At 43.9% G+C, this 115,343-nt stretch carries 106 protein-coding genes and 3 pseudogenes (2 of these 109 cut by a window edge); 68 read left to right on the forward strand and 41 right to left on the reverse strand.

Annotation, left to right across the window (positions count from 1 at the left end):
• The 4 genes from KKZ03_RS11810 to KKZ03_RS11825 all read left to right on the forward strand — a co-directional run.
• Nucleotides 1-1,425, forward strand: the 3' portion of a protein-coding gene (locus KKZ03_RS11810; protein WP_243217047.1) for a L,D-transpeptidase. It extends 273 nt beyond the left edge of the window; 1,425 of the gene's 1,698 nt are visible here — the last part of the coding sequence; the start codon falls outside the window, past its left edge; the stop codon is at nt 1,423-1,425.
• A gap of 232 nt (nt 1,426-1,657) precedes the next feature.
• Nucleotides 1,658-2,956: a transposase gene (locus KKZ03_RS11815; RefSeq protein WP_243217048.1), complete on the forward strand. Its 1,299-nt coding sequence runs from the start codon at nt 1,658-1,660 to the stop codon at nt 2,954-2,956.
• Nucleotides 2,957-3,248: 292 nt separating this feature from the next.
• Nucleotides 3,249-4,319 carry a transposase gene (locus KKZ03_RS11820; RefSeq protein ID WP_243217049.1) on the forward strand — a complete coding sequence of 357 codons (1,071 nt, stop codon included), beginning with the start codon at nt 3,249-3,251 and terminating at the stop codon, nt 4,317-4,319.
• 33 nt (nt 4,320-4,352) lie between these two features.
• Nucleotides 4,353-4,883: an SRPBCC family protein gene (locus KKZ03_RS11825; protein WP_243217050.1), complete on the forward strand. Its 531-nt coding sequence runs from the start codon at nt 4,353-4,355 to the stop codon at nt 4,881-4,883.
• Between the two features lie 221 nt (nt 4,884-5,104).
• On the opposite strand, the gene KKZ03_RS11830 is transcribed toward KKZ03_RS11825, so the two are convergent.
• A complete protein-coding gene (locus tag KKZ03_RS11830) occupies nt 5,105-5,761 on the reverse strand; it encodes a response regulator transcription factor (RefSeq protein WP_243217051.1) in 657 nt (218 codons plus the stop codon).
• Nucleotides 5,762-6,081: 320 nt separating this feature from the next.
• On the opposite strand from KKZ03_RS11830, the gene KKZ03_RS11835 reads away from it, so the two are divergent.
• From KKZ03_RS11835 to KKZ03_RS11905, 15 genes are all read left to right on the forward strand, one after another.
• Nucleotides 6,082-7,896 carry a methanol/ethanol family PQQ-dependent dehydrogenase gene (locus tag KKZ03_RS11835; protein WP_243217052.1) on the forward strand — a complete coding sequence of 605 codons (1,815 nt, stop codon included), beginning with the start codon at nt 6,082-6,084 and terminating at the stop codon, nt 7,894-7,896.
• Nucleotides 7,897-7,973: 77 nt separating this feature from the next.
• Nucleotides 7,974-8,822: a methanol oxidation system protein MoxJ gene (gene moxJ / locus KKZ03_RS11840; RefSeq protein WP_243217053.1), complete on the forward strand. Its 849-nt coding sequence runs from the start codon at nt 7,974-7,976 to the stop codon at nt 8,820-8,822.
• A 17-nt stretch (nt 8,823-8,839) separates the two neighbouring features.
• A complete protein-coding gene (moxG, locus tag KKZ03_RS11845; RefSeq protein WP_243217054.1) occupies nt 8,840-9,313 on the forward strand; it encodes a cytochrome c(L), periplasmic in 474 nt (157 codons plus the stop codon).
• A 15-nt stretch (nt 9,314-9,328) separates the two neighbouring features.
• The gene (locus KKZ03_RS11850) at nt 9,329-9,613 is read left to right on the forward strand and encodes a methanol dehydrogenase [cytochrome c] subunit (RefSeq protein WP_243217055.1); all 285 of its coding nucleotides are present in this window, start codon (nt 9,329-9,331) and stop codon (nt 9,611-9,613) included.
• A 309-nt stretch (nt 9,614-9,922) separates the two neighbouring features.
• Nucleotides 9,923-10,939 (forward strand): MoxR family ATPase, encoded by a 1,017-nt coding sequence (locus tag KKZ03_RS11855; RefSeq protein WP_243217056.1) that lies wholly within the window; start codon nt 9,923-9,925, stop codon nt 10,937-10,939.
• 68 nt (nt 10,940-11,007) lie between these two features.
• Entirely contained in the window at nt 11,008-11,844 is an 837-nt protein-coding gene (locus KKZ03_RS11860; RefSeq protein WP_243217057.1) for a DUF58 domain-containing protein, read from the forward strand.
• Nucleotides 11,841-12,731 carry a nonribosomal peptide synthetase MxaA gene (locus KKZ03_RS11865; protein ID WP_243217058.1) on the forward strand — a complete coding sequence of 297 codons (891 nt, stop codon included), beginning with the start codon at nt 11,841-11,843 and terminating at the stop codon, nt 12,729-12,731. The genes KKZ03_RS11860 and KKZ03_RS11865 overlap by 4 nt, the downstream gene beginning before the upstream one ends.
• Nucleotides 12,728-13,726: a vWA domain-containing protein gene (locus tag KKZ03_RS11870; protein ID WP_243217059.1), complete on the forward strand. Its 999-nt coding sequence runs from the start codon at nt 12,728-12,730 to the stop codon at nt 13,724-13,726. Before KKZ03_RS11865 ends, KKZ03_RS11870 begins: the two co-directional genes overlap by 4 nt.
• A complete protein-coding gene (locus KKZ03_RS11875; protein WP_243217060.1) occupies nt 13,723-14,286 on the forward strand; it encodes an MxaK protein in 564 nt (187 codons plus the stop codon). Before KKZ03_RS11870 ends, KKZ03_RS11875 begins: the two co-directional genes overlap by 4 nt.
• 27 nt (nt 14,287-14,313) lie before the next feature.
• Nucleotides 14,314-15,270, forward strand: a complete 957-nt coding sequence (locus KKZ03_RS11880; RefSeq protein ID WP_243217061.1) for a vWA domain-containing protein — start codon at nt 14,314-14,316, stop codon at nt 15,268-15,270.
• 39 nt (nt 15,271-15,309) lie between these two features.
• On the forward strand, nt 15,310-15,807 hold the full coding sequence (locus KKZ03_RS11885) for a hypothetical protein (protein ID WP_243217062.1): 498 nt from the start codon (nt 15,310-15,312) through the stop codon (nt 15,805-15,807).
• Between the two features lie 87 nt (nt 15,808-15,894).
• On the forward strand, nt 15,895-16,848 hold the full coding sequence (locus tag KKZ03_RS11890) for an ABC transporter substrate-binding protein (protein WP_243217063.1): 954 nt from the start codon (nt 15,895-15,897) through the stop codon (nt 16,846-16,848).
• 335 nt (nt 16,849-17,183) lie between these two features.
• The gene (locus KKZ03_RS11895; protein ID WP_243217064.1) at nt 17,184-17,705 is read left to right on the forward strand and encodes a PepSY domain-containing protein; all 522 of its coding nucleotides are present in this window, start codon (nt 17,184-17,186) and stop codon (nt 17,703-17,705) included.
• Nucleotides 17,706-17,902: 197 nt separating this feature from the next.
• Complete coding sequence (locus tag KKZ03_RS11900; protein WP_243217065.1) at nt 17,903-19,249, forward strand: histidine kinase; 1,347 nt, start codon at nt 17,903-17,905, stop codon at nt 19,247-19,249.
• The gene (locus tag KKZ03_RS11905; RefSeq protein WP_243217066.1) at nt 19,246-19,908 is read left to right on the forward strand and encodes a response regulator transcription factor; all 663 of its coding nucleotides are present in this window, start codon (nt 19,246-19,248) and stop codon (nt 19,906-19,908) included. The genes KKZ03_RS11900 and KKZ03_RS11905 overlap by 4 nt, the downstream gene beginning before the upstream one ends.
• Nucleotides 19,909-20,821: 913 nt before the next feature.
• On the opposite strand, the gene KKZ03_RS11910 is transcribed toward KKZ03_RS11905, so the two are convergent.
• The gene (locus tag KKZ03_RS11910) at nt 20,822-21,565 is read right to left on the reverse strand and encodes a transposase (protein WP_256452025.1); all 744 of its coding nucleotides are present in this window, start codon (nt 21,563-21,565) and stop codon (nt 20,822-20,824) included.
• Nucleotides 21,566-21,721: 156 nt separating this feature from the next.
• Between KKZ03_RS11910 and KKZ03_RS11915 the strand changes: the two genes are divergently transcribed.
• A protein-coding gene (locus KKZ03_RS11915) for an IS630 family transposase (RefSeq protein WP_243217008.1) occupies nt 21,722-22,857 on the forward strand; the annotation gives its coding sequence in 2 pieces (ribosomal slippage) (nt 21,722-22,151 and nt 22,151-22,857; 1,137 coding nt in all).
• Nucleotides 22,858-22,928: 71 nt separating this feature from the next.
• On the opposite strand, the gene KKZ03_RS11920 is transcribed toward KKZ03_RS11915, so the two are convergent.
• On the reverse strand, nt 22,929-23,312 hold the full coding sequence (locus tag KKZ03_RS11920) for a hypothetical protein (RefSeq protein WP_243217068.1): 384 nt from the start codon (nt 23,310-23,312) through the stop codon (nt 22,929-22,931).
• A 170-nt stretch (nt 23,313-23,482) separates the two neighbouring features.
• Here KKZ03_RS11920 and KKZ03_RS11925 point away from each other — a divergent pair.
• A pseudogene (locus KKZ03_RS11925) lies at nt 23,483-24,467 on the forward strand (IS256 family transposase); the annotation flags it as partial.
• Nucleotides 24,468-24,549: 82 nt separating this feature from the next.
• On the opposite strand, the gene KKZ03_RS11930 reads toward KKZ03_RS11925, so the two are convergent.
• From KKZ03_RS11930 to KKZ03_RS11945, 4 genes are all read right to left on the reverse strand, one after another.
• On the reverse strand, nt 24,550-24,765 hold the full coding sequence (locus KKZ03_RS11930; RefSeq protein ID WP_243217069.1) for a hypothetical protein: 216 nt from the start codon (nt 24,763-24,765) through the stop codon (nt 24,550-24,552).
• A gap of 83 nt (nt 24,766-24,848) precedes the next feature.
• Nucleotides 24,849-27,032 carry a hemerythrin domain-containing protein gene (locus KKZ03_RS11935; protein WP_243217070.1) on the reverse strand — a complete coding sequence of 728 codons (2,184 nt, stop codon included), beginning with the start codon at nt 27,030-27,032 and terminating at the stop codon, nt 24,849-24,851.
• A gap of 76 nt (nt 27,033-27,108) precedes the next feature.
• Entirely contained in the window at nt 27,109-28,164 is a 1,056-nt protein-coding gene (locus KKZ03_RS11940; RefSeq protein ID WP_243217071.1) for a GlxA family transcriptional regulator, read from the reverse strand.
• 245 nt (nt 28,165-28,409) lie between these two features.
• On the reverse strand, nt 28,410-29,927 hold the full coding sequence (locus KKZ03_RS11945) for a CHAD domain-containing protein (protein WP_243217072.1): 1,518 nt from the start codon (nt 29,925-29,927) through the stop codon (nt 28,410-28,412).
• A 151-nt stretch (nt 29,928-30,078) separates the two neighbouring features.
• Here KKZ03_RS11945 and KKZ03_RS11950 point away from each other — a divergent pair, with 151 nt between their 5' ends.
• The 8 genes from KKZ03_RS11950 (at nt 30,079) to KKZ03_RS11985 (ending at nt 39,400) form a co-directional block, all read left to right on the forward strand.
• A complete protein-coding gene (locus tag KKZ03_RS11950) occupies nt 30,079-30,603 on the forward strand; it encodes a histidine phosphatase family protein (RefSeq protein WP_243217073.1) in 525 nt (174 codons plus the stop codon).
• A gap of 136 nt (nt 30,604-30,739) precedes the next feature.
• Nucleotides 30,740-31,723: a PstS family phosphate ABC transporter substrate-binding protein gene (locus KKZ03_RS11955; protein ID WP_243221617.1), complete on the forward strand. Its 984-nt coding sequence runs from the start codon at nt 30,740-30,742 to the stop codon at nt 31,721-31,723.
• Nucleotides 31,724-31,891: 168 nt separating this feature from the next.
• A complete protein-coding gene (locus KKZ03_RS11960; protein WP_243217074.1) occupies nt 31,892-34,189 on the forward strand; it encodes an ABC transporter permease subunit in 2,298 nt (765 codons plus the stop codon).
• 141 nt (nt 34,190-34,330) lie between these two features.
• Nucleotides 34,331-35,986 carry a phosphate ABC transporter permease PstA gene (gene pstA / locus KKZ03_RS11965; protein ID WP_243217075.1) on the forward strand — a complete coding sequence of 552 codons (1,656 nt, stop codon included), beginning with the start codon at nt 34,331-34,333 and terminating at the stop codon, nt 35,984-35,986.
• A gap of 40 nt (nt 35,987-36,026) precedes the next feature.
• Complete coding sequence (pstB, locus tag KKZ03_RS11970; RefSeq protein ID WP_371744898.1) at nt 36,027-36,824, forward strand: phosphate ABC transporter ATP-binding protein PstB; 798 nt, start codon at nt 36,027-36,029, stop codon at nt 36,822-36,824.
• Between the two features lie 14 nt (nt 36,825-36,838).
• Nucleotides 36,839-37,555 (forward strand): phosphate signaling complex protein PhoU, encoded by a 717-nt coding sequence (gene phoU / locus KKZ03_RS11975; protein WP_243217077.1) that lies wholly within the window; start codon nt 36,839-36,841, stop codon nt 37,553-37,555.
• A gap of 118 nt (nt 37,556-37,673) precedes the next feature.
• Nucleotides 37,674-38,435: a zinc ribbon domain-containing protein gene (locus tag KKZ03_RS11980; RefSeq protein WP_243217078.1), complete on the forward strand. Its 762-nt coding sequence runs from the start codon at nt 37,674-37,676 to the stop codon at nt 38,433-38,435.
• Between the two features lie 173 nt (nt 38,436-38,608).
• Entirely contained in the window at nt 38,609-39,400 is a 792-nt protein-coding gene (locus KKZ03_RS11985; RefSeq protein WP_243217079.1) for an energy transducer TonB, read from the forward strand.
• Nucleotides 39,401-39,411: 11 nt separating this feature from the next.
• On the opposite strand, the gene KKZ03_RS11990 is transcribed toward KKZ03_RS11985, so the two are convergent.
• Together KKZ03_RS11990 and KKZ03_RS11995 are read right to left on the reverse strand one after the other, a co-directional pair.
• The gene (locus tag KKZ03_RS11990; RefSeq protein WP_243217080.1) at nt 39,412-39,876 is read right to left on the reverse strand and encodes a nucleoside deaminase; all 465 of its coding nucleotides are present in this window, start codon (nt 39,874-39,876) and stop codon (nt 39,412-39,414) included.
• 295 nt (nt 39,877-40,171) lie between these two features.
• On the reverse strand, nt 40,172-40,531 hold the full coding sequence (locus KKZ03_RS11995; RefSeq protein WP_243217081.1) for a hypothetical protein: 360 nt from the start codon (nt 40,529-40,531) through the stop codon (nt 40,172-40,174).
• 463 nt (nt 40,532-40,994) lie between these two features.
• On the opposite strand from KKZ03_RS11995, the gene KKZ03_RS12000 reads away from it, so the two are divergent.
• Nucleotides 40,995-41,915, forward strand: coding sequence for an SGNH/GDSL hydrolase family protein (locus KKZ03_RS12000; RefSeq protein ID WP_243217082.1), 921 nt, complete (start codon nt 40,995-40,997; stop codon nt 41,913-41,915).
• Nucleotides 41,916-42,328: 413 nt separating this feature from the next.
• On the opposite strand, the gene KKZ03_RS12005 is transcribed toward KKZ03_RS12000, so the two are convergent.
• Both KKZ03_RS12005 and KKZ03_RS12010 read right to left on the reverse strand, forming a co-directional pair.
• Nucleotides 42,329-42,763, reverse strand: coding sequence for a DUF1566 domain-containing protein (locus KKZ03_RS12005; protein WP_243217083.1), 435 nt, complete (start codon nt 42,761-42,763; stop codon nt 42,329-42,331).
• Between the two features lie 110 nt (nt 42,764-42,873).
• The gene (locus KKZ03_RS12010; protein ID WP_243217084.1) at nt 42,874-43,095 is read right to left on the reverse strand and encodes a hypothetical protein; all 222 of its coding nucleotides are present in this window, start codon (nt 43,093-43,095) and stop codon (nt 42,874-42,876) included.
• 74 nt (nt 43,096-43,169) lie between these two features.
• On the opposite strand from KKZ03_RS12010, the gene KKZ03_RS12015 reads away from it, so the two are divergent.
• From KKZ03_RS12015 to KKZ03_RS22045, 3 genes are all read left to right on the forward strand, one after another.
• The gene (locus KKZ03_RS12015; RefSeq protein WP_243217085.1) at nt 43,170-43,619 is read left to right on the forward strand and encodes a hypothetical protein; all 450 of its coding nucleotides are present in this window, start codon (nt 43,170-43,172) and stop codon (nt 43,617-43,619) included.
• 61 nt (nt 43,620-43,680) lie between these two features.
• Nucleotides 43,681-43,896 carry a hypothetical protein gene (locus tag KKZ03_RS12020; RefSeq protein ID WP_243217086.1) on the forward strand — a complete coding sequence of 72 codons (216 nt, stop codon included), beginning with the start codon at nt 43,681-43,683 and terminating at the stop codon, nt 43,894-43,896.
• 184 nt (nt 43,897-44,080) lie between these two features.
• Nucleotides 44,081-44,368 (forward strand): hypothetical protein, encoded by a 288-nt coding sequence (locus tag KKZ03_RS22045; RefSeq protein WP_371744721.1) that lies wholly within the window; start codon nt 44,081-44,083, stop codon nt 44,366-44,368.
• Between the two features lie 35 nt (nt 44,369-44,403).
• Here KKZ03_RS22045 and edd read toward each other — a convergent pair whose 3' ends face one another.
• The 3 genes and pseudogenes from edd to KKZ03_RS12040 all read right to left on the reverse strand — a co-directional run bounded on the left by edd (nt 44,404) and on the right by KKZ03_RS12040 (nt 47,228).
• Nucleotides 44,404-46,224, reverse strand: a complete 1,821-nt coding sequence (edd, locus tag KKZ03_RS12030) for a phosphogluconate dehydratase (protein ID WP_243217087.1) — start codon at nt 46,222-46,224, stop codon at nt 44,404-44,406.
• Nucleotides 46,225-46,259: 35 nt separating this feature from the next.
• Nucleotides 46,260-46,466, reverse strand: a pseudogene (locus tag KKZ03_RS12035) (glucose-6-phosphate dehydrogenase); the annotation flags it as partial.
• A gap of 108 nt (nt 46,467-46,574) precedes the next feature.
• Entirely contained in the window at nt 46,575-47,228 is a 654-nt protein-coding gene (locus KKZ03_RS12040) for a TetR/AcrR family transcriptional regulator (protein WP_243217088.1), read from the reverse strand.
• A 242-nt stretch (nt 47,229-47,470) separates the two neighbouring features.
• Between KKZ03_RS12040 and KKZ03_RS12045 the strand changes: the two genes are divergently transcribed.
• Nucleotides 47,471-48,940, forward strand: a complete 1,470-nt coding sequence (locus KKZ03_RS12045) for a SulP family inorganic anion transporter (protein ID WP_243217089.1) — start codon at nt 47,471-47,473, stop codon at nt 48,938-48,940.
• Here the strand turns inward: KKZ03_RS12045 and KKZ03_RS12050 are convergent.
• Nucleotides 48,937-49,317 (reverse strand): transposase family protein, encoded by a 381-nt coding sequence (locus KKZ03_RS12050; RefSeq protein ID WP_243217090.1) that lies wholly within the window; start codon nt 49,315-49,317, stop codon nt 48,937-48,939. The two genes, KKZ03_RS12045 and KKZ03_RS12050, sit on opposite strands and share 4 nt — an antisense overlap.
• Nucleotides 49,271-49,774: a transposase family protein gene (locus KKZ03_RS12055; RefSeq protein ID WP_243217091.1), complete on the reverse strand. Its 504-nt coding sequence runs from the start codon at nt 49,772-49,774 to the stop codon at nt 49,271-49,273. Before KKZ03_RS12055 ends, KKZ03_RS12050 begins: the two co-directional genes overlap by 47 nt.
• A gap of 429 nt (nt 49,775-50,203) precedes the next feature.
• On the opposite strand from KKZ03_RS12055, the gene KKZ03_RS12060 reads away from it, so the two are divergent.
• Genes KKZ03_RS12060 through KKZ03_RS12075 form a run of 4 tightly spaced genes read left to right on the forward strand, consistent with a single transcriptional unit; the run spans nt 50,204 to nt 52,041 of the window.
• A complete protein-coding gene (locus KKZ03_RS12060) occupies nt 50,204-50,527 on the forward strand; it encodes a carbonic anhydrase (protein ID WP_243217092.1) in 324 nt (107 codons plus the stop codon).
• Nucleotides 50,528-50,532: 5 nt separating this feature from the next.
• Nucleotides 50,533-50,724 carry a hypothetical protein gene (locus tag KKZ03_RS12065; RefSeq protein WP_243217093.1) on the forward strand — a complete coding sequence of 64 codons (192 nt, stop codon included), beginning with the start codon at nt 50,533-50,535 and terminating at the stop codon, nt 50,722-50,724.
• Between the two features lie 54 nt (nt 50,725-50,778).
• A complete protein-coding gene (locus tag KKZ03_RS12070) occupies nt 50,779-51,447 on the forward strand; it encodes a DUF2490 domain-containing protein (protein ID WP_243217094.1) in 669 nt (222 codons plus the stop codon).
• An 18-nt stretch (nt 51,448-51,465) separates the two neighbouring features.
• On the forward strand, nt 51,466-52,041 hold the full coding sequence (locus KKZ03_RS12075) for a phosphoenolpyruvate carboxylase (protein ID WP_243217095.1): 576 nt from the start codon (nt 51,466-51,468) through the stop codon (nt 52,039-52,041).
• Here the strand turns inward: KKZ03_RS12075 and KKZ03_RS12080 are convergent.
• Nucleotides 52,020-53,155, reverse strand: a protein-coding gene (locus KKZ03_RS12080; protein WP_243217008.1) for an IS630 family transposase whose coding sequence is annotated in 2 segments (ribosomal slippage) — nt 52,020-52,726 and nt 52,726-53,155 — 1,137 coding nt in all. Because the reading frame shifts where the segments join, the coding sequence is not laid out codon by codon here. The two genes, KKZ03_RS12075 and KKZ03_RS12080, sit on opposite strands and share 22 nt — an antisense overlap.
• A 99-nt stretch (nt 53,156-53,254) precedes the next feature.
• On the opposite strand from KKZ03_RS12080, the gene KKZ03_RS12085 reads away from it, so the two are divergent.
• The 7 genes from KKZ03_RS12085 (at nt 53,255) to KKZ03_RS12115 (ending at nt 61,219) form a co-directional block, all read left to right on the forward strand.
• The gene (locus KKZ03_RS12085; RefSeq protein ID WP_243217096.1) at nt 53,255-55,483 is read left to right on the forward strand and encodes a phosphoenolpyruvate carboxylase; all 2,229 of its coding nucleotides are present in this window, start codon (nt 53,255-53,257) and stop codon (nt 55,481-55,483) included.
• A 44-nt stretch (nt 55,484-55,527) separates the two neighbouring features.
• On the forward strand, nt 55,528-56,406 hold the full coding sequence (locus KKZ03_RS12090; protein WP_243217097.1) for a DUF6671 family protein: 879 nt from the start codon (nt 55,528-55,530) through the stop codon (nt 56,404-56,406).
• Between the two features lie 86 nt (nt 56,407-56,492).
• Nucleotides 56,493-57,401, forward strand: a complete 909-nt coding sequence (gene cysD, locus KKZ03_RS12095) for a sulfate adenylyltransferase subunit CysD (RefSeq protein WP_243217098.1) — start codon at nt 56,493-56,495, stop codon at nt 57,399-57,401.
• A 45-nt stretch (nt 57,402-57,446) separates the two neighbouring features.
• Nucleotides 57,447-59,120, forward strand: coding sequence for a sulfate adenylyltransferase subunit CysN (gene cysN, locus KKZ03_RS12100; protein WP_243217099.1), 1,674 nt, complete (start codon nt 57,447-57,449; stop codon nt 59,118-59,120).
• Between the two features lie 28 nt (nt 59,121-59,148).
• Nucleotides 59,149-59,862: a dethiobiotin synthase gene (gene bioD / locus KKZ03_RS12105; RefSeq protein WP_243217100.1), complete on the forward strand. Its 714-nt coding sequence runs from the start codon at nt 59,149-59,151 to the stop codon at nt 59,860-59,862.
• Nucleotides 59,859-60,134: a hypothetical protein gene (locus KKZ03_RS12110; RefSeq protein ID WP_243217101.1), complete on the forward strand. Its 276-nt coding sequence runs from the start codon at nt 59,859-59,861 to the stop codon at nt 60,132-60,134. The genes bioD and KKZ03_RS12110 overlap by 4 nt, the downstream gene beginning before the upstream one ends.
• A 2-nt stretch (nt 60,135-60,136) precedes the next feature.
• Nucleotides 60,137-61,219 (forward strand): bifunctional 2-polyprenyl-6-hydroxyphenol methylase/3-demethylubiquinol 3-O-methyltransferase UbiG, encoded by a 1,083-nt coding sequence (locus tag KKZ03_RS12115; RefSeq protein WP_243217102.1) that lies wholly within the window; start codon nt 60,137-60,139, stop codon nt 61,217-61,219.
• Here KKZ03_RS12115 and KKZ03_RS12120 read toward each other — a convergent pair.
• Complete coding sequence (locus KKZ03_RS12120) at nt 61,191-62,687, reverse strand: ISNCY family transposase (protein WP_243217103.1); 1,497 nt, start codon at nt 62,685-62,687, stop codon at nt 61,191-61,193. The genes KKZ03_RS12115 and KKZ03_RS12120 overlap by 29 nt on opposite strands.
• Nucleotides 62,688-63,027: 340 nt before the next feature.
• Here KKZ03_RS12120 and KKZ03_RS12125 point away from each other — a divergent pair, with 340 nt between their 5' ends.
• From KKZ03_RS12125 to KKZ03_RS12155, 7 genes are all read left to right on the forward strand, one after another.
• Nucleotides 63,028-63,228 (forward strand): hypothetical protein, encoded by a 201-nt coding sequence (locus KKZ03_RS12125; RefSeq protein WP_243217104.1) that lies wholly within the window; start codon nt 63,028-63,030, stop codon nt 63,226-63,228.
• A 69-nt stretch (nt 63,229-63,297) separates the two neighbouring features.
• On the forward strand, nt 63,298-64,518 hold the full coding sequence (gene ispG / locus KKZ03_RS12130; RefSeq protein ID WP_243217105.1) for a flavodoxin-dependent (E)-4-hydroxy-3-methylbut-2-enyl-diphosphate synthase: 1,221 nt from the start codon (nt 63,298-63,300) through the stop codon (nt 64,516-64,518).
• A 183-nt stretch (nt 64,519-64,701) separates the two neighbouring features.
• Nucleotides 64,702-66,555 carry a dihydroxy-acid dehydratase gene (gene ilvD / locus KKZ03_RS12135; RefSeq protein WP_243217106.1) on the forward strand — a complete coding sequence of 618 codons (1,854 nt, stop codon included), beginning with the start codon at nt 64,702-64,704 and terminating at the stop codon, nt 66,553-66,555.
• A 66-nt stretch (nt 66,556-66,621) separates the two neighbouring features.
• Nucleotides 66,622-67,971: an adenosylmethionine--8-amino-7-oxononanoate transaminase gene (locus tag KKZ03_RS12140; protein ID WP_243217107.1), complete on the forward strand. Its 1,350-nt coding sequence runs from the start codon at nt 66,622-66,624 to the stop codon at nt 67,969-67,971.
• Nucleotides 67,972-68,113: 142 nt separating this feature from the next.
• Entirely contained in the window at nt 68,114-69,763 is a 1,650-nt protein-coding gene (locus tag KKZ03_RS12145; protein WP_243217108.1) for a formylmethanofuran dehydrogenase subunit A, read from the forward strand.
• Nucleotides 69,764-69,818: 55 nt separating this feature from the next.
• Nucleotides 69,819-70,277 (forward strand): hypothetical protein, encoded by a 459-nt coding sequence (locus KKZ03_RS12150; RefSeq protein WP_243217109.1) that lies wholly within the window; start codon nt 69,819-69,821, stop codon nt 70,275-70,277.
• A 120-nt stretch (nt 70,278-70,397) separates the two neighbouring features.
• Nucleotides 70,398-71,045 (forward strand): MarC family protein, encoded by a 648-nt coding sequence (locus KKZ03_RS12155; RefSeq protein ID WP_243217110.1) that lies wholly within the window; start codon nt 70,398-70,400, stop codon nt 71,043-71,045.
• A gap of 174 nt (nt 71,046-71,219) precedes the next feature.
• Here the strand turns inward: KKZ03_RS12155 and KKZ03_RS12160 are convergent.
• The 6 genes and pseudogenes from KKZ03_RS12160 to KKZ03_RS12185 form a co-directional block, all read right to left on the reverse strand.
• A pseudogene (locus KKZ03_RS12160) lies at nt 71,220-71,881 on the reverse strand (IS1 family transposase); the annotation flags it as partial.
• A gap of 212 nt (nt 71,882-72,093) precedes the next feature.
• Nucleotides 72,094-72,792: an NrdJb gene (locus KKZ03_RS12165; protein ID WP_243217112.1), complete on the reverse strand. Its 699-nt coding sequence runs from the start codon at nt 72,790-72,792 to the stop codon at nt 72,094-72,096.
• Between the two features lie 63 nt (nt 72,793-72,855).
• Entirely contained in the window at nt 72,856-75,006 is a 2,151-nt protein-coding gene (locus KKZ03_RS12170; protein WP_243217113.1) for an adenosylcobalamin-dependent ribonucleoside-diphosphate reductase, read from the reverse strand.
• 530 nt (nt 75,007-75,536) lie between these two features.
• A complete protein-coding gene (locus KKZ03_RS12175) occupies nt 75,537-77,198 on the reverse strand; it encodes a SulP family inorganic anion transporter (protein WP_243217114.1) in 1,662 nt (553 codons plus the stop codon).
• Between the two features lie 64 nt (nt 77,199-77,262).
• Complete coding sequence (locus KKZ03_RS12180; protein WP_243217115.1) at nt 77,263-78,138, reverse strand: polyphosphate kinase 2 family protein; 876 nt, start codon at nt 78,136-78,138, stop codon at nt 77,263-77,265.
• Between the two features lie 212 nt (nt 78,139-78,350).
• Entirely contained in the window at nt 78,351-80,105 is a 1,755-nt protein-coding gene (locus KKZ03_RS12185) for an ABC transporter ATP-binding protein (RefSeq protein ID WP_243217116.1), read from the reverse strand.
• A gap of 174 nt (nt 80,106-80,279) precedes the next feature.
• Between KKZ03_RS12185 and atpD the strand changes: the two genes are divergently transcribed.
• From atpD to radA, 9 genes are all read left to right on the forward strand, one after another.
• Nucleotides 80,280-81,671 carry a F0F1 ATP synthase subunit beta gene (gene atpD, locus KKZ03_RS12190; protein ID WP_243217117.1) on the forward strand — a complete coding sequence of 464 codons (1,392 nt, stop codon included), beginning with the start codon at nt 80,280-80,282 and terminating at the stop codon, nt 81,669-81,671.
• A complete protein-coding gene (locus tag KKZ03_RS12195) occupies nt 81,671-82,081 on the forward strand; it encodes a F0F1 ATP synthase subunit epsilon (RefSeq protein WP_243217118.1) in 411 nt (136 codons plus the stop codon). Before atpD ends, KKZ03_RS12195 begins: the two co-directional genes overlap by 1 nt.
• Before the next feature lie 118 nt (nt 82,082-82,199).
• Nucleotides 82,200-82,472, forward strand: coding sequence for an AtpZ/AtpI family protein (locus KKZ03_RS12200; RefSeq protein ID WP_243217119.1), 273 nt, complete (start codon nt 82,200-82,202; stop codon nt 82,470-82,472).
• 53 nt (nt 82,473-82,525) lie between these two features.
• Entirely contained in the window at nt 82,526-83,191 is a 666-nt protein-coding gene (locus KKZ03_RS12205) for a F0F1 ATP synthase subunit A (RefSeq protein WP_243217120.1), read from the forward strand.
• Nucleotides 83,192-83,194: 3 nt separating this feature from the next.
• A complete protein-coding gene (locus KKZ03_RS12210; protein WP_243217121.1) occupies nt 83,195-83,461 on the forward strand; it encodes an ATP F0F1 synthase subunit C in 267 nt (88 codons plus the stop codon).
• Between the two features lie 112 nt (nt 83,462-83,573).
• Nucleotides 83,574-84,323: a F0F1 ATP synthase subunit delta gene (locus KKZ03_RS12215; RefSeq protein ID WP_243217122.1), complete on the forward strand. Its 750-nt coding sequence runs from the start codon at nt 83,574-83,576 to the stop codon at nt 84,321-84,323.
• Nucleotides 84,310-85,803 (forward strand): F0F1 ATP synthase subunit alpha, encoded by a 1,494-nt coding sequence (locus KKZ03_RS12220; protein ID WP_243217123.1) that lies wholly within the window; start codon nt 84,310-84,312, stop codon nt 85,801-85,803. The genes KKZ03_RS12215 and KKZ03_RS12220 overlap by 14 nt, the downstream gene beginning before the upstream one ends.
• A complete protein-coding gene (locus KKZ03_RS12225) occupies nt 85,800-86,648 on the forward strand; it encodes a F0F1 ATP synthase subunit gamma (protein WP_243217124.1) in 849 nt (282 codons plus the stop codon). The genes KKZ03_RS12220 and KKZ03_RS12225 overlap by 4 nt, the downstream gene beginning before the upstream one ends.
• A gap of 27 nt (nt 86,649-86,675) precedes the next feature.
• Nucleotides 86,676-88,049 carry a DNA repair protein RadA gene (radA, locus tag KKZ03_RS12230; RefSeq protein WP_243217125.1) on the forward strand — a complete coding sequence of 458 codons (1,374 nt, stop codon included), beginning with the start codon at nt 86,676-86,678 and terminating at the stop codon, nt 88,047-88,049.
• A gap of 178 nt (nt 88,050-88,227) precedes the next feature.
• Here the strand turns inward: radA and KKZ03_RS12235 are convergent, their stop codons facing one another.
• The 8 genes from KKZ03_RS12235 to KKZ03_RS12270 all read right to left on the reverse strand — a co-directional run bounded on the left by KKZ03_RS12235 (nt 88,228) and on the right by KKZ03_RS12270 (nt 95,885).
• On the reverse strand, nt 88,228-89,124 hold the full coding sequence (locus tag KKZ03_RS12235; protein ID WP_243217126.1) for a cytidylate kinase family protein: 897 nt from the start codon (nt 89,122-89,124) through the stop codon (nt 88,228-88,230).
• Nucleotides 89,125-89,295: 171 nt separating this feature from the next.
• Nucleotides 89,296-90,873, reverse strand: a complete 1,578-nt coding sequence (locus KKZ03_RS12240) for a glycosyltransferase family 39 protein (protein ID WP_243217127.1) — start codon at nt 90,871-90,873, stop codon at nt 89,296-89,298.
• 105 nt (nt 90,874-90,978) lie between these two features.
• Complete coding sequence (locus KKZ03_RS12245; RefSeq protein WP_243217128.1) at nt 90,979-91,941, reverse strand: glycosyltransferase family 2 protein; 963 nt, start codon at nt 91,939-91,941, stop codon at nt 90,979-90,981.
• Between the two features lie 13 nt (nt 91,942-91,954).
• On the reverse strand, nt 91,955-92,785 hold the full coding sequence (locus KKZ03_RS12250; protein WP_243217129.1) for a carbohydrate deacetylase: 831 nt from the start codon (nt 92,783-92,785) through the stop codon (nt 91,955-91,957).
• Between the two features lie 269 nt (nt 92,786-93,054).
• Entirely contained in the window at nt 93,055-93,624 is a 570-nt protein-coding gene (locus KKZ03_RS12255) for a GtrA family protein (RefSeq protein WP_243217130.1), read from the reverse strand.
• Between the two features lie 43 nt (nt 93,625-93,667).
• On the reverse strand, nt 93,668-94,510 hold the full coding sequence (locus tag KKZ03_RS12260; protein ID WP_243217131.1) for a 23S rRNA (adenine(2030)-N(6))-methyltransferase RlmJ: 843 nt from the start codon (nt 94,508-94,510) through the stop codon (nt 93,668-93,670).
• A gap of 40 nt (nt 94,511-94,550) precedes the next feature.
• Entirely contained in the window at nt 94,551-95,342 is a 792-nt protein-coding gene (locus KKZ03_RS12265; protein ID WP_243217132.1) for an RMD1 family protein, read from the reverse strand.
• A 117-nt stretch (nt 95,343-95,459) separates the two neighbouring features.
• Nucleotides 95,460-95,885: a hypothetical protein gene (locus tag KKZ03_RS12270; RefSeq protein ID WP_243217133.1), complete on the reverse strand. Its 426-nt coding sequence runs from the start codon at nt 95,883-95,885 to the stop codon at nt 95,460-95,462.
• A gap of 442 nt (nt 95,886-96,327) precedes the next feature.
• Between KKZ03_RS12270 and KKZ03_RS12275 the strand changes: the two genes are divergently transcribed.
• The 7 genes from KKZ03_RS12275 (at nt 96,328) to KKZ03_RS12305 (ending at nt 104,439) form a co-directional block, all read left to right on the forward strand.
• Nucleotides 96,328-97,935, forward strand: a complete 1,608-nt coding sequence (locus KKZ03_RS12275) for an NAD(P)/FAD-dependent oxidoreductase (protein ID WP_243217134.1) — start codon at nt 96,328-96,330, stop codon at nt 97,933-97,935.
• A 481-nt stretch (nt 97,936-98,416) separates the two neighbouring features.
• A complete protein-coding gene (locus tag KKZ03_RS12280; protein ID WP_243217135.1) occupies nt 98,417-98,860 on the forward strand; it encodes a hypothetical protein in 444 nt (147 codons plus the stop codon).
• A 122-nt stretch (nt 98,861-98,982) separates the two neighbouring features.
• Nucleotides 98,983-100,629: a DUF4407 domain-containing protein gene (locus KKZ03_RS12285; RefSeq protein WP_243217136.1), complete on the forward strand. Its 1,647-nt coding sequence runs from the start codon at nt 98,983-98,985 to the stop codon at nt 100,627-100,629.
• A 351-nt stretch (nt 100,630-100,980) separates the two neighbouring features.
• Nucleotides 100,981-101,484 (forward strand): transposase family protein, encoded by a 504-nt coding sequence (locus tag KKZ03_RS12290; protein ID WP_243217091.1) that lies wholly within the window; start codon nt 100,981-100,983, stop codon nt 101,482-101,484.
• Complete coding sequence (locus KKZ03_RS12295; RefSeq protein WP_243217090.1) at nt 101,438-101,818, forward strand: transposase family protein; 381 nt, start codon at nt 101,438-101,440, stop codon at nt 101,816-101,818. Before KKZ03_RS12290 ends, KKZ03_RS12295 begins: the two co-directional genes overlap by 47 nt.
• Nucleotides 101,819-102,191: 373 nt before the next feature.
• On the forward strand, nt 102,192-103,694 hold the full coding sequence (locus tag KKZ03_RS12300) for a DUF3466 family protein (protein ID WP_243217137.1): 1,503 nt from the start codon (nt 102,192-102,194) through the stop codon (nt 103,692-103,694).
• A 349-nt stretch (nt 103,695-104,043) separates the two neighbouring features.
• Nucleotides 104,044-104,439 (forward strand): hypothetical protein, encoded by a 396-nt coding sequence (locus KKZ03_RS12305; RefSeq protein ID WP_243217138.1) that lies wholly within the window; start codon nt 104,044-104,046, stop codon nt 104,437-104,439.
• A gap of 113 nt (nt 104,440-104,552) precedes the next feature.
• Here KKZ03_RS12305 and KKZ03_RS12310 read toward each other — a convergent pair whose 3' ends face one another.
• From KKZ03_RS12310 to cobJ, 9 genes are all read right to left on the reverse strand, one after another.
• Nucleotides 104,553-105,518 (reverse strand): exo-beta-1,3-glucanase, encoded by a 966-nt coding sequence (locus tag KKZ03_RS12310; RefSeq protein ID WP_243217139.1) that lies wholly within the window; start codon nt 105,516-105,518, stop codon nt 104,553-104,555.
• Nucleotides 105,519-105,663: 145 nt separating this feature from the next.
• A protein-coding gene (locus KKZ03_RS12315) for an IS630 family transposase (RefSeq protein WP_243217008.1) occupies nt 105,664-106,799 on the reverse strand; the annotation gives its coding sequence in 2 pieces (ribosomal slippage) (nt 105,664-106,370 and nt 106,370-106,799; 1,137 coding nt in all).
• Between the two features lie 568 nt (nt 106,800-107,367).
• Nucleotides 107,368-108,054, reverse strand: coding sequence for an aquaporin Z (gene aqpZ / locus KKZ03_RS12320; RefSeq protein WP_243217140.1), 687 nt, complete (start codon nt 108,052-108,054; stop codon nt 107,368-107,370).
• Nucleotides 108,055-108,685: 631 nt separating this feature from the next.
• The gene (locus tag KKZ03_RS12325) at nt 108,686-109,702 is read right to left on the reverse strand and encodes an adenosine deaminase (RefSeq protein WP_243217141.1); all 1,017 of its coding nucleotides are present in this window, start codon (nt 109,700-109,702) and stop codon (nt 108,686-108,688) included.
• 387 nt (nt 109,703-110,089) lie between these two features.
• Entirely contained in the window at nt 110,090-111,523 is a 1,434-nt protein-coding gene (locus KKZ03_RS12330; protein ID WP_243217142.1) for a cobyric acid synthase, read from the reverse strand.
• On the reverse strand, nt 111,520-112,539 hold the full coding sequence (locus KKZ03_RS12335) for an aminotransferase class I/II-fold pyridoxal phosphate-dependent enzyme (RefSeq protein WP_243217143.1): 1,020 nt from the start codon (nt 112,537-112,539) through the stop codon (nt 111,520-111,522). The genes KKZ03_RS12330 and KKZ03_RS12335 overlap by 4 nt, the downstream gene beginning before the upstream one ends.
• 23 nt (nt 112,540-112,562) lie before the next feature.
• Nucleotides 112,563-113,870 carry a cobyrinate a,c-diamide synthase gene (locus KKZ03_RS12340; protein WP_243217144.1) on the reverse strand — a complete coding sequence of 436 codons (1,308 nt, stop codon included), beginning with the start codon at nt 113,868-113,870 and terminating at the stop codon, nt 112,563-112,565.
• Between the two features lie 11 nt (nt 113,871-113,881).
• Nucleotides 113,882-115,012, reverse strand: coding sequence for a GTP-binding protein (locus KKZ03_RS12345; protein WP_243217145.1), 1,131 nt, complete (start codon nt 115,010-115,012; stop codon nt 113,882-113,884).
• Nucleotides 114,994-115,343, reverse strand: the 3' portion of a protein-coding gene (cobJ, locus tag KKZ03_RS12350; protein WP_243217146.1) for a precorrin-3B C(17)-methyltransferase. Its footprint extends 1,198 nt past the window's final position; only the last 350 of its 1,548 coding nucleotides appear in the window; its start codon lies off the right edge, out of view; it ends in the stop codon at nt 114,994-114,996. The genes KKZ03_RS12345 and cobJ overlap by 19 nt, the downstream gene beginning before the upstream one ends.

Genomic DNA, 115,343 nt, shown 5'->3' on the forward strand with positions numbered 1-115,343 from the left:
GTGCAAGCCGAAAATTTTGTCAGCCAGGACATACTGTCCTATGGATTTTCCATGACAGCCTTCCACGGCGATAACGACGTCGATCCGCACAAGACCATCACTTTGGAAGCTGTGGGTTTAGGTGCCCGCTTGTCCAAGGTCGAATTGTTCGATAGCACCGGAAAAAGCCTGTTTGAGACGAAAAATCAAACCAGCCTTAGCTTGCCCGCGCCACTGGCTTTCGAGACTCACTATATACTCAAGGTAACTGCGGAGCGGTCTTGGTCAGGACAATCCCAGACCCGCGAAGTTAACTTCACAACGGTCGCCGTGCCGAAGTTGGAAGGGTCCGCACTTAGAATACTCGATCCGGACGCATCGGTGACGCTGCATTTTGACCGCCCAGTAAGTGAAGTACAGGCTACAGGGGACTTGACGTTACGTGCAGAACCCGATGCCACAGGCCAAAACATCCGGTTGCTGGCCAGCGCTTATGCGCAAGACCATCACTATACGATCCAGTTGAACTATAAAACCACGACGGGCGTAGCCTTGCCTGCGCTAAATCTGGAGTTGACGACCCCGCCTGCACTTGCCGCCGAGACCAATGTCAAGGGCTTGACTAATTTAGGCTTGGTGTTGCCCTTGCAAGTGACTTTCAGCGAACCGTTGATTGATCGGGCTAATGCGTCGAGCAATCTTCAGGTGCAGACCCGCGATGGCAAAACCATCGCTGGAAAATGGCGCTGGATTGGACCGCGCCTTCTTAAATTCACCCCTAATCCTGCATGGCCGGCCTCAAGCACTATTGAAGTCAGCGCTCTCGATAAAAACTTAAAAAGCATAAGGGGCGGCACGCTACAACAAGCCCTAATCGAGCAATTCAGCACAGGCACAGACCGAAAGCTTTTTGTTTACCTGGACAGCCAACGTGTGGAAGCTGTAGAAAATGGCGAGGTGATTCGCACCTTCAAGGTCAGTACGGGCAAAAGCAAAACACCCACGGTAACGGGTTCTTTTTATATCTATGACCGCTATCGCCACAAGAGGATGCGTAGCGACGTCGGTCGGGGGCAGCGCGATTTTTATGAAGTGGAAGATGTTCCGTATACGCAATTCTTCCATAAAGACTTTGCCTTTCATGGTGCGTTTTGGCACAATAATTTTGGCCGTCCCGCCAGCCATGGTTGCATCAACATGGCCACCAAAGACCAAAACAAGCGCTGGAGCAATGTCTCCGAAGATGCCGGATGGCTTTATGGCTGGGCGGCGCTAGGCCTGCCGGTGATAGTAACAAATAAGGCGCTCGAACCCATGCAGCCAGGTCATATGCCAACCAAAGAAAGTAAAAGCGCGAATCAAGAGGCTCGTGCCGAATCACCCGAGACGGTTACCAAGCAAGAACTTTCCGGTAAAATAGCTGTTAAAACAGGCAGTCATATTTAATTACAGGGCACTGATCTTCCAGTATGGTTATTATCTAATTGCCTACAAAAAATAGTGATAGAAAAATTTTAAAACTATTACCGGTGACAAATAACATTCAGAAATTAAATTTCCGAATTTATCCGTTAACAATACTTCGGACAGTTTTGCTTTGATTAAAAATAGTCTGGAAGCCTTCAGCATGTAAAGATGTCGTCAACGACGATAACAACTCAACACGCCAAAAGCCTCCATGAACTTAATAGAACCCATTTTTCAGCAAATGTCCAGTGTAGCAAAACCGCAGCGTAAGTTTATGTTCATCTTGCTAACAACCCTGACTTATCTGCCGGGACGGGTAAATTTGCGAAACCTTGGCCGTTATAGTGCTCTGAATGAAAAAACCTTTTCGAGATGGTTTCGTCGCTCGTTCGATTTTGTTACCTTCAATTTGTTGAGCTTGAAGGATTTAACGGATAAGGGTGAATGGGTAGCAGCAATTGATGCCAGCTTTTTACCTAAAAGTGGTCGTAGCAGTTACGGCCTGGACTGGTTTTGGAACGGTTCACAGGGACAAGCGGAACGCGGACTGGAAATTTCACTGCTGGCCTTGGTGGATGTAACACACAACACAGCCTATACACTGTCGGCTTATCAAACGCCCGCTTTGCCCAAAGCACCGAAGGTACCTAAAGTCGTCAAAGAGTCGACCGTAAATAGCGAAACCAAGGTGGCTCAAGATGTCGAGAAGACACCGAATAGCAAAGCCGAGAAAACGCCCAAAGAAACCCGGATCACCCGGGTAGATAGCTACCTTGATCATGTCAAACGCGATACCAAGGGACTGTTGGGGAAAATCCGTTATCTGGTCGCCGACAGCTTTTACGCCAAGACCAAGTTTATTAATGGCGTGGTAGAACATGGCTTGCACGTGACCAGTAAGTTACGGCATGATGCCGATCTGCGCTGGTTATATACCGGTGAACAAAAAGCCAAAGGTCGACCTCGCAAGTTTGCAGGCAAAGTGTGTTTTGATGATTTATCACGCTTTGAACTGGCCGGAGAAATCGATGGCCAGCACGTCTATACCGCTATCGTCAATTCGCCAACGTTCAAACGTAATCTGCGGATTGTCTATATCGTGCGAGAAGAAAAAGGTAAAACCTATACGGCATTATTATTTTGCACTGACACTGACTGTGCGGCGCTGGACATCCTGCGCTATTACAAAGCAAGATTTCAGATTGAGTTCGTGTTTCGCGATGCCAAGCAATACACTGGACTATGCGATTGCCAAGCGACTTCCGAAGCAAAGTTGGGCTTTCATTTCAATGCTTCACTGACAGCACTGAATTTGCTGCGTCTGGAAGACCGGCAACAGGCCGTGGAAGGTGCAGACCGCAACGTCATTTCCATCGCCAGTTGGAAGACTCGTAAATTCAATGCCCATTTATTGGAAAGGTTTTCTTGCCACTTAGGGATCGACTTTACTGCCATAAAATCTAGCCAAGGCTTTGCAGCCCTCTGTAACTATGGGGCTATCGCCGCGTAAACTGTCTGAAGTATTGCGTTAAAAAGCCTTTAAAATCGCCACTATTTTATACATTTCTCAATCTTATATAGCAAATGAAAACCTATAACTCGATGTTCAGGTTTTTAAGCTTAGAAAAACAGCAGGAAAACGGGTAAGCCAAGCAGTGTTAGAGTTGAAAGTATTTCAACAGCATGTTGATGAACGAGTCGGCGCACTTTATAAAAACTTTTGTTACTGGTTTAGATGCGGCTTTGGGAAAGCTAAAGCCCACGGCTAAACTGACGCCACTACAAAAGATTTGGTTGGGATTTTGTTTGACGGGAATATTGCTGACCAATTCGATATGCTGGGCGAAATTCGAGCGTGCGAGCTTGGGAGAACGCAAGATCGCCGCGCTTTCGTGGATGTTTCGCGAAGCAAAAGTAGCCTGGGATTATTTGCTTTTGGCGAGTGTGCATTGGTTTTAAAGCGGCACGGGATTACAGAAGGCGTACTGGTTCTTGATGAATCGGATCGGGCACGCTCAAAGCGAACTAAGCGAATTTATGGCGTTCATAAGCAAAAACACAAGGTTTCAGGGGGCTATGTCAACGGACAGACGGTGGTTTTATTATTGCTGGTGACGCAGATGGTCACGCTTCCGGTAGGCTTTGCTTTTTACCGACCCGATCCGGCGCTAACGGCATGGAGTAAGGAAGATAAACGCTTGAAAAAAGCGGGCATGGCGAAAAAAGATCGCCCTGTTCAGCCTGTGCGCGATAGCCGGTGTCCAACAAAAACACAACTTGCTTTACGACTACTGCAAGCTTTTAAGGATGCCCATGGCGATATCAAAATCAAAGCCGTGTTGGCTGATGCCTTGTACGGCGAAGCGGGTTTTATGGATACCGCTTCACGGATATTTGATATTAACCAGGTTATCAGCCAGTTACGCGAGAACCAGATCATTGAATATAAAAGCAAGAAAAGCAATTTGAAGGCCTATTTCAATACCATCAACAAAGGCATAGAGGTGACTTTGCAGGTGCGTGGCGGTGAACAGGTTAAAGCGACCGTGAGTAGTGCGCGATTAAAAGTACTTGCGCAGGGTAAAAAACGCTTGGTTGTTGCCGTGAAATATGAAGGCGAAAGCGATTACCGCTATTTAGTGGCCACCGATATGACGTGGCGTACCATGGATATTATTCAAGCCTACACGTTGAGGTGGCTTGTAGGAAGCGGTGGTCGGGAAGGGTATTACTTAAACTATTGTCCTCATTTAAAAAAAAGCTTTGTTGTTTCACGCGAATCACTTCCTAAAAATTCAGGGCCTTTAAAAAAAACGAAAATTTCCTTGTTATTATCAGGAAATTTACCCAATACCTTTTACCCTTATTTGTGAATAATAGACTATTTTATTAATGGCATTAATTACATGAAGCGTTTACCGTTATTTTTATTGAGTTTTTTATTATTTCCCGTTACTTCTACTGCGCATGGACCCACCCCACAAAAAGCGAAAGAAAGTGTCACTATTAATGCCTCTGTTGAAGCCGTCTGGGACATGATTAAGCAATTCGATGCGATCGCCAGTTGGCATCCTGACGTAAAAGCCAGTTCAGGCGATGGAAAAAATGTTTCTGATGGTACCAGAACGATTATCTTGCAAAATGACGGACAGTTGGTAGAAAGTCTGGATTATTACAGTGACAAAGATCATGAATATAATTACCGCCTTAAAACCGAAAACGTAACGGCATTTCCGGTTAGTTCTTACACGACCAACCTTCAAGTTATTGCGGGAAGTGACGCTAAGACCAGTGTGGTGACACTAAAAAGTAGATTTTACCGTGGCGATACCGGCAATACGCCGATTGAAAAAATGAACGATGCAGCAGCCGTTGAAACGATGAATACCTTTTTTAAGAATGGCTTGGTCGGGCTAAAAAACAAGCTGGAAAAATAATAGCAAGCCTCACACTGTTGATGTTAGAGCCAAGATAAAGTATAGATTTTCAGAAATTAAATTTCCATTTGCATCTCTGTAAACTCCTATGGATACCATCCCTTCAGGGGATGTTATCTGTTAGCATCGAAATTATTTATCTGAAAATCTATAGATACCTATGATCGAAGAGAGGGAGTCGTAGGCGATTTTCTGTTTTCCGATAGTCTCTCAGGTTCCGATTAAATTTCGATCGCTTCAATAAGGCCTTGTCGGTTTGCCAGCAAGGTTAGCTCTGCGAGCGTTTGGGCACCTATCTTTTCTTTGATAACAGTACCATGATTACAAACCGTTTTGTAACTCAAGCATAGTTTCTCTGCGGCTTTTCGGGTGGTATAGCCATTTGCCAATAGACAGAAGACATCGAACTCTCTGGGGGACAGCAGTTTTATTTTTTCTGATTCATCCTGATCACTTGCCATGGAAATGGCCAGTTGCTGGGCAATATCGGGATCAATATAAGTTCCGCCTTGAGCTATCTTATATACTGCCGTGACCAGCATTTCAGGATCACTATTTTTGGTAATATAGCCTTTGGCACCCGCTTTAAGTATACGTGATACATAAACCAGTTCATTGTGAATACTAAATACCAGGATTTTACAGTGCGGATCACGATTAATCAGTCTTCTGATGCTCTCAAAGCCACCAATGCCGGGCATTGATAAATCCAATACGACAATATCCGGTTTATATTGGATGTACATTTGGCAAGCGGTTTCACCTCTGTCCGCTTCAAAAATCTGTCCGATTTTATCGGACAATGCGAGATAGGTTTTGTAACCCGCCCGCACTACCGCATGGTCATCGACCAATAAAACACTAATCTTACCTGTCACGACTTCACTCCCGTCATTATCAAAACTGTAATCATGCCTTTTTATAAAAGGGAAATCGATAGGAGCTTTTCCTGTTTTTCGCTTTTAAAAGATGCGGGAAATTTTCATGGTTTATTTAAGGCTTTGTTCCCGCTTATTTCCGGTTTTATTCTGTAACGCGAATAGTAAAGACCCTATTACTATAAACACATGCTTAGCCCTGTATCTCAATGAGCCATTGCAAGCGTTTTGATCAAGAAAGCAGGTTGTCATACTTTATCCTTATTGGTATGCAAGGGCTTGGCTTTTATACATATAACTAAAATAACTCAGGAGAAAACATGCGGATTTCCAAATTCACCCGCACTGCTGTCGCATCTGCTATTTGTAGCAGTGTCTTATTGACAGCTTCCATGCCGTCATTGGCCAATAAAGACCTCGACAGACTGTCAAAAGAAGATACTAACTGGGCCATGCAAACTAAAGACTACAGTGCGAGTCACTTTAGTAAAATGACGCAGATTAACACCCACAACGTTCAGCATCTGAAGCCGGTCTGGTCATTTTCTACCGGTGTATTGAACGGACATGAGGGTGGACCGTTGGTCATTGATGGCATTATGTATGTTCATACGCCATACCCTAATAATATTTTTGCGATTGATCTGGATGAGCCAGACAAAATTTTATGGGAACACAAACCTAAACAAAGTCCGGCAGCCCGTGCCGTAGCTTGTTGTGATGTTGTTAACAGGGGCCTGGCTTACGCACCTGCAGGGGAGGGTTATCCGGCGACTATTTTCCAGAACCAACTGGACGGACATATTGTTGCGTTGAACGCCAAGACAGGTGAGTTGTTGTGGAAAATGGAGAACTCCGATATTGCCATGGGTTCTACGCTGACTATTGCGCCGTTTGTTGCCAAGGACATGGTAATAGTCGGCAGCTCAGGTGCTGAATTAGGGGTAAGAGGTTACGCTACTGCCTATAACATTAAAGACGGCAAGCAAGCCTGGCGGGTTTATGCTACCGGTCCTGATGAAGATATCAAGTTGGCAAAAGATTTTAACAGCCACAACCCCCATTATGGACAGTTCGGATTGGGCCTTAAAACCTGGGAAGGTGATGCCTGGAAAATTGGCGGCGGTACTAACTGGGGTTGGTATGCTTTTGATCCTGATTTGGATATGCTCTATTACGGATCTGGTAATCCTGCCCCGTGGAACGAAACCATGCGTCCTGGTGATAATAAATGGACCATGACAATTTGGGGTCGCGATGTTAATACCGGTGAAGCAAAGTTTGGCTACCAAAAAACGCCGCATGATGAATGGGATTATGCCGGTGTTAACTACATGGGTTTATCAGAACAGTTAGTTGATGGCAAGATGACCAAGCTTCTTACCCATCCAGATCGTAATGGCCTGGTTTATACCCTTAATCGTGAAAACGGAGATTTGGTTAACGCTTTTAAAATTGATGATACCGTCAATTGGGTAAAAAAAGTCGATTTAAAAACCGGTTTGCCGATTCGTGATCCCGAGTTTTCTACTCATATGGATCATGAAGCCAAAGGAATATGCCCGTCGGCAATGGGGTATCACAATCAGGGCATAGAATCTTATGATCCCGATAAAAAGTTGTTCTTTATGGGCACCAACCATATTTGTATGGACTGGGAACCGTTCATGTTGCCGTATCGTGCCGGACAATTTTTTGTAGGAGCAACGCTAAATATGTATCCGGGACCTAAAGGTACCTTGGGCCAAGTTAAAGCGATGAATTCAGTGAGCGGTAAATTTGAATGGGAAATTAAGGAAAAATTTGCTGTCTGGGGTGGTACCACCGCGACTGCGGGTGATTTGGTTTTCTACGGTACTCTGGATGGTAATATCAAGGCACTGGATTCCAAAAATGGTAAAGAACTCTGGAAGTTCAAACTTCCTTCCGGCGTTATTGGCCACCCCATTACTTTTGGACATAAAGGCAAGCAGTATGTGGCAATTTATTACGGCGTTGGTGGCTGGCCTGGTGTAGGTTTAGTCTTTGACTTGCAGGATCCTACTGCCGGTTTAGGTGCCGTTGGTGCGTTTAAAGAGCTGGCTCACTACACGCAGCAAGGTGGTGGTGTCATGGTATTCGCATTGGGCTATTAAAAATTGAGTAGCCGGTACGATGTTATTCGTACCGGCAGCGGTATTACGATTTTAACCAGTTAATGATGAGAATAACCATGCACAGAAACAAGTTCTTAATAACAGCGTTGTGTTTGGGGGTCGGTTTGGCTGTAACCCAAGCTCATGCTGAAACAAGCAAGCCGCTAAAAGTTTGCGCGGCAGAAAATGAAATGCCTTACTCCAATAAGGCAGGTGAAGGCTTTGAGAATAAATTGGCGGAGCTGGTTGGTTCTGCTTTGGGCAGAAAAATCGTTTATGTTACCTGGAGCGACCCGCGTTATTACATACGTGATACGCTGGATAAGGGCTTGTGTGATCTGGCCATAGGTGTCGATAAAGGTGATCCCAGGGTATTGACTACCCAGGCTTATTACCGTTCTGGTTATGTCTTTATCTCGCGTGAAACCGATAAGCTGGATTTAAAAAATTGGGATAGCGATGTGTTACGTAAGGCAAAACGCATTGCCTTTGTGCCCGAAACACCCGCAGAAGTAATGATGCGAGCTATCGGACGATATAACGATATGTTTAATTATTCTCATGAACTGGTTGGCTTTAAATCCAGGCGCAATGAGTACATTAAATACGAACCATCAAAATTGGTTTCCGAGATTTCTTTAGGTCATGCCGAGGTAGCCGCTCTTTGGGGGCCATCTGCAGCACGTTATGTTAAAGAGTCGACAACACCGTTGGTGATGACGATCATTCCTGATGACAATGTGCGTGCGGACGGACAAAAAGTCGGTTCTCATTACAGTTCATCAATGGGCGTTCGTAAAAACGATCCTACCCTGCTGGCTCAGTTAAACAAAGTGATTGCAGACAACCAAAGTGAAATAACAGAATTATTGGAAAAAGAAGGAATTCCATTGGTTTCTGAGCCAGATGCTGCTGATAAATCATGAAAGAGATAGGTTATAAAATGAAGAGAAAAAAATTATTGGCCATATCGGCTATCAGTCTTGCATTACTAAGTTCGGCGGCTGTTGCGGAAATCACTTTTCGTAATGTCATTACCGGTGATCCTCTGGATATGAGTGTTGCCAAGCAGGGTGGTAATCCTGAAGCGTTTAAGCAGTTTAAGGAAACCGGTAAAAATCCTTACAATGGCGATAAAGTGGCCATACAAAAAGGCCATGATCTTTTTATGCCGGCTTGTTCCGGCTGTCATGGTCATGAAGCGGAAGGTAAATTGGGGCCAGGTCTTGCCGATGATTACTGGACGTATCCGGCTAATGCCAAAGATCAGGGCTTGTTTGAAGTCCTGTTTGGCGGTGCCAACGGCATGATGGGGCCGCAATATCTTAGTTTATCAACTGATGAGATGCTTTTGATTATGTCCTGGATTCGGGATATTTATAAAGGTGATCCTAAAAAAGCCAAGTGGTTAAAATAATAGCGAGGATAACACATGAAAAAAATGACTTTAATTAATGCAGGTGCAATGTTGGCAGTGATGTCCTTGTCGGCCAATGCTTATGATGGCCAAAATTGCAGTGAGCCGGGTGTTTGCTGGGAACCCAAACCGGGTTATCCTGAAAAAGTGGCTGGCAGCAAGTATGATCCGAAACACGATGTTAATGAACTTAATAAACAGGCGCAATCGGTTGTGGAAATGGAAGCACGCAATAAAAAACGTCAAGAAAATTTAGCCAAGACCGGTACGTTTGTTTTTGACGTTGACGATATCGAATAGCGATTATTTTTGGGCATAAATACGTTATTCCTTATCTCCCCTTACATCCCCCTGTAAGCAGGTTGGTATCTTATGCCCTTTTTTTTAGCATTTTCACAGACTCCGTTTGAATGCAGTCGGAAAAATCGTTAATAGTTATCGAGATAAGTTTTGTTCTGCTTGGACAGTCTTCTGGTGCTTGCTGCGCGTGTCTCAGTGCGTAAAGCAAGCCATGACACAGAGATGTAATTACTGCGAAAGAACAAAATTTCTCTGGATACCTCCTTACTCCTTCACACCTGAAGAATACCCACGTTTTTTATAAAGCCAATGAGCAAAGAGACACAACTTACCGACTGGCGTGACAAAGCGTTACAGTTTGAACAACAAATCAATCAAGTCGTTATTGGCTTGCAACCGGCTGTCAGAAATATCATTCTGGCTGTTTTTGCCAGGGGTCATGTGTTGCTGGAAGGCAATGTCGGGGTAGGTAAAACCACGCTTCTAAGAGCCGTTGCGCAAGGCTTGGGTGGTGATTATCAACGGATAGAAGGTACTATTGATTTAATGCCTGCCGATTTGATCTATTACACTTATTTAAATAGTGAAGGTCGTCCTTGTGTAGATCCCGGGCCATTGCTGAAACACGGCGACACTCTCGCCACCTTTTTTTTTAACGAAATCAATCGCGCCCGTCCACAAGTCCATGCCCTGTTATTAAGAGCAATGGCAGAGCGCAGTATTAACGCTTTCAATCAGGACTATGCACTGCCACACATGCAGGTTTTTGCCGATCGCAACCGCGTTGAAAGGGAAGAAACCTTTGAGTTGCCGGCCGCCGCTAAAGATCGATTTATGATGGAAATTAATATCGATATGCCGAACTCGGATGCGGTGCTTGACGAGCTGATGTTTAACCCACGCTTTCATGATACCGACCAACTTATCGGTAATATGTCTAATAACAGGTTTTACTATCAGCTTAATGACTTGGCGCAAACGTTACAGCAACATATACAGACAAGTCCCAAACTCCGAGCCTACGCGTTGACTTTATGGAAAGCGACACATCAGCCACAGCATTATGGTGTGCAATTAAGTGATGTTGAAATGCCACAATTATTAATGGCCGGAGCAAGTCCCCGTGGGATGAGTTATTTAATTCGCGCTGCCAAAACCCGTGCCTGGTTGGAGCATAGAAACCATGTCTTACCGGAGGATTTACAAGGTGTCTTTTCAGTTTGCATGACTCATCGGCTGTTTTTGAATCCGATGTACGCTTATAGAAAAGAGCAGTTGTTGCCTGAGTTAATAACAGGCATTTTAAACCAGGTCGCTGCACCTTAAATGCAGAGTAGTGCAACTTGCACACTCACTATGGCTGACAGGCAATATCACGTTGTAAAAAATAACTCATGACTGAAACGCTTTATTATCGCTTACCCTGGCAAGCAAATACAGTTTATCCGGGTACACACCCAGGACAAATGGTTGGGGCAGGGCACTTGTTTAAGCGTCATGAACCGCTTATTGCCAGTCCTGATCCCCGGCGTCTGGATTTGCGCGCCAGTGTACTGGATCCGTTTGGTGGTTATCGGGTGCGCGTTTACCAACAGCAAAGCACGGTTAATGTCTACGTGCTTGCCGATATGTCGGCATCTATGGGTTATGCCGATAAACAACAAACCTTGATTCAGCTTTTACTGACGGCAGCTAATTCGGTATTAAGTTATGGCGATAAATTCGGCTTTATCGGTTGTGCTGACGGTATTGATAAGCGTTGGTTACTTCCCGCTTGCCGACAATCAGGACAGGTCAATGACCTGGTAAAGCGGCTTAAAAATCATCGTTATAGCGGAAGTTCAAACGGGCTTAAAAATGCCGCCGCTTTTATGCCCGGTAAGCGTTCACTGGTGTTTTTGTTATCCGATTGTCATTTTCCGCTTACTCAGTTACGTGACTTGTTGGGCTCACTGCAAGGTCACGATGTTATTCCGTTAATATTATGGAATCAGCATGAATATGCCAGTTTGCCTGACTGGGGCATGATTTTATTTAAAGACATGGAAAGTACGGCGACGCGCACGCTGTTTATGCGTCCGGCTTTACGACAAAAAATAATGGCCGCCTATCAGCAGCGCCAACATGACTTGAAACATACCTTTAGAGCCTTTGGTAACGAGCCTTTGTTTATTACGGAACGCTATAGCACACAAATGATTAATTGTTATTTACAACAGAGAGTCACATGAGAACCCTGTTAATCCTGATACTGTTACTACCGGCTTGCTCCGGCTCGATTAATACACCTGTCAGTTACTTTAACGTTGAAACCCCGCGTCCTTTTGGTTACGTTATTGGCGATGAAATTCCCCAGCGAATTATTATTGAAACCCGCTCAGGTATCAGTTTGCAAGCCACTAGTTTGCCTGCTAAAGGACAAATTAATCGCTGGCTGAATCTTAATCAGGTGGCGGTTAAACAAAATGGGCAGCGTTATCAAATCGACCTTCGCTATCAGGTTTTTTACGCGCCGCCGACGGTTAAAGCATTAACCTTGCCCGGTTTTACTGTGCAATTTAATCAGGGCGAAAACAGGCCTGAGCAAAAAATACTCAGTCAAAACATACCGGCCTGGTCTTTTACCTTGTCGCCTCTAAGAGAGTTGGTGGTTCGTCAAACCGAACAGGGTGAATACCTGCGCCCCGACAGTCCACCGCAGTTATTGGAAAATACGCAGGCGTGGTATGGCTTGTCTGCCAGTCTGACGGTGACTGTGTTGACCGCAGCTTATTTAAGTTTTCTTTATGGTTTTTTTCCCAAGCTGTTACGACGTACCTTGTTTAAACAAGCTTTGCGAAAACTGGCTGGGCTGTCCAAAACCGATATGGAACAGGTCTTAAGTATTGTTCATTACGCCTTAAACAGTCTTAATGGACAACCGCTGTTTTATAACCAGTTGAGTGATTTTTATCAGCGTAATCCACAGTATCGGCAAATAAGCACTAAATTAGAGTGGTTTTTTAATTATTCCAATCGTTATTTTTTTTCGGCAGGAATGATTACGGTAACGCCGGATTTGCAACAAATTAAAGACCTTTGTGAGCAGTGCCGAAAAATTGAACGAGGCAGTTTATGAATCTGGCAGTTAGTACGCCCTGGGTTTTGGCAGGTTTATTACTCGTTTTGTTGCCGTTGTTTACTAGCGGTATGCAAGCAAGCGCTACGCCTTGGCTAGCCTTGATGCCCGCTGACAGGTTGTCGAGTTTTATCGACTCGGGTTTGCGTTTGTGCGCAATGACGGTTATTGCCGCATTAGTCTTGGGAATGGCTGGATTGCATCGTACCGAACAAAGCCTGGAACGTATCGGTCACGGTGCCCATGTCGTGTTGTTGCTGGATCGCAGCAGCAGCATGGATAACAGTTTTGCCGGGCGTGCGCCAAACGCGAATAACGATGGCAAAGATGCTGAAGAGTCAAAGTCCGGTGCAGCGAGACGATTATTGACTGATTTTGTCAAACACCGAGAAACCGGCTTAATCGGGGTGGCTGAATACAGTACGTCACCTTTGTTTGTAATGCCACTTACCGAAAACAAAAATGCAGTGCAAGCAGCGATTGCGGCAACGGCGACACCGGCGCTGGGCTTTACCCATGTCAGTAAAGGCTTGGGAATGGCTTTGTCATTTTTTCAACAACAGTCGGTAACCGGTTCGCGTATTGTGTTGTTGGTTTCAGATGGTGCGGCTGTGATTGATCATGACAGTGAACAAAAATTACGGGAATGGTTTAAACAGCAACAAGTTCGCCTGTACTGGATTTTTTTGCGCACGGCCAATAGTCCCGGTATTTTCGATAAGCCTGAAGACAGTCGTGATGACAACGCCCAAGCCATGCCCGAACTTTATCTGCATAAGTTCTTTTTAAGCTTGGGTAGTCCTTATCAGGCTTATGAAGCGGAAAGCCCTGGTGCGTTAAAACAGGCAATTGCCGACATTAATCAACTTGAAAATTTACCGATGCATTATTTCGAACGTATCCCCAAACAGGATTTGTCCGCAACCTGTTATCGCGTAGCGGGTTTGTTAATGCTGGTATTACTGGCAATTAAACTTTGTGAGGTTAAACGATGATCAGAAGAATCAGGCATATTACCCTGTGGGCGGTTTTATTGGTTGGTTTACTGACGATTTTATATAGTGTCGAGTCGTTGTACAGCACGCATCACGACAATCAATTAATTCAGCAATTGACCACAGGACAAGATGTGGTTGTTAATCAAGTCATCACTGGCAAGCCCGAGTTAAGGCTGGCAAGGGCTTTTTATTTTAAACAAAAACACCGTTACGAAGAGGCCTTATCGACGCTAAGTCTGATTATGGATAAAGGCGATAAAGCATTCCAGGCCAAAGCCCGTTATAACCTCGGCAACCTCTATCTGGAGCAAGCGTTACAGCAAGTAAAAACAATGAACATGAATGCTGCTTTGCCTTTACTGGGCTTGGCGAAACAAGCTTATCGCCAGTCATTAGCTTTGGATAGCAGTAACTGGGATAGCAAATATAACCTTGAAGTTGCCATGCGTTTATTGCCGGAAATGGATAGTATCATCATGCCGGATGACGATGGCCCGATCAATCAGAAATCACAGTTATGGACAACTGTGCCAGGCTTTCCGCGCGGCTTGCCTTGATTGGCGTTGCATGATAACGAGAAGATAATGACTCACAGATTAAAAGATTACCGACTCTGGTGTTTGCTGTTTGCGCTGATAGCCATGCTGGTGTTGTTCATAATCCCCAGTAAAAAGCAAAAAAGCCCCACTTACAACTACACCTTTATTATTGATATTACTCGCAGTATGAATGCAACCGACTACCAGCAAGATAATCAGGCTGTTAGTCGATTGTCTTTTGTTAAACAAACCTTACGTGATTTGTTGCGGGATTTGCCTTGCCAATCCAAGGTTGGAATAGGGCTGTTTACAGAAAGGCGCTCGACCTTGTTATTCGAACCGTTGGAAGTTTGTTCCGCCTACACCGAAATAGATACGGTCATTAGTAAAATAGATTGGCGCATGGCTTGGGCCGCAGACAGCAATATTGCTAAAGGGTTGCTGAGTACCCTTGACATGCTAAAAAAGAGCGATAGTTCGGTGATTTTTATTACCGACGGCCAGGAAGCACCGCCGGTTAATGTTAATTATCAGGCTGATTTTTCAGGTTTACGAGGACAGGTAAAAGGCATGATTATTGGTGTGGGTGGTTTGCAAACAGTGCCGATCCCAAAATTTAACAGTCAGGGCGAACAAACCGGTTTTTATAAGCCAGAGGATGTACCGCATCGTTCTTCATTTGGACAGTCCACGTTGGCCCCGTCGCAAATAAAAGGTTATAACGCTCGTAATGCACCGTTTGGCAATGACGTTGTTACCGGCAACGAACATTTAACGGCCTTACATGAAACCTATTTGGAAAAATTGAGCGCAGAATCCGGTTTGGGTTATGCCCGCTTAGCGGATTTGCAAAGTCTTGCTCTGGCATTAAAAAACTCCAAGCTGGCGACTGAAAAATTGGTACAGACTGATATTCGTTGGCAATGGGCATTGCTGACATTACTGATGATCAGCCTCGTTTACTTACCTGGAATATACCAATATCATCGATTTTTCAGATAAAAAAGCTGTTATTTTTATCTATCATCTTGAGAACAGTTTATGAACAAACAAAATTTGTTATCGAAGCATAGTCTTTTTATATTGCGTTTACTTTTATCGTTACTCGGTGCCGGTATTGATTACCGGTATCAGCATAGAACCCACGATATTTGGTTGGTCATGATGTTTTTATTTAGCGGTATTGCCATCGTTCCGGGCTACTATCAATTTAAGCTCGATGGCGATAATCTGAAGAAATTTGTACGACCGTTACTGCATTGGGCAGGTGGCTTGTGTGTCGTCATTATTATTTATTGCTATCAGAGTTCTGGAAGGCTTTATCACGAAGAAGGCGATTTGGTCGTACTCTTGGTACTGGCATTAACAACTTATCTGGATGGTTTGCAAACCGACTGGCGCTGTATTTTTACCGGTATTTTTTTAGGCATTACCGCTATTTGCGTAGCTTACTTTGATAGCTATGTTTGGCAGTTGGTAGCACTGGCGGCACCAGTGATAGCTGTCAGCTATCATTTTCGGGAAAAGGTAGTGAACTGACTTGCCGGTTTTTTTTACAGCACATTTTTTGCCTGAAGTGGGCAAAAAAGTGCTGTTTTTTAGTTGTTTTTAAGCAGGATTGTTGTGATGAAAGGTAAAGTTTTACTGTTAAGTTTATTATTGTCTGTCAGCAGTTTTGCGGCAGAAAAAACCATTATTAGACTTGGTGTCCAGGTTGGTGGAACCGTAGAGTGGGAATTGCCTGCTTTGCAAGAGGCTTTGGCCGCCAAATCGGCTGATTTTGAGTTGGATATACACCGCGTTGCCAATATTGAAGCCGGTAAGGCGGCCTTGCAATCCGGAGCAGTGGATATCATTATTTCCGACTGGATTTGGGTATCCGGCTTGCGTGAAAAAGGCACTGATTTTACTTTTTATCCTTATTCGGATATGTCAGGTGCGTTGGTGGTGCCCAGTACCAGCAACATTCGTTCCTTACTCGATCTTAACGGTAAGCGCTTGGGAATCGCCGGTGGTGAGCTGGATAAGAACTGGCTGTTACTACAAACCTTGGCCAAGCAGCAGCATAATATCGATCTTGATGCTTCAGTGGAAAAAGTCTTTGCTACGCCGCCACTGATCAATGAGCAAATCAAGCAAGGTCAGCTTGACGCTGCGCTTAATTATTGGCATTTTGCGACCAGACTTGAAGCTGAAGGTTATCGAACGTTAATTGATGGACGTAGTATTTTACAAGGCTTGGGGATTCAGGAGTCAGTCGCCAATCTGGGTTATGTTTTTAAACAAAGTTGGGCTGATCAGCATAAACCAGCAGTCAGGCAATTTATAGAGCTTGGCAAGCAAGCCCGGCAAACGTTGTGCAGTGTAGATGCAGCATGGCAAAAAATTCTCCCGTTGACCAAAGTGGTTGATGAAAAAATCCAAAAACACCTGCGCCAAAATTATTGTACCGGTAATGTTGAGCAATGGGGAGAGGCTCAGAAAAAAGCGGCGGCGAAAGTTTACGTGCTGTTGCATAAGCAGAGTAAACAGGCATTAACGGGACAATCTGCGGAGTTGCAGCCGGGTACTTTTTGGTAAAGCATGGTTGATGCCGAAGCAAACAATTGTTAGTTATCTTGCGTAAGAGTTCCGGCAATCTGTTCGTGTTGGTTTTTTGTGTTAGCTGAAAAATGGTTTGCTATAAATAGTTGACGTATAATCTTTGAAATCTCGGCATCCATAGTAGAAAATCCGGGTTTCAGAGCATTTCTTTAGTCTTTGCCGCCTAAGGTGGCCTTCAATAAATAAATGTAAAGGGTATTTTTTCGAGTTATCTTAAGAGAATAATCGATTAAAGTTGCTGCTCTTACTCCTGGCTGAGATTTCAGGATAAACTCACGCTTTATTGTCACTATTTATATTAGGAGAAAACCATGAAAAAAACTACCTTAACCTGCGTATTAGCTTTGGGTCTTGCCACATCTGCTTCCAGTTATGCTGCAGGCCAATCTATTGACAGTTGTGTTGCTGCGGTACAAAAACAAAAGGCAGGCGAACTGATTAAACTGGAAAAGCTGAATGTAGCTGGCAAGCCTTTTTACGAGCTTGAAATCAAGGATTCCAAAGGTGCCGAGTGGGAATTTATGTGCGATGCCAAAACCGGAAAAATCACTGAAACGGAAAGTGAAGTCAGTAGTGCTGATGACGAAGCCTTTAAGAAAAATGCAAAAGTAACTGAACAAGAAGCCATAGCTATCGCGTTAAAAGTGTATCCCGGTAATGTCCAGGAAGTAGAATACGAAATAGAAGACAATGGTGATGCCAGTTATGAATTGGATATAGTCAATGACAAAGGCCATGAAACCAAAGTTGAAGTGAATGCCGCTAACGGTAAAATTATTGAAGTTTCAAAAGAAGAGTGGGAAATTGGCGAAGAAGCCAGTGCAAAAAAGTAATAGATAAACGTCCCGTTCCAGGTAATCTCTGGAACGGGAATTTTCTTTATAAATGACTAATTCTCAACAATAAAGGCCGGGTTTTTTAAAAAAACCGGCCTTGTCGAAAAAAAAGAATTTTTCCTATGGCGAATAATCGTCAGCGAATCAATAATAGAAGGTTATTGCAAGCCATCAACCAGCTATTTTAAATATCCATGAGTCTGCGTTATCAAATCAATCTACGAATTTTAATCTCATCCTTGTTTATTCTGCTGCTTGGTGGATCAATAACCATTTGGCAGGCACGTAATGCCATAGATAAGGAAGTCGATTCATCTATTAATCTGGCTGTACAACTGATAAAGTTTGGTTTTTCACAAACCTCACAAACGGCGTTTAATGAAGCCGACTGGTTGCCACAGTTTAATACCTTAAATCAAACCCGGCATTTACGCATTCAACTAAAAACACCGTCAGGCGAAATAATCAGTATTGCCCATAAAAACCAGCAAACCAATAATGACGAAAAGCCGCCACAATGGTTTGTCGGCCTGGTGGAAGGTCAGCATCTTCAAGCCGAACATCCTGTCACTACCTTTGGCGGTAAACAGTTAACACTGATTATTCAGTCTAATCCGTTGGATGAAATAACCGAAGTATGGGAAGAAAGTATCGGTTTTTTTGGCTCACTTTTATTGTTGATACTGTTTACCTTTTTGGCTGTCAATGTGGCTTTTAACAAAGCTCTTAAATCTATCGCGGTGATTGTTAACGCATTAAAAGTCATTGAAACCGGAGAGTACAGTCAAAAATTACCTGATTTTAGTATTCAGGAATATGACAGCATCGCTAAAGCCATCAACCACATGACTCATGAGCTAAATGCCAGTCAGCAGGAAAACCGGTCATTAACCCAGCATACATTGGAAATACAGGAAGACGAACGGCAACGGCTCTCGCAGGAATTGCATGACGAGTTGGGGCAGTCGTTGACTGCCATTAAGGTGATGGCAGTGACGGCCGGCCGCTCCCAAACTGGAGTTGGGGGAGGGAGGGATGAAATAAAGCACGCGACGGACTCCATTATCAGTATTTGTGATCATTTAATGACGGTGGTACGCTCCATGATGCATCAATTGCATCCTTTGGTACTAACCGAGTTGGGACTAAAAGCAACGATGGAAGACCTGTTACATCACTGGTCAGTTAGAAACCCCGAGTTAAAACTACTGCTGGACTGCCCGGATGAAGTAGATCATCTGGAAAAGAAAATCAGCATTCAGGTATTTAGAGTAGTTCAAGAATGCTTGACCAATATTGTTCGGCATGCACAGGCCCGGCAAGCGACCATTATCCTGGAAATTGTGACACCATCAATAGCAGCAAAAGCGCTACGTTTACGCGTGATGGATGATGGTCAAGGTTGTGCTGCTGACCGGATTAAAACAGGCTTTGGTTTATTAGGTATGAGAGAAAGAATTAACAGTCTGGGGGGCGAATTGACTATTCAAAGCCAACCACAACAAGGCATGAATATCATTGCCAGTATTCCGTTAAAATGAGCAATAAAATAAAAGTTATATTGGTCGATGATCATGCGGTGGTGCGGGCCGGTTTTCGGATGTTATTGTCTACCGATGACTCTATTAAAGTGATCGCTGAAGCCGATCGTGGCGAGGCTGCCTGCCAGTTGTACCTGGAAGAGCAACCCGATGTCATGGTGCTGGATTTATCCATGCCGGGTATAGGTGGCCTGGAAACATTAAGGCGTATTTGCAATCGTAACAATGATGCCAAAGTATTGGTTTTTAGTGTTCATGATGAAAGGGTTTATGTGGATCGGGCCATGAATGCCGGGGCAAAAGGTTATATCACCAAACAGGCGCATCCAGAAATTTTGATTGCCGCGATCAAGAAGATCGCAGACGGTGAGACATATATTGAACAGCGCTTAATCAAGCCGGATGATGTCGTTTTAAGTGAGAATTTGGAAGCCAACGAAACCGATTATAAATCCATTATTGGTTTACTGTCGGCGAGAGAATTTGATATATTCCTGCTGCTGGCAAAAGGTTTAACGGCACATAAAATCGCAGATGAATTGTGTTTGGGCTATAAAACGGTTGCCAATTACGGCACGCAAATCAGAAGCAAACTCAATGTGTCCTCTGTTGCTGAATTAGCGCATATTGCGATTGGATCCGGGGTTATGAAAAATTAGGCTGTTTGGACGTAACAAGGTTTTTTAATAGTAAAACAACTTGTTTTTTATGCATATAAGTATTTATACGCATTGTTTATATAAAGTGAGATGTTACTCTTTTCAATAGTGGTTTAAGTCAGAGGCTTTTTGTATGCTTCCATTACTTTTTGTTAGCCTGCTACCACACATTACAAAGGATATACATTAAGCAATTATTCCGTATTCTGTAATAGTAAAATCCATTTGTTACGGGTAATTAAAAACCTTGGTGGAGTTTGAATATCCAAATTATTAGTCGACCGAGGAGTTACTAAAAACTACGCCGACATTGGTTTTCGAAAAATATGTTGAAAGTTTTGTTGTTTGATTAAAGGTATCTTTTATTGGCAGATTAGAGTGTTTTATAAAGGTGATGTTGATGGCCATAATAATATTATTATCAATAGTAATTGCAGGATCATTGCTCTGTTTCGCAGCAAGCGGTTCTGAAACTAAATAAAAGCATTGAAAATAAAATTCTGTGAAACTTTCATAATTAAAAATCAACAATGAGTTTTTATCACGCTGCGCGATGATTACTGAAATAAACCTGTTCACGTTATTTCGAGGGACAGGTTTGTTTTGGTCTGCATTATTATATTAAGCTCAACACACTGTTTTGAAAGACGCATGCTTCCTTACAAATAAGGTAGTGGCTTGTTTTTTTTTTTGTGAGAGGGTGTAAATAATTTCCTGTAACTGCTTATTTTCAGTATAGTGAAATTCCTTTAGGAGGAATGAAAATGAGCGATTTTATCAAAGGCCCCCATTTTAGTTTCAGCGATTCAGGATTTGGCCCGTGGTATTAAATCCGAGGCTGATTTATCTTCGTTAGGCAACTCGCAATAAATAACCCCCCAATTGACACCTTTTTAAGCATGAGGTCTGATGGTCAAATAGTATTTTGGCAAGATGCGTCCCGATCTATTCTGTCGGCAAGTGCGTTAAAGGTCTTCTTCGTCATCCGGACGCCTTTTTGATAAGTAATTTTCACCAGCGTAATGACCGGACTAATTCCTTTCCAGGTCATGGTTTTTGCCCATTGCAAGGTGGTTTCCATCGTATTTAACAGGGTCGTACTCCAATGGTTTTCAAGGATTCCCCAACAATGTTCGATAGGGTTATATTTGCTATAGTAGGGTGGATAGTAAGCCAGTACGATTTCGAGGTTATTTTTGTCCGCAAAGTCGATCATGCGTTTCATGAACTGTGTTCTATGGCTAGGGTACCTTGGGCCGTTGTCCAGATTGATGACTAACTGCTTGATGTGACTATTTTGTTCTTTGTTATTACTCCACCAGTGCTCAAGACAGTCGACAATAAAATCACTGGTTTCGAATGAGACACCAAAGAGAATCGTGAGCAGTCCGGTCATCACGTTTAAAATACCAAAAGGCGCCAACTTATCCTTGAACCCCATATCATGGTCGTTCGCTTGCAAGGCTTTTCTACAACGTGAGGTACCGCCACGCGATGAATCACATAAGTCCACTTTAGTTTTGGTATCGATTGATATCCGTAATGAATCTTGGCGCAAGTCAGAGATCTTATTGATGTTGATGAGGTTATCGAAGATAGCATAGGTTTCCGGAATCTTTTTAAGTGGCTTCGCTTTTTGCACTCTACGTAGGGGCAGCCCAAGCGATTCAGGATAGTACCAATGGTTTTTTTACACGGCAAGTCTTTATCTGCCCAGTTTTTTTCTCTAATTAAGGGCTAGTACTCAGTCAGCGTTGATATGTCGAATGATAGCCCCCATATAATGTCTTTACATTGCCATTAATAAACACCATTGAAAAAGAAATACATAGTACGACTAACGGAAGATGAACGCGCTTATTTGGGAAGTTTGATTCATACCGGAAAAGTGGCCGCTCATAAAAGGTTACACGCTGAAATACTGCTGAAAGCGGATGTTAGCGAGTTAGGAGAAAAATGGCTGGACCGGCCAATAAGTGAAGCTTTTGGTATTTCAAGACGTACCGTTGAACGAGTCCGGGAGCGACTGGTTCAAGAAGGCTTGGAATCGGCTTTAAACCGGGCAAAGTCAATTCGGGTTAGAAGTCGTACTATTGATGGAGAGAATGAAGCCCGTTTGATCGCGTTAAGTTGTGGCGATGCACCTGAAGGGCGTAGTCGCTGGACATTACGTTTACTTGGACAGCAGATGGTTGAGCTGGGTTATATTGAAAGTGTATCGCATGAAACTATCCGGCAAACCTTAAAAAAAACGAATTAAAACCCTGGCAAAATAAAGAGTGGTGTATTCCGGCTAAAAAAAATGCTGAGTTTGTTTGTGCTATGGAAGATACGCTTGAGGTTTACAAGCGACCTTATGATGAAGCGCAACCACTGATTTGCATGGATGAAAGCAGCAAGCAACAGATTAAAGACACGCGAACACCAATACCGGCAAAGCCTGGCACGGTCGCTCGGTACGACACGGAATATGAGCGTAATGGAGTGAGCAATATTTTTATGTTTTTTGAACCCTTGCAGGGCAAACGGTTTGTTGAGGTAACCGATCAAAGAACGGCCATTGATTGGGCGCATCAAATTCGTAACCTGGTTGATGTCCATTACCCGCAGGCTAAACGTATTACCCTGGTTATGGATAATCTGAATACCCATACTGGTGCCTCTTTATATAAGGCATTTGAGCCAAAAGAGGCGAGAAGAATTCTTGAAAAACTAGAAATACACTACACGCCCAAGCATGGCAGTTGGTTAAATATGGCCGAGATAGAATTAAGCATCCTGTCACGGCAATGTATGGATCGCCGCATTCCAGATCAAGAAATGTTAAAAACAGAAATTTTAGCGTGGCAAGAAAAAAGAAATACTATTGCTCGGCCTATGAAATGGCGGTTTACCACGGAGGATGCACGGATAAAACTGAAGAAACTTTATCCGACATTATCAGATTGACTGAGTACTAGGAGGCTGTCCGAGAATAGGAACCGTAGCGAGGGAAAGCAATTTTGAGTCAGATTTTTGGGTCATTTGAGGCAAATAGTTGTTCTATTAAACGAAAATAAACGGAAAATATGGCCAAAATAGCTTTTCCGCAATAGGTTTTCTATTCTCGGACAGCCTCCTACTCGCATACCCTTGGCCGTGATGCGTGTATATTTAAACAGCGTCTGAAACTTTGGGTCAGTCTGGCTTTGAGGTTCCGCCAAAGCAATGATGTCAATTTCCATTTGCGGATTTTTTACTTCTGTTTTTTTATTACCACGTGGCTTGAAATCATTGGCACAGAAGATCCCCGTGCGTAATTCATTTAATCCCAACGCTATCGTTTTGCGATCCCAACCTATGGCCTGTTCAGCCAAATAAGGCTTTGCATAAAAATAATCCAGGGGGACTTGGGCTTCAAACACCCGTCTTTTGGTACCAGTTAGCTTTTTTGCTGCATTTTTAAGTGTAGCAATATACTGTTTCGATAAGATGGGCATGTTGTTAACAATGATGTGTCAAATATAGGTCCACAGAATACATAAGTTTTCAGATGCTATTCCTGAAAAATTGGGGGGGGTATTTATTGCGCGTTACCTTAACTCAAGAGCTACTCAAAATCACCGTAGAGGCCTCACTCAATGCGGAAATGGAGGCTCACTTGGGCTATCCAAAGCATTCGCCGCCGAGGCATAATTCCGGCAACAGCCGTAATGGCTATGGTACTAAATCACTTAAAGGTGATCACGGTGTGCTTGAGATCGAAACGCCACGAGACCGCAACGGCACTTTTGAACCCCAGTTTGTATGTAAAAATCAAACGCGGTTAACGCATTTTGATGACAAAATTCGGACCTTATATGCGAAGGGCATGACGACACGGGATATTGTTGATACCTTTGAAGAAATGTATGGCTCGACTATTTCTGCCACCCAGGTCTCAACTATCACTGAAGCCGCTATGGGAAAATTCATCGAATGGCAATCCAGGCCGTTAGATGAGGTCTATCCCATTATTTATCTGGATTGTATCGTGGTAAAAATCAGGCAAGATAAACGCGTTATTAACAAGGCAGTTTATGTGGCACTGGGTGTTAATATGGCAGGCCAGAAGGAATTGTTAGGGCTCTGGTTATCCGAAAATGAAGGCGCTAAGTTTTGCCTATCTGTGCTGACCGAGCTAAAGAATCGAGGCATTAAGGATGTGTTTGTTGCTTGTGTGGATGGCTTGACTGGATTTCCGGATGCCATCGCCACAGTCTTTCCTAAAACGCAGGTTCAGCTCTGTATTGTCCACATGGTGCGGAATTCATTACGCTTTGTTTCCTGGAAATATCGAAAACTGATTGCGGCAGATCTCAAGAAAATCTACCAGTCAATCATGGTTGCAAAAGCAGAAATGGAGCTCGAAGCCTTTGCGAGGACTTGGGACAACCATTATCCATAAATCGGCAACGAAAGTCATTTATCTGGCTATTAAAAATACGTCAAAAAAATGGTCCATGCCATTACGCGATTGGAAACCGGCCATTAATCAGTTTATTATGATGTATCAGGACAGGATGCCCGATTTTAATTAATGGCAGTTTACACGGATTTTCTTATACCCTCTGGTGGCGCTACGCGCTAACGATTTTGGTCACTTAATGGTTGTTGCAATTTTTAGCCACCATTACCAATATTTTCCCAGGTATTGTTACCTGACACTTCCAGTGTATGCAACAGGTTGGTCGTTTCTTGCTGTTTTTCCCGTAACGCTTCCAGCTCTTGCTTGACTTCTTCTGCGGCTTGTCGGGACTTCATAACTAATGCATCAATATGCGCACTTCGTTCGATAAGTTCAACCAGTTTTTGACCGTATTCATCGGTTATGTTCATGGGTTATCTCCCCGGGATTATTGTGTATTATTTTATCCAAAACGATGGGTTTGACAGATCCCAACGAGATGTTTCCTTATTGCTTAAAGGATCGGGCCAAGTTCCTGTTCTTTCTGGTAAACATTAAACGCCATATCTGAATTAATAATGTGTTTGGCCCACTTATCCATAAATCCCTGAATATCGTTTTGTTTCCAGTCATCATTAATAATCTTATGATCAATTTCAATTAATTTTTCCAGCATTATTTTATGTTCTTTTGTATGTCCTTTGTAATATCGAAAACCTGATTGTTCCATCAGTTCTTCTTCAGCATTAAAATGCTCTTTGACATGCTGATAGATTAACTGAATATTTTTGACCAACTCTTCCTTATTTATAGAAGAAACCAGCTGATTAGCCAAAATAAATACTTCCTGATGTTGGTTATCCATTAAAGCATCATTGGTATGGTAATAGTCCTGCCAGATAAAATGGTACATACTGCCCAAGGACAGTTTTTGGGTCTGACCTTCTTTTTGACGATGGATGGCTATATTTTCAGGCGTTGCTTTGTCGTTGCCTGTTTTATAAACAAAATTTTGTCTGGCAATATGGTAAGCCGCATTGCCATAGAAATTCGCGTACATTTGGGTTAATTCGAATTTCCTGTAAGTCGCCAAGGCTTTTAATGATTCATCATAACAACGGGTTTTGGCTTTTTCATTTAATTGCTCTCTTAATGTCTCATTATCAGTAACAAGGTCATTGACCAGATGTTTAACCTGAGCAGTAAATAGTTTATGATTTTTGTCGAGGACCTTATCACACAGTCCTATGCGCCATGCTTTCTTGGCGCTAATGGGCAGGCGTTGTTCAGTCAATGCAGTGGCCATTTCCTGGCCGACACGTTTGGGTAATAAATAAGTCCAATACTCAGAACCATAAAGCTCGCCCATATTCTTATAATGTGGATTAAAAATAACACCTTCTCTGGCAAATACCCGGTCAGCAGCCAAAGCCATAATGGCACCACCTGCACCTGCACTGCCAGCAAGTGCAGAAATAGTTAATTTATCCAAGGTAGTGATAATCTGATAGATAAGATCATCAATGGCGTTGATATTTAACCACGATTCATCAGCCGGAGATTTTGCTGTTTCGATGTGATTAAGATGAATACCATTTGACCAACATTCTTCACCGCCCATTAACACAATCGCTTTTATTGGCATCGTGGCAACATACTGATAGACCGTTAACAATAGTTTACATTGCTCGGTACTCATGCCGCCATTATGAAAAGGGAAATAGAGATAAGCGATGTCATCTTCCTGTTCATACCACACTTCTTGACAGGGTAGTTGCCGTCCCGGTTTGGTATAATCGATTTCGATAACTTTGATGGTTTTGGATAACAGGCTTTTTAACGTTGAAGTCTCCGGGCTTGTTTTGGGTAACAGGTCTTTTAAAACGAAAGTGGCCGGTAATTTTATACTTTTGGTGCCAGATTCCACTTTCGGTTTTAAATGTCCAATCCAGATTGCACCATCGACTGTTGCCCGACAAATGGCATGATTTGCCATTGCAATGATGTCTCCCGGTTTACCTGTTAAATGGTTTTCTTTATGGGCATTAAAAATAAAAACTGGTTTTCCGTAAATTTCATCCAGCACTCCGGGGCTCCCGTCAGCGGCGTTAATGCGCTTTAAAATCTCATCCGTTTTATGTGTTTTCCAATTGATTTTACGATCTTCCTGCTTTATTGACGGCAGCAATATACCTGTATAATCGGCTCTACTATAATCTTGTACTTCGGGTTTAAAATCCGGCGCATCAAAATAGGTTAAAATTTCCCATAAACAGTCCACTGCTGCTTGCGTCACTTCCCGATAGAAAATACTGCTTTTAGTCGCTGGCCGCAGGGGAAAGGTTTTGTTGGCCCAAATGGCTCCGGCATCCATTTCTTCAGCAGCTTCAAGTAAAGAAACGCCCCATTCCGGTTCGTTATTCTGGATGGCCCAGTCCAAAGATGATGGTCCTCTGTCGCCTTTAATGCCAGGGTGTACGATGAGGCATTTGGTATGAGCATAAATTTCTTTGGGAAGACGTCGAGTTAAGAATGGACACAGTATTAAATCCGGTTTAAATAACGCAATACCTTCTAGTAGTTTGGCTATGTCACCTAAATGTAATTCAACTGAGACCAAATAACCTGCATCGTTAAGTTCGGTGTAAAAACGTTGTGTTAATCCGGAAAATGCCGATGAAACAAGTAAAATACGCATGAAGCTCTCCTGAATTTTATCTTGGGATTTGGTTTTAAAACAATAGATTATAATTAACGTGTAGGACTTGATTAAATCAGGCGGCTTTGATTGACTGAGTATCAGAGCGGCAAAAACGATCACGATAACTTTGCGGGTTTACCCCCAGTTGGCGAATAAAGGCCCGGCGCATGCGTTCGGGATCAGCAAAGCCTGATTTGCCTGCCACTATTTCAATCGATAGTTTTGTGCTCCCCAGATAATGGCGAGCCGCATCAATACGTGCCATTTCCACAAACTTGGCCGGTGTCATACCGGTTTCTGTCAAGAAAAACCGTGCAAAGTTTCTGGGGCTCATGCTCAGGCGTTCAGCCAGTGTTTCTACCCGTAAATCATCGGCAAGATGCAGCATAATCCATGCTTGTAAATCTTTAAGCTCCGGGCGATTTGCATTACTGGTCAGGTAGGCGCTGAACTGAGACTGACCACCAGGTCGTTTGAGAAACACAACAAGATAGCGTGCGACCAGCAAAGCCAGTTCGCTACCCCAGTCTTCTTCGACCATCGATAATGCCAGATCAATACCCGAGGTGATACCTCCTGATGTTGAAATAGAGCCTTCACGCACAAAAATACGGTCCGGTTCAACGGTGATTAATGGATAATCGCGTGACAAACGGTCGCAATAATCCCAATGACTGGTAGCTTTTAGGCCATCCAGAAGACCGCTTTCTGCGAGCAGAAAAGCGCCTGTACAGACTGAAGCAAGTCGATTTACCCGTGGCGCCATGGCCCGAACCCATTGCTGTAATGCCGGGTCGCACAAGATACAATCGACATTTGGAGAGCCGGCAATCAGCAGGGTATCCAGACCATCATGGATATCGCTATAAGCAGTATTCGCAATAATCTGGAGACCGCATGACGTTGTTATTGGCCCCGGCTTTGCCGCTAATACGTTCATTGGATAGGTCGGTTCACTGCAGGTACCGGCTCGTTGTAAGCCGACATTGGCGAAAGCAAATACTTCCATCGGGCCGGTGAGATCAAGAATCTCAATGCCGGGGTAGGTAACGATACCGACCGGTCTTATTTTCGCTATACGAGCCTGTTTCGAGTCAAAAGCGGATGGAGGCGAAAAAGGGATGTTCATTTATCTTCCTCACATAGCCAATAGTGGGTTGAATGAAACAGAAGTGCCGTCTGTTTTTTAAATTACGTCCCTGTATTTTATGTTTAAATTTTTCGTGAATTAACCATTTGCTTTATGGTTTCTTCTAAAGGCGATAGCAACGGTTATATATTCTCTCAATGTATATTTTTACACAATGACAGTTAACCCTCATTTCCTGCCAAAAAATATTGTCATGTTGTTCAGGTTCTGACAATAAGCCAATTTTATTTGTTAATCAGTGACTTAAATGCAGAGTGATTTTCTTCATGTCTGAAAGTCAAGAATTTTGAGGAAAAGTCTTTGCGCGCATTACATCTTAAGGTATCCAAATTCTGGATTAATACGCCCATGGCCAACAGGGTATTAGCATGTATGTTGTTGCTTAGCATTTCTTCGCTGAATAATTTTAAGGTATTTTCCTGCACGGCGTAATCTTGAAAATCACCTAAAACCTCCTGTAATCCTTTCAGGTTTTTAATAAATTGTTTTATTTGGTTCTCGTGATAGAGGCTTTGGAAAAATTCCATTAAGTAGCGTAACTTTTTACAGGATTTTCTTAAATCATGTAAGGCTTCGGATGGTGAGTTATTGTCAATTGCATCGCCTTCTGCCAATATGCGCTTATAACTTTTCGAGATTCTTTGATTAGCGAGTTGTTTAATGGTTAGTTTTGCATTGGGCTCAACCGGTTCTAGCGGCGCTTGTTCTTTAAGATATTGTTCCCATTCATACATGGTAGACAAGTACTTTGCTGAGCGAAGTTTTTTTGCCAGTTCTTTCTGTGCTTTTTGTTGTTTGGCGAGAATAAACTCCTGCAACGGGTTAATATTTTCACGAATTGAAATCGGCAAGCTGTCTTTAAAATGGGCAAAATTTAACAGATAAACATCCAAATCCCTGGTGGGACTGGTTATTTGTCCGAGCCAGGAAAAAAATTCGGCATAGTAGGCAGTAATCTCATCAGGTAACACGCCTTTAAGCTGACTTAATCCTGCGCGGGTTCTACGAACCGCGACCCTGAAATCATGTAAAAATTCACTATCGGTATCGGCAATGGTACCGTGCTCATTATCTTTAATGGCATTTAGCAAGTGACTGAATATGTATTTGCCGGCAATATCAGCGCGCATATCAGGGTCCAGATTAATATTCATTTTTGATGAATAGTCGTTAGGTTTACGCCCCTGCAGGCTTAAGGCAACAACCAGTAACGGTTTGTTGGTAGTTGTTAAACCGAGTTTTTCAGTGAGTGTCTCAATGATACTGTCAGCGGCCTTGTCGTAACCTTTAATCGGTAGTACTGTAACCCTGTTTTTAAACAGGTCGTGTTCTTCTATAACCAAGCGAAGTATGGTTTTTTGATCATTATTAATGATGTTCAGGTGGTAAGTTTCATAGTCGAGATTACACACCGGCAATAATGCCCTCATTTCTAAAAGGGGTGCCAGGGTGCCGGTAATTTCTTCTGATAGAAATTGTTCACAGAAGGCAGGAACTTCCTTGATTTCTGTACTGGCGATGACTAAGTTATTTTCGAAGTTTTTTAATACTAGTGTGGATGTCGATTTTGAACGGTTAAACTCGCAAGTAATGCCGTTTTTATAAAGCCGCCAGTCAAAGCTGTCGTAATAAGTCTTTAGAGAATACTGCCTGCAAACCAGCTCCATGTTTATTTTATTGCTTAGTTTGGCAATAAATTTTTCAGCTGATAGACTTGCGGGGAAATCAAATTGTAAGGACATATTGACCATGGCGTGATGGGGTTTACGGTAATGTTAAACCTTTAATTATAATCTTGCTGTATTAACATTTAGTGACGATGTAATAATTAACCGCTATGGTAACTGAATTTGAAATACTTTTGTATAAAAAAAACAGACAGGTAATAGTGCGATGAGTAGAGAGTTATGGTTACTTAGGCATGGAAAATCTGATCGCGATAATCTTTCCATTGAAGATTTTGACCGGCCTTTAAAAAAACGTGGCAAACTTGCTGCCCAACATCTCGGTGAAGGAATGCATCAACAGCATCTTGTTCCCGATTGGATAGTGAGTTCACCGGCTAAAAGAGCGTTGGCGACAGCGAAAATAGTACATAAAGCGCTTGCTATTGATGGGTTGCTTATTGTAAAGGATAGACGCTTGTATCAAGAAGGGTTTGAGCGGCTTAAAACTGTGTTGGCCGAGTGTCCCTTAACCGCCGAACGGGTTTTATTGGTTGGTCATAATCCGGAGCTGGAAGATTTGCTGGGTTATTTGGTAGGCACTAATCATCTGCCGGATATCGATAAGTTATTACCGACTGCAGCTCTTGCTCGTTTGCTATTGCCGGATGATTGGTCGCATTTAGTTGCCGGCAGTGCCAAGCTTTTACGCATAACTTATGCCAAATCATTACCAGAAGATACTGGCGAATAAATATTTAGTTTCGATGTTGTCTCATCGAGGCACGAACAAAATTATGATGCTGTCATAATCTTGTCATATAACATTAATATCCTTACATTTTTATATATAATTAACAGTTCCAAAATAATTAACTTGAGGCTTGATGATGAAATTATCTTTTAAAACAAAATCACTACTAGCGGCGATGGGCTTTGCTTCTGCGGCACTGGTCAGTGGTACTGCAGTTGCAGTTCAGACAGTTGATGCAGGCTTGCCAGACTATAAAAAAGCCAGCGGTATTGCCGGCAACTTATCCAGTGTTGGCTCTGATACACTGGCAAATTTGATGACGTTATGGGCTGAAGAGTTTAATCGCGAGTATCCCAATGTTAATATTCAGATTCAGGCTGCAGGATCTTCTACTGCACCACCTGCTTTAACAGAGGGAACATCAAATTTGGGGCCTATGAGCCGCGAGATGAAGGATGATGAGCTGGAAGCTTTTGAAGATAAATACGGTTATAAGCCTACTGCTGTGCCTGTTGCTATCGATGCACTGGCGGTGTTGGTTAATAAGGATAACCCCATTAAAGGTTTGACTATTCCACAGGTTGATGCAATTTTTTCTGCTACCCGTAAATGTGGTCATGAAACTGACATTGAAACATGGGGTGATGCAGGTGTTGCTGTTTGGGGATCTAAAAGCATTCAGCTATACGGACGTAACTCGGTATCCGGTACTTATGGTTACTTTAAAGAAAACGGCTTATGTAAAGGCGATTTCAAAAATAACGTAAACGAGCAACCAGGTTCAGCCTCTGTGGTTCAGTCGGTTACGTCATCAGTTAATGGCATTGGCTACTCAGGCATGGGTTACAGTACATCAGGCATAAAAATGGTACCTTTGGCTAAAAAAGAGGGTCAACCCTTTGTTGAAGCAAAACCTGAAAATGCGCTTAACGGTACTTATCCGTTAACGCGCTACTTGTATGTTTATGTTAATAAAAAGCCAAATCAAGCGTTAGCGCCTTTAGAAAATGAATTCATGAAAATGGTATTATCTAAGGCAGGTCAACAAGTTGTCATAAAAGACGGGTATATTCCATTACCTGCAAAAGTAGTTGAAAAAATACTGACTACGCTTAAATAACTTTTAAATAGTTAGCTGTTTTGCAAAGATGTTAGTCTGGATTAACGGATTATTTAACTTTAGTGTATAAAAGTTAATGCAGAAAAATGACGGCCGGGATTATTGAATTTCGGCCGTTTTTTGATTTTTGTTATATCATTGTCACATTTCTACCTTTATATTTTCGTCATGTCTGAAATAAATAGTCAATCAAAATACTCATCATCGATCAATGAATCTTCCGGTGGAGTTCATGAACGCTGGCGGCTTATTAAAGATACAATAGCGCGTTATGGTGTGGTAATCGGGGGGCTTGGTGTGATTTTTGCAATCGCATTAATTTTCTTTTATTTACTGTATGTGGTTTTTCCTTTGTTTATCTCGGCAACCTCTGAATCGGTTAGTCAATATGGGGTTCCAGAGCCGGCGTCAGGTAAAACGGTATTGTTGGAAGTGGAAGAACAAAATGAAGTCGCTGCCCGCTTTACCGATACCGGACAAGTTATTTTCTTTGCTGTGGCGACTGGCAAAAATATTTTAAATGAAACCGTCAAAATCCCTGAAGGCGTGCATATTGTCAGCTTTGCCGAAGGTAGTCCCATTAAGGGCGGTGCGGTAATTTATGGCTTGTCTGACGGCAAAGCCATTGTCGTAAAGCATAAATACAAGATAACCTATCCCGAAAATGTTCGCTTGATTACACCCTCATTAGCCTACCCAATGGGCGAGGCACCTTTGTCGATAGATGAATCAGGTGCGGCGCTGGAAAAAATTGCGGTTAAAATCGGTGATGATGCCAGTACCATCGTTGCAAAAATTACTGATATCGCATCGGGCACAAGTAAAATTCACTTAAGCCATTTTGAAAAAGAAAAGTCGTTATTTGCTGATGAGGGAGCTCTAACCCGCACTGATTCGGTGTTGGATTATTCGGCAGCAAATGTTACCGACATTCTGATTGATAAGGATGAACGTAATTTATATTTACTGAGTAGTAACGGGCATTTGGGCTTATTTGATATTAACGATAAAAGCGCACCGGTTATTGTTCAGGAGCAATCTGTTGTTGAGGCAGGACACAAGATTACCAGTGTGGCATTTCTAAATGGTGATCTCTCTTTATTGATTGGTGATTCCAGTGGTTTGGTATCTCAATGGAGTAAAGTGAGGGATAAGTCAAATCACTTTAGCATGCAGAAGATCAGGGTCTTTAAAGTTTCCGATAAAGCGGTTGTTTCGATCAATGCCGAACAACGACGTAAAGGCTTCATGACTGTTGATGCCGATGGTTTCATGGGTATTTATCATTCGACTTCTGAACGGGAAATGCTTAAAGAGCAAATTAGTAATTCTCCACCTGTAGCTGCAGCGATATCGCCAAGAGCCAATGCCGTATTGGTAGAGTCTGAAGGCGGCAAGATAAATTTCTGGACGCTCGATAATCAGCATCCCGAGGTATCTTTACGCGCACTTTGGCAAGAAGTATGGTACGAAAGTTATCCTAAGCCTGACTATATATGGCAGTCTTCTTCCGCAAACAGTGATTTTGAGCCTAAATACAGTTTAACGCCGTTGGTTTTTGGTACATTAAAGGCGGCTTTTTATGCCATGTTGGTAGCTATGCCTTTAGCGTTGATGGGGGCGATTTATACTGCCTATTTTATGACACCAACAATGCGTCAATATGTTAAGCCGACCATTGAATTAATGGGTGCGCTACCCACCGTTATTTTGGGATTTCTCGCCGGTTTATGGTTGGCTCCGCTAATTGAAGAATATTTGGCGGGTTTGTTTTCCTTGCTGATGATAGTCCCACTCGGTGTTATGTTGTTTGCCTACGTTTGGCAATATTTACCAAAAAATATTCAGCAGAAGGTACCCGAAGGTTACGAAGCGGCTTTATTGATACCGGTCATTTTACTGAGCAGTTGGTTTGCTTTTACTGTGAGCGTACCCTTGGAGGCGTTTTTGTTTAATGGTACTTTGCGCGACTGGTTTAAAACTGAACTAGGCATTGGCTATGATCAACGTAATGCACTGGTCGTTGGTATAGCGATGGGTTTTGCGGTTATTCCGACTATATTTTCAATTGCTGAAGATGCTATTTTTAGTGTGCCCAAACATTTAACGGTGGGTTCTTTGGCATTAGGTGCAACACCTTGGCAAACCATGATTAAGGTGGTGTTGTTAACCGCCAGCCCCGGTATTTTTTCCGCGGTAATGATTGGTTTGGGGCGTGCGGTTGGTGAAACCATGATTGTGTTAATGGCGACCGGCAATACGCCGGTGATGGATTTAAGTGTTTTTCAGGGCTTACGTACCTTGGCTGCCAATATTGCCGTGGAAATGCCCGAAACCGAAGTAGACAGTACACATTATCGGGTCTTGTTTCTGGCTGCTCTTGTGCTGTTTATGTTTACTTTTGTTTTTAATACCCTGGCTGAAATTATTCGTCAGCGCTTACGCGAAAAATACAGCTCGTTATAATGTAGTCTGGTTTAAAAGTGGAGCTTTCTCAAATTTGGCCTGCAGCCCTTGTTGCGAAAAGCTGTGGTGCATTGTTTACTTTTATTTTAATACGCTGACTAAAATATTTGGTCAGCGCTTACGCGAAAAATATGGCTCATTATGATTAGATTATGGTTTAAAAGCGGAGCCCCCTGGATATGGCTTAATGCTGCGGCAGTCAGTATTTGTATGATTATGGTCGTTGGGGTTTTGGGGTTGGTGGTTGTCCGTGGGGTAGGTCATTTTTGGCCATCTCAAGTGGTCCAGTTTAGTTATCAGGAAGAGGGTAAACAACCTGAGATAATTATTGGTGAAAAAGTTGATAGTAGCGTAACACCTGCCAAAATGGCACTATCAACGGGTCATAAAATGGCTGATGATGAAGAAACCTTGATACAGTATTTAATTAAAACCGGTAATCGTGATGTTACGGGTAGTGATTTTCAATGGATAGAAGAACGTAATATAACAGCCCAGAGTGAGCCGCTTGATCTGATGGTCATCGAGCGTCAGGAGTGGGGTAATTTTTATGGGCGGTTACTGGAAGTTAAAGAAGACCACAAAACTATTGCTACCGGAAAAGAGGCGTGGGCGGTTGCGCAGAGTAAGATAGCCCATACTTTAACGATTTTAAAGGAAATAGCGCATTTAGAAAAAAAGGAAATTGGCGCAATCAACTATGCTTTGGAACGCTTAAGACTTAAACAAAGAAAGTTGGAATTAAAAAACGAACTGGATGACGCTGCCAAACAAGAGATTGCCGCAGAAACGGCCGGTTATGAAGCGCAATACAAGCAATATCAAGTACAGCTGGCCGAGTTATATAAGCAGACAAGACGCGATAGTCTGGTTGCTACCACCGACAGCGGCAAACAAGTGGAAATTTCGTTAGCCAAGGTGGTTAGGGCTTTTCAGCCTAATGCCATGAGTTTGTTTGATAAGGTGGTTCACTATGGCACCAAACTGGTTGAATTTTTAACCGAAGACCCTCGTGAAGCCAATACCGAAGGCGGTATTTTTCCGGCTATATTCGGTACCGTGATGATGGTTATGATGATGTCGGTTATTGTTACGCCATTTGGTGTGATTGCGGCCGTCTATCTGCGTGAATATGCCAAACAAGGTTTTACGACACGATTGATCAGGATTGCTGTTAACAACCTTGCCGGTGTGCCATCGGTTGTTTATGGGGTATTTGGTTTGGGGTTTTTTGTGTACATTTTGGGCGGTAACATTGATCAGTTATTTTTCCCTGAGTCCGCGCCGGCACCCGTTTTCGGTACGCCGGGATTATTATGGGCTTCAATTACACTGGCCTTGTTAACCTTGCCGGTGGTCATCGTGTCAACTGAAGAAGGTTTGGCGCGTATTCCCAGTTCCATACGCGAAGGTAGTCTGGCTTTAGGCGCGACCAAGCTTGAGACTTTATGGCTTACGGTATTGCCGATGGCCAGTCCCGCGATGATGACCGGCTTGATTTTGGCGGTCGCGAGAGCGGCAGGAGAAGTCGCCCCGTTAATGTTGGTCGGTGTTGTTAAGCTGGCACCTACCTTGCCGCTGGATGGAAATTTTCCGTTTTTGCATTTAGACAGAAAGTTTATGCATTTAGGGTTTCATATTTATGATGTTGGTTTTCAAAGCCCTAATGTTGAGGCGGCGAGGCCATTGGTTTATGCGACAGCATTATTACTGGTTTTGGTGATTATAGGGCTTAATCTGGCTGCCATTGTCATCAGAAATAATCTGCGAGAAAAATATCGCGCACTGGAAGGTTAAATAAATGTCAGAACAACAAGTACGTACACACTCAATCGATATGAGTTCAGTTTTGCGCGGTAAGGAAGAGTCGCAACACCCCAATGAAACTTGTATTAAAGTAGAAAACTTAAACCTGTTTTACGGTGAAAAACAGGCTTTACACGGCATTAACATGGAAATGCCCAAGAAAAAAGTAACCGCCTATATTGGCCCCAGTGGTTGTGGGAAATCTACGTTACTACGCTGTATTAACCGGATGAATGATCTGGTTGACAGCGCCAAAATTGACGGTAAGATTTTATTGGACGGTGAAAACATTTACGACAAGTCCGTTAATGTGGCAGCTTTGCGTAGACGTGTAGGCATGGTTTTTCAAAAACCTAACCCATTCCCTAAATCTATTTTTGAGAATGTCGCTTACGGCCTGCGGATTCAGGGTGTTAATGACAGACGGATACTGGAAGAAACTGTTGAAAATGCCTTGCGCGGTGCGGCGCTGTGGGATGAAATGAAGGATCGTCTGAATGACAATGCCTTGGGCATGTCAGGTGGACAACAACAACGCTTGGTTATTGCCCGGGCGATTGCAATAGAGCCTGAAGTATTATTACTGGATGAGCCGGCATCGGCTTTGGATCCTATTTCAACATTAAAAATTGAAGAATTAATCAACGAGCTTAAAGAAAAATATACTATTGTTATTGTTACGCATAACATGCAACAGGCAGCCCGTGTTTCTGATTTTACTGCCTTTATGTATATGGGTGAATTAATTGAAATAGGCACCACCAGCGAGTTGTTTACCAATCCTTCAAAAAAACAAACAGAAGATTATATCACCGGCCGCTATGGTTAATCAGGAGTCAAGTAATGGATAACAGTAAAGTAGGGCAGCATATATCCGAACAGTTTAATAGAGAACTTGAAGATATACGTAATAAAGTTTTAATGATGGGTGGCTTGGTCGAGCGGCAAATAGAGTTGGCTGTCGAGGCTTATACTACCGGTAATATGGAGTTGGCTGAACTGGTTATCAAGCAGGATGATGATGTTGATGCACTGGAAGTGGCTATTGATCAGGAATGCACCCAGATTTTAGCGTTAAGGCAACCAACGGCGTTTGATTTAAGGCTGTTGATTACGGTCATTAAAATTATTCATGAGATTGAAAGAATCGGCGACAAAGCAGAACGTATTGCAGAAATGGCGATACAGTTATCAGGTGCCGAAAGCAAAAGCCATCATCATGAGTTGGAGCACATGGCTGAGCTGGTTAAGGGTATGGTGCATGATTCACTGGATGCCTTTGCACGATTGACTATAGATAACGTGGCTGAAATTACCGCTTTGGATGAAAAAGTTGATCGCGAATATGACAATATTCTTCGGCAGTTAATAACCAGAATGATGGAAGACCCCAGAAACATTACCCGAACTTTGGATGTACTCTGGACTGTTCGCGCACTGGAAAGAATTGGCGATCATGCCTGTTATATCTGCGAACATCTGATTTTTCTGGTTAATGGCGAAGATGTACGCCATTTGAGTCAGGAAGAATTGGAAGAAAGAGTTAAAATTATCAGATAGGTGTAGTGCCGGCCATTTTTTCGTTCGTATGGAATCAACTGAAGTATGAACGATGAAATATGGCACATCAAGATTAGTAAAGTAATCCTGTCCCGGCAACTAAATCATTGGCAGCGGCATGATCTGTTTTTTGACCTGTCCAAAGTGCCAACATGAGTTACCTGTTCAAAGCCCGATATGTCCTCATTGCGGCATCGTATTTGAAAAATATTTAAAATATCATCCTGAACAAACCGTCCAACCCGATGTTCAAGCGCCTATAGTGACGATAATTGAAGAAGAGCAAACCAGTTCACTGGCACAGTTGTTGTTTTATAATGCACAGCACAGTACATGGGTATCTTTGTTGGGCAGGTCGATTATTTTTGCCGGCCTTGGCCTGTGGAGTTGGCAGCTTTTAAGCGATTCTATCGAAAGCAATGCTGTTGGAAACTCTTTTCTGCACCTTGTTAATCTGCCTTTTCATGAGGCGGGGCATATGCTTTTCAGACCCTTTGGCGCCTTTATTACTTCTTTGGGTGGAACGCTTGGGCAACTATTAATGCCGTCGATTTGCCTGGTCGTGTTGTTGTTTAAAACCCGCGATCCTTTTGGCGCCTCTGTAGCATTATGGTGGCTTGGTGAAAATTTTCTGGATATAGCCCCGTATATTAACGATGCACGGGCAGGGCAGTTACCGTTGTTGGGTGGCAATTTTGGCCATTTTGCGCCTTATGGCTTTCATGACTGGCAATATCTGTTAACCGAGTCCGGTCTTTTGTACCATGATCATGTTCTGGCTAAAGTCGCCTTTGCAACGGGTTCTGCCATCATGTTATTGGCGTTGCTGTGGAGCGGACTCTGGTTGGTTAAGGGCATCAGTTGTCTTGCTAAGGCTTAATCGTTTAGCGAACGTCTTTTTCTGCTGTTTTACCAAACAACGGCAAATATTATCCGGTTTCGGATTTTTTATTGCTTGCATGTTAAGATAAATTGATTGAAACAATGCCAATAATTTTACAGGGACAATGATGCTGCTGTTTCTCCTATACCTGAATCATTTTTCCCTTCCGATTGATAAATAATAACGTCGAAGAGATCGTTTACAAGACGATTAAAAAATCAACAAAACGCTCTGGCGGGATATTGTCGCTGGTAGCCATTGTGGTGCTACTGTTGCATGTTATGGGCTTAATATGGTTACGACAGCCAGCAGACTTGCCAAACGAATCCCTTGCCCCCGTGCCTTTTAAGCTGGAAGTTACCTTGCTTGGTAAAGACGGACTCAAATCCGGCGTTACGCCTCCATCTGCCAATTCTCAACCGCAACTCAAGGCCGAACCAGAGCCTAAAATAAAACCAGAGCCAAAGCCCAAATCAAAACCTGATTCAAAACCAAAACCCAAAAAAACCGCTACGGTAAAAGAAAAGTTGCCGGACTTACGGGAAATTGATCAGCTAATTAAATCCCGATCCGTCAAATTGGTTAGCAGACGTGTTAAAACGCAACCCGAGCAGCAAACAGCGCAGACAGTCTCCTCAGCGATGATTATGCCTCCCGCCGGTAGCGCCTCAGCCACGGACAACTTTCCGGTAAGCGATAGTCGTAATCCAAGTCCTGAATACCCGGAAATGGCCATATTTCTGGGCTATCAAGGCACTGCGATTGTTCGGATCAAGGTCTCTGCCAATGGGTTAAGCAAAGGTGCTGAAATTTTACGTAGCAGCGGTCATAAACTGCTGGACGAATCTGCCACCAAAGCCCTAAAAAAATGGCGCTTTACGCCCAGTAAACAAGGCGATACCCCCATGGCTGACTCAGTGATTATCTCGGTAATTTATGTTCTGTACGGCAATAATCGATAAAAAGTGACTGGCTAACTGTGTTTATGAAATGTACCTTTTGGTGCCTTGTCAAATAGCGCATTACATTCAGCTTCTAAAATACCGCCAACGATAGTCGTATGACGAAAACTGGTTTGGGCGATTACTTCAGCTGCACGAATATTAATTTGCCGCCAATTATGTTCCTTTAAATACGGGATAGACGTCCCGAAGTAAACAGTAGAAATGCCCGTCCACTGAATGGCACTTTGACACATGGTGCATGGCTCTGCCGTTGTATACAGATCAAGTTCGCTCCAATCCATTGGCTGCGGTAATTCGGCACAATGGTTAATCGCCACCATTTCACCATGAAAAGTTGGATTAAGTGCCGACTGATTAAAGCCTTCAGCAATAATCTCACCGGTTTCCCGTTTTACGATAACTGCTCCAAACGGATATTGTGGCACTTTTAAAGCCAGTTCTATGGCTTTGCGCATAAAGTATTCATGATTCATCTGATGAGCCTGCTTAACTATTAATAATCTACTCTAAGGATATAATAGTCGATATTATAACAATGATTGATTAGTAGTGATGCAGTGCAGGAGGTCTGGCTGTCGTAGTTACAATAATGACGGCCGGAATCACTTTCAGAAATTACTTGGCCGCTTGTGGGATTTGTGCGGGCTGGGCATTTACGACGAAAACGGGTGCAGGAATACTGACTGTGTCAGGAAGGCCGGTGGCAGGATCAAGCTGATAGATTAAATTGCCCGGGTGTAACAGGATCAGCGACTAACCAACGGTAACTTATTTTGCTTGGTTTGCCGATAATGCCCAATCCATAGTGTTCACAACCACTGGTGTTCTGGGTATTTGGCATTTATGCCCGGCCGTGGTCATGGTCGGAATGGGGGCAATCGGTGTCGAATTAAGAAACGTATGGGTAACCGGGTTGTACTTACTTTCGTAACGTACCTTAACTACGGGCTTACCGTTTGCATCCAGGGAATCGACTAAACGGGGCGTGCCGTAGCTTTGATATTTAAAGGTGTAAGTGATCTCTTTGCTGGTCAAACCGTCCAGCTCGATTTCAAAACCATTGCAGGGTCCGGTACTGTTGTTGACCACATCAAAGTTGCTCAACGAGCCAAAATAGGTCACTGTCACCAGAAGAAATCCAAATCTTAAATGAGCGTCACAGTTACTCCTGGTAAATTATTTTTGTAAGAAAATTACTGAATAGCGCGTCTAAGGTGACTACATCTTCGGCTAGCTAAGGCTAAAAACCACCCGAGGTGATTAAAAATAAAACTTTCAAGTAGGTATTTATACGAATTGTATTAATGAATTATCTATGGAACTATACATTTAAACTAAAACCTATCGTAAGGTAGGGATAAAAAGTTGCGGTTCCTGATGCAGAAAAGCCCAAGTGCCGAGTTTTATCCTGTTATGGTCACGCCGTGAAGTCCGGCTTATTTATATTGATTCTGGCTGATGATGTGATCACTTCTTGTATCCATATTCTTATAAAGGAAGTATATTTACAATGAAATGTCTAACAAATAGATTGATATTAATAAGCTTATTGTCTGTAGGATTGCTTGCGCCAAGCTGGACAGCAGCACAAATGACATTCAATAGGATCGTGGTTTTTGGCACCAGTATATCCGACCCGGGTAATGCTTTTGCCTTGTTATCCCAAGCTAAAATCAAACCACCACAGAGCCATCCCCCGTACGATACACTGGAAGACTTGCTTATTCCCAATGCTCCTTATGCTATAGGCGGTCATCACTTCAGTAACGGTGCTACCTGGATAGAACAGTTTGCGAAGGGTCGTGGACTTACGGCGGATGTTAACGCTGCCTTTAAAGGAAACAGTGCCAAAGCGGCTAACTATGCTGTCGGCGGTGCTCGAGCAACAACCCCTAGTTTAGGTGCAGTCAACTTGCCTGATCAAATAATGGCTTTCCACACCGATTACCCACAACTTCCGAGGAATGCTCTCTACGTTATGGAGATGGGCAGCAACGATGTTCGTGATGCCCTGATAGTAGCCGTATACGGATGTAATGTACCCGCTGCGGAAGGAATTATCGCCGAAGCTCTTGCCAACATCAGTCAGAGCTTAAATTACTTACTTGCCCTGGGAGCACAAAAGTTTCTCGTCGTAAATGTCCCTGACCTTGCACTGTTGCCGTCGGTGAAAGCATTGCCGGTGAATCCTCTTTGCCCTCTGGTGATACCAACCACAGCCGCCAGATCACTAACATTGAAGTTTAATACAGGCCTTGATAATCTGATAGCATCATTACCGGGGTTTCAAATTGCTAAACTCAATACTTATCAAAAAACCCAGGATTTGTATAATTCACCGCAAAGCTTCGGTTTAACTAATGTCAATGATCCATGTTTAACTCCAAACATTCCGCCGTTTACCTGTAAGACTTCTGATACGTTCTTGTTTTGGGATGGCATTCATCCAACTAAGGTTGTTCATGATATATTTGCTCAGGAAGCGGCTATTGCTCTCTCGTTGGTTCCATAATCGATGGAGATTCTCGATAAATATATCAACGATGGTGACAGGGCGTAAGTAAGTTTCCGGTATACCATGCAAACGGGAACCGAAGAGACAAGAGCGACAGAACTTAAGACGCTCTCCTGTAGCTTGGTGGGCGTTTGTGTTGGGTTAATCGGTTTTATGACTGTAGGTTGGGAATAAGAGGCACGTCGATGAGAAGACGACTGTTAATCCTTTGCAGTCGGCAACAGGTAAAGGCTTCGGGAACGGATAAGTTTCTGGAAACGGAGTGGTCTAATTAGCGAGTGTACCGACTACGCAATTTTTCCACTCCCCCGCTATCTATTTGGCTGACGACCAGAAATATCAATGTAGCTGATTTCCGGTGTCCGTTTTACTTACCTATACAACATCGATTATCTTATAAAAAATCCAAATCAAAAAGCCCGAACGGCACGCACACTTAGCCGGCTATATTTGTTGTAACGATCCTGATCGCCATTGCCAAAGCCTTGGATCCAGGCGCTGTTGCTATCGAGTTCTGTTAAGCTCCAATAATCATCTTTGGCAAAAGCGCCGACACTATTTTTGTGTTCGTAGAGTATTTTTAATTCGGTTTTTGTCGGTAAATGCCAGTCGTCGCCATAAGCGCTGGCCGCGATAACGGCTTCATTCCAATTGAGTAACTTGGTTTCATCGGTGGTTTTCGCTTCCAAACCATGTGCGCCGGAACTATCGACATAATAGATTATCCCGCCATAAGGCCCGATTTCTCCTATAGCAGGCACGCTACCTGCTATAGAGGCACCTATGTTCACTAGCATTCCGGCAACCAGCAAAGCTATTGCTGCCATTTGTTTTAATCTACTCATTGCTCTATCCACAGGGTTAGCCTTGTTTGGCATAAGGCATAAAAAAAATTGGCATCCCGATTGGGACAATTCGTGTGCGGTGTTTTTAACGACATCAATTTTCATGGTTTTTAGGGTGTCTTGTCAACGTAATCCCGGTATTGCTCAAGGACAGATATTAACGCCATATTATTGAAACGTTTTACGGTGGCCTTGCACTGCGAATAAATTCGGTTGATGGAATAGTCGTCAGCGGCCATTACTACCGATTCGTCATTATCGGGCAAGTTTTGTAAGCTTAGCAGATTGAACACAACAAAATCGAACGGACTATGGAACCATCGTAAAAACATGCTATTTTAATCAAAGTAAAAAAACTACCCGAAGTATTGATGTGAAATACTGTGGGTAATGGGATAATAAAATCATGAAAATCCGCGTTATTATAAAAAGACTCTCAAATCCTCGCGTTAGACGGCGATTAAAAATTGGCCTGTCTGTTTTTGGTGGCGCGATTTTGATTGTTCTGACATTTAAGATTGTCTATGACATTGGTTATTTTGATGCGCAGTCACTTGAAAATGCAAAAAACGCTGAGCAATCTGCTACACAACCAGTGCTGACAATGGAATCTGCACAATTTATTGTAACTGGTGCGCTAAAAGAAGATCCTACTAACCCGAAAACAATTGTTAATCAGATTGTTGATAATAATCATAAGCTTGCAGTCATTATTATAGAAAACAACAAGGTAAAAAAAGTTGCCTGGATTATAGATATGCATTTGTTTTTTACCGGCGATCTATTCAATGACGCAGGTTATAATTTAACCGTAGGTATTGAGCAGCAACTCAATATTAATCGTGGCAATCATTGATTGCTCGTAACAGTTTGTAGCTTGGGATGACGCAAGGAATCCCGATAATGCGGTGCAACAAGTGTTGGGGCTAATCAAACCCAAAAAAGGTACGCGACTGGATCAGTTGGCTCCGACTGCCACCCGATTGACGGCGGTACAAGGTGAGATTGACCCCAACGCACTACTCAATTTTCCAAAAAAATTCAGGAGATTACGTGATACTGAACGGCCCGATTTGCCGGATCACGGCTTTAGCAGTATCACTTTGCAAGTAATACTGCTACCGCAAATGTAATTAATCTATAAGTTACAGTTAGATACGCGAATAATAAGATAAAGATCAAGCACTATTCTGGTAGAATTTTGGGTATTACAGAGTCTGATCAATAACTTAACCATGCCAGCGATTAAAAAAAACCGTATTCAGCAGCAAATTGACCACTTAAAAAAGTCATTTTTGCAATCCCAAGGACTAGGTATTGAGGATTTTTTCAGCTGACAGCATTGCCAATATTATCGCCAATACCCCACATAAACGCTCCTCAGTGTTCTTGCCCTTAGTCACGCTTAAGGCCTTAATTTTCCAAGTATTAAGTGATGACGGTTCGTGTAAACAGGCAGTGGCAGGCGTATTGATTGACCGTATCGTCGATGAACAATCAGCCAATACGGTTAACACGGGACCTTACTGTAAAGCCCGACAACGCTTACCACTAAAGGAACTCAGAGCAGCCACCACAACCGCTGGTTTGCGTCTTCATTATTAGGGTATGTCACGACAACCCCGTCAGCATAATGTTTATTAATCAACAAGAAACAAATTAGAAGCCCCTGTTTCAGCAGAAGATGCACCTAGACGGAAACGACCAAACATCTCGCGTCCCATACCATAGTGATGGTTTTTTGCAGAATTGGGTGCCGGAATTCGTGAATTAAATTCTGCGTCATCAACCAATACATTGATATCGCCGGTTTGCAGGTTCATGGAAATAATATCGCCAGTTTGTACCTTGGCTAAGGGACCGCCAGATTCACATTCCGGGCACATGTGGATAGCTGAAGGAACTTTTCCGGAAGCCCCAGACATACGGCCATCAGTAACCAGAGCGACCTTGAAGCCTTTATCTTGCAGAACACCCAATGGTGGTGTCAGTTTATGCAGTTCCGGCATGCCATTCGAACGAGGTCCCTGAAAGCGGATAACCGCAATAAAATCTTTTTCCAGTTCACCGCGTTTAAAAGCGGCAAGCATATCTTCCTGGTCATCGAATACGATGGCAGGGGCTTCAACGATTTGATGTTCCGGTGCTACGGCTGACAGTTTGGATATACCGCGACCCAAGTTGCCGTGCATAACATGTAAACCGCCACCGACAGCAAATGGTTTTTCTACGGTGCCCAGAACGTCAGTATCTAAAGAAGTTTCCGGTACAGGTTCCCAGATCAATTTGTTGTCAATAAGTTTGGGTTCCTGACAGTAGTTGTTCATGCCGCGCTGATCGGCAACCGTTATAATATCTTCATGCAGCAGGCCGTTTCTCAACAGTTCAGCAATTAATACTCCCATGCCACCAGCCGCCTGAAAATGGTTAACATCCGCAGGGCCATTGGGATAAATTTTTGTGATTAATGGAATCGCTTTGGATAGATGATTAAAATCATCCCAGTTAAGAACGATGCCGGATGCACGGGCAATAGCGATTAAATGCATGGTATGGTTGGTTGACCCGCCCGTTGCCAATAAACCAATGACGGCATTGACGATGGCTTTTTCAGAAATCATATGGGCAATCGGGCGATAATCATCGCCCAGCGCGGTAAATTTTAAAACTTGTTTGGCTGCGGCTTTGGTTAATTCATCACGTAACGGTGTGTAAGGATTAATAAATGAACTGCCAGGCAGATGTAAGCCCATAATTTCCATCATCATCTGGTTACTGTTTGCCGTGCCGTAAAAGGTACAGGTACCCGGGCTGTGGTATGACGCAGATTCTGCTTCCAGTAGTTCTTTACGACCGATTTTGCCGATAGCGTAAGCTTGGCGTGCACGCGATTTTTCTTTATTGGTTAAGCCACTGGGCATGGGGCCGGCTGGGATAAATATGGCTGGTAAGTGACCAAAACTTAGCGCACCAATCAACAGGCCCGGTACAATTTTGTCACAAACGCCCATATATATTGCGCCATCAAACATATTGTGACTCAAACCTACCGCAGTCGCCATGGCAATCAAGTCGCGGCTGAATAATGACAGCTCCATGCCAGGTTGGCCTTGAGTGATTCCGTCACACATTGCCGGTACGCCACCAGCAACCTGAGCCACGCCGCCCGCTTCCCTGATAGCGGCTTTGATTAGATCAGGAGCATCCTTGTAAGGTTGATGAGCCGACAACATATCATTATAAGAGGTAATGATGGCAATATTGGCTTTTTGATCGCCGGTTAAATCGGCTTTCTCACTGGCACTGCAGGCTGCAAAGCCGTGAGCCAAATTACCACAGCCCATTCCTGAACGAATAGGGCCTTTTTTAGCGATAGCATCAATATAGGTGATGTAGGCTGAGCGGGTTTTATGACTACGCTCAATAATTTCTTGAGTCACTTTTTCAATTACGGGATGCATATTTTTTCCTGTTTTAGAGTTAGACGGAGGCTTAGTTATTCTTCCCAGGCACGGCCATCTCTGGCAATCAGGGCGACTGAGGCGACAGGCCCCCAAGAACAGGCAGAGCAGGGCTTGGAGGTATGTTTAGAATGATGCCAAGCATCCTGTATGGAATCAATCCACGTCCATGCCTGTTCAATTTCTTCGCGGCTAAGAAACAGGGTTGGGTTACCGAGCATGGCTTCAAGTATCAAGTTTTGTTTATTAGCACCCAACTAGACTTCACCAGCCAAAAAATTTTCGAAGGAAATTTGCAAACAAGTGGCTGAAAACCAGAGGAATATCCAATCTCCTCTCCACGCCAACAACTATGCCTTTTTTATACTGGAAAACACCAAATCCTCCAGAAACTTTACAATCTCTGCCTCATCTTTATCTTGCCCAAAGTCGGTCAGCGACGGCAGATTATTCATAAAAAAATTCTGAAAATGCGCCATTTCAATAATGGTGGACGCTAATGATTTTGGGTATTTGTATTCGGGACTACATTCCAAAATCATATTGCCGATAACAGCACAAAGGTCTTTATAGGGTTTAAATAAGTGATCCTTATTATCTTCGGATACCCGTTTGGTTAGATAGGTTTTGGTGCCTTCAGTAATAATGATTTGATGAAGGATACTTTCATTGACATAACGGGTGCTGCTATCGTCCTCCACTGTGGTAGCCAATAATTTAATCACCCTCTTGAGCCTAAGCACAGCGTTTTTAATATTGTTGGTCTGGAAAGTAACCTGGTATTCAAGCCAACTCCAATACCAGGCGGTAAGATAAATCAGCAACCGGTGCTTGTTTTCAAAATACCGGTAAATTCCCGCTTCAGTCGTACCAATGTCGACAGCCAGTTTTTTAAACGTAAAAGCTTCAAACCCGTTTTTGTGAATTAACTGAATGCTGTGCAGAATGATTTTTTTCCCCAATTCGGATTGCTCCGGATTTCTGATGAATAATTTTTCATTCATTTTAATTTTTAATTGTATGTCCATAGCGGCCTGATTTGAGTTTTCCTCTGACTATTTATCCAGTAAATAGATTGTTTTCACAGGGACTTTCGGATGTCCTTGAAAAAGCATAACCGAAAGTATTGCAATTTGTAAAGAAAGCATTACAATTTTAAAAGAAAGTATTGCAATTTAAAAAGATAGTGTTACTATCTTTTTAAATATATTTACTATTTAGGTCTTGCCCTCTTAAAGAAACGACTATGGAAGCAAAAACACTGTTTGAAGAACTCAAAAGCGACCTGCCTGCCAGTATTGGGGTTTTTTTTGTAGCGGTTCCTTTATGCTTAGGTATTGCATTGGCATCTGGTGCGCCCTTGTTCGCCGGTATCATAGGAGGCATTGTTGGCGGTATTGTCGTGGGCACAGCCAGCGGCTCGTCTCTGGGTGTTACCGGCTGTGCTGCCGGGTTAGCCGTCATTGTATTAACTGCGATCGAAACGCTGGGTTCCTGGCCTGTTTTTTTATTGGCTGTGGTTCTGGCTGGCATTATTCAGCTTATTATGGGCTTTGCCAAGGCCGGTTTTATCGCCTACTTTTTCCCATCCTCGGTTATTAAAGGAATGCTGACCGGTATCGGGCTGTTGATTATTTTAAAACAGATACCCCATGCATTAGGCTATGCCAAAGATACTCAAGGAGGCCTATCCCACTTCCAAACTGAAGGAGGGGACACCTTATTAGCCATAGCTGGTGCTTTTGATGCCTTTACGCCAGGCGCTATACTGATTGCAGTCATATCAATAGCAATATTAATATTATGGGATATCGTGTTGATAAATGGACACAAACTGTTTCAATTCATACAGGGTCCGATAGTAGTCGTTGTTTTGGGTATGGTATTAAATACTCTTTACCAAAATGGGTTATTGAATTTTAGTTTGGCTGCGGACCAGGTGGTTAGAATTCCTGTTCCTGAAAATCTAACCGGATTTTTTGGCCAGTTTACCTTCCCTGACTTTTCTGCAATAACAAATTTTGAAGTTTGGAAAACAGCTTTTGTATTGGCCATTGTTGCAAGTTTGGAAACGCTGCTATGTGTAGAAGCAGTCGATAAGCTTGACCCGTATAAAAGAATTACGCCAACTAACAGGGAGTTGAAAGCTCAGGGATTGGGCAATATTGTCTCCGGTCTCATTGGTGGATTACCTGTTGCACAGGTTATTGTACGAAGTACTGCAAACATAACCTTTGGTGCCAAAACAAAACTGTCGGCAATACTTTATGGCGTTTTCTTATTGATTAGCGCGATGACCATTCCCGAATTACTGAATAGGGTACCACTTGCCAGCTTGGCAGCGATATTGATTATGGTGGGCTACAAGTTGGCCAAACCTGCTCTCTTTAAACAGATGTACTTATTAGGCTGGGAGCAGTTTGCGCCTTTTGTAGCGACAGTTATTGGTATATTGGCAACCGATTTACTGAAAGGGATTACCATCGGCATGGTTTTCGGCATCTTCTTCACCTTACGCCATAGTTATCTCAACGCTTATTACATGAAAGATGCCATCACGACAGAAGATGGGCGCGAAGTACACCATATTGTCTTGGCAGAAGAAGTTTCTTTCTTCAATAAGGCCAGCATCATTCAAGCTTTGGACGCTATCCCAAGCAATTCAAAAGTGATTATCGATTGTTCCAACTCGAAATCCATTAGACATCTTTCCTAAATACAGCCATAGCGTAAGTTAACAAGAGCAGCCACTAAATTCCATGTCAAGGAGTAATGCTTGTGTTTGCCCCGATAAACATCTTTGGCAATCCTGAAAATTTTGCATCGGCGATTAACATGCTCAATAAAAATACGCTGTTTTGATAGTGCCTTATTATCGGCTTTGTCTTCTGCCGAAAGCGGTTGGCCTTTTTTCTTTTTAACCGGTAGAGTCGAGTTCTGATGGTGTTTCTTTATCCCTTGGTATCCGGAATCCGCCAACAACAGGGCATCAGGATGTAACAATAGACGGCTATCTTTGAAGATCGAAAAATCATGCTGTTGACCTTTACCTATCACTACGGAGAGTATAGTCATCGTCAATAGGCAGATCACGAGTTGGACTTTGATCGTGTGGCGTTTTTTTTCCTGAAAAGTACGCTTTCTGGTTTTTAACAGGGCGCTCGATAGGCTGCTCCGAAACATCAATGACCACGGTAGCTGCGGGATCTTCCAACAGTGCTTTGCGGTTGGGCAGTTTTTCGATTTTGATCAATAGTCTTACAGTGCGAGTATAGATTTTATGGCAATACGATTCGCTGATGTCGAAGACCGCAGCCAGATTTATCAACGTCGGATAGTGACGAAGATAATAGAGTGTCAGTAACAAGCGGTCTTCCAAAGCCATCTTGGAGTCTTTTCGTCCCCGTCTAGTCAGTGGATTAAGGACTTTTTGTTCGTCCAGGTAAGTCACCAGCTTACCGTGAAGATGCAGAAAATCTTCTGGTGACAGGCCGACAGTCCTTAAAAATTCTTCAGGCTTGTGTCTTGGCAATTGGGCATAAGGAGTCATGGCTATCCGTGTTTTCAGAGGTAGATCGCTATTTTAACCCTATCAAAGCCAAATTCTATGTCAATTATTTAGGAAAGATGTCTATTGCTTACGATGTGGCTGAATTCATACAGAATTATAGAAGTAGTGCAAAACTGAAAAACATAGACGTTCAAACGATTAAATTTGTTGAACCGGATTAACACATAAACCTTCTTTGAAAGCATAAAAAATCATGAAAACGTTAACTAAAGAAATGTAAGCCGCCATTACGCGCGTAATGGCATTGGACTTATTGAAAGAGAGCAATAAACGCTTTGTCAACAACCTTAAAGTCAACCGTAACCTGTTGCAACAGGCCAATGAAACCTCCGACGGGCAACACCTTTTGCGGTTATTTTAAGTTGCATAGATTCCCGTACCTCGGTTGAACTGATTTTTGACCAGGGTTTGGGCGATGTGTTTAGTGTGCGTATTGCGGGCAATATTATTAACGAAGATATTCTGGGCAGCATGGGGTTTGGCTGCAAAGTGGCAGGTTCAAAAATCATAGTGGTTTTAGGCCATACCCGATGCGGTGCCGTAAAGGGCGCTTGCGACCATGTAGAAATGGGCAACCTGACGGCGCTGTTAAGTAAGATACAGCCTGCGGTTTATGATGAAAAAACCGAAACAGAAAATCGACATTCAGGCAACGATGAATTTGTGGAAAAAGTGTCCGCCATCAATGTGAAAAGATCGGTACAGCCATTATGGTACGCAACCTCATTTTAAAGGAAATGATTGAAACCTGCGCCATAGGGATTGTGGGCGGTACACACGACATAACAACAGGTGAAGTCAGTTTTTATGATGATACATTAATTATTAATGATACTAAGCCTTTCAGCCCTATAGTCCCGAATAAGACTACCCAAGCGGAGCGCATGGTAGTATTTCCGGCGAATTCCGGCCCAGGACTGATTGATTGAGGATATTCAACAATGATATTAAAGAGACAAACAAACTGGATTAGTTCGATCATTATGATAATCGCACTTACATTAAGTACTAACGCACAAGCCAGTTCCGATTTTCAAATATGGGTACCAATAAACATTAATGCACAATTCTCAGAGCAATTACGCGGGTTTTTAGAACTTCAATCACGAATTGGCGATAACGCATCAAATTTTACTACCGCAATTGTTAGACCCTCTCTCGGCTGGGCGCTTAATAAGCAGGCCACGCTATGGGTTGGCTATTTAATGCAGGCTGATTCTGTTACACCGGATTCCGATACTTATCTAATCGAAAATCGTGCATGGCAAGGATTTACATGGAAAGATACCGCTAATGAAAAGCAATTTATATGGGAAGTTCGTAACAGGCTGGAGGAGCGTTTTTTAGCTCAGAATTCTGATCCCAGTATCCGCTGGCGAACCCGTTTTCGGATAGAGCAGTTAATTCCTGACTGGTCGTCTTGGTCTGTTATTGCCTCTGAAGAAATATTCGTGAATCTGAACGACAATGCTAAAAATGCCAATCTACAAGCTGGGGCGCAACAAAATCGGTTGTACATGGGCGTCGGTTATCGATTTGCTCCTGAAGTTCAAATGGAAACAGGCTATTTATACCAATATGTATGGAGAAATCCCCCCTCGGTTGATCAAAACAACAATGTATGGATGACAAATCTTAATTTGAATTTCTAAAAGATAAAGAAACTACCCGTGAACATATCATCTGATGACAAAGAACTCCGCCAATCGATCCGCCAGCTGGATTCCTTATTGACGCAGGTATTAAAAACTCAGGCGCGGCCTGAAACCGTCGCCACGGTTAAACAACTGCAACAGCGTTTCGCCGGATTATTGAGCGACAGCAACCAACTCGGGCGGCTGCATCTGCTGGAAACGGTCGAAGGCATGGATCCCGACGCCATTGGCGAGGTGGTGCGCGTATTCAATTGCTATTTCAGCCTGCTCAATATTGCCGAGGAAGCTCATTACCTGAGACTACGGCGACGGCAAGCCGAACAAGGTGGTCACTACTGGCCAGGCTCCTTTCACGATACCTTGCTCACGCTCAAAGAATCAGGGGTAACGGCGGACAAACTCCAGGTTCTTCTGGATGAACTGTTATACCTTCCGGTAATGACCGCCCATCCGTCCGAGGTCAAACGGCGTACCGTCAAGAGCGCCTTGCGCAATGTGTTTCTGACCCAGGAAGCGTTAGGCGATAACCACATTAAATGCTATTTTCGCGAAGAAGCACTAGTACTCAGTCAATCTGATAATGTCGGATAAAGTTTCTTCAGTTTTATCCGTGCATCCTCCGTGGTAAACCGCCATTTCATAGGCCGAGCAATAGTATTTCTTTTTTCTTGCCACGCTAAAATTTCTGTTTTTAACATTTCTTGATCTGGAATGCGGCGATCCATACATTGCCGTGACAGGATGCTTAATTCTATCTCGGCCATATTTAACCAACTGCCATGCTTGGGCGTGTAGTGTATTTCTAGTTTTTCAAGAATTCTTCTCGCCTCTTTTGGCTCAAATGCCTTATATAAAGAGGCACCAGTATGGGTATTCAGATTATCCATAACCAGGGTAATACGTTTAGCCTGCGGGTAATGGACATCAACCAGGTTACGAATTTGATGCGCCCAATCAATGGCCGTTCTTTGATCGGTTACCTCAACAAACCGTTTGCCCTGCAAGGGTTCAAAAAACATAAAAATATTGCTCACTCCATTACGCTCATATTCCGTGTCGTACCGAGCGACCGTGCCAGGCTTTGCCGGTATTGGTGTTCGCGTGTCTTTAATCTGTTGCTTGCTGCTTTCATCCATGCAAATCAGTGGTTGCGCTTCATCATAAGGTCGCTTGTAAACCTCAAGCGTATCTTCCATAGCACAAACAAACTCAGCATTTTTTTTAGCCGGAATACACCACTCTTTATTTTGCCAGGGTTTTAATTCGTTTTTTTTAAGGTTTGCCGGATAGTTTCATGCGATACACTTTCAATATAACCCAGCTCAACCATCTGCTGTCCAAGTAAACGTAATGTCCAGCGACTACGCCCTTCAGGTGCATCGCCACAACTTAACGCGATCAAACGGGCTTCATTCTCTCCATCAATAGTACGACTTCTAACCCGAATTGACTTTGCCCGGTTTAAAGCCGATTCCAAGCCTTCTTGAACCAGTCGCTCCCGGACTCGTTCAACGGTACGTCTTGAAATACCAAAAGCTTCACTTATTGGCCGGTCCAGCCATTTTTCTCCTAACTCGCTAACATCCGCTTTCAGCAGTATTTCAGCGTGTAACCTTTTATGAGCGGCCACTTTTCCGGTATGAATCAAACTTCCCAAATAAGCGCGTTCATCTTCCGTTAGTCGTACTATGTATTTCTTTTTCAATGGTGTTTATTAATGGCAATGTAAAGACATTATATGGGGGCTATCATTCGACATATCAACGCTGACTGAGTACTAGAGCGGCTGCAATGTCAGATTCAAATGCTGTGGAAAACCGACGAGGTGCGCACCCGGAAGCTGGGCGTGGCTGACGAGATCGATGCAGGTCTTTTCTATTTTTCACTCTCCCTGTTCCAGGCGACAGCGCTGGTTTACCGTAATTTCGAACGTTCTTTGAGTGATGTATACGGCGAAGACGTGGCTAGGCAAATCCGTGTGCCCAGTTTTTTGTGTTTTGGTTCCTGGATCGGCGGCGACCGCGACGGCAATCCCAACGTCACCTCTGAAACCACCATTCTGGCCTTGCGCCTGCAAGCGCAAACCATTTTGCAGGAGTATATTCACCGCTTGGACGAATTACGCGGTCAGCTTTCCCATTCTGAGGGTCTCTGTCAACTGTCGCCAGCATTTTTAGACAGTCTTGAGGCCGACCGTACCTCGCTTGGCGTATTCATAGCCGAGCTGGAAAAACCTTATTTGCAAGAGCCTTACCGACACAAGCTGGCGCTGATGAAGCACCGCATGGAGTGCGCTCTCATGCAGGTTCAACAACATCTGAGCGGTGAACCGGAGTTGCCGGATCGTCATGCCTATCCTGGTATATCTGCGTTTTTGGACGATTTGCGGCTAATCGACTCTTCCTTGCGCGGCCACGGCGATGCGGCTATTGCCGATTTGGAACTGCATGATTTAATCCGTCTCGCTGAAACCTTTGGCTTCCACCTCATGCAACTGGACGTACGCCAGGAATCAAGCCGACATACCCAAGCGGTGGCAGATATTTTGGCGGCCGCGTTGAGTCTGGATTATCTCGCCCTGGATGAAAATCAGCGTCTCGAACTGTTGAGCGAAGCCATCACTGCGCCGGGCGGACTGATGTACGATCTTGCCACTTTGTCTCCGCCTAGCCGAGAAACGTTGGAAACATTCAACGTCATGGCATGCATGAGACGGGAAATCAGTCCGGACTGCTTCGGTAAATATGTAATTTCCATGACGCACAACGCCAGTCATGTCATGGAGGTAATGCTGCTGGCGGCGCAAAGCGGCTTGATTGGTCGCCTTAGTGGCCGTTGGCATTGTCATATCGGCGTGAGTCCCTTGTTTGAAACGATTGACGATCTCAACCGGATTGAAGAGGTGCTTACCCGGCTGTTCGACACCCCGATCTACCGGGAGTTACTGCGGGTTTCCGGCGATAGTCAAGAGATCATGCTGGGCTATTCCGATTCCTGCAAAGACGGCGGCATTCTGGCCTCAGCATGGGGGTTGTCACGAGCGCAGCGGCAAATCATCGCCATTGCCGAACAGCGTGGCATCAAGTGCCGTCTGTTCCATGGTCGCGGCGGTACGGTAGGACGTGGCGGCGGCCCCACTCACGAGGCAATCTTGGCACAGCCGCCGGATACTGTGCGTGGACAGATCAAATTCACCGAGCAAGGCGAGGTGCTGTTCTACCGATACAACAATATGGAAACCGCGATCTATGAATTGACGATGGGCGTGACCGGTCTGCTAAAGGCCAGTGTCAGCCTGGTGCAACCCGTGCCACACGACCGCCCGGAGGATTTGGCGGTGATGGATGAACTGGCGCGAATTGGCGAACTTGGTTACCGCGAACTGACCGAGGGCACCCCCGGATTTCTCGATTATTTCTACGAAGCCACACCCGTCAGCGAAATTGGCGGTCTCAACATCGGTTCACGCCCATCGCATCGTAAAAAAGGGGATCGCTCAAAAGACTCGGTACGCGCCATTGGTTGGGTATTTTCCTGGGCCCAGTCGCGGCAGACCTTTCCCGCCTGGTACGGTATTGGCTTGAGTCTTTCGACCTGGTGTGCAGGCAAGCCGGAGCGGCTGGAAAAGCTGCGGGAAATGTACCGGGACTGGCCGTTTTTTCGCAATCTGTTGAGTAACGCCCAGATGGCGCTCAGTAAATCGGACATGAACATCGCCAAGGAATACGCCGGTCTGTGCGTAGAGCCGGAATCAGGCAAACCCGTCTATGAATTGATTGCCGGCGAACACCAACGCTGCGTGGAGTGGATTCTGGAGATTGCGGAAACGGATCGGTTGTTGGCGGAGAACCCGGAACTGGCCGACTCACTGCATCGGCGCAATGCCTACCTCGGGCCGCTCAATTACCTCCAAGTATTTTTGTTGCGTCGATTGCGGGAAATCGATCTAAAGAATCCGGGCGAAAATCCCTGGATGAAACCTCTGTTGCGTTCCATCAACGCCATTGCGGCGGGGATGAGGAACACCGGCTGATAAACACGTTTTTGCAAACGTAACGGGAACTGTGAGAGCAAAGCATGCATAACAAATCAACCCAGACCGATCAACAACCGACAACTTGTGACTATCGCGATCAACAAGTTGCCCTGCTTACCCAACACGGCAAAGAAGACGTGATCGCACCGGTGCTGGCAAAGCTGCCGGGTTGCCGAGTGGAAAAAGTGGAGGGTTTCGACACTGACCTTCTCGGCACCTTCACCCGCGACATTGCAAGGGAGGGAAGCCAACTGGACGCGGCACGTAAAAAAGCACGCATTGGCATGGAGCTGTCAGGACTTTCCATCGGCATCGCCAGTGAGGGTTTGTTTGGCACTGATCCGTTCACAGGAATGCTGCCCTGGAACAGTGAGCTATTGATCTGGATCGACGACCGGCTCGGTATTGAGATCGTCGCAACCTCGGCCGGCAAGACCAATTTTTCTCACCGTTTGGTAGATAGTTGGGAGGAAGCCGAGGATTTTGCCAGATCGGCTGGCTTTCCGGAACACCACCTGGTAGTGCATCCGGCTGACGAAAATCACCCCGAACTCCGCAAAGGTTTGGCAGACTGGGCCAGCTTACAGGATGCGGTTACCTGGGCATTGAACTCCGCGCCGAACCGGCGTGCTTTCATCGAGACCGACATGCGTGCGTTCGCCAATCCGACCCGCATGGAAAACATCCGGCTGGCTGCGGAGGATTTGGCGCGGCGCCTCACTTCGCTCTGTCCGGCGTGTGGTGTGCCGGGATTTTCTCGGACCGGACTGGTGCGGGGGCTTCCTTGCGAGGATTGCGGTACACCAACCAACGAGGTGAAGGCAGATATACACCGCTGCGTTCGCTGCGAGCATCAGATGCTGGTGGAGCGGGAGCGGGAATACGCTTCCGCCCGGTATTGTAATTATTGCAATCCTTGACCTTACGGGAGCAACTTATGGTTTTTGCTACCCGTACGACACTTTAGCAGTGCGCTCAACAATACATTTTTTAGGAGATTACCTGCATGACTGCATATCATTTGACCCACCTGAAACAGCTTGAAGCGGAAAGCATTCACATCATCCGCGAGGTAGCCGCAGAGTTCGAGCGGCCGGTGATGCTCTATTCCGTCGGCAAGGATTCTGCCGTCATGTTGCAACTGGCGCTGAAGGCGTTCTTTCCCGGCAAGCCGCCGTTTCCGCTGCTGCACGTCGACACCACCTGGAAATTTCGCGAGATGATTGAGTTCCGCGACCGATATATACGCGAATTGGGCTTGGAATTGATCGTCCATACCAACCAGGAAGGTGTGAGGAAAGGCGTCAATCCCTTTACCTACGGCAGCAAGCGGCACACGGACATCATGAAGACTGAAGCGCTCAAGCAGGCGCTGGATAAACACCGCTTCGATGCGGCCTTCGGCGGTGCCCGGCGCGACGAGGAAAAATCCCGTGCCAAGGAGCGCATCTATTCGTTTCGCGACCAAAACCACCGTTGGGACCCCAAGAACCAACGACCGGAACTCTGGAATCTCTACAACGGGAAGATCGACAAGGACGAGTCGATCCGGGTATTTCCCCTATCCAACTGGACTGAACTGGATATTTGGCAATACATCCATTTGGAAAAAATTCCTATCCCAACATTGTATTTCGCCAAGGAGCGGCCGGTTGTTCACAAAGACGGCATGTTGATTATGGTCGACGACGACCGGATGCCGCTCGGCCCCGATGATAAGGTGGAAATGAAAAAAGTGCGCTTCCGTACCTTGGGCTGCTACCCATTAACCGGCGGCGTTGAATCGACCGCCACCACGCTACCGGAAATTATTCAGGAAATGCTGTTGACCACGACCTCTGAGCGGCAGGGCCGATTGATCGATCACGATCAGTCCGGTTCGATGGAACAGAAAAAGCGTGAAGGGTATTTTTAATTTCTTCGCAACTTGACTTTTTACTACAAGAATTCAGAGAAAAACATGTCACACCAATCCGATCTAATCAGTACCGATATTAACGCCTATCTGGCCCAGCATGAACGTAAAGAACTGCTGCGATTTTTAACCTGCGGCAACGTCGACGACGGCAAAAGCACCTTGATCGGCCGTCTGCTGCACGACTCAAAGATGATTTACGAAGACCAGCTGGCGGCGGTGCTGGCGGACAGCGTTAAGTCCGGCACCACCGGTGCCGGCATGATCGACCTGGCCTTGTTGGTCGACGGTTTGCAGGCCGAGCGCGAGCAAGGCATTACCATCGACGTAGCTTACCGCTATTTCTCGACGTCGACCCGCAAATTCATCATTGCCGACACGCCGGGGCACGAGCAGTACACTCGCAACATGGCCACCGGCGCGTCAAACTGCAATTTGGCGGTGATTTTGATCGATGCCCGCTACGGCGTCCAAACCCAGACCAAGCGTCACAGCTTCATCGCATCGCTGTTAGGCATCAAGCACATCATCGTGGCCATCAACAAAATGGATTTGGTAGGATATAGCGAAGAGACTTACCGCAACATACAAGATGACTATTTGGCCTTTATCAAATCTCTGGATTTACACGACGTGCACTTTATCCCTATGTCCGCTCTCGATGGCGACAACGTGGTCAATCCGAGCGCCAATATGCTTTGGTTCACCGGCAAACCGATGATGGAATTGCTCAATACCATTCAAATCGCCAGCGACCGCAACTTTTTCGATGCCCGTTTCCCGGTGCAATTCGTAAACCGGCCCAATCTGGACTTCCGCGGTTTTTGCGGTACAGTCGCCTCCGGCGTATTTCGCAAGGGTGATGCAATTACCGCAATGCCGTCCGGCAAGACCAGTCATATCAAGTCCATCGTCACTTACGACGGAGAACTCGAACAAGCGTTTGCCACCATGGCGGTGACTTTAACCCTGACTGACGAGATTGACATTAGCCGTGGCGATATCATCGTGGGTCAACATCAGGCTGTTCCCAGCGTTGCCGACAAATTCAATGCCAGCATCGTCTGGATGACCGAGCAACCCATGACTCCAGGCCGCCAATACATGATCAAACTGGCCACGCGCAGCGTGTCAGGATCGATTTCGCTGATTCATCACCGCATCGACGTCAATACGCTGGAACATCAAGACGCCATCGAGTTAAAGCTTAACGAAATAGGTTCCTGCACCGTCGCTGTCAATGCACCGTTGGTGTTCGACCCTTACAAACGCAATAAAACTACCGGCTCCTTCATCGTCATCGACCGCTTAAGCAACGTCACCGTCGGTGCCGGCATGATTACCGGTGATGCCAGCGAAGGCGACTGGCAACCGGTCAGCGCAGAAGAGCGAGCCAACCGCTTCGCGCAGAAGGCAGTGATCATTGCCTTCTGCGGAAACAATTCCAGGCAGTTGGCTTATCACTTAGAGCGCAAGCTGTTCGATACCGGCCATGCCAGTACCGTGCTGGAACACGCCTTTGCAACCGCTCCCGGCATTACCTTAACGCCTGAGTCCAGGCAGTCGAACGATGCTTTGGCTAACGCTATCAAAAACGCAGGCCTGCTGTGCTTGTGTGTTGATAACCAACCTTCAACGACTGACATCGCCTTTGACTGTAACCTTTACAGTATCGATGAGATTTATACGACGTTGAAGAATCGCAGGGTGATTCATTGAACATCAATAAACAAAAGGACGCTTGTTAATGGTTGATTTCACTCAGCGTGGGCTGTTCGTGACCGGAACTGACACCGGTGTTGGCAAGACTCGTATATCAGCGATCCTGGCGCATCAGCTCAACCTTCGCGGCTTGAGGGTGCGTCCACGTAAACCGGTGGAGTCGGGCTGCCTGCGTGGTGAAAGTGGACTTATTCCTGTCGATGCTGCCACTTTGCAGGCTGCTGCTGGTAGCAGTGAGTTACTGGCACAGATTTGCCCTTATCGGTTTGAATCGGCTTTATCACCGGAAAGGGCTGCAGCGTTGGTCGACAAAAACCTGACGCTGGACGATGTCGCAGCCGTTTGCCGAAAAGGTGTGGCAGAGTCCGATTTTTTGTTGGTGGAAGGTGCCGGCGGATTCTACTCGCCTTTGGCTTCGGGAGTCCTCAATGCTGATCTAGCCGTCGAGTTGTGCTTGCCGGTGTTACTGGTCGCGTCGGATCGGTTGGGCGCTATCAACCAAACCTTACTGGCCGTAGAAGCGATCAAACTTCGTGGCCTCACGCTGGCGGGGGTGATTTTAAATCAAGTGACTGCGGATATTGATCCCCAAATGGACAATGCGGCAGAACTATCTCGTTGGCTAGGTCAGCCGGTACTGGCAACCAATTACTTCAAGGCCGACAACACCGAATCAGCTTGGTTGTTGGCGTGCTCTGTCCTGACAAACTTTGTTGATCACCTGGAGGGTGGTTTATGAATACCTTACCGAATCAAGATCACCAATTCATGTATAGCGATTGCCTATTCGACGTCAAGAAACAGACCATCAATCTGAAATCACTGTGGTCTCAGTTTAAGAGTTTTTGCATTCAAAATGCCGTTGTCATGATCGAGGCTCCTTTATCAGATGTTGCAGCATGCTCCGGTGCGGAGAAGTTCGGCCCGGATTTAGTGTTTTCCAACATCGACATCGATGCACGCCGAGTGTCCGTCCCGGCGATCTATCAACACCATTCAATTAATGAATAGTCATGAAAGTACAAAAGCGTGTAAAACAAGAATTATGCTCAACTCCTTGCAACCTTTGTGGCAGCAAAGAGATAACTGTTCTGGCAAATCACAGTCGGAGTGGTGAACCGCTTCGAACATTAATTTGTAGAGAATGTGGCCTAGTGTGGTCTGATCCTTTACCACACAATCCTCGTGACTTTTATGAAAATGACTATCGTATTAGCTACAAAGGCCACTATTCTCCGAAGCCAAAGCACATTTTACGCGCTGGAAACGTCGCATTATCTCGTCATCGAAAAATCGAACGATTGCTTTCAACACCTCTGGCTATTCTCGATGTTGGTTCTGGTGGGGGTGAATTCGCTTATTTGCTTCAGACTCTCGGACATCAGATTCAAGGCATCGAACCCAATAATGGCTATGCCGAATATTCCATATGCGAATATGGACTCAATTTTCAAGTCGGTTTTGTTCAGGACGTTATAATTCCTCAACAAAGTTTTGATCTAATTACTATCTGGCATGTTTTGGAACACACAGATAATCCATTTGCAGTGCTAACAAAATTGCATGCCTTATTGAAACCACAAGGGATTCTTGTTGTTGAAGTTCCCAATATTGAGGCCATCTGTCAGTCACCAAAGTGTACTTTTCATGAAGCCCATATTTTTAACTTTAATATCGCCACGCTAACAAGACTGGCCGAGAAAGCCGATTTCACCGAAATTTCTCATGTGGTTTCTGCTGATGGTGGAAATATTACCCTCTTTCTGCACAAAGCAATAAAGGGCAACAATGATGTGGGTGAACTTACTATCGAGGGTAACGCTAAAAGAATTTCCAAAATTGTCAGTAATCACACCCCTTTAAAACACTACTTAGTGCCTGAACGAAAAAGCCACTTTTCAAAAAAACCAGCTCAACATCCGGAAATATTTTTTGGAAAAATCTTTCCGGAGTGGAACAAACGACTCAATTTCTGCTTTACCATCAGTTTTTCAGAATTATTCCTAACAATCATAAATTATAAGCGCACCTTTCCTGTGGAACCTGTTGGCTGTTCTCAAAAAAGTGTCAGGCAACTAGTTTTTGTTGCCCGTTAAAAAGCCTTAGCCGGTCCATGTCGCGTTTAATTGTGCCGAGCTTTTGAATGTTACGCGATAACACGGCTAAGCCAACATAACGCTCGAAAGCCTCAATGCCATGATCAAGGCACTTATCCAGTCCATGTACTTCTAGCGCATTAATAGCCGATTCTACGGCGGAATGTTGCTTTTTTGCCTGTTTAAATTCCGCTGCGTATTCACGATTCTGGTCGGCTTTGGATAGCTTGCCTTTTTTGGGTAAAACGACTTGCTCAAGGAGGGCTTTCAGGTCGGTTTGATTGGCGGGACTGTGGAAGCCTTTGTCAAAGCTACAGGCGTTAAAGCGTAGGAATTTTGCTTGAGTCGCTTTAACCATCGGTACGGCGACTTTGTCGTCGGTAGTTTTTTGCATGACTTGACTGTGCAAGATAAAGCCCTGATGATCTTCCATGATACAGACCCGCAAGCCCAGTTCAACCGGGACTCCGGCTTTGCCTTTGCTGATCCATTCGGTGTGGGTCTGGAACAGGGAAAAGACTTTTTCATCATGGGGAATGGTTTCTCCTTGAATAGCGCGACGTCTAATCTGCTCGATTTGACGTTCGGCATGCAGGCTAAAAGTGCTCAGATCGGTAAGCAACACTTCTGGTATGTGAAAGTGATTTTTTAACGTCAACATACTGGCTTTAGTGCGCTCAAGATAAAACCCTGCCAAATCAATATAGTCCTGGTAGGCCTGTTTGATCTCAAGTGCTTTGGCGGCCTTGATAGCGTCATTTTTTGACGTGGAATGTTTGAGTTTTTGCAGCGTGCGATACCGCCTTTTAAATTTAGACAGGTTGTGCTTATGCAATCGCCATTCAGGCAAGGCATGTTGCAAGCTCCATTTGACGCACGTCCGAATCAGAATCCGGATCGCATCATGCAGTAAACTGATATCGGTTGGAAAATGCACGTTGGTTTTTAACACAAAAGAATCGCAACGGCCTCTGATCAGCGCATGAATATCCAGATCCAGTAATTGATAGCCGGCTCGAATAACTTCAGTACTAATACGCGCCATGATCGCTGGCGTAAACAGCTTGAGATTGTCTTTCAAGGTTTGCAGGCGATAGCGTTTGTCGGCATCAAAGCAACCAAGACCGAGCATTTCACGTAGGGTGTTATGCTGATTGGCCAACTCCAGAATGCGATCATAGTCTGTATTCAGTCCTACGCGTAGCGATCCTAACACCAAAATCGACCATTGATTCATACCGGGGCGGCCTTTGTCGATGGCAACGATTTTTGTCACTTCGGCGTCAATTTTAGTAGGCACCACATCCTCCAGTATTTTAAAAACAGCATCCCTTAATGGCTGAGTCGTATAAATGTGTTGCAAGCCCAGCAAGATGATCGGAATGTCATCACGGGAGGAAACATCTATTTTGATATCAGCAATATCGCGTTGACCGATGCTCATTTGTGGAGAAAATACCTTTCTCATCGGGAGTTTTCCAACGAGAATTTGAAAGCTGAGGCGCTTATCCGGGAGGTAGCTTTTGCCAAGCCCTTTTCGATGAAAATAATAATCATAATTATCAGCAAGTTACTTAAATTCAGCATTTTATACGCCAATAGGCTGTTATTTGATTTTCAATAGCCTATTTTATCGCAACTTATTGTTTTGTATTAAATAATTTATTACCGTTCAAACACTACTTAACTATGAATCCTTACGTCCGGTTATTCAATCGCATCCGTCGGTATTGTTATGAAAATAATCAAAACACTAATTTTACAAGTGGTAGACAATTGCTTGATCAACGCTATGGGCATTTACAAAATTGAAAGAGGTTGAGGAACTATTAACGGCCGGTGATCTGGTGGCGAGTTTTGGCAAGAGTGCCCAACATTTAGCCAACGTGCGCACACTGATCGAAACTTTACCCCCTCGACTACATACCGATGTGACTTTTTTGTTCAAGGGTTCGCGCGGCATGGTGATAGAAAAGATTGTCTGGCAGTTTGGGCAATCCGCTGCATAACCCTTGGCTTAATACCAAGCTTTTTCAATTTTCAATGGCCTAATTTACTCTCACAACCAAAAATTATTTATGTCAATTCAATCCAGAAAATATACACAACAAGTTTTAGTCGGTAACGTTAAAGTTGGCGGTAGTGCACCGATTGTCGTGCAGTCGATGACCAACACTGACACCGCTGATGTGACTGCAAGTGTGCAACAGATAATCGAATTATCGAATGCCGGCTCGGAAATAGTCCGGGTCACAGTCAACACAGAAGAAGCAGCAAAAGCCGTACCGGAGATCGTTAACCTGCTAGCACAAAAAGGCTTTTCAGTGCCTATCGTCGGAGACTTCCACTTCAACGGCCACAAGCTACTTGAAAAATACCCAGACTGCGCACAGGCACTATCTAAATATCGCATCAATCCGGGTAACGTCGGCAAAGGCAAGGCTCGTGACCCACAATTTCAGCAAATGATCGAATTGGCCTGCCGCTACGACAAACCTGTGCGCATTGGCGTAAACGGAGGCAGTCTCGACCAATTGGTATTGACACGATTGCTGGACGAAAATCGGCAATTGGCCAATCCAAGCAATTTGCGGGCAGTGACACGCGAAGCTATTATCCAATCGGCTCTGGAAAGCGCCACCAAGGCTCAGGAATTGGGTTTGGCTAAAAATAAAATCACTCTCTCCTGCAAAATCAGCAACGTGCAGGAATTGATCAATATTTATGAAGATTTGTCCAGCCGTTGCGATTATGCCCTGCATTTGGGGCTTACCGAAGCGGGCATGGGCTCCAAAGGCATGGTAGCTTCGGCGGCAGCCTTAGCCATACTGATTCAACAAGGTATTGGCGACACGATTCGCGTCTCGTTGACCCCTGAGCCCGGCGGGTCGCGTACCCAGGAAGTAATCGTCGCCCAGGAAATCCTGCAAACCATGGGTTTCCGTTCTTTCACGCCGATGGTCATCGCCTGTCCGGGCTGCGGCCGTACCACCAGCGACTATTTCCAGAGGTTGGCGCAAGACATTCAGGGCTATCTGCGCGATCAAATGCCGGTCTGGAAAGACAAATACAAAGGCGTGGAAACCATGGAAGTGGCGGTGATGGGTTGCGTGGTCAACGGCCCCGGCGAAAGCAAAAACGCCAACATTGGCATCAGTCTGCCCGGCAGCGGTGAATCGCCGGTGGCGCCGGTATTCGAGGACGGCGTCAAAACCGTCACCCTGAAAGGCGATAAAATCGCCGAAGAATTCCAGGCTTTGGTCGAACGTTATATCGAGTCGCATTACGGTGCGCATTGAAGCGGCGCTATTTTTATCCATGATCGTTGACAACAATTATCGTTCAAGGCTAGCTTTGAACTCCGAAACAACCATGTATCGCAAAGCCGACGTTGAACGCCATACCGGAGTACAAGGCTCGCCTTGTGCGTATAACACGCAGGGTTTTCCCTGCAATACTTTCTCAAACCCCCGAGGTTAACCATGCCACAATACCGTTCCCGCACTTCCACCCAGGGCCGCAACATGGCTGGTGCACGCGCACTTTGGCGCGCCACGGGCATGAAGGATGAGGATTTTTCCAAGCCGATCATTGCCATTGCCAACTCCTTCACTCAGTTCGTGCCGGGCCACGTCCATCTCAAGGACATGGGCCAACTCGTCGCCAGGGAAATCGAACAAGCTGGCGGCGTGGCCAAGGAATTCAACACCATCGCAGTGGATGACGGCATCGCCATGGGCCACGCCGGCATGCTGTATTCACTGCCCAGCCGCGAGCTGATTGCTGACAGCGTGGAATACATGGTCAATGCCCACTGTGCCGATGCGCTGGTGTGCATATCCAACTGCGACAAGATCACCCCAGGCATGCTGATGGCTGCCCTGCGTCTCAACATCCCCGCCATTTTTGTCTCTGGTGGGCCGATGGAGGCGGGTAAGGTGAACTGGAAAGGCGAAACCCGTGCGCTGGATTTGGTGGACGCCATGGTGGCAGCCGCCGATGACAGCATCAGCGACGAACAGGTCGCCGCAGTGGAGCGCTCAGCCTGTCCGACCTGCGGTTCCTGCTCCGGCATGTTCACAGCCAACTCTATGAATTGCCTGACCGAAGCGCTGGGACTGTCATTACCGGGTAACGGCAGCCTCGTCGCCACGCATGCGGAAAGAAAACAGCTGTTTCTGCGTGCGGGTCGTATCATTGTAGAGCTGAGTAAACGCTATTATGAAAAGGACGACAGCTCTGTCCTGCCACGCGCCATCGCCAGCTTCGACGCATTCCAAAACGCAGTGATCCTGGATGTGGCGATGGGTGGATCCACCAACACCGTGTTGCACCTGCTGGCCGCAGCCCATGAGGCCGGGGTGGATTTCACCATGGCCGACATTGATGCCATTTCCCGCCGCGTGCCGTGTTTGAGCAAGGTCGCTCCGGCCACGCAGCTTTACCATATGGAAGATGTCCATCGCGCCGGTGGCGTGATGGGCCTTCTGGGCGAATTGGATCGCGCCGGCCTGATCAACCGCGATGTGCCAACTGTGCATGCACCGAGCATGGCTGCCGCACTCGAGCAGTGGGATATTCGGCGTACCAGCGATGAGGCGGTGAAAGATTTCTACCGTGCCGCGCCGGGCGGCATCCGGACCACTGTCGCCTTCTCGCAATCCATGCGCTACCCGACCTTAGACGACGATCGTACCAAGGGCTGCATTCGTGATAAAGCGAACGCCTATTCACAGGATGGCGGCCTCGCTGTGCTTTACGGCAACATCGCGCTAGATGGCTGTATCGTCAAGACCGCCGGCGTGGACGACAGTATTCTCAAGTTCACCGGCCGCGCTCGAATTTTCGAAAGCCAGGATGCTGCCGTGGCCTGCATTCTGGCCGACCGGATCGTCGCCGGCGACATAGTGGTTATCCGTTACGAAGGGCCAAAGGGCGGCCCCGGCATGCAGGAAATGCTATACCCTACCAGCTATCTCAAATCCAAGGGTCTGGGCAAAGCCTGCGCACTGCTGACGGATGGACGATTCTCCGGTGGCACCTCCGGGCTTTCCATTGGTCATGTGTCGCCCGAAGCAGCCGAAGGCGGCGCGATTGGCTTGGTGGAAGAAGGCGACACCATCGAGATCGATATCCTCGGGCGCGTTATTCATTGGGTGGTGTCGGAAGACGAGCTGAAGCGGCGCCGAGCGGTAATGGAAAACAGAGGCGTACAGGCCTGGCGGCCGATCAAGCGCGAACGACATGTATCCCCGGCACTAAGAGCTTATGCGGCCATGACCACGTCGGCCGCTAAAGGCGCCGTGAGAGATGTTTCCCAAGTTGAGCGTAAATAAGTTGAACACTTCGGATAAATTAATGGTTCGGTTTTTGAATTCTCAAACAGGCTTCGGTGGTAACTCATGAATAATCAAACGATGGTGCAACGCGATTTGAAGGTGCTCTGGCATCCTTGCAGCCAGATGAAGGATCACGAATCAATACCGTTGATCCCGATCAAATCCGGCCAGGGCGTCTGGTTGGAAGATTTCGAGGGAAAGCGTTATCTGGATGCGATCAGTTCTTGGTGGGTGAATATTTTCGGGCATGCCAATCCGGTCATCAACCAGGCCGTCAAGCAACAGCTCGATACTCTGGAACACGTTATTCTCGGCGGGTTCACGCATGAAGCAGCGGTTACATTAGCCGAAAAACTGGTTGAAATCACGCCGCCTGGACTGGATAAATGTTTCTATGCCGATAACGGTTCGTCAGCCGTCGAAGTTGCGCTGAAGATGAGCTTTCATTACTGGCGCAATCTCGGTAAAACGCAAAAAACCCAATTCATTACGCTGGAAAATAGTTACCACGGCGAAACACTAGGCGCACTGGCGGTCGGCAATGTTGCGTTGTACAAGGAAACCTATGCGCCGCTGCTGATGGATGTCATCACGGTACCCGGGCCTGATTGCTATCATCGTGAAACTGGAGAAACTTGGCAAGATTATTCAATCCGCCGTTTCGCCGATATGGAGCGGGCTTTAGCGAAACACGCCGATTCGGTGTGTGCGGTGATCGTCGAGCCACTGGTACAATGCGCCGGCAGCATGCGCATGTATCACCCTGTGTATCTGACAATGCTGCGCGAGGCTTGCGACCGATACGGCGTGCATCTGATCGCCGACGAGATAGCGGTTGGTTTTGGCCGCACCGGCACCTTGTTCGCCTGCGAACAGGCGGCCATCAGCCCGGATTTCATCTGTCTGTCCAAAGGGCTGACCGGCGGCTATCTGCCCTTGTCGGCGGTGTTGACCAGCGATACGGTTTATCGGGCGTTTTACGACGATTACCAAAACCTCACCGCGTTTTTGCACTCGCACAGCTACACCGGAAATGCACTGGGTTGCCGGGCGGCATTGGCAACTATAGGACTGTTTCAGCAGCATGATGTACTCGGCAACAATCGCCGGTTGGCGGCTGTCATGGCCAAAGCAGTCGAACGTTTCCAGGATCATCCCAACGTCGCCGAAGTCCGGCAAACCGGCATGATAGTCGCCATTGAGCTGGTCAAAAACAAACAAACCCGTGAAGCTTACCCGTGGCAGCAACGTCGTGGCTTGAGAGTCTATCAGTATGCGCTTAGGTGTGGCGTGTTGTTGCGGCCACTGGGCAATGTCATTTATTTCATGCCGCCCTATGTGATCACGGAACAGGAGATCGCACTGATGATCGAAGTCGCCTGGCAGGGTATTCAATACGCGGTGCGCGACTGATGTGCGTTTCTCGTGTATCTGTCACGGCCTCAGTTAATTCAGTAGCCGTATCGAAATCGATGGTAATGATGTCAAATCAAAAGAAACACCGTCATGCTGACAATGCCGGGGAAATTAAAAATTTTAATAAAAGGTGGAGTAAATGCTGAGCAAACTGATTGGGGGAATACTTTATGATCCAGCGCAAAAGGTTAATGGAGAGCATCACGATATTTTTATCCGGGATGGCTTTATCGTCTGCGATCCTGGGCCAGATGCCAAGTTTGATGAAGTTTATGATATTGCTGGCAAAGTCGTGATGGCTGGCGCCATTGATATCCATAGTCATATCGCCGGCGGTAACGTCAACACCGCCCGCCTGTTGTTGCCGGAACAGCATCGCAATCATATGGCGCGGCGCTTAAATCATCCATTTAGTACAGCCAAGTGGTCGACGACCCATACAGGCTACCGTTACGCACGGATGGGCTATACCACTGTAGTCGAACCGGCCATGCTGCCGGTCAATGCGTTGGATGTGCATCTGCAAATGGCGGACATTCCGATTCTGGATACTGCCGCGCTAGCGATACTCGGTAACGATGACTTGTTGCTGAGACTAATGCGCGGCCGGGCCAGTCAGTCGCAAATTAATGATTACGTAGCTTGGACACTGCATACCACCTGCGCTCTGGGTCTAAAAGTCATCAATGCCGGTGGTGCTAATGCTTTTAAAAGCAATGCCCGCCAGTTTGGCCTGGATGATATCGTCCCGGATTACGGCGTTAGCTCAAGACAAATACTGCAAACCCTGCAACGCGCTACCTGTGAATTGGGAGTCCCGCATCCTGTGCATGTGCATTGCAATAATTTGGGCATACCAGGCAATGTCGATACTGCTCTGGCGACTATGGAAGCAGCGCAAGGCTTACCGATGCATTTGGCCCATGTCCAGTTTTATGCTTATGGCAATGAAGGCGCGCGCGGTTTTTCGTCAGCGGCAGCTCAGCTGTTGGATGGTTTTCGCCGCCATCCCAATATCACCATGGATGTCGGACAGGTATTGTTCGGCCAGACCGTGACCATCTCCGGCGACGTGATAGCCCAATACAGCCGGCATGGGGACGCCAGCCCCAACAAATGGGTCATGTGGGATGCTGAGTGCGAAGGCTCAGGCGGCGTGGTGCCTTACGGTTATCGGCAAACCAGTTTCGTCAATAGCCTACAATGGGCCATAGGTTTAGAGATGTTTCTGCTGGCAGAAGATCCTGGACGAGTGTTTTTTACCACCGACCACCCCAACGGAGCGCCGTTCACTTGCTACCCGCAACTGTTCAGATTGTTGATGGATTACCAGTATCGCTTGGCTTGCCTGGAAAGAATACATCCGGATGTGGTTGCCATGACATTACTGAAAGACCTTAAAAAAGAGTTCTCCCTCTACGAAATTGCCGTGATGACACGCACGGCCGCAGCCAACTTGCTAGGGTTATACGATCGAGGTCATCTAGCACCCGGTGCAATTGCGGATATCGCTGTCTATACCCGTCAAGATAACAAGGAAGCCATGTTCGATCGGGCGGCGCTAGTATTTAAGAATGGCCGCCTCGTGGTGCGTGACGGTGAAGTGGTAGAGCGTATTCGTGGGACTGCTCAGATGATTTATCCAAGCTATGATCCAGGCATCAAACGCACGATTAAAAACCATTTCGACCGATTTTATAGTCTATCCCTAGAAAATTTTACAATTAAAGATGTTGATTTCGTCCAACGAGACCAAGAACGCTTCGTTGTACATGATTGTCGCAGTTAATCATTGAAAAATATTAAACAAAATACTAATGAGGTTGTTCTAGATGAAAAACATCATGAATAAATTTGAATTACTGATAGCATGGCTTGCTACTCACGCCGGCGCCCTGTACCGCTTTATTGGCAGTGTAACAGTTTCTATTATATTGGGCATACCTACTTTGGTGTTGTTTGGCGATACACTGTTGTCGCTGCTCGGACATGCTCTCGCGGTGCTGGGACATAGTTTGCATTTGCTATTTGAGCTTTTTGAATCTATAACTGGACATATCCTCGAGGAGGCTTTTCATCTGCATAAGAGAACAGCGGAAATTATTTTTTTCTGGAGTAGCATGGCGGTGGCCATTGGCTTATCGTGGTATCTTTCGCGCAAGGCGCATATTGCCGCGCTACGCGCAGTCACCACAGCTCGAGAACGACGGATCGAGCTGGAGGAATCATCTAAAATCATAATTGGAATTCGTATTGCACTTATCATCAGTTCGCTAAGTGCGACCCTTTATTTTTTCAACTAATGCCATAGGTATTTACGGAGCTGATATTAATGTCATTCGAGCGGCTGGCCTATACGCAACCGATATTTCCGGCAAACTAATTTTTACAACCAGCACAATCAATTTAAATAATTAATCTCTATGTCGCATTTACTTAATTGGACTGAACTACTTAAAGATATTGTCGGTATGTTTGCGATTCTTAATCCCTTAGGTGCAATCCCGATTTACCTGACTATGACCGCCCATAAATCAATAGTCGAAATGCGCCATATAGCCGCTAAGGCGTCAATTGCTGTTGGCGTTATATTAATTATTTCGATCTGGGCCGGTAATTTACTATTACAGTTTTTCGGTATCGGTATGCCCGCCTTCCGCATTGCCAGCGGTCTTTTAGTGATGCTCATCGCGATTTCAATGTTTCAAGCCAAAATAAGCCAGGCAATACATACCCATGCAGAAGCGCTAGAAGCGGAAGATAAAGAAGGTATAGCCGTGGTGCCTCTGGCGATTCCTTTGCTGGCAGGGCCCGGTGCAATCAGTCTGGTCATCGTCAATGCAGAGCAGATGTCCCATTGGACTGATAAAGCAATGATTAGCTTAGTGTCTGTATTTTTAGCCGGCGTTGTGTGGATAATTTTAAGCTTGGCAGTGCCTTTAGGAAAGCGATTAGGTACGGCCGGCATTAACATAGCAACCCGGATTATGGGACTCCTGCTGGCAGCCATGGCGGTTCAGTTTATTGCCAACGGTTTGATTGCGTTGTTTCCAGCATGGACGCATGTGTGAGTCAATCTGCAATTTCTTATACAATGACGGACAGTGGCTTTAGGCTACTTTATAACTTCCCAATTTTAGACCTGTCAAACAGGCACTTTTTTGGGATGTATCTACCATCGGTGTTCACAAGGAAAACGGCCACACTGAACACATATAAAAAACGGTAGTGGATGAAATCTGTAATCATCTGTAAATATCAAGTCCAAACTCAACTTTATTAGTTAGTAATCCGATGACCTTATCATGCATCAATTCCAGCTTCGAAAAGCAAATTGTTTTGCGTACCAGACGTTTAATCCACGTCCTAAAGTTTAGGTTTTTACGTTCTATTTTTGGGTATTGCGCTTACCAACTTCATGCTTGTCGGCATCGAGATGGGGTTCATAGGCACCCCAATCATCTGTGTAGTACCGTTTGATGCCAAATGGTTCAAGTAACACTTTAAGTTTTTGAAAAACCATATCCTTACGCTTGCCGAACATACAGGCAAGCACGGTGTTGGTAGCGTGATCAACAGTGTGCCAGAGCCAACGTTGGTTGGATTTATTACCGACATAAGACCACTGTTCGTCGAGTTCTGCCTCACACCCCGCGTCCTCTAGTCTAACGTTCAGTTCGCCGTTGGCACTTAACTCAACTATTTTGGGATTAACCTGAACAAGACTGATGGCTTTATTTCTTAACGTGTTAATAACCGTATTCTTATCGATTTTTAGCACACGACCCGTATCACGAATTTCACTGCCATTGATTGCCATATCAATCACCCGCTCCTTTATGCCTGGCTCGCAGGCTCGGTAACGATATTTCAGCATAAAGGTTTTAGTTGGGCAATCTGGCTCTTGGCAACGGTAACTACGAAATGGAAGGGATTCAAGTAGTCACTCGAAAATCAAATTTTTTAGTCGCCGCTTTATACGTGAATGCACACCTCCGAATTTAATCCAAGGTTATAACTTTAGTTGCAGCTTATGGTGTAAAAATTGCAGCTTATGAGTGCCAAGGTGCAGCTTATGGGGTAACCCACACAAGTTTTGGGTTGCGTACCCTCATCATCTCAACCACACTTACTATCGCCGCAATTCAAACAGGTCATACAGCCATCCATTAACACCAGGGCTTTGGTTTGGCATTTTCCGCAGAGCAGGGCTTTGGCAGGAAAGCTGCCGGATTCATCCAGCGTTGACGTGTCGTTATGGATGGCTTCAAATTCCTTGCGTTTGGCGGCCAGGAATTTTTTTTGATGATTATCCATATCATGGGTTTGGAGCATACCGATTTTTTTGAGATGTTGTTCAATGGTACAGCCAATCTCGGCGACTAATGACGGCATAAAGACGCCGCCCTTTTTAAAGTATCCGCCTTTGGGATCAAAAACGGATTTAAGTTCTTCAACCAGAAAGCAGGAATCACCGCCTTTACGAAATACGGCAGAGATAACCCGGGTCAGCGCCAGTACCCACTGAAAATGTTCCATGTTTTTGGAGTTAATAAATACCTCATACGGGCGGCGCTCTTCGTACTCGGTATCCATATTCAAAATCATGTCATTGATGGTGATATACATCGCATGCTCTGATTGCGGGGTTTTGATCTTGTAAGTTGAGCCAAACAGGATTTCAGGACGCGCTACATTTTCATGCATACTTTCGCGGTCTTGTAGTTGAGCTTCCGCTTTGGCTTGTTCGGCGTTAATTTTGTCTTCGTTACTGATAACTTTGTAGCTAATAATTTTTTTGTTGATTGCGTATGCCATGATCTTTTTCCTGATAGGTTCTGTGCAGTCAGGGCAATCACAAGGGATTGTCCTGACAAGGGATTAAAATTTACCGTAATAGCCTTCTTTTAAGGCATCAAATAAATTTGCTGCACTGTGCATTTCGCCATCATATTCAACTTCATCATTACCTTTAAGCTCTATCACTTCACCGTCTTCAAGGGTAAATTGATAGGTGGTATTTTCCAGATCAGATTCTTTAACGAGTACGCCTTGAAAAACTTCAGGGTTAAAGCGGAACGTGGTGCAGCCTTTCAGGCCTTTGTCATAAGCATATTCGTAAATAGACTTAAACTCTTCGTAAGGAAAATCAGTGGGCACATTGGCAGTTTTGGAGATGGAAGAATCTATCCATTTCTGCGCGGCAGCCTGGATATCCACGTGTTGTTTTGGGCTAACGTCATCAGCGGCGATAAAGTAGTCCGGTAATTGTTGTTCCACGTTTTCACTGTAAGGCATGGCATTGGCATTGATCATTTCCCGATAGGCCAACAATTCAAAAGAAAATACATCAATTTTCTCTTTGGATTTTTTACCGGCACGAATCACATTACGAGAGTAATGATGGGCAAAGCTGGGTTCTATACCGTTGCTGGCATTATTGGCAAGAGACAGGGAAATAGTGCCGGTTGGTGCAATAGAGCTGTGATGGCTAAAACGTGCACCGGTTTCAATCAGATCGCTAATCAATTCGGGTTCTTCTTTAGCCAGTTGCTGCATATAGCGGCTGTATTTTGCGAGTAATAATTTGCCGGGAACTTCATCGCCCACTTTATAACCATCGGTAATCATTTCAGGGCGTTTATGCAACATTTCACCGCTAACGGTAAATAATTGCTCCATAATGGGGGCAGGGCCTTTCTCTTTTGCCAAGGATAATCCGGCTTTCCAGCCTTCTACGGCTAAAACTTTGGTGACTTCTTCGGTAAAGTCAACGGAAGGGGCGTCACCGTATTTCATGCCCAGCATGGTAACGGTTGAACCCAACCCTAAATAACCCATGCCATGCCGACGCTTGCTAATAATTTCTTCACGTTGTTGAGGCAAGGGCAGGCCATTAATTTCGACAACATTATCCAGCATACGGGTAAAAATATTGATGGCTTTGCGATAAGTTTCCCAATCAAAATGCGCGTCTTTGGTAAAAGGTTTCTTAACAAAACGGGTCAGGTTGATGGAGCCTAACAAACAACTGCCATAAGGCGGCAATGGCTGCTCTCCGCAAGGGTTGGTAGCGCGAATCTTTTCACAAAACCAGTTATTATTCATTTCGTTAACTTTGTCGATTAGGATAAATCCCGGTTCGGCATAATCGTAAGTGGAACTCATAATAATGTCCCACAACCGACGCGCGGGAATGGTTTTGGTTATTTTGCAGGCGATCAGGCCGTCATTATTGATGACATAGCCGTCCGTGGCAGGTAGCTCACGCCAGAGGATTTTAGTCTTATCAGTTAAGTCCAGCTTATCCAGTTGGACTTCTTTTTCGGTCACCGGAAATGATAGTGGCCAAGGCAGATCATTTTTTACCGCCTGCATAAATTCTGTGGTAATCAGCAGTGATAGGTTAAATTGGCGTAAACGGCCATTTTCACGTTTGGCGCGAATAAATTCCACGACATCGGGATGACCGACATCAAAAGTGGCCATTTGTGCGCCGCGCCTTCCACCTGCTGACGAGACGGTAAAACACATCTTGTCATAAATATCCATAAACGATAGCGGTCCTGAAGTATAAGCGCCGGCTCCCGAGACATAAGCATCTTTGGGTCTTAGGGTTGAAAATTCATAGCCTATCCCGCAACCGGCTTTAAGCGTTAATCCCGCTTCGTGCACTTTACCCAGAATATCATCCATGGAATCGGCGATAGTACCAGAAACCGTGCAGTTAATGGTTGAGGTCGCGGGTTTATGCGCCAATGCACCGGCATTGGAAATAATACGGCCAGCAGGGATAACGCCCTGACGTAATGCCCAGAGAAATTCTTTGTAATATTGTTCCTGTTTATTTTTGCCTTTTTCTACGCCGGAAAGTGCTTTGGCAATACGTTGATAAGTTTCATCAATAGAGCCATCAAGGGCGACACCATCTTTGCTTTTTAAGCGATATTTTGTATCCCAAATATCCATTGAAGCGTCTTGAAAAGGGATTTCCGTGACGGTATTGGGGATGGCATGAAGATGTGCTGACATGAGTGATATTCCTTGCCGTAGCGGCTTAAACAAGTGAAAAGAAACCATAAATCAGCACCTTAGGTGCTTGTAGGATTCAGGCTTTAGAATCTATATGTAGATGTTTTTTAAATTATTGGCACAATATATAGTGTTTTTAAGAAAAGACAATCGTTTTTTAGGGCAGAAAAAAACACTAAAAAAAAGCCTGTCCAGGTGCTTGTTTTTTAAGGCCTGGTTTTTTTTATTACTGGGTTGGCATAAAAAAAAGCGCATTATTGACTGTTTTGGTTGCCGTGTTTGCGGAGGGTGAAAAACAGTGACAAGTGAGGTCATAATAATCAGGAGTTTTACTTTTTTATTTAAGCAGGTAGTGTGTATAGCTACGATGCCGGTCAGAGTTTGTAACTTCTACTGAAACGTTTGAAGATTTTAGTCGCTTTCAAAACCTGAGTGACGAGGTTACAAGCCCAAGCCCTGTCACGCTTCGCGGTCTACGTCTATTTTTTTAGTGGTTTACCGGTTTTTATAGTGTGGGGTTGAATATCGCCTTAGGTATTCGCTTGTTGTCTTACCGCAATAGCTTCGTGTAAGGTCGAAAAAATAAACTCGTCGCCAATTGCGGAAGTAATACCATGGCGATTCATATCGGCTCGCAGGTAAGTGTTGACGCGGCCAAAAACCAGGGTGACACCGTAGCGTTTTAGATCAACACACAAATCCAGCAAAGAGCGCGCGGCGGAGTAATCAATATCGGTCATCGCGCCGGCATCAACGATAAACCAGCGTACCGGGGTTGGGGCATGTTCTATCAATGCACGTACTTCATCAGCGAAGCGGTTGTCGTTGGCGTAGAACAAATCTGCACCGAATCGATAAACAACCAGGCCGGGCTCTGTCTCAATACCGGGTAGTGCCGAAATGGGTAACCACCGACCGCTATTATCGGGTGTTAGTACCATGGTATGTGGACGATAGCTGTGTTGAACATGCCGGAGTAGCGACAATGTTACCGCCAGCAGGATGCCTTGTTCAAGCCCGACCAGTGCCACTACGACAGCCGTAATAATGGCTAAATTGAATTCACCGGGACTCTCGCTGCGAATATCACGCAGACTTTTAAAATCGATAAGCCCGATAGCAATAGTAAAAACAATGCCGGCGAGTACACTGCGGGGCAGGTATTGTAGCGGTCCGGTAAAAAACAACAGTACCAGCAATACGATACCGGCAAATACGAGCTGTGCCATTTGGCTGCGAGCACCCGCGAGGTCAGCCATTGCGGTCTGGGTAGGACTGCCATTGACCACAAAAGCACCGGATAAGGCCGCCGCCGTATTTGCCGCCGCTAAGCCCAGAATATCAGCATCCTCATCGACTCGTTCGTGATGACGGACTGCAAAGACACGCGAAGTTGCTGCACTTTGGGCAATAATGATGACAAAACAGGATAAGGCGATAGGGACAAGTTTAAGTAATTCGTCCCAGCTTACGGCAGGAAAATTTAGCGATGGTAATCCACCAGGCACCGGTCCGATAACGGCGATGCCGTAGTCGGAAAAATGGTAAGTATAACTCGCACCGATACCTGCCATCACTACAATCAAGGGTATAGGCAGCTTGGGCAGAAAGTGGCGACAGCCAAGGATACTGCTTATCACCAACGCCGATATGACGAGTGTAGGAAAATTTACCTGTCGTAGTCCATCGACAACCTGTTGGAGTTGTTCAATCGTTTTGTGCGTATTGACGGGTATGCCGGATATTTCTCCCAGCATGGCGATGATGATCTGGAAGCCTACACCGGTAAGAAAACCAACCAATACGGTACGTGAGAGAAAATCAGCGAGAAAACCCAGCTTGAAAATTCGGGCCAGCAACAGCAGCGCTGCAGTTATAAGCGCAACCATACAGACTAACGTCATATATTTCACGCTGGCTTGGGGTGCCATGCCGGACAGTCCACTGGAGAAAATAGCTGCAGTGGCTGAATCGGCAGCAACCACAAGATGGCGCGAGGAGCCAAAGATGGCAAACATAAGCAACGGCAGTAATGCCGTGTAGAGGCCGGTTATTGCTGGCGTCCCGGCGATTCGGGTATAACCCAGCACCTGCGGAATGTTCATCGCAGCCAGAGTCACACCGGCAATGGCATCGCGCATGATGCCACTCCGATTTAACGGTCGAAGACCTGAGAAAAAAATCAGCCGCATCGTCAGCTCCGAGGTTGGGTATTCGGTTGCCTACCCGTCAGTACTAGTGAGTTAGGTTACATTATCAAGATTTACTATTCTTGTTAAGCGGGTCATTCCCTTTACCTGCCTGTTTTTGCTCGGCAATATGGTACTTGTTACGAATTGCTTCCATATCCACATGCGTCGGTGGCAGCTTTAATCCCATTTCGTCAAGCGTATCGGCAATAATTTCCGAAATGGCAAGATTACGAAACCATTTGTGGTTTGCGGGAATAATGTACCACGGTGCGTGTTGGGTACTGGTTTTTTCCAGGGCATCTTCGTAAGCTGCGATATATTTTGGCCATAATTCGCGTTCAGAGTAATCGGCATCGGTGATTTTCCAGTTTCTGGCAGGATCATCCAGGCGCTGTTTGAAACGTTCCAATTGTTCTTCCGGACTGATGTGCAGAAAAAACTTCAGAATCCGGGTACCGTTACTTGAGAGCATTTTCTCAAAATCGTTGATTAAGTCGTAGCGTTTTGACCAGATTGATTTTTTCGCCAGCTTATGCACACGTACAACCAGTACATCTTCATAGTGGGAACGATTAAAAATGACTATTTCGCCTTTGCTCGGAGTGCGCTGGTGTGCCCTCCAGAGGAAATCATGAGCCGCTTCTTCTTTACTCGGTTGCTTAAAGCCGAATACGGAGGTTCCTTGCGGGTTCATGCCACTAAATAAATGCCGTATTACGCCATCTTTACCGGCGGCATCAAGTGCCTGCAATACCACCAGCAGTGACTGATCACCATCGGCATAAAGCAGGTACTGTAGCTTGTCCATACGGCCAACGTGTTCCTGTATCTTGGTTAGTGCCTTTTCGTGAGATTCGTGCTGGTCAGTGTAGGCAGGATCAATTTTGTCCAGGTGAATTTTTTCACCGGGTTTAACCATAAATTTTTTGCTGTAGCTCATATTCATACACCCCTTATTTTATGAATTGCTTAAAATCTCTAGCTGCATAAGTTAGGCAAATATTAGCATAATGTTTTATCGGAACACACATTTAGTGTAGATGCCAGGAGGCTGGATAATTTGTCAAAATCTATCGGCTTAAGCAGGTAATGATTAAACTCCGTAGATTTTAAAAAGTTAATGATAATTTTTTCTGTGCTGGAAAAATACCCTTAATCAACCAGAAAATCGCCGCTTTGATGCTGCCACATGGCGTAGTATTTACCTTTTTTGGCAAGTAATTGTTGATGTGTGCCTTGTTCGATGATGCGGCCTTTTTCCAGAACGATAATACGATCCATCTTTAAGATAGTTGATAGTCGGTGGGCGATCACAATCGCCGTTTTATGTTTTATCAGTTCAAAAATAGCGACCTGTATTTTTTTTTCTGTGAGTGAATCCAGTGCACTGGTTGCTTCATCCAACACTACGATAGGTGCATCTTCAAGAAAGGCTCGGGCAATAGCAATACGTTGTCTTTCACCTCCTGAAAGCTTTACGCCACGTTCTCCTACCAGTGTATCAAAAGTATCAGGTAAACCATTGATAAACTCCAGGCAACGGGATTTTTGGGCAACAGCAATAAGCTGCGCTTCTGAAATGTTGGCACCCAGGGTAATATTATCGCGTATCGAACGATGAAATAAATCTGGTTGCTGGGGCACCATGGATATTTGTTGACGTAAAGTTTCCAAATTAAAGGCTTTGGCATCAATACCGTCAAAAGTTACCGTGCCTTTCTGGGGGTCAAGAAAGCGAAACAGCAGCTTGGTCAAGGTTGATTTACCTGAACCGGATTGACCGACTATGGCGATTTTTTCACCGGCTTTTATCGTTAAGGAGAAATCTTTAAATAGCGGTGTCTGGCGAGTATTTGTCTCATTATAGGTAAAACAAAGTTTGTTAAAGCTGATTGCACCTTTGCTGATGATAAGCGGAAGCGCATAATCGGTATCTGCTTCAATATCGTCTTGTCTGAAAATTTCGGCCATTTCGGACGCATCAGCCAAAGCGGTAAAAAAAGTTCTGAAATTACGACCAAACTCCCATAAACGTTGGATCAGTATGAGCATAATCGACTGAAATAAAACAAACTCACCGACCTGAAAAATACCGGTTGTCCATTTTTGGATCATTAAATAAACCAACAGTAATTCAATACCAAAAGTCATGATGCCTTGTACGGCAAAAGAGATAAAGGTAAACAGCCAGGCTATTTTCTTTTTTTTATAAACAAAATCCGACGCTTTGTTGATACGTGCTTGTTCGTTGGCTTCCATGGCAAAGCTTTTGACAATAAAAATATTGCTGATGGCATCTGAATACACGCCGCCAACAATAGAATCGGCTTCTGAAACCGCTTGATCAAAACGCATTTTCCAGATTGAATAGACGATATTCCAGCTGATAAAAAGCCCAACCCAGATCAGAAAATAGAATGCGAATTCAGGCTGTTGCTGGTAAAAGATGGTGAATGAAATGACTATCGCCAGAATATTCATGTAAAACTGGAATAAAAACCAGTCCATAATGGTTTCAAAGGAGCGTGAAAAACGATTGGCTTGTTTGATTAAACTGCCTGAAAAACTATTCTCGAAAAAGACATATTTTTGTTTTTTAAGGACATCAAAACAGCGTTTTTCCAATAAATTAATACCGCCGCCATCAAGCGGAATAATAGCGATTTCAAGTAATCGCCATGATACCCAGACACCGGCATAAATAAAGCCAATCTGTTTTAAATTTTCCAGTAATAGCGCCAGCGTCGCTTCGGAATAGGGCGCCGCCAGTTCATTGGCAATGTTTTTATAGTAAACAGGGGCTGATAAATCCAGTGTAATAGAGCAACCCAGAGCGAATAAAGCCATAAAGAAATAGCCTTTTTTCTGCCAGACAACCTTGCAGTATTCTTTAAATATTATATCCATTATTTATGTTGCTTGATTATTTGCTTGTTTTGTTTCAGGATTCAATGTGGAGAATATTTTGTGGCATTGCATCAAATCCAGTATACAGTAGATAGGCGGCATTTGATTTTAGCAAAGCCCATTCTTTAATAATCGTTAAAGCATTATTTTTGTAACAACACAGAGCGTGTAACCTTGAATAATTTATCGACGCCACCAGAAAACCGGCAAGCTATCGGTACCATTGTTGAAGTTCATGGTCCGGTGGTAATTATTGATTGCACGCAGTTGCCACCATTACGTCAGGCTTTATGTACTTGCTTTGATCACGGCTGCTATCTGTTTGAGGTTCATCAACATCTTGATGAACGTCATGTCAGGGCAATTACCTTGCATGGCACGGCAGGTTTAAGTCGGGGCATCATTATTTATGATACCGGTGCACCCTTGCAGATTCCGGTATCGGAACAATGTCTGGGCCGCTTGTTAAATATCTTTGGCGAGCCGCTGGACGGGTTGCCAGCCTTGGTAACAAATGAATTTCGTAACATTCATACAAAACCGTTGCCATTATCGCAAGCCATAGGAATCAGCGGGATTTTGGAGACGGGTATTAAAGTCATCGATTTATTATGTCCTTTTGTTAAAGGCGGCAAAACCGGTTTATTCGGTGGGGCAGGGGTAGGGAAAACCGTTCTGGTTATGGAATTTATTCATGCGGTTTCTGCCATTCATAAAGGGGTTTCCGTTTTTGCCGGGATTGGCGAACGTATCCGCGAAGCCCACGAGTTGTGGCGTGAAATGCAGCAAGCGGGTGTCATGCAGGATACCCTGATGGTCTTCGGGCAAATGGATGAGTCGCCCGGGGTGCGTTTTCGGGTGGGTTTGTCGGCCTTAACTTATGCCGAATATCTGCGCGATACCTTGCATAAAGAAGTCTTGTTTGTCGTCGATAATGTCTTTCGTTTTGTTCAGGCCGGCAGCGAAATATCCAGTCTGCTGGGGCGTATGCCTGCTACGGTGGGTTATCAGCCAACACTGACGACTGAAGTTGCTGAACTGGAGGATAGAATACTGTCCACGAGGCAGGGCGCCATTACTTCGGTACAGGCCGTTTATGTACCTGCCGACGATATGACTGACCCTGCGGTTAGTGCGATATTGAGTCATTTGGATACGATCGTTATTTTGTCCAGAGATCAGGCCAGTAAAGGTATTTATCCGGCTGTCGATCCTTTGCGCTCAAGTAGTAAATTGATGGATAAGCATACGCTGGGTAATCGCCATTATACGGTAGCTCAAAGCGTCCGTGAGCATCTTGCACGTTATCATGAACTCGAAGATATTATTGCCATGTTGGGTATTGAAGAATTATCCGAGGTTGATCGTAAAATCGTGATGCGTGCCCGTAAATTACAACGTTATTTGACCCAGCCCTTTTCAGTGTTAGCCCGGCATACCAAACAAACCGGCGTGTCAGTGACGCTGGAACAAACGTTAACAGATTGTGAAGCTTTCTTGGCCGGGAACCATGATGATTTATCCGAAGAGCAATGCTATATGCGTGGCTCCATGCAGGAAAGTTAATGCACTCATTTGTATTGAATCTGTTTGATGCAACACATGAGCTGCGTATTGCCGGCGTTACTTCTTTTGTCGGTGAAGATGCCTCGGGGTATTTTGGAGTTAAGCCCAATCATGCACGGTTTATGACCACACTGGTTTTTGGCTTGGCGCGTTTTAGTTTGGGAGCAGACGATTGGCAGTATTTGGCTCTGCCCGACGCTGTTATTTATTTTAACAATAACGAGTTAACGATCAGCACACGACATTTCTTGATAGATACCGATATTGAACGGATCAGTGTTTTATTGGAACAGCAATTAATAACCGAGGAAGAAAATTTGCATGCGACGCGGGAAAGTTTGCATCGTATGGAACAGGCGATCTTTAAGCGTATGTTGGCGCTTAAACGTAAAATAGTATGGCAAGCTTAAATATTTATATGGCACTATATTTTTTTATTTGAGATAGCACTTTATTGTAATCAGAGTAGCATTGCTGTTAGATACCGGGAACGGTAAACAGGTTTTTCTACCGCCTTTTATAGTGATTATGAATAATCAACAGCGTCTCAAAAAAAAGATTGAAAGTCAGCTTAAACGCATTAAAAAAGCCGAACATGACAGGCCGAATTTATTATCACAAACGGTTTATATCGGCACTTTGGGTCTGGTAATGGTGTTACCCATAGTTGGTGGAGTTTATCTGGGGCATTGGCTGGATGGTCAGCTGGAAGGTTACTCAACACGTTGGACGTTGAGTTTATTGTTTACCGGCCTGGTTATCGGGATTTTTAACATGTATTTTCTGATTAAAGACAAATAGACAAATGCTCTTTCCTTCTGGAGAGGGCTTTCAAAATAAAATGAGACAAAATCATGGATCATGAATTTTCATTTGTTTTAGGACCCGTAGTCATTGGTGCATCAATCATTACTACGTGGGGAATTATGGGAGTCATTACGGTGATAGCCTGGTTTTCAACCCGGCACTTGGAGATGTTGCCCAATTCGTTACAAACTATGGTGGAAGGTATTGTCGCGACTATTGATGACGCCATAATTGCTGTTGCGCCTGAGCATGGTCGGCAAATAATGCCTTTTATCGCTTCCCTTTGGCTGTTTCTGATTATTGCCAATCTGGTAGGTTTAATTCCCGGTCTGGATTCGCCTACTCGTGATCTTTCGGTAACTTCGGCACTGGCTGTTTTAGTCTTTTTTTCGGTACACTGGTTTGGTATAAAAACACTGGGATTAAAAAATTACCTGCATCATTACCTGACACCCAGCCCGATTTTGCTGCCTTTTCATATTATTAGTGAATTTACCCGTACTCTGGCGCTGGCAATTCGGTTATTTGGCAATATGATGAGTCTGGAAATGGCTGCGATGTTGATTTTACTGGTGGCCGGCTTTCTCGCACCGATTCCCATTTTGATGTTACATATTATTGAAGCGTTGGTACAGGCCTATATCTTCGGTATGCTGGCACTTATTTATTTGGCAGGAGCCATGCAATCCCAACAACTTAATTCACCGGAGTAAATTATGACTGATATCGCCTTGATCGTTTTGGGTTCCAGCGTTGCGGCAATTATCGGTATCGCTTTGGGGGTCATGTTACCTGCGTTGGCGATGGGTAAAGCCATCAGTAGTGCGCTTGATGCCTTATCCCGGCAACCGGAATCCGAACGTTCAATTATGCGTACCTTATTTATCGGCTTGGCCATGATTGAATCACTGGCGATTTATTGCCTGGTGATTATCTTGATTGTCTTGTTCAGAAATCCATTGCTTGAATATATTTTTAAATAAAGATACAAGGCAAAAGGCAAAGAGTGACCGTTGGAAATCAGATTTTTACCTTTAGCCTGTTCTTCGTGCAGTCGTTCGTGGTGAAAAATTTTTTATTCAATACTTAAAGTCTATGGAATTTAATTTATCCACCTTTATCCTTGAAATTATCAATTTTCTGATTCTGATCTGGATTTTGCAACGCCTTTTTTATAAACCTTTGCTGGCAGTTATTGCCAGGCGTAAGCAATTTATTGATCAAGCACTTGCCGATGCAAAAATGCTGCAACAGCAGGCAGAAGAACAGCACAGCCTTTATGAAAATCGCCAAAAGCTGTGGGAGCAGGAAAAACAAGCGGCTTTTACTGCTTTGCATCAGCAAATTGACGTCGAGAGAAAAGCGCAAATGGTTCAGCTGAATAATGATCTTGAGCAGGAGCGGCAAAAAAATAAGGTAACGCTCCAGCGTCAGCAGCAAGAACTTCAACGTCAAGCCGAAAAGCAGGCATTACAAAATGGTGCCCGCTTTGCCGGAATGCTGCTAAAAAGATCAGCCAGTCCTGAGTTGGAGGCACGCTTATTTTTCTTGTTATTAGATAACTTAAAGACGTTACCGGCAGCCTGTACCTTGTGTCTGCAATTATTGGGAACCAAAAAATCGGTGCCGATTAAAATAACCAGCGCCTATCCTTTAACGGCTGATTTGCGGTTACCGTTGGAACAAAAGCTGGGCTTGTTAATTAACAGTCCAATTAATTTTCAATATCATCAGGATGCAGAGTTGATCGCCGGGGTGCGAATGGATATAGGCGCTTGGGTCTTAAACGTCAACCTGCAACATGAGCTGATTGGTTTTGCTGAGATTGCCAATGACGCTGAGTAAACCGGAAACTTTTGGCAGTCTGTTGGATAAGCAGGCAGATTGGCTGGTTAACTATCAGTTGGGGTTGCGTGTTACTGAACAAGGTACTGTGGTTGCCGTCGGTGACGGGATTAGTTGGATTAAGGGTTTGCCATCAGCGGCTATCGAAGACATTCTGATTTTTGCCGATGGTAGTCGAGGAATGGTGTTTGATCTTAACCGTGACAGAATCGGTGCTATTTTATTGTATGAAACCGAAACCCTGACGTCAGGTACGACTGTTTTTCTTGCCCGACACTCGCTCAGTATACCGGTCGGCGATGAGTTTTTAGGCCGGATTATTGATCCGTTGGGAACACCGCTGGATGGTCTGCCATCACCAACCCCGGTAGGTCGTGAAAATCTGGAAAAAGGCTCGCCGGCCATTATTGCCCGGAATTTTGTTAATAAACCGCTCTACACCGGGATTAAAATTATTGATACGCTCATTCCCATCGGCAAAGGTCAGCGACAATTGATTGTGGGTGACGAAGGGTTGGGCAGAAGTTCAATTGCCATCGACACGGTTATTAATCAAAAAAATCAAGATGTTATTTGTATTTACGTGTTGATTGGCCAGAAGCGTTCGGCCGTCGTTAGCACTCTGGAAACCTTGCGTAATCATGGTGCGCTGGACTATACGGTTTGTGTGGTCGCCGAAGCCAGTGCGTTGCCGGGTTTACAATATATCGCGCCATTTGCAGGTTGCGCACTCGCCGAATACTGGATGGCACAGGGCCGCGACACCCTGATTATCTACGATGATTTATCGACCCATGCCAGAACCTATCGTGAGCTGTCTTTGTTGCTACGCAGGCCCCCTGGGCGTGAAGCTTATCCCGGCGATATTTTCTTTGTCCACTCCCGTTTACTGGAGAGGTCAACCAGTTTGAATGTCGAAAACGGGGGCGGGAGCATGACTGCATTGCCAATAGTCGAAACCAGGCAGGGCGAAATTGCCGCCTATATCCCGACTAATCTTATTTCTATTACCGACGGGCAAATATATCTGGATAATGATCTGTTTGTCTCAGGGTTTCGTCCTGCTATCGACATTACCAAATCGGTATCACGAATAGCCGGTAATGCTCAACATGCCAATATCAGCAATCAAGCCGGACAAATGAAACTGGATTATTTACAGTTTTTGGAACTTGAATCTTTTACCCGTTTTGGTCAGCGCTTGGAAGCCTCTATGGAACTACGAATTAAACGCGGACGTCTGTTACGGGAAATTTTAAAACAGGACCGCTTGACGCCACTCAGCAGTCTTTTTCAATTAGCCTGGCTGATAGCGTTTAATAACGGGGTATTTAATAAGTCAGAGCCTAAAGAGCTTATGGGCTATCTGGGGCTTATTAGTCAGGGTATTAACGGCACCGACTTAACCTTAGATAGCAGTCCTGAACAATGGCGGCAAGCCGTCAGCGAGTGGCTTAATAGTGACGCCAGACAGCCATGAGCCAAAGCCATGAACTGCAATTGCATATCGCTCAAATGGAGGAGATACGCAGCATTTTAAATGCAATGAAAAATCTGGCGTTGCTTGAAATTCACAAGTTGGGGCGATTTCAAATCATGCAGGGTCAAGCGGTGATTAATATTGAAAATGCAGCCATGGATTTTCTGGATTTTTACCCGTTACCCGCCATTGATAAAAATGCCCTGTCTGTTGGTATTTTGGTGGGTGCCGAGCGTGGCTTTTGTGGTGATTTTAACGAAAGCCTGCTTGATACGCTTAACACAGAAACTTATGCCGGCATTATTGCCATTGGCAGCCGACTTGGTAACAAGCTGGCAGATAATTCGCCTGACCTTATTGCTGCAATTGCCGGTGCCAATGTCGCAGAAGAAGTACCAATTATTCTTAACCGTCTGATTGATAGCATCAGTTTATTATCGGTTGCCAAAGGCGACATTAATAAAGCGAACAAGACTACCTCGACACTACAGTTGACGGTTATTTATCACGATAACAGCTCAGGTCAAATTACCCGCAGGCAGATACTGCCGCCTTTTTCAGAGCAGCAACAACGATTACCTGCTTATGGAAACCCACCGTTACTTAATCTGGAGCCCGATGATTTTTTTGCTGATTTGGTCGATCATTACCTGTTTGCGGTATTACATGAGATTTTTTACCTGTCGTTAATGGCCGAAAACCAGCGTCGTTTACAGCATTTGGAAGGGGCTGTAAAACATCTGGATGATGAAACGGTCAATCTGCGCCGAAAATCCCAAATCTATCGTCAGGAAGAAATAACCGAAGAAATTGAAGTTATTTTGTTAAACTCGGAAATTAATTAAAAAGTAAAGTTAGGTATTAAGTAAATAATGGCAAAAAAAATCAAAACGGCGTTTGTTTGCGATCAATGTGGCGCAGATTATCCGCGTTGGGGTGGGCAATGTACCAGTTGCGGCGAATGGAATACGATTAAGGAAATCAGGCTGGGGTCAGCATCCACAGAGCATAGCAGTCGAACAGGTTATGCCGGGAGTCGCTCCGAGGTTAAGTTGTTATCAGATGTCAATTTGTCCCAAGCTGAACGTATTTCAACCGGTATTTCAGAATTTGACCGTGTTTTAGGCGGGGGTATTGTTACCGGTAGTGTGGTGTTGATTGGTGGTGCACCTGGGGCAGGAAAGAGCACTCTATTATTACAGGCGATTGCCAATATTGCCGATCGCTCGATTAGTGTTTTGTATGTGTCAGGTGAGGAATCCTTGCAGCAAATTGCTGAAAGAGCACACCGTTTAAAGCTGCCAGCCGCTAAAATGATGATGCTGATGGAAACGTCGGTGCAACGTATTTGTGACGTTTTGGATGAAATAAAGCCAAAAATTTTGGTGATTGACTCGATTCAGGTGATGCATACACAAGATACCGACTCTGCACCCGGCTCGGTTTCTCAAGTCAGGGAATCGGCAAGTTACCTGACGCAATATGCAAAAAAGCATCAGGTATCCATTTTTATGGTTGGGCATGTGACCAAGGATCAATCCCTTGCAGGGCCGATGACGTTAAGCCATATTGTCGACACGCAGGTGATGTTGGGTTCAACGGATGATGCGCGGTTTCGGGTGTTAAGGGCTGATAAAAACCGTTTTGGCAGTGTTGGCGAATTGGGTTTTTTTGCCATGGACAGCACCGGTCTTAAAGAAGTTAAAAATCCTTCGGCAATGTTTTTAAACCGGGCGGAAAAGCCGTCATCCGGCAGCGTGGTAACCGTATTATGGGAAGGTACGCGGCCTTTATTGGTGGAAATTCAGGCCTTGGTTACTGAATGTCAATATGGTAATCCAAGACGTCTGGCGGTTGGCTTTGATCAAAATCGTCTGGCCATGTTGCTGGCGGTACTTTATCGGCATGGTAATGTTTTTACCGGGCAGGATGAGATTTACGCCAATGTTGTCGGTGGTATTAAAGTCACTGAAACCAGTTCTGATTTGGCAATTGTGGTCGGGGTTGTTTCCAGTCTGAAAGATAAAGTGATACCGCATGATGTGTTCTTTTTTGGGGAAATTGGTTTGAGCGGTGAAATCAGACCCGTTGCCAATGGTCATGCGCGTCTTAATGATGCCGCAAAACACGGCTTTAAAAAAGCTGTAATTCCCAAAGCCAATGCCCCGAAAACGCCGATTAAGGGCTTGGAAATCCATGCCGTGTCGACACTTTCTGAAGCGCTGGATATTCTGGCGGAAATGTAGAAAGGCTATTCATCACGAAGACACGAAGGACACGAAGTTTTCTGTTTTTCTTCGTGATCTTCGTGTCTCGGCAATTGCTCCTGCATTGCTCTACCTCCTGCATAATCCACAGGGATGTGGTGAATGCAGATATTGCAGGAGCAAATATCTGTCCATGCAGTCGTTCGTGGTGATATTTTTAAAGTTTTTCGGGGTAACTGCTGTATTTAAAGCCCAGCGCTGCTTCCCAGTCATGCAGCATTGATAAAGAGACATTATTGGCAATTTCACTGGCGGTGAGTCCCGGACTCAATTCATCGGCGGGTTCTTCAGTTAAAATATTTGCAGAAACCAACTCAATTCCGGCTTTGTGGGCGTCAATGATTTCCTTGTGCCCGTCCTGAATATAGATAAAGCCGTTGTAAACAAAAACATTTACAGGTTGATTTGCTTGAGCTTCGTTATTGTTGGGTGCATCACCAATAAACTCTTTTATAGCATGTGTTGGTAATAATTTTCTGGGAGCTATCCACAGCGATGAATAAAAACCTTGTCTTAACCAGTCATCAAAACAAGCCTTTATTTTTTTTGCAATGGCTTCAGGAGAGGTATAAGAAGTATCAATGATCAGGTTGTAATTAGCGTACTTTCTAAAATTGATGTTATATAGCTGGTTAAATCGTTGGTCTTCAATTGTCTGGCGCTTCAGGTTATTTTCAAGCGTTATTTCCAGTGAAGGATTATTTTCGTCATTGCGTGACGCATTAAATACCCGTTCGGCACCGACAACTGCATCAACCGATAAAAAAACCTTAAAGGCAGTCGGGATAAAGTGCCAGGCCAGTCTGGAATCGAGGATTAAGTGATCTTTGGTTTTGCCGGTTTCAATGACATAAGAATCGATTTCATCATCAATACTACGGTCTGTTTGTGATATTTTATTCAGCTCCAGGGTGGTTACCCCACGTCTTTTTGCAATGGCGCGCTGGATGGTTCCAGTGCCGATGATGTCATAGTCAGTTAGCTGTTTTAGTGCCGTTGCCACAGAGGATTTTCCACTGCCAATATCACCTGACATCACAATAATCTTTTTCATACCGAGTTAACCTTTCGAGAATCGCCATCCGTGAGCGACTTTAAAAAAGCGCATATGGTAGCATTAATATGTACGTTAATGTGCAGCCAAGTAGAGTAATCAGCAGGAAAGCAGTCTGTACGCTGATAATTAGCGCTATTTATAACAAATCTGAGCAGTTTAATTATCCGGTTACTTGGTAAACCGGCAAGCGGGTGCTCCCGGAATGGGCGGTATAATCGCCCAGACATAAGGTAAAGCTTTGCCTCGTGGTGGATGCCCCCAGTTAAGTGAAAATTCTCCTTTTATTGTCGTTTGACTGAATAATACGGCATAAGCCTCTGGAATCGTTGCTGTTTTAAGCATCAAGACAAAAGCACCGCAAGCGGCTACGTCATGTGTGTTAACCCAGGGAGATTCTTCAGGGATATTGTCAATCAATAAAGTAGGTTCCGGGCGTACATGCAGCAACACATTACCACCGGTCCAATAATCCGATATTACAATTGTTAACGGTTGTTTTTGTTGCTCATGCCAAATTTCAGTGACTTTATTTGCCAAGGCTTCGCTGGGGAAGTTTAATCTCGCGGCACTACCAACCCAGGTTGGGTAGATGACAGCTGCCAGGAAGAAAAAAATCAGAATTAAAGCTTGTGTTAGCCATGTCAATCGACTGGCAAAAATTAATAATTGATCTTCATCAAAGCGATGAAAAAAGTATTTTGTTATTAATATGCCCGCAGGAAGAAAAAATGCGCTAACCCAGTTGCTGTTTAATGGCCCACCAGTTAATACCGGCATCATCATGGCCAAAATCAGTGGTGTTAATAATACAGTCAGTAAAAAGCCTAGGTCATGATCATCTTCAGGCAATTTGGATGATTTGGTTGTCATGATTTTAATAACGCCTTTCTTGCTTAAGTACCAAACCCCAAATAGCATGGGTAACATGAAACTTAAGCGAATTATTTGGCTGCCAAGAAATCCGGTGAGAATGCTTAGTCTGTTTTCTGATACCGTCAACTTATCATGAAGGTAGGTAAACGGCAGCCAGTTGTTCTCGGCAAGCCAGACAACATGAGGCGAGATGACCACCACGAACACACTGCTACTGATTAGCAAGCCACGAAGTACAAGAGAGTCAGTCCATAGTCGTTGCCAGATACTATAGATAAAAAAACTGGCCAGTACCAAGACGATGCTATATTTGGTGACCATTGCCAAGCCGCAAACAAGACCCAACAATAGCCAATTTGAGATGCGGGCAGGATTTTTGAGCGCACTATAAAAATAATATAATGCGGCCGCTGTAAACGGTAAGGAAACGGTGTTGTGGTTAAATGCAAATGCCCTGAAATTATGGTAAGCAATTAATGACGTAATCAGTACCGCAGTGATTGCCATTTTTTCTGACAACATTTGTTTGGCGAGCAGCCAAACATAAACCAGTCCTATTACACTGCAACTTTGGGCAGCCAGGGCTGTGAGCCCCATGGACGGTCCGCCGAACAGAATATTTAAGGCATGCAGTAAAGCAGATGGCAGCGGCGGGTGCTTATGGTATCCCCATTGCCAGCTTTGCGACCACACTACTTGCTCAATATTATCCAGTTCTGGAGCTAACGGCAGTAATATGGCAAGCAGGGTCCAGGAAATTAAGTAAATGGCAAAAAAAGCGAATAAGTCACGCTTATCTTTATTGCTTGTTATAAAGGAAAAATTATTCCTGATTAGCCTAAGCAGATCGTCCATGATGGTTTGATTTTTCACGTTATGTCAGTCAGGTTATGTAAAATAATTATTTTTTTTAATTATAGCGTATATCATAAAATAACCTGTTAGAAATGAGGGTTCAATGTAGACAGGCAATGTTGGTTATAGTGATTTCTTGGTAGCGATTCCTACACGGGCTTTGATCAGGTAATGCGGCCTGGCCTTAACTTCTTCATAAATTTTGGCGATATATTCACCAATAATCCCTAAGCTGATCATAATGAAGCTACCAATCAATAACAGGCAAATAATAATTGTAGCGAAGCCTGAAACGGCTTGACCGTTTATTAAAGAAATTATGGTATCGCCAGCGACGAAAAATCCCAGTATCAAGGTTACAAATCCCAAAAAAGTCACAATTCTTAATGGTAACGACGTGAAAGAGGTCAGTGCTGTAATTGATAATTCCAATAGCGACCAGAAAGACCATTTGCTTTCATCGCCCTGGCGACTGGCGACGTCGAAATAAATATAAGCTTCTGAAAAACCCAACCAACTGGTCAGGCCACGAAAAAATCGCTCCCTTTCAGGAAGTCTGTGAACAATAATCTCGACGATTTCTTTATCTAACAATTTGAAGTCGGAAGAGTTCTTTACATTAATGCCACCGAGACTTGAGATCAGTTGGTTGATACAATGAGCGGCGGTTTTTTTTACCAAAGAATCTTCTTTGCGACTGCGTTTAACGGCATGAACAATTTGAGCGCCTGATCGCCACTTATTGATCATTTCAGGAATAAAATCGGGTGGATGTTGTAGGTCGGCATCCAGAATGATAACGGCCTCACCCTTTGCATACTCAAGTCCCGCAAGCATTGCCGCTTCCTTGCCAAAATTGCGGCTTAGGGCAATACCTTTAATTCTGGGTTCAGCTTCGGAAAGTTGGCATATCTTCTGATAGGTTTGATCTTTACTACCGTCATCAATAATGATTATTTCCCAGGCACTTTCACAGGCGTTTAAAATATCAGCAATTCTTTTTATAGCTTCTGTTATGCCCTGGCTTTCATTGTAAGCAGGAATAACGGCGCTGATTATTGGGTTTTCTTGGGTGTTTAAATTCATGGTGCTAATCATTTTACTGTTGATAATAGCTCAAACGGATGCCAAATTTTTCATACAAGGCGTGAACTTCTTGGCTTTGTAACAGTGCCAGTTCACCATCCCAATCATGGTAAGACATAAGCTTTGGATCTGAAATTTCACCAGCGTTAAATCGCCCTGGATGACACATCAGTTCATAGTGTTGTCCCGGTTTAAGTTTTGAAAAAATCTTTTCCAAATAGTTAAAATCGAGCTTTCCACTTTGGCTTAGGCCTAAAAATACTGGTGAGTTTACTTTAAGCTTGGGTTTATTGATGGTTTGCATCGCTTGCATCAGGGTATTGCGAACCAGTGCTGAAATACCAAAAGGCCTAAGCCACTCGGCTTGAGTAAGCCGCACATGAGGTATTGCATATTTGTAAGCTAATTCTAACATCAATGGAAACAAAATCGGCAACATGTGAATGTGCTCATGGGAATTTAAAAATTGTAATTTTTGTCCCTGGCAAGCTTCAATCTGCGCAGACCATTCACTGCGAACATCCTGAACGCTGATTTTACCGGTTAAAAGCATCCCGGTCATGGAATAAGCATTTGGAAAGCAGCCCTTCCAATGCGCCAGTTTGTCGGCCATGACAGCGGTTAATGGCTGCCTGAAAGTCAAGTTTAGATGTACGCCAAAATCCAGAGCTGTAACAGAATTGAGCCATTCCAGCTGCATTTTTAAATTGGGGCTGTTTGCCATAATACCGGTCGCGGTAACGGCTCCGGAACTGACGGCTTCAAGTATGCCTTTACTAATGCAGGGGTAGTAACCATAGTCATCAGCATTGATGATTAAATGGATTGGTTGTCGGACAGTCATTTTATGGCAATACTTTGAGCGTGGATGAGCGAAAATGTACCCTGGTTGTTAAGTAATTCAAGGCGTAATTTGACAGTCTCGGGTAAATTATTGACAACATTATTTTTTGAATACCTAAAATCTTGATTTGAATGAGTCAAATTATTTTGCAATAAGGTGATTACAGATAATGGCAAGGCTTTTCCTTTTTTTATAACGTTGATCGAAATACGGCTTTTCCATGAAATAAAATAAGTAATCATCATGATTTAAAAGTTGCTGACAGGTTGTTACTGCTGGCTTGTGTAGCCTAAAAAATCCATGACAGGAAATTGATTCGTAATCAATAATCCTATAATTAACAAGGTTATAGATAATGCCAAGGCGGCTCGATACTTGATTTTATTAAGCCAATTAAAAGGGCGTAAACCAAAGCCGGCAACGGTTTTTTGGTGCATTAATGGACGCTTTTTAGCGCTCGTATTTTTAGAATTACCGATTTGAAAGGTCCACAAACTGTTGGCCAAAAAATTCCAGATTAGAACCACTCCTGTGGTCAAAATTTGTGCATAAAGATAATAAAAATGGGGCGTTAACAAAGCCATCAAGACGATGTTTAAACAGAAGCCAAGTGAGGCGATTAACGTAAACTTGGGTAAGGTTTGTTTATGTGGTTGCCGGCTTTTAAACGTTAATGAATAGTTTAAAATATAGTTGATAATCAGCCCTGCAAAAGCGCCATAACCTGATCCCCAAATCGGATTAACCTTCCAGAATTCAACCACGGCATAAAGAATGGAGTAATGTGCCAGAGTCCCGATAGCCCCTACCAGCGCAAAGCTCATAAATTTAATGATCATGTGAGTTGTCTGTCAGTGGTTGTTTTTTTATAAGGGGTAGCACTTATTCGCCGACCAGGGTTTCTATTCGGTACTTGCCGGCACCCTCAATACCTAAAGTATTAGCCAGCCACGGTAGTGTCTGTTGCATTTCAGGGACTAAGGTCCATGGCGGATTAACAACAATCATACCGCTGGCAGTCATGCCGTGTTCGTGCGTATCGGTTTTTATGCCCAGTTCAAATAACTGTACGTTTTTTAAGCCGCTGGATTTTATGGCTTTTTCCAGTTGTTGATTACGACTGCGATCGACTACCGGATACCAGAGCGCGTAAGTACCTGTTGCAAAACGTTTATGCATTTGTATCAAGGTCTCAACGACTTGATCATAATCACTTTTTATTTCATAAGAGGGATCAATAAGCACCAAGCCCCGATGTTCTTTAGGCGGTAATAAACCGATGGAATTTTTTAAACCATCGGCATGAAATACTTTAATGCGCCGGTCTTTGTTGACTCCAGCGGTTAGTAACTGTATTTCTGTTGAATGCAGTTCATACAAAAACAGGCTGTCTTTATTACGCAAAAATTGTTTAATAATTAAAGGCGAGCCGGGATAACGGCTTAAGGTCTCTGTTTTATTAAATTCTTTGATAACATTGACATAATGAGCAACACTGTCAGGCAGGTCAGTACGCTGCCACAACCGGGTTATGCCGTTTTCAAATTCCTTGTTTTTTAACGCAAACTCTGAGTCCAGTGCATAATCTCCAGGACCTGCATGCGTATCAATACAACTGAAAGGTTTTTCTTTTTTACCCAGATACTCAAGAATGTTTATTAAAATAAGGTGCTTTAAAACATCAGCAAAATTACCTGCGTGAAAGGAGTGTCGATAACTGAGCATTAAAAAAAGCCTTGGGGTAGTGTAATGTGCGGGTAGTCAACTATATTTTGTCGTATATTGTCATGCCGATTTCAACAGCGATTAACCAAATAATAATCCATTCCAATATGGATGAATGTCTATGCTTTTGCTCATCTGCTAACATTTCAAACAGTTCATGGATAGTTTCCAGCTTTTTCGATAACACCTGTGTGCGCGGTGCTATTTCCAGATATTTTGCAGTGATACTGTAAAATGCTTCATATTCCGGATATTCCCAAAAAAAATCAGGCGTATCCAGTAAGTCATAATTTAAAATAATATCACTTTTGGTTAAAAATAATTGCCCACGTATTTTTGCTATGTTGTGACGGCTTAACTTAATGCGACCATTTTCAGCTAATGACTTGGGAATGTAGTTGGTATTGATGATTGTTGTTATGGCATTGGTTTCAAAAGAGGCCAATTTAATCGATTGCGCCATGCCTTGAGATAAGGCAAATATCAAAATGGGATCCGAAGACTCAATTTCAATATGGTCTTCAATAATGCGTGTGCCGGGGCAATTAAGAGCGAAAGTGAAATGATCTTCTTCTATGACGCTTAGCGGATTTTCTGCATGATTTAATAATAGCTGATGCAGTTTAACCTGCTGTTCTGCGCTGACATTCCAGTGTACAACAGCGCCATAATCGAAGACTACTGACCAGGAGTGGTTGTCTTCAATCAGTAATGCGCCTTTAATGATTCTTATCAGAGTCGAATCTGATAGCAGTTTCGCTAATTCATTAATATCCAAACGCAATGCCAGGCAATAGACGGCACATTTTTTAATGGGGTTATTTGCAGACATAAAAATTAAGTTAAGTCATTATTAATTAATGAAGAAAATCTTGGTCGAGTAACCAACCAGTATTAAATTAACCAAGGTACTTTTCATGATTACTTGTTAAGGGGATAGAGAAATTATTTATTTATCAGCTATGGTTAATAACCAGCCATCTTCAGCTTCACAATGGCTTGATTTAGCATCGATTTTGATATTAATTCGCGCTACAGTGTTAAACAGGGTATTCGGTATTTTTCCTTTAATTAGATAATAAGGTTCTTTTAATTCAGCGGTAACTTCAACAGGAATATTCTTTACCGTGACATGAATTTGATTCGGCCTGTCAACATTGAAAGCCAAAAAAGAAAACTCTCCTTCAGGTGCGACAGTTGCCAACTGTGGCGGTAAAAATTTACCCACACGAGCTTTCTCACAAGAACTTCCACCACTTCCCCCCCCGCTTTTGTTACCGCCACCGTGGCCGCTATGATGTTCTGAGGCAATTGTTGTGACACTATTTAAAACAGAAATAATAAAAAATATAGTTAGTAATTTTGGTTTGTTCATTGGGTTATCCCTCTGTTTTTATTATGTGGCACATGCCATGTGCTGTTGATATAGACCAAACGGCTATTATTTATCTTCAGAAAAATGTTAATAATATTGATAAACGATACTTCCATGGCTATATAAATGCAAATCGATGGCTTATAGAAAGTGTAGAGATCAATAAATTATCTTGGGAGTCTTTTATTAATCTGCAATGCCAGCAATAAACAGTCATATATATAGCAGTTAACAAGAAAAACCCTATTAATGTAAAATGTATCGATAACAAAGACTGACTTTACAATAATCCTACACTACACCGGTTATGAAGAAAAAACAGAAAAATTCTGTGTCGGTCGGTGAGTGTTAAAAGGCTTTATTAATTACTTGGCCAACTGCCATTACTTCAACTCTGGAAAAGTATAAAGTCTTATAAAAGGGCTTTATTGGACTATTAAACATGTTAAGAATTACTGAACTTAAACTTCCGCTGGATCATCAGGAAGACGCAATCAAAACAGCCATACTTAATCGTTTGGGCATTAATACTGATGAACTTATCAGCTATACGGTATTTCGGCAAGGTCATGATGCACGTAAGCGTAGTGCGATTAGCCTGGTTTATACTCTTGATGTTGAAACAAAAAATCAAGCTGCTATTTTAACACGGATGCAAGATGACCCTCATGTTTCTATAACCCCAGACACGAACTACTATTTTGTAACTCAGGCACCAAAAAATTTGACCAGCAGACCCATTGTTATCGGTACCGGTCCTTGCGGTTTATTTGCCGGTTTGATTCTGGCACAGATGGGTTTTAAACCGATTATTCTGGAACGGGGTAAAGAAGTACGTGAGCGCACCAAAGATACCTTTGGACTTTGGCGCAAAGGACTTTTTAATCCTGAATCCAATGTTCAGTTTGGCGAGGGCGGTGCCGGAACTTTTTCTGATGGCAAACTTTATACCCAGATTAAAGATCCTAATCAGTATGGTCGCAAAGTACTGACTGAATTTGTAAAAGCGGGTGCGCCCACTGAAATTTTACGCGCCAGTAAACCCCATATTGGTACGTTTAAATTGGTCACTATGGTCGAACAAATGCGTGCCACGATTGAATCATTAGGTGGAGAAATTCGTTTTCAGAGCCGGGTTGATAAAATAGCTATTGAAAATGGACAGGTGCTTGGTGTTATTCTCGCCAGTGGTGAAACTCTCCTCAGTCATCATGTTGTTCTAGCTGTCGGGCACAGTGCACGTGACACTTTTAAAATGCTTTATGAACAAGGGGTTTATATTGAAGCAAAATCTTTTTCTATTGGTTTCAGGATTGAGCATCCGCAATCACTAATAGATAGTTGCCGTTTCGGTAACAATGCCGGACACCCTTTACTGGGAGCGGCAGATTATAAACTGGTACATCACTGTAAAAATGGTCGTTCGGTTTACAGTTTTTGTATGTGTCCTGGTGGTACGGTGGTTGCGGCTACCTCAGAAGCAGGACATGTTGTGACCAATGGCATGAGCCAATATTCCCGCAACGAGCGTAATGCCAATAGCGGTATCGTGGTTGGTATTACGCCTGAGGATTATCCGGGTAACCCGTTGGCAGGCATGGAATTTCAGCGCAAGTTGGAAGCCAGGGCTTTTAAATTGGGTGGAGAAACTTATCAAGCTCCCGGGCAATTGGTCGGTGATTTTATTGCCAATAAACCTTCTGTCGCTTTTGGTTCAGTACACCCTTCCTATACGCCCGGCGTACATTTAGGCGATTTAAGTACGGCCTTGCCGGATTATGCCATAGAAGCCATTCGTGAAGCTTTACCTGCTTTTGATAAAAAAATAAAGGGCTTCGCCATGGCTGATGCCGTGTTGACGGGTGTTGAAACACGAACTTCATCACCGATTAGAATCAAGCGTAATGAACATTTTCAAAGCATCAATACCCAAGGGCTTTATCCAGCCGGTGAAGGTGCAGGTTATGCCGGTGGAATTCTTTCAGCGGCTGTTGATGGTATCAAAGTCGCGGAAGCCTTGGCTTTGGATATGGTGGCTAGACTAAGCTAAAGAGTTTATAAGCCTGAATACTCGATGTTCAAGTTTTTAATTCTTGATTTTAGAGAAGCCCGTTGAATCGAGCCTTACAGTCATGATTAAGATCATGTGGCACTTGAGTCTATTGAGGAAAAGACTTTGATTTATCTGGGTTCGTCTCAGTCAAGCTAAAAAAACTTGAACATCGAGTGAATAGGACTACCCAAGTGTTGCGCGTGGTGAAGTTTCCGGGCCATTTTACGGCTAATAATTTAAAGAGTACCAGTTTACTTTGTATTAACCGGTTAAGCTGGTATTAAGTTATAACGTTGCAAAATAGCTCATCTGCAGTAGGTTTTCTATTCTCGGACAGCCTACTGAAGTTTATAGCTTGGTATTTTACAGTTGTCTGCGTCCGATACATTAATTTGGAATTAACTAATGCCAGCCAGAGTTAAGTGCCATATGAAGATGGTTAGTAAGCTTTTCACCTATAAAAAAGAGGCTATATATATTGATTACCTATAAAAAAATAGTAGGAACATTATTTTCAGTTATATTTCATTCCTTGTCGATATTATTAATAATTTCAGCAGGTTATAATTTTTCAGATTATATATTCAATCCTGATGGAGATTTTATGTCAACAGTAATAAAATCTATTAATACATTTGTTATTTCCTTGGCAATGTTTGAACTTGGTGCGGGTATTAGTAAAGAATACAGTTCTTCGGATGAAGAAGAGAATACCTATTCTAACACCAGAAGGATAATCACCCGATTTGTCGGTACAGTTTGTATTGCGCTGGTCTTGGAAGCGTTGATAATGATTATAAAATACAGCCAGTTAGAATTGGCTGGAAATTTATATTATCCTGTCGGCATACTTTTTGGCAGCAGTTTTTTGCTTATCGCCCTTGGAGCCTTTCTTTGGCTGACAAAAGGACATAAAGAGTAAGGCTTTTTGCTGTTTAACAATGACTTACAGAACTATCAATCAGTTACAGGCATTGATTCCCTTGAATACATGCGTAACATCAGTAATTAAATCCAGCCTAATCATGAGGGGAGACTAACCGTATGTCGCTTGGAGAAGTACAACGTTTTTATCAAAAAATCAGGCATGATTTTGATTTTTTTCAATTGTTTACTAACACTTTACAAGCGATTCCTAATGACTATCGGGAGCAAATTATTCATGATTTTGCCAAAGAGCAGGGCTTTGATGTCTCTATGGCAGAATGTAAACATTTGGTCGGGGTGCTTGAACATTCAGATTTAAGGAATAACTCATCTGAAGCCAAACTTTCGGTTAATAAACTCGAAAGACTTTTTATTTGGTTGTCAGGAGTTAGCCCGGGTATCTTGGCAACTTGCCCGGAATCAGAACAAAAGAAACATGCAGCACTCGGCGGAACCGTTTTAATTCCTGCTTTATTGGCGATTGTTACTGCTTCATTTTTGCTCTACACCTTAAATTTCAGTACTTATATCATTGTCCCCGTAGCCCTTCTTTGGTCGTGCATGATTTTGCTGATGGATAGGGCATTACTGGCAACGTACAGGAAAGGCTTTTCATTTTTGGGAAAGCTTGGGCAATTTTCCTTAAGGTTTGCCATTGCTTTGCTCATTGCTGTAACTGTTGCTCATCCCGTTGTTTTGCTGTTATTCAGTGAACGTATAGATGCCGCTTATAACGAGGGACGTATTAAAACTGAACGTGATAATCTTGCGCTGCAATGTGATTTAAAAAATCCTCAAAGCGAACTTCGATTATTAGACGAGAAAATGGTAACGCTTCGTAGTGAATTAAAAAATAGTAATCAACTTTTTGAACCCGCCATTTGTAACGATAGCGCGCTTATTTCAAGCCAGGACGAGATACCCGCCATTGAAAAGTTGAATCAAGAGTTGGACATTTTAAAAGCCAAGAAAATACAAGCCGAACAAGATGCCGCACTATTTATTGATAATGCCGAGAAAGAAAAACAAGGCACTGCCGGCACTGGCTTTACCGGAGTTAGTGGCTGTAAAAAAGGTACACAATGCAAAAAATGGTTAAGTCAGGCAAGTGATCGGAAAGATGATAGCATCAGGTTAGGCAAAGGCATTGTTGCATTGGAAGGACAGATCAGTCAGCTTAATGAAAAAAGTGCCAATCAATTAATCGAAATCAAACAAGCCTCAAAAAAACAATGCGAGAAAGAACGCGATGAGTTAAAAACAACGCGCGTGAAACAGCGTGATTTGGATCAAAAAGGTATCGAGTCGCTTAGTAACCAACAGCAACTCATGAGTCGGCGCTGTGTAGAAAAAGAGGCGGTCATTACCAATTTAAAGCCGGACGTGCTGACTCAAACAGAAATACTTAACCAACTTATTTTCCCTGATCATAGTATTTCTTGGCACAATTTATTGATCTTTCTGATTTTTATGTTGTTGTTTCTTGCTATTGACATGTTGGCCGTGGTGTTGAAAATGGCACGCTCTGGTGTCTATGAAGCAAAAGTCGATATGGCAGAAACACATGATTTATTACTTGAGTTTATCAATCAACGCCATCAGGCTGTGTTGCAATTTACTGAAATTGCCAGTCAGGAGCAAACCATTATTGAAAATTTAAACATTAATATGCTCAAACAAGGTTTGGATGGAAATCTTAAGAATCTGATTCAATTATTTGCCAAATCAGATAGTCAAAAGCTTGACCATTTTTTTAAGGATTAACTTTATATTTTTAGCCGTTTAGCCGTTTAGCCGAAAAAACGAACCGGCTATCGCTTAAAAAAATCACAGGTTTTCCATTAGATTACTATAAATTTATACTCTATAAACCGCTACTTATTTTGAGTTACTCGATAGCAATACTTTAGAAAGTGTTGCTTTGATTAGAAAAGGTTTGTGAATAAATAAGCAACTTATTTTTCTGGTTAGAGTAGGTAGGTATTTATACGTATTGTTTCTTTAATTTTTTAGTTTTATGATTTTCTTTAATAGACATCTTTCCTAAATAATTGACATAGAATTTGGCTTTGATAGGGTTAAAATAGCGATCTACCTCTGAAAACACGGATAGCCATGACTCCTTATGCCCAATTGCCAAGACACAAGCCTGAAGAATTTTTAAGGACTGTCGGCCTGTCACCAGAAGATTTTCTGCATCTTCACGGTAAGCTGGTGACTTACCTGGACGAACAAAAAGTCCTTAATCCACTGACTAGACGGGGACGAAAAGACTCCAAGATGGCTTTGGAAGACCGCTTGTTACTGACACTCTATTATCTTCGTCACTATCCGACGTTGATAAATCTGGCTGCGGTCTTCGACATCAGCGAATCGTATTGCCATAAAATCTATACTCGCACTGTAAGACTATTGATCAAAATCGAAAAACTGCCCAACCGCAAAGCACTGTTGGAAGATCCCGCAGCTACCGTGGTCATTGATGTTTCGGAGCAGCCTATCGAGCGCCCTGTTAAAAACCAGAAAGCGTACTTTTCAGGAAAAAAAACGCCACACGATCAAAGTCCAACTCGTGATCTGCCTATTGACGATGACTATACTCTCCGTAGTGATAGGTAAAGGTCAACAGCATGATTTTTCGATCTTCAAAGATAGCCGTCTATTGTTACATCCTGATGCCCTGTTGTTGGCGGATTCCGGATACCAAGGGATAAAGAAACACCATCAGAACTCGACTCTACCGGTTAAAAAGAAAAAAGGCCAACCGCTTTCGGCAGAAGACAAAGCCGATAATAAGGCACTATCAAAACAGCGTATTTTTATTGAGCATGTTAATCGCCGATGCAAAATTTTCAGGATTGCCAAAGATGTTTATCGGGGCAAACACAAGCATTACTCCTTGACATGGAATTTAGTGGCTGCTCTTGTTAACTTACGCTATGGCTGTATTTAGGAAAGATGTCTAATGATTGCAAATTGAGGTGTTTGATATTCCCGCTCCTCAATACCTGCTAATCAGTGTCCCATTACAAGCGGTGATATCGCTATTATCTTAACATCTGTTCGGAAGCATTTTATTTCGACAATGTTGAAAGACTCCCTAAATAACGTAGCCAAGAAGGCCGCACATTTTCTGCCAGTTGGGGCTAAAATGGGTTAGAGATGATCATTAATAAAATCATCGACACCCTCATAGGGACAGAAATTTATGTATCCTCATTCAGGCAAACCGGACTGCCGGGTTTGGGCGCGTTACAGTAAAAGAAGAAAGTTCGGTTTTTTTGTCTAAAAAAATTACAAATGCCATTTCTACTTGAGGTTACGTTATGAAATATATAAATAATAAATTTCTTCTTCTAGTTATCCTCACAATTCTAACTGTATATTCCAATTGTGTTTTTTCAATTAATACCGGGGCTATAGGAGATACTAATCTAAATGTGATGCCAATACCTGTTGCCATTACCGGTTATGATGATGGAAGGATTTATGATCAAGGAATGAATTTAACTTCGTTGAAAGACGCTTACACTTTTAGCACCATTATATTCAGTGGGCGCTCGACAATAGGTCACCGATTATTAAGGGATTTGAGAGCGAACACTGCCTCGACTGACAAGCGAGATAATAGCAACATGGTTATTCTCAATAAAAGTATAAATGAAGGTAACGGGAATACTTTGTTGTCTGTTCAAGCCAGAATGAGTACTGATAAGTCCATGAAATATTTTATTACCGATATAGGAACATTGGGAGGAACGGAAAGTTTTGCTTACAGCATCAGTAATTCTGGAGAAGTCATTGGATCATCTCGATTGTTAGGGGATACGGAAACGCATTCCTTCCTCTACAAAAACGGTAAAATAATGGATCTTTATCCTTTCAATAGTGAGAACATACAGACTGCCGGATCAATAAGCACTAACGGTGATCAAATTGCCAGCGGAGCAATTAACAACGGTATTTACTACCCCGCCATATATAATATTAAAACCAGTAAAATTACTATTCTTGATTCTCTTGGGGGTATTACACCCTACAAATTCAATGGCGTTGCCACCTCTATTAATAACAGTGGACAAGCTGTTGGATATTCATATATCAATAATATTAATCGACATGCATTTCTATATAACAAGGGTGCGGTAACCGATATTGGTTCTTTTGGTGGTTATAGTGGCGCTACTGCTATTAATAATAAAGGTATGATTGCCGGATTCTCTTCCGACCTATATAACGGCAGAGCCCATGCCTTTTTTTATACTAATGGCGTTATGAAAGACATTGACCCGGTTGCCCCATTAGACTTTAGCAGATCGGAAAGTTATGCCAGAGACATTAATAAAAATGGGGCGGTCGTCGGTGAGTTTCTTACCAAGGACCAAAGTGCTTTCCATGGCTTCCTATACAGTAAAGGAGTTTTTACTGATCTTGGCTCCAACAGTAGTCCAGAAACAGTCCCTTTTGGTATTAATGATCAGGATCAAATTGTTGGGGTTAAATATAGTCCATATAATGATGTTTGTTTTGATCCCAATTCGGGTTTTGTTCCTTGCATTAAGTATGAAGCGCATGCTTTCTTTTATGACAAAAAAAAGCTGATTGATCTGAACACGCTGAATATACCAAACGCTGAGTGGAAGTTAAGTTGGGCATTTGATATCAATAATGATGGGCAAATTGTCGGATATGGATTAGTTGATGATAAATTCCGTGCTTTCCTTTTGACACCCGCTACCAATGAGGGGCAATGCAAGAAGGGCGATTGGAAGAGTTATGGCTTTAATGACCAGAATGCATGTTTCATGTTCGTTAAAACTGGGAAGTGAGCTTGGCGCCTGGCTTAAACTTCCGGCTTGGACGTCTGTTCGCTGATTACCAAAGCCAACCGTTTACAGTTACCAGAAATGCGGCATATAACTTAGCCATCTACATGCGAAATCAGCATCTAGCTAATTTGAACTATTTGCTTTTGCCGAAAGTAGTTTGTTCATAAGAAAGGTGCCCTTTAATACACGCGATGGCTAAAATTAACTGACGCTTCCAATAGCGGTCACCAGTTTCTATAAATCCTGATAACGAAAAGGCCGATCTCGGGATTTTATAAAATTTGTGACACAACATGCAAAGAATGGTTAAAATTAGAAACCTTATCCTGTTAGCGAATAAAGACTAAAAATGAGTATAAAATCTACTTTACTAAAAATAATAATAAAACTGACACCAGATCTATTGATCATTTGGGGAGCAAATATAATTCTTAAAGGCATTGCAGAATTAACAGAGTTTAATTTTAACCTCGAAGCCCGAAAAGTCTACGTTCAAACCAGGCTCTATGGTGAGAAAGAAACGATTGAAGTTTATCTCGAAGACTTTTCTGTTTTTAATGATGGTGAATCCTACCGATTTATCATTCATCAAGCAAAATCGGATAGACCTTGGTTGAACAATATTTTGTCCCGTATTACAGGGAAAGCCTGGATAATTCCTGCCATACCGCACTTAAATGCCCAACTTGAGCTTTTAAGTGAGGTACTCCAAGCCAAAACTCCAGCTCTGGAAAAAATTGATTAATTGCGTGTTATAGACTTGTATTCATTCCCATGCTTTGCGTGGGAATGAGGCATTCTTGGTTTGTAAATAACGCTTAATTGACCAAGTTTTACGTTGGATTTTTAGGAGTAATGTCAAAATGCAACATGGCAAGTATAAGGTGGCATGTTGTCGCATAAGCCCCAGAAATGCTCAAAGTTACTATCAGTTACAGTCGGTTTCCATATTTCTGAAAATGCCTCGAAAGCAATACCGGTAACCTGTTTTTCTGCAAATTTTTTAAATGTGGTTTCAATAACGTGCTGTTGTTTTTCTCTATTGGCAATACCGCAGGATTTATTTGTTTTTAATCCAATTTGAGGCTGATCTTTCGGACCCGATGGCCAGCCAAATTCAGTAACAATGACTTCTTTTGTTGGATTTGCATTAGTGACATCTTGCCAGCGCGCCAAATGAAAATCCGCCGCTTGTTCTGAGGAAAGGCAGAACAAATCATCAAAAAACCGATTTTCCCACCAGGGAAAAATATTAATGCCTATCCAATCGACTTGATCGCTAAAATGATTTTTTTGACAAGGCGAGGTTTGATTACACCATTCCCACCACGTATCATTTACGCCAATTGGTTGCGTTACTTTAGCCTCGCGAAGCGCCTTTAAGCAACGATCAGTTTCATCGTCAAGGGAATAGGCATTACGCGTTCTTACCTCCGAACCACAACTTAAGCGAATAATTGTTTCAGGATATTGTTGCGCTAAGGCGATCCCCTGAGAAATTGATTCTGAATTTTTCGTTTTATTTTCATCGAGCCATAAAATAGCAATAACTTTAAAATCACGCTGCTTCGCAGCGGGGAAAATTGCCTCCAGTCCATCCAAAACACCATAAGTCATAATGCAACGAAACGGCGTTTGTTTAATGAGTGTGTCCAGTAATATGCCAATTAACTCTGCGCTTGGAGCGTTACCCTGGTGAGGTGAGAGTTGATTGACATACGGGCTAAATGCCACGCATTGTAAAGGTGGCGCTGTGTTTTCTGCGTGACTGTTTTGCATCGCAAATAACGAAAAAATTAATAATAACCACGGAATATGTTTCATAAATAGCAAAAACCAATAGCGTTGAATAGTGTGTTTGTCATCTGGCGGCTGACAACATGGAAGCCCTTGGGGCAATTATTTAAGCAAAAGTAGCGGCTATTTGTTATTCAGCAGCATTTTGGCAGTAAAAGGACCTAGTACTCAGTCAATCTGATAATGTCGGATAAAGTTTCTTCAGTTTTATCCGTGCATCCTCCGTGGTAAACCGCCATTTCATAGGCCGAGCAATAGTATTTCTTTTTTCTTGCCACGCTAAAATTTCTGTTTTTAACATTTCTTGATCTGGAATGCGGCGATCCATACATTGCCGTGACAGGATGCTTAATTCTATCTCGGCCATATTTAACCAACTGCCATGCTTGGGCGTGTAGTGTATTTCTAGTTTTTCAAGAATTCTTCTCGCCTCTTTTGGCTCAAATGCCTTATATAAAGAGGCACCAGTATGGGTATTCAGATTATCCATAACCAGGGTAATACGTTTAGCCTGCGGGTAATGGACATCAACCAGGTTACGAATTTGATGCGCCCAATCAATGGCCGTTCTTTGATCGGTTACCTCAACAAACCGTTTGCCCTGCAAGGGTTCAAAAAACATAAAAATATTGCTCACTCCATTACGCTCATATTCCGTGTCGTACCGAGCGACCGTGCCAGGCTTTGCCGGTATTGGTGTTCGCGTGTCTTTAATCTGTTGCTTGCTGCTTTCATCCATGCAAATCAGTGGTTGCGCTTCATCATAAGGTCGCTTGTAAACCTCAAGCGTATCTTCCATAGCACAAACAAACTCAGCATTTTTTTTAGCCGGAATACACCACTCTTTATTTTGCCAGGGTTTTAATTCGTTTTTTTTAAGGTTTGCCGGATAGTTTCATGCGATACACTTTCAATATAACCCAGCTCAACCATCTGCTGTCCAAGTAAACGTAATGTCCAGCGACTACGCCCTTCAGGTGCATCGCCACAACTTAACGCGATCAAACGGGCTTCATTCTCTCCATCAATAGTACGACTTCTAACCCGAATTGACTTTGCCCGGTTTAAAGCCGATTCCAAGCCTTCTTGAACCAGTCGCTCCCGGACTCGTTCAACGGTACGTCTTGAAATACCAAAAGCTTCACTTATTGGCCGGTCCAGCCATTTTTCTCCTAACTCGCTAACATCCGCTTTCAGCAGTATTTCAGCGTGTAACCTTTTATGAGCGGCCACTTTTCCGGTATGAATCAAACTTCCCAAATAAGCGCGTTCATCTTCCGTTAGTCGTACTATGTATTTCTTTTTCAATGGTGTTTATTAATGGCAATGTAAAGACATTATATGGGGGCTATCATTCGACATATCAACGCTGACTGAGTACTAGTAACAGATCATTAATGTGGGTATGGCTGAATACACTTATCACAGCCATATCAATGGTGTTTTATTTACGTATCAGCTTAACTGATGCAAGCCAGATGATAAACAAAGACATTATAAAGCGGATTTATTGTCACCATATCCACGACATTTTCTGCCGCTTTACCGCCATTATAGTCGCATGATACGTTGCGGTTTTTTGAAGGTTGCGTTAACGACCAAAACAGCCGTAGGTAATGAGCGAATAATTGACTCAAGTTTTGCATCTATCTCATCGGGTTGTTTTTTATGTACTCAGATGGCTTAATAACAGACGGCTTCTGTCAATGACGAACCATCAATACTCGCTACGACCATCTTGATATTCGTTTCCATTAATGTCCTTCCATAATACTTTCAATTTCTTCCTGTTTATCATGAATACCAAAATGATCGATAATGAAATAAATTTTTTTCGTGCCTTTTATATTTCTTGTGAACTCTGCTTTTAGGTCGACTAATCTTCGCTGTTGATAAACCGATAGGCTAAAGCCCCCAGCAAAGCTCCAATAATGGGTGCAACCCAAAAGAGCCATAGTTGGTTTAAGGCCCAGTCTCCAACATAAATGGCAACGCCCAGGCTTCTTGCCGGGTTAACTGAAGTATTGGTGACCGGAATAGAGATTAAGTGTATCAGGGTTAAGCTCAGGCCAATAGCCAGACCGGCAAAGCCATTTGGCGCATTTTTGTGAGTGACGAATAAAATGATGAACAGGAACATCATGGTCATAACAATTTCTGTTAACATTGCCGAAGTTAAAGAGTATCCGCCAGGTGAATGCTCACCATAACCATTGGCGGCAAAACCTCCGATAGCCGTAAAATCGGCTTTCCCGCTGACAATAAGGTATAAAACTCCGCCAGCAATAATCCCACCCAAACATTGAGCAATAATATAAGCTAATAGTTTATTTGCCGGAAAACGGCCGCCCGCCCAAAGTCCGATCGATACAGCCGGATTCAGGTGACAACCTGAAATGTGACCTATCGCATAAGCCATAGTTAAAACGGTCAAGCCAAATGCCAAAGCCACGCCCAAAAAACCAATACCAAAGCCTGGAAATCCCGCAGCTAAAACAGCGCTACCGCAACCACCAAGAACCAACCAAAATGTTCCTAAAAATTCAGCACTATATTGTTTCATATATCTTCTCCTGATTTAAGCATAAATAAAAAGTCAGGGACCTAACATTTAATGAAGAAACTTCATATTATCGGCTGAATTTAGATCGCTCAGATTGTTAACTCTCACCGAACATTGCAAGTTATCCACTTGATTAATATGTAGTATTATGTTGGAATCTGTCTGAATACAAAGTACGAGCAGAACCCGCACATAGTGTTTCAAATGCTATCATTTTATCTAAAGAACCTACAAATTTTTTAGTAGTGGTTTATTCTATAAAACACCGGTGAAATATGTTTTTGCAGGTGATTTGAGTATGTTGTTTGCGAGCTACATTTTCAAATAAATAGTTGCTATTTCCACAGATACCTTCCCTTGAATGGCATAGGTATCTACACAAGTCCTACTGCTCCTTCTCCAAAGGGAGAAGGTTGATGGGAATGTAATTACTTGATTTTATTCTCCTCGGCAATTGTTCCTGCATTGCTCTACCTCCTGCATCCGTGCAGTCGTCACCCCAACCCTCTCTAACAGGAGAGGGAGCTTGGCGCTTCTGCAACTCATTGTTTTTATTATGAGGAAAAGTTGTGTAGATACCTATGCTTGAATTGATGGTATCTGTGGAAACTCTATACGAGCCAATTACGACTCATCCAATAGTCAGCATCCAATTCTCCAGATGCTTTGATAGGACTTGTTTGCTATTTTGATCGAGGAAACTAGCTTCAATGGCATTGCGCGTGAGCGTGACGATATGTTGTTTTTCAAGGTTTAACGCTTCGGCGATGCGCTGTAAATTATCGGTCATATAGCCGCCAAAATAGGGCGGATCATCTGAATTCACTGTTACTTTTAAGCCCTTTTCCAACATCGTGCGCAAAGGGTGATGATGCAAATCCTTGACGACGCCAAGTTTTAGGTTGCTGAGCGGGCAAACAGTTAGAGCAACTCCTTCTTTCACCAGTCGCGCAGTCAATTTTTTATCCTCCAAGGCACGGTTGCCGTGGTCGATCCGGTCCACTTTTAAAAGGTCAAGCGCTTCCCATATATACGCTGGCGGACCTTCCTCTCCGGCATGAGCAACAAGTTTGAAACCTTCAGCACGGGCGAGGACAAAAACACGCTCGAATTTCGACGGCGGATGACCCACTTCGGAACTATCCAAGCCGATTCCGATGATTTTATCCTTATAGGGCAGGGCCTGTTCCAGAGTTTTTAGCGCATCTTCTTCGCTGAGGTGGCGCAAAAAGCACATTATTAAATTAGAGTTGATACCCAGCTTTTTCTTGCCGTCATTCAAAGCGTGGGTAATGCCGTTCAAGACGATTTCAAACCCGACTCCACGTGATGTGTGCCCCTGCGGGTCGAAGAAAATCTCGGTGTGCATCACGTTATCGGCTTGGCATTTTTTGAGGTAAGCGAAGGTCAGGTCATAAAAATCCTGCTCGGTTTGCAACACATGCATACCTTGATAGTAAATATCGAGGAAATCTTGCAGGTTGCCAAAATTATATGCCTGCCGCACCTCGGCAGCGTTGGCAAACGGCAAAGTAACGGCGTTGCGTTTCGCCAAATCAAACAGCATCTCCGGTTCGAGACTTCCTTCGATATGGATATGCAATTCAACCTTTGGTATCTTGGCGATAAAGATATTCAAATCGGTCATGGTATTTAATTAATGGTTAGAAATATCTTCCTTTTTGGTACAAATATAACTGTCCTTAAAACGGACATAAACCTGATTTGTACCGCAGAGAACGCAGATTTTTAAAGTCCTTGTAAGATTTGCTCTTTTTTGTTGGTAGAGAGCGCCCAGGTTTTTTTCAGTAATAATTGCCAAATTGTTGATTTTGCGACATCCGTTGATATTAATTGTTGGATATCATTGAAGCACCCAAGACAGTTTTAATGCCATTGATTGAAATGTCGCCTTTATATAATTGTTTGGCAAAGTCGGGATTAATTTTGTCATCCTGCGTTGATAATTATCTTCCCACACTTCCTTTAGCTTATCTCTCGCCAATTCAGGATAGATATCAACCTCTTATTTATATTAATCAGCCCGCAAAGCTTTTAAAATAGGGTTTATATCCAGATTTTTCTCTACACCATCAGTAAATTCTTGTATTTCTTTTTTACGATAATCACCGTAATCATAACCTTTATAGTCAGCATGAATTTTCTTAAAGTAATCATTACGAAATTCGTTATTATCAAAAATAGCATGTACATGTGTACCAGCAACATCCTGGTTTAAATTTAGTGAATAATTGATACCATGAGTTTCTGGATAATAAAGAGGATATTTAGCCATGCGTCCACAGTGTATTTCATAGCCAGTTAGAGATTCATATGAAAACAATTGGTATTGCCCACGCGCGAGTATTTTTGGACTTTGATAAACAACGATATCATCAATAAACCCTAAGCCTATTTCTACACAAGCGGTTTCGTACTCCAATCCATCAGCGTCATGTAAACTCTGTGAGAGCATCTGATAGCCGCCACAAATACCAAAGATAGTTTTTTTAAATTGCTGAATTTCCTTAAATAAGCCTTGTTCTTTCAACCATTTTAAATCGCGTATTACTGTTTTGCTGCCAGGTAATATCAATATATCAAAATTCCCTAATGACTGATAAACATGAATTAGTTCAATATAAAGCTCTTCATCAGCCATCAGTACATCTAAGTCGTTGTAATTACTAAAGCCAGGATAAGCAATAACTGCAACCCTGATTTTAACGTCATTTAAACGCTGTTTATAATTACTTAATGACTGTGAGTCTTCCATGTCAATGTTTAATTGTTTAAATGGCAACACACCCAACACTGGTACGCCAAATCGTCCGGTTATTATTTTTTCACTTTCAATAAACAAATTTCTATCGCCTCGAAACTTATTAACAATGACGCCAATAAGATTAGAGCGCATCACTGGATCCATAAGAGCCAGCGTACCATAAATTGAAGCAAATACTCCTCCACGCTCAATATCTGCCACTAATATGTTTTTAGTATTAAATGTTTTTGCGATAAAGGTATTTGAAAGATCTTTATGTAACAAATTTAACTCTACTGGTGAACCGGCACCTTCAGCAATAATTAAATCATAACGTTCTTGTAATGTAGAAAACGCCTTCCTTACCTGTTCTTTTAAATAATCCATTTCTGCATAATAATTAACAATAGATTGATTTTTATAAACTAATCCATTAACAATTACTTGCACTATGCCTTTGCCATGTGACTTAAGCAAGACAGGATTAAACAAATAACTAGGCTCAATACGGGCAGCCTCAGCTTGTAAACATTGAGCACGAGAAATTTCTCTACCCTCCTGTGTTACCCCAGAATTATTTGAGACATTTTGAGCCTTAAACGGTGCTACTTTCATCCCTCGATCTGCCAATATCCGACACAATGCCATCACGATAGTAGTTTTTCCCGCATCTGAACTCGTTCCTAACACAGCTAATGGCTTCATAATGCGACATTATTTAATGCACTCGACAGTTTCAATATTGCTGTTTCATTTTTTACAGCAAAGCGTACATAGCTTTTGTCCAGGCCGACAAAATTATCGCAAACCCTAATAAGTATCCGCGATGAAACCAACCTCGATTGTAACTGATGACCGTCACCATTATTCGCCAATTTGGTCAGTAAAAAATTAGCTTCCCCAGAATAAATTCGCATAAACAAACCAGAAGTTTGCAGTGCATGTCTTAATAAGTCGCGTCGATACGCTGTCTGCTTTCGTGTTTGTTCTATAAATATCTTATCTGCCAAGGCTTGCTGAATATATGCCATATCAAAACTGGATAGTTTCCACGCAGGCTCTAAGCGTTTCAATGCTTTTATCGCTTGGGCAGTAGCCGACATAAAACCAATCCTAATTCCTGCACAACCGTAAAATTTACTTAACGATTTAATCACATAGAGCTTATCGTACTTATCAATATATTCAACTACCGAATCTGCGATACAAAAATCCAAAAATGACTCATCAACAATTATTGTGCAGTCGTCCATTTGCCATTGCTTTAATAATACCTGCATATCATAAAGCTGCCCATCCGGTGTAGATGGATTAACAAATATGACTGTGCTATTTTTTGGTACCGGCGAAGTTAAAGACTCAAAACGATCGATATGATGTAAATTGCAGCCCAGTTGCTCTGCAAGCCTTGCATACTCACCATATAAAGGTGCATATAAAACCAATTCTTGGGGGTGTAAGTGCTTCAATAAGGCAAAAATAGCAGCACTGGCACCGTTAAATACTTCAATATCAACACCTGCCGGATAAGGATAACGCACTTTAATTGCCTCTTTTAATAATCCGTAGTCAGGATCTTCATAAGGCCCCAACTGAACCGCTTGCAAACAATTAAAATCAACAGCTTGCTCTGGATTGATGTTAGCAGAAAAGTCTATAACCTGCTCTGGATGACAGCCAATATGCTGCGCAAACCGATAAATATTACCGCCGTGGTCCATAATTAGTTTTAGTTCGTGATATTTTAATTGATGAATAACTGTGCGACAGCAATTGCATTAGACGCAAAATAACAATGGAGATAGCTGGCCGTTAATCTTTTTAGCTGAAAAATGCTTTCACCTGAAGAGGTATTGTATAAGCGTTCCCCTTGAGCAATAGGATGAATCGGAGTTTCAATTAACGAATGGTGAAAAGTGTGACCGCGTATTACTCCCCCCGGCATCGGTGCGGACTGATAACCCAAGCCTTGCAAACGGTTTTGCATGACCGCGCATCCAGACATTAAACCAACCATATGTCCATATTCACCGGCTTTATTAGTGATCGATTCTAGTAAATACAGTAGTCCGCCGCATTCAGCGTAAATCGGTTTGCCTTGCCGAAAGTGTTTTTGTAACGCCAACTTCATCGCTAGATTATTTTGCAAGGTTAACAAGTGTAGCTCTGGATAACCACCCGGCAGATAAAGGCTATCAACGTCTGGAAGTTTACTGTCTGTAAGCGGAGAAAAAAATTTTAGAGTCGCCCCCATTCCTATTAGCAAATCCAAATTGGCTGGGTAAATAAATGAGAAAGCATTATCACGAGCAATACCGATACGCACATCTGAGAGCAACTTTGGTAGTAAGTTTGATTCAGGCTGAGAAAATGCAACTGCTTTTGGTAAGGCTGCCAACTTTGTCAAACCAATAGCCGTAGCTGCTGCAGATATGCGCATTTCAATATCGCTAATTTCATCAGCTTGCACCAGTCCCAAATGCCGTTCGGGCAAAACAAATTGCTTATCGCGCGGCATACCACCCAAATAACGAATAGTGGACGGCATGCCTTGCATGATCATTTCAGTATGTCGATCACTGGCAACGTTATTGGCTAAAACCCCGGCGAAATTTAAATTTTTCCGAAAGTTGGCCAGCCCGAAGGCAATAGCACCCAAGGTTTGTGCTGTTCCTGTGGCATCGATCACAGCTAATATTGGCAGCGAGAAGTGTTCAGCAATATTGGCACTACAGGGATCTCCATCAAACAAGCCCATAACACCTTCAATCAAGATTAAATCTGCCTCTAGTGCTGCTTCGTATAATAGGCGTTGGCATTCAGCTTTACCTAACATCCAGAGATCTAATTGATAAACCGGCAAACCACTTGCGTGTTCCAATATCATAGGATCAAGAAAATCAGGGCCGATTTTAAATACTCTTACTTTACGGCCTTGATTGACATGGTAGCGAGCTAGAGCGGCAGTAATCGTGGTTTTTCCATGGTTTGAGCCAGGTGCGGTAATCAATAACGCAGGGCAATGACATGATTGCGAGTTAGAAGGCTTCACTATAAGTCGTTTTATTGCCATTGCGTTGCTGTCAATTGTGATAAAAGTTCTGCTACCTTGTTACGGTTGAGATGATAACCGATAAAAACAATTTCGGAGACTTGCGATGATTTTTTTGCGGCATAACGGCTGATGACCATGCGAGTACGCACGCCTTGCACGAGCAGCGCATCCTCCGGATTTTCTGCAAGTATAAAACCTTTGACGCGTAAAACCGGTTCCGCCTTGGCCGTTTCCGTTAGTGCCATTTTAAGTGCTTCCGGTTGTTGCGGGTCCGGACTGCGCAGCACGAACGACAACCAGCCGGAATCCTGTTCATGAAAATGTTTATGCGTCGCCAGACCATGACTGTGGCTAACCAGACCGGAATGTGCATGACCGTCAACCAAGCCATGATTGCTTAAAAGTTTGGTATTGTCACCAGACATGGAGACTATCGGCGTAAAACGGTGGTTATGCGTTAACAACGTCGGCTGATGCAGGCGCAATCCCAAGGCCAGACGAGTATCCAGTTTTGCCTGATAAGCCAATTCCAGAAAGCGTACATTGGGAGCCCTTTCACGGATGCGCGTTTCAGCAGTCAGCAAATCATCTTCATCCAGCCTATCGATTTTATTTAATACCACAACATCGGCGTATTCGAGTTGCTGTTTAAAAAGGGTTGCTACGGCAACTTGCGGATTAGACATCATTTGGCAGTCATCGAATTCATCGGCCAGCAATAACGGGGTATCAACCACGGCTAACGTTGCATCAAGAATGAAGCTTACCGCCAGTTCGGGCGTTTGCAATAATTCCATAACCGCTGAGGGCAAGGCCAGGCCAGATGTTTCAATCAAGACATGATCGACCTGCGCACGGCGTTCTGCAATGGCTAGCAAGGTAGGAACAAAAAGGTCATCATCACTGTATGCAATCAGGCCGTGTGCAAAATCGTGAATCCGAATGTGCTCATTGCCATCAGCGCTGTCACGCATTAGCGCGCCGTCGATGGCAACTTCACCAAATTCATTGATCAGCAATGCGAGGCGTCTGTTCTGTCTGACTTTAATCAGGTTACTCAGCAAGGTCGTTTTACCTGAACCCAGAAAACCGGTGACGATGGTAACGGGAATCAAGGCATTCATGCTGGGTGTTGCCATATCTGTGCGTGCTTGACAACCTCATCAAAATTCGAAGTGATCAGCGGATAGGTGAGTTGTGGACGTTGAATGACCAGTAACGGAATAGCCAGCGCCTTTGTTGCGGCGACTTTAGCCTGATAGCCGCCCGCATCGCCGGAATCCTTGGTGATGACGCAATCAATCGCCCAATCACGCCACAATGCCTCATTGAACGCCTGCGAGAACGGCCCTTGCATTGCGCAAATATGGCTACGCGGCACGCCCAAATCGATTGCACGCTGAATAAAATCAGGTTCAGGGGTAACGCGTACAAACCATTCGCATATGTCCGCATCCGGGGCTTTAAGAA

It is taken from the genome of Methylobacter sp. S3L5C, assembly GCF_022788635.1.
Lineage (GTDB): Bacteria > Pseudomonadota > Gammaproteobacteria > Methylococcales > Methylomonadaceae > Methylobacter_C.

Bases quoted from the DNA above. Each gene is read 5' to 3' on its own strand.
- KKZ03_RS12070 (WP_243217094.1), top strand. From the start codon at position 50,779: ATGATAATCGCACTTACATTAAGTACTAACGCACAAGCCAGTTCCGAT.
- KKZ03_RS12285 (WP_243217136.1), top strand. From the start codon at position 98,983: ATGTCGCTTGGAGAAGTACAACGTTTTTATCAAAAAATCAGGCATGAT.
- KKZ03_RS11980 (WP_243217078.1), top strand. From the start codon at position 37,674: ATGATCTGTTTTTTGACCTGTCCAAAGTGCCAACATGAGTTACCTGTT.
- KKZ03_RS12300 (WP_243217137.1), top strand. From the start codon at position 102,192: ATGAAATATATAAATAATAAATTTCTTCTTCTAGTTATCCTCACAATT.
- KKZ03_RS12185 (WP_243217116.1), bottom strand. From the start codon at position 80,105: ATGGATATAATATTTAAAGAATACTGCAAGGTTGTCTGGCAGAAAAAA.
- KKZ03_RS12305 (WP_243217138.1), top strand. From the start codon at position 104,044: ATGAGTATAAAATCTACTTTACTAAAAATAATAATAAAACTGACACCA.
- KKZ03_RS12180 (WP_243217115.1), bottom strand. From the start codon at position 78,138: ATGAGCTACAGCAAAAAATTTATGGTTAAACCCGGTGAAAAAATTCAC.
- KKZ03_RS11825 (WP_243217050.1), top strand. From the start codon at position 4,353: ATGAAGCGTTTACCGTTATTTTTATTGAGTTTTTTATTATTTCCCGTT.
- KKZ03_RS12040 (WP_243217088.1), bottom strand. From the start codon at position 47,228: ATGAATGAAAAATTATTCATCAGAAATCCGGAGCAATCCGAATTGGGG.
- moxJ (WP_243217053.1), top strand. From the start codon at position 7,974: ATGCACAGAAACAAGTTCTTAATAACAGCGTTGTGTTTGGGGGTCGGT.
- KKZ03_RS12255 (WP_243217130.1), bottom strand. From the start codon at position 93,624: ATGATCATTAAATTTATGAGCTTTGCGCTGGTAGGGGCTATCGGGACT.
- KKZ03_RS12120 (WP_243217103.1), bottom strand. From the start codon at position 62,687: ATGAGAAAGGTATTTTCTCCACAAATGAGCATCGGTCAACGCGATATT.
- KKZ03_RS12065 (WP_243217093.1), top strand. From the start codon at position 50,533: ATGATTGAAACCTGCGCCATAGGGATTGTGGGCGGTACACACGACATA.
- KKZ03_RS12155 (WP_243217110.1), top strand. From the start codon at position 70,398: ATGTCGCATTTACTTAATTGGACTGAACTACTTAAAGATATTGTCGGT.
- KKZ03_RS12010 (WP_243217084.1), bottom strand. From the start codon at position 43,095: ATGTTTTTACGATGGTTCCATAGTCCGTTCGATTTTGTTGTGTTCAAT.
- KKZ03_RS11875 (WP_243217060.1), top strand. From the start codon at position 13,723: ATGATCAGAAGAATCAGGCATATTACCCTGTGGGCGGTTTTATTGGTT.
- KKZ03_RS12165 (WP_243217112.1), bottom strand. From the start codon at position 72,792: ATGGCATACGCAATCAACAAAAAAATTATTAGCTACAAAGTTATCAGT.
- cysN (WP_243217099.1), top strand. From the start codon at position 57,447: ATGTCACACCAATCCGATCTAATCAGTACCGATATTAACGCCTATCTG.
- KKZ03_RS11905 (WP_243217066.1), top strand. From the start codon at position 19,246: ATGAGCAATAAAATAAAAGTTATATTGGTCGATGATCATGCGGTGGTG.
- KKZ03_RS11835 (WP_243217052.1), top strand. From the start codon at position 6,082: ATGCGGATTTCCAAATTCACCCGCACTGCTGTCGCATCTGCTATTTGT.
- KKZ03_RS11900 (WP_243217065.1), top strand. From the start codon at position 17,903: ATGAGTCTGCGTTATCAAATCAATCTACGAATTTTAATCTCATCCTTG.
- KKZ03_RS11870 (WP_243217059.1), top strand. From the start codon at position 12,728: ATGAATCTGGCAGTTAGTACGCCCTGGGTTTTGGCAGGTTTATTACTC.
- KKZ03_RS12270 (WP_243217133.1), bottom strand. From the start codon at position 95,885: ATGAACAAACCAAAATTACTAACTATATTTTTTATTATTTCTGTTTTA.
- ispG (WP_243217105.1), top strand. From the start codon at position 63,298: ATGTCAATTCAATCCAGAAAATATACACAACAAGTTTTAGTCGGTAAC.
- KKZ03_RS11935 (WP_243217070.1), bottom strand. From the start codon at position 27,032: ATGCGTATTTTACTTGTTTCATCGGCATTTTCCGGATTAACACAACGT.
- KKZ03_RS12250 (WP_243217129.1), bottom strand. From the start codon at position 92,785: ATGACTGTCCGACAACCAATCCATTTAATCATCAATGCTGATGACTAT.
- KKZ03_RS12005 (WP_243217083.1), bottom strand. From the start codon at position 42,763: ATGAGTAGATTAAAACAAATGGCAGCAATAGCTTTGCTGGTTGCCGGA.
- edd (WP_243217087.1), bottom strand. From the start codon at position 46,224: ATGCATCCCGTAATTGAAAAAGTGACTCAAGAAATTATTGAGCGTAGT.
- KKZ03_RS12055 (WP_243217091.1), bottom strand. From the start codon at position 49,774: ATGACTCCTTATGCCCAATTGCCAAGACACAAGCCTGAAGAATTTTTA.
- KKZ03_RS12085 (WP_243217096.1), top strand. From the start codon at position 53,255: ATGCTGTGGAAAACCGACGAGGTGCGCACCCGGAAGCTGGGCGTGGCT.
- KKZ03_RS12090 (WP_243217097.1), top strand. From the start codon at position 55,528: ATGCATAACAAATCAACCCAGACCGATCAACAACCGACAACTTGTGAC.
- KKZ03_RS11990 (WP_243217080.1), bottom strand. From the start codon at position 39,876: ATGAATCATGAATACTTTATGCGCAAAGCCATAGAACTGGCTTTAAAA.
- KKZ03_RS12045 (WP_243217089.1), top strand. From the start codon at position 47,471: ATGGAAGCAAAAACACTGTTTGAAGAACTCAAAAGCGACCTGCCTGCC.
- KKZ03_RS11950 (WP_243217073.1), top strand. From the start codon at position 30,079: ATGAGTAGAGAGTTATGGTTACTTAGGCATGGAAAATCTGATCGCGAT.
- KKZ03_RS12220 (WP_243217123.1), top strand. From the start codon at position 84,310: ATGACGCTGAGTAAACCGGAAACTTTTGGCAGTCTGTTGGATAAGCAG.
- phoU (WP_243217077.1), top strand. From the start codon at position 36,839: ATGGATAACAGTAAAGTAGGGCAGCATATATCCGAACAGTTTAATAGA.
- KKZ03_RS12245 (WP_243217128.1), bottom strand. From the start codon at position 91,941: ATGAATTTAAACACCCAAGAAAACCCAATAATCAGCGCCGTTATTCCT.
- radA (WP_243217125.1), top strand. From the start codon at position 86,676: ATGGCAAAAAAAATCAAAACGGCGTTTGTTTGCGATCAATGTGGCGCA.
- bioD (WP_243217100.1), top strand. From the start codon at position 59,149: ATGGTTGATTTCACTCAGCGTGGGCTGTTCGTGACCGGAACTGACACC.
- KKZ03_RS11955 (WP_243221617.1), top strand. From the start codon at position 30,740: ATGAAATTATCTTTTAAAACAAAATCACTACTAGCGGCGATGGGCTTT.
- KKZ03_RS11880 (WP_243217061.1), top strand. From the start codon at position 14,314: ATGACTCACAGATTAAAAGATTACCGACTCTGGTGTTTGCTGTTTGCG.
- KKZ03_RS12170 (WP_243217113.1), bottom strand. From the start codon at position 75,006: ATGTCAGCACATCTTCATGCCATCCCCAATACCGTCACGGAAATCCCT.
- pstA (WP_243217075.1), top strand. From the start codon at position 34,331: ATGATTAGATTATGGTTTAAAAGCGGAGCCCCCTGGATATGGCTTAAT.
- KKZ03_RS11940 (WP_243217071.1), bottom strand. From the start codon at position 28,164: ATGAACATCCCTTTTTCGCCTCCATCCGCTTTTGACTCGAAACAGGCT.
- KKZ03_RS12235 (WP_243217126.1), bottom strand. From the start codon at position 89,124: ATGAAAAAGATTATTGTGATGTCAGGTGATATTGGCAGTGGAAAATCC.
- KKZ03_RS12335 (WP_243217143.1), bottom strand. From the start codon at position 112,539: ATGGACCACGGCGGTAATATTTATCGGTTTGCGCAGCATATTGGCTGT.
- KKZ03_RS12325 (WP_243217141.1), bottom strand. From the start codon at position 109,702: ATGACCGATTTGAATATCTTTATCGCCAAGATACCAAAGGTTGAATTG.
- KKZ03_RS11815 (WP_243217048.1), top strand. From the start codon at position 1,658: ATGAACTTAATAGAACCCATTTTTCAGCAAATGTCCAGTGTAGCAAAA.
- KKZ03_RS12330 (WP_243217142.1), bottom strand. From the start codon at position 111,523: ATGAAGCCATTAGCTGTGTTAGGAACGAGTTCAGATGCGGGAAAAACT.
- KKZ03_RS11960 (WP_243217074.1), top strand. From the start codon at position 31,892: ATGTCTGAAATAAATAGTCAATCAAAATACTCATCATCGATCAATGAA.
- KKZ03_RS11860 (WP_243217057.1), top strand. From the start codon at position 11,008: ATGACTGAAACGCTTTATTATCGCTTACCCTGGCAAGCAAATACAGTT.
- KKZ03_RS12115 (WP_243217102.1), top strand. From the start codon at position 60,137: ATGAAAGTACAAAAGCGTGTAAAACAAGAATTATGCTCAACTCCTTGC.
- KKZ03_RS12265 (WP_243217132.1), bottom strand. From the start codon at position 95,342: ATGTCTGCAAATAACCCCATTAAAAAATGTGCCGTCTATTGCCTGGCA.
- KKZ03_RS12200 (WP_243217119.1), top strand. From the start codon at position 82,200: ATGAATAATCAACAGCGTCTCAAAAAAAAGATTGAAAGTCAGCTTAAA.
- KKZ03_RS11945 (WP_243217072.1), bottom strand. From the start codon at position 29,927: ATGTCCTTACAATTTGATTTCCCCGCAAGTCTATCAGCTGAAAAATTT.
- KKZ03_RS12145 (WP_243217108.1), top strand. From the start codon at position 68,114: ATGCTGAGCAAACTGATTGGGGGAATACTTTATGATCCAGCGCAAAAG.
- moxG (WP_243217054.1), top strand. From the start codon at position 8,840: ATGAAGAGAAAAAAATTATTGGCCATATCGGCTATCAGTCTTGCATTA.
- KKZ03_RS12150 (WP_243217109.1), top strand. From the start codon at position 69,819: ATGAATAAATTTGAATTACTGATAGCATGGCTTGCTACTCACGCCGGC.
- KKZ03_RS12210 (WP_243217121.1), top strand. From the start codon at position 83,195: ATGACTGATATCGCCTTGATCGTTTTGGGTTCCAGCGTTGCGGCAATT.
- KKZ03_RS11930 (WP_243217069.1), bottom strand. From the start codon at position 24,765: ATGAACATAACCGATGAATACGGTCAAAAACTGGTTGAACTTATCGAA.
- KKZ03_RS12345 (WP_243217145.1), bottom strand. From the start codon at position 115,012: ATGGCAACACCCAGCATGAATGCCTTGATTCCCGTTACCATCGTCACC.
- KKZ03_RS12310 (WP_243217139.1), bottom strand. From the start codon at position 105,518: ATGAAACATATTCCGTGGTTATTATTAATTTTTTCGTTATTTGCGATG.
- KKZ03_RS11865 (WP_243217058.1), top strand. From the start codon at position 11,841: ATGAGAACCCTGTTAATCCTGATACTGTTACTACCGGCTTGCTCCGGC.
- KKZ03_RS12015 (WP_243217085.1), top strand. From the start codon at position 43,170: ATGAAAATCCGCGTTATTATAAAAAGACTCTCAAATCCTCGCGTTAGA.
- KKZ03_RS11850 (WP_243217055.1), top strand. From the start codon at position 9,329: ATGAAAAAAATGACTTTAATTAATGCAGGTGCAATGTTGGCAGTGATG.
- KKZ03_RS12215 (WP_243217122.1), top strand. From the start codon at position 83,574: ATGGAATTTAATTTATCCACCTTTATCCTTGAAATTATCAATTTTCTG.
- pstB (WP_371744898.1), top strand. From the start codon at position 36,027: ATGAGTTCAGTTTTGCGCGGTAAGGAAGAGTCGCAACACCCCAATGAA.
- KKZ03_RS12275 (WP_243217134.1), top strand. From the start codon at position 96,328: ATGTTAAGAATTACTGAACTTAAACTTCCGCTGGATCATCAGGAAGAC.
- KKZ03_RS12290 (WP_243217091.1), top strand. From the start codon at position 100,981: ATGACTCCTTATGCCCAATTGCCAAGACACAAGCCTGAAGAATTTTTA.
- KKZ03_RS11885 (WP_243217062.1), top strand. From the start codon at position 15,310: ATGAACAAACAAAATTTGTTATCGAAGCATAGTCTTTTTATATTGCGT.
- KKZ03_RS12110 (WP_243217101.1), top strand. From the start codon at position 59,859: ATGAATACCTTACCGAATCAAGATCACCAATTCATGTATAGCGATTGC.
- cysD (WP_243217098.1), top strand. From the start codon at position 56,493: ATGACTGCATATCATTTGACCCACCTGAAACAGCTTGAAGCGGAAAGC.
- ilvD (WP_243217106.1), top strand. From the start codon at position 64,702: ATGCCACAATACCGTTCCCGCACTTCCACCCAGGGCCGCAACATGGCT.
- KKZ03_RS12000 (WP_243217082.1), top strand. From the start codon at position 40,995: ATGACATTCAATAGGATCGTGGTTTTTGGCACCAGTATATCCGACCCG.
- KKZ03_RS12225 (WP_243217124.1), top strand. From the start codon at position 85,800: ATGAGCCAAAGCCATGAACTGCAATTGCATATCGCTCAAATGGAGGAG.
- KKZ03_RS11895 (WP_243217064.1), top strand. From the start codon at position 17,184: ATGAAAAAAACTACCTTAACCTGCGTATTAGCTTTGGGTCTTGCCACA.
- KKZ03_RS12260 (WP_243217131.1), bottom strand. From the start codon at position 94,510: ATGCTCAGTTATCGACACTCCTTTCACGCAGGTAATTTTGCTGATGTT.
- KKZ03_RS12175 (WP_243217114.1), bottom strand. From the start codon at position 77,198: ATGCGGCTGATTTTTTTCTCAGGTCTTCGACCGTTAAATCGGAGTGGC.
- KKZ03_RS12195 (WP_243217118.1), top strand. From the start codon at position 81,671: ATGCACTCATTTGTATTGAATCTGTTTGATGCAACACATGAGCTGCGT.
- KKZ03_RS12140 (WP_243217107.1), top strand. From the start codon at position 66,622: ATGAATAATCAAACGATGGTGCAACGCGATTTGAAGGTGCTCTGGCAT.
- KKZ03_RS12205 (WP_243217120.1), top strand. From the start codon at position 82,526: ATGGATCATGAATTTTCATTTGTTTTAGGACCCGTAGTCATTGGTGCA.
- KKZ03_RS11890 (WP_243217063.1), top strand. From the start codon at position 15,895: ATGAAAGGTAAAGTTTTACTGTTAAGTTTATTATTGTCTGTCAGCAGT.
- aqpZ (WP_243217140.1), bottom strand. From the start codon at position 108,054: ATGAAACAATATAGTGCTGAATTTTTAGGAACATTTTGGTTGGTTCTT.
- KKZ03_RS11855 (WP_243217056.1), top strand. From the start codon at position 9,923: ATGAGCAAAGAGACACAACTTACCGACTGGCGTGACAAAGCGTTACAG.